General features: G+C 65.3%; 94 protein-coding genes and 2 pseudogenes (2 of these 96 only partly in view). 35 read left to right on the forward strand and 61 right to left on the reverse strand.

What is annotated here, in order from left to right; translation table 11 throughout:
- From PE061_RS10285 to PE061_RS10325, 9 genes are all read left to right on the forward strand, one after another.
- On the forward strand, positions 1-140 hold the end of the coding sequence (locus tag PE061_RS10285; protein WP_271258987.1) for a hydantoinase/oxoprolinase family protein. 1,435 nt of this gene lie to the left of the window's left edge; only the last 140 of its 1,575 coding nucleotides appear in the window; the start codon falls outside the window, past its left edge; its stop codon occupies positions 138-140.
- Between the two features lie 2 nt (positions 141-142).
- Positions 143-1,282 (forward strand): DUF917 domain-containing protein, encoded by a 1,140-nt coding sequence (locus PE061_RS10290; RefSeq protein WP_271258988.1) that lies wholly within the window; start codon positions 143-145, stop codon positions 1,280-1,282.
- The gene (locus tag PE061_RS10295) at positions 1,272-2,255 is read left to right on the forward strand and encodes a quinone oxidoreductase family protein (protein WP_271258989.1); all 984 of its coding nucleotides are present in this window, start codon (positions 1,272-1,274) and stop codon (positions 2,253-2,255) included. Before PE061_RS10290 ends, PE061_RS10295 begins: the two co-directional genes overlap by 11 nt.
- A gap of 51 nt (positions 2,256-2,306) precedes the next feature.
- A complete protein-coding gene (locus tag PE061_RS10300) occupies positions 2,307-4,478 on the forward strand; it encodes a TonB-dependent receptor (protein ID WP_271258990.1) in 2,172 nt (723 codons plus the stop codon).
- A gap of 70 nt (positions 4,479-4,548) precedes the next feature.
- A complete protein-coding gene (locus PE061_RS10305; RefSeq protein WP_271258991.1) occupies positions 4,549-5,505 on the forward strand; it encodes a branched-chain amino acid transaminase in 957 nt (318 codons plus the stop codon).
- Positions 5,498-5,899 carry a cupin domain-containing protein gene (locus tag PE061_RS10310; protein WP_271258992.1) on the forward strand — a complete coding sequence of 134 codons (402 nt, stop codon included), beginning with the start codon at positions 5,498-5,500 and terminating at the stop codon, positions 5,897-5,899. The genes PE061_RS10305 and PE061_RS10310 overlap by 8 nt, the downstream gene beginning before the upstream one ends.
- Positions 5,900-5,929: 30 nt before the next feature.
- Positions 5,930-6,658 (forward strand): aspartate/glutamate racemase family protein, encoded by a 729-nt coding sequence (locus PE061_RS10315; protein WP_271258993.1) that lies wholly within the window; start codon positions 5,930-5,932, stop codon positions 6,656-6,658.
- Positions 6,659-6,712: 54 nt separating this feature from the next.
- Entirely contained in the window at positions 6,713-7,993 is a 1,281-nt protein-coding gene (locus tag PE061_RS10320; RefSeq protein WP_271258994.1) for a purine-cytosine permease family protein, read from the forward strand.
- On the forward strand, positions 7,990-8,889 hold the full coding sequence (locus PE061_RS10325; RefSeq protein ID WP_271258995.1) for a tyrosine-protein phosphatase: 900 nt from the start codon (positions 7,990-7,992) through the stop codon (positions 8,887-8,889). Before PE061_RS10320 ends, PE061_RS10325 begins: the two co-directional genes overlap by 4 nt.
- A gap of 31 nt (positions 8,890-8,920) precedes the next feature.
- On the opposite strand, the gene PE061_RS10330 is transcribed toward PE061_RS10325, so the two are convergent.
- The 5 genes from PE061_RS10330 to PE061_RS10350 all read right to left on the reverse strand — a co-directional run bounded on the left by PE061_RS10330 (position 8,921) and on the right by PE061_RS10350 (position 15,004).
- The gene (locus PE061_RS10330; protein ID WP_271258996.1) at positions 8,921-9,106 is read right to left on the reverse strand and encodes a YbdD/YjiX family protein; all 186 of its coding nucleotides are present in this window, start codon (positions 9,104-9,106) and stop codon (positions 8,921-8,923) included.
- Positions 9,103-11,148: a carbon starvation CstA family protein gene (locus PE061_RS10335; RefSeq protein ID WP_271258997.1), complete on the reverse strand. Its 2,046-nt coding sequence runs from the start codon at positions 11,146-11,148 to the stop codon at positions 9,103-9,105. The genes PE061_RS10330 and PE061_RS10335 overlap by 4 nt, the downstream gene beginning before the upstream one ends.
- 76 nt (positions 11,149-11,224) lie before the next feature.
- On the reverse strand, positions 11,225-12,313 hold the full coding sequence (locus tag PE061_RS10340; protein WP_271258998.1) for a M14 family metallopeptidase: 1,089 nt from the start codon (positions 12,311-12,313) through the stop codon (positions 11,225-11,227).
- A gap of 94 nt (positions 12,314-12,407) precedes the next feature.
- Entirely contained in the window at positions 12,408-13,514 is a 1,107-nt protein-coding gene (locus tag PE061_RS10345) for a helix-turn-helix transcriptional regulator (RefSeq protein ID WP_271258999.1), read from the reverse strand.
- Complete coding sequence (locus PE061_RS10350; RefSeq protein WP_271259000.1) at positions 13,514-15,004, reverse strand: aldehyde dehydrogenase family protein; 1,491 nt, start codon at positions 15,002-15,004, stop codon at positions 13,514-13,516. The genes PE061_RS10345 and PE061_RS10350 overlap by 1 nt, the downstream gene beginning before the upstream one ends.
- 246 nt (positions 15,005-15,250) lie before the next feature.
- On the opposite strand from PE061_RS10350, the gene PE061_RS10355 reads away from it, so the two are divergent.
- Both PE061_RS10355 and PE061_RS10360 read left to right on the forward strand, forming a co-directional pair.
- Positions 15,251-17,572, forward strand: coding sequence for a TonB-dependent receptor (locus tag PE061_RS10355; RefSeq protein ID WP_271259001.1), 2,322 nt, complete (start codon positions 15,251-15,253; stop codon positions 17,570-17,572).
- 29 nt (positions 17,573-17,601) lie between these two features.
- Positions 17,602-19,677 carry a PQQ-dependent dehydrogenase, methanol/ethanol family gene (locus PE061_RS10360; RefSeq protein ID WP_271259002.1) on the forward strand — a complete coding sequence of 692 codons (2,076 nt, stop codon included), beginning with the start codon at positions 17,602-17,604 and terminating at the stop codon, positions 19,675-19,677.
- Here PE061_RS10360 and PE061_RS10365 read toward each other — a convergent pair.
- From PE061_RS10365 to PE061_RS10385, 5 genes are all read right to left on the reverse strand, one after another.
- Positions 19,674-20,801, reverse strand: coding sequence for an NAD(P)/FAD-dependent oxidoreductase (locus PE061_RS10365; RefSeq protein WP_420794396.1), 1,128 nt, complete (start codon positions 20,799-20,801; stop codon positions 19,674-19,676). The two genes, PE061_RS10360 and PE061_RS10365, sit on opposite strands and share 4 nt — an antisense overlap.
- A gap of 44 nt (positions 20,802-20,845) precedes the next feature.
- Positions 20,846-22,468, reverse strand: coding sequence for an NAD(P)/FAD-dependent oxidoreductase (locus PE061_RS10370; RefSeq protein WP_271259004.1), 1,623 nt, complete (start codon positions 22,466-22,468; stop codon positions 20,846-20,848).
- A 61-nt stretch (positions 22,469-22,529) separates the two neighbouring features.
- A complete protein-coding gene (locus PE061_RS10375; RefSeq protein ID WP_271259005.1) occupies positions 22,530-23,699 on the reverse strand; it encodes an alpha/beta hydrolase family protein in 1,170 nt (389 codons plus the stop codon).
- Complete coding sequence (locus PE061_RS10380; RefSeq protein WP_271259006.1) at positions 23,699-24,961, reverse strand: metal-dependent hydrolase family protein; 1,263 nt, start codon at positions 24,959-24,961, stop codon at positions 23,699-23,701. Before PE061_RS10380 ends, PE061_RS10375 begins: the two co-directional genes overlap by 1 nt.
- 195 nt (positions 24,962-25,156) lie before the next feature.
- Positions 25,157-26,215, reverse strand: coding sequence for a threonine dehydratase (locus PE061_RS10385; RefSeq protein WP_271259007.1), 1,059 nt, complete (start codon positions 26,213-26,215; stop codon positions 25,157-25,159).
- Positions 26,216-26,237: 22 nt separating this feature from the next.
- Here PE061_RS10385 and PE061_RS10390 point away from each other — a divergent pair, with 22 nt between their 5' ends.
- Positions 26,238-27,116 carry a LysR family transcriptional regulator gene (locus PE061_RS10390; RefSeq protein WP_271259008.1) on the forward strand — a complete coding sequence of 293 codons (879 nt, stop codon included), beginning with the start codon at positions 26,238-26,240 and terminating at the stop codon, positions 27,114-27,116.
- A gap of 497 nt (positions 27,117-27,613) precedes the next feature.
- Positions 27,614-30,709, forward strand: coding sequence for a TonB-dependent receptor domain-containing protein (locus tag PE061_RS10395; protein ID WP_271259009.1), 3,096 nt, complete (start codon positions 27,614-27,616; stop codon positions 30,707-30,709).
- Positions 30,710-30,958: 249 nt separating this feature from the next.
- On the opposite strand, the gene PE061_RS10400 is transcribed toward PE061_RS10395, so the two are convergent.
- Positions 30,959-31,651 carry an aspartate/glutamate racemase family protein gene (locus PE061_RS10400; protein ID WP_271259173.1) on the reverse strand — a complete coding sequence of 231 codons (693 nt, stop codon included), beginning with the start codon at positions 31,649-31,651 and terminating at the stop codon, positions 30,959-30,961.
- The gene (locus tag PE061_RS10405) at positions 31,651-32,622 is read right to left on the reverse strand and encodes a succinylglutamate desuccinylase/aspartoacylase family protein (RefSeq protein ID WP_271259010.1); all 972 of its coding nucleotides are present in this window, start codon (positions 32,620-32,622) and stop codon (positions 31,651-31,653) included. Before PE061_RS10405 ends, PE061_RS10400 begins: the two co-directional genes overlap by 1 nt.
- A 280-nt stretch (positions 32,623-32,902) precedes the next feature.
- On the opposite strand from PE061_RS10405, the gene PE061_RS10410 reads away from it, so the two are divergent.
- The 5 genes from PE061_RS10410 to PE061_RS10430 all read left to right on the forward strand — a co-directional run bounded on the left by PE061_RS10410 (position 32,903) and on the right by PE061_RS10430 (position 40,895).
- Positions 32,903-34,168 carry a spinster family MFS transporter gene (locus PE061_RS10410; RefSeq protein ID WP_271259011.1) on the forward strand — a complete coding sequence of 422 codons (1,266 nt, stop codon included), beginning with the start codon at positions 32,903-32,905 and terminating at the stop codon, positions 34,166-34,168.
- A gap of 78 nt (positions 34,169-34,246) precedes the next feature.
- Positions 34,247-37,627 carry an amidohydrolase family protein gene (locus PE061_RS10415; RefSeq protein WP_271259012.1) on the forward strand — a complete coding sequence of 1,127 codons (3,381 nt, stop codon included), beginning with the start codon at positions 34,247-34,249 and terminating at the stop codon, positions 37,625-37,627.
- Positions 37,624-39,060, forward strand: a complete 1,437-nt coding sequence (locus tag PE061_RS10420) for an APC family permease (RefSeq protein WP_271259013.1) — start codon at positions 37,624-37,626, stop codon at positions 39,058-39,060. The genes PE061_RS10415 and PE061_RS10420 overlap by 4 nt, the downstream gene beginning before the upstream one ends.
- A gap of 18 nt (positions 39,061-39,078) precedes the next feature.
- Positions 39,079-39,999, forward strand: coding sequence for a 3-hydroxyacyl-CoA dehydrogenase NAD-binding domain-containing protein (locus PE061_RS10425; protein ID WP_271259014.1), 921 nt, complete (start codon positions 39,079-39,081; stop codon positions 39,997-39,999).
- Complete coding sequence (locus PE061_RS10430) at positions 39,996-40,895, forward strand: 3-keto-5-aminohexanoate cleavage protein (protein WP_271259015.1); 900 nt, start codon at positions 39,996-39,998, stop codon at positions 40,893-40,895. The genes PE061_RS10425 and PE061_RS10430 overlap by 4 nt, the downstream gene beginning before the upstream one ends.
- Positions 40,896-40,929: 34 nt before the next feature.
- Here the strand turns inward: PE061_RS10430 and PE061_RS10435 are convergent, their stop codons facing one another.
- From PE061_RS10435 to PE061_RS10445, 3 genes are read right to left on the reverse strand one after another with little or no spacing between them, the layout of a single operon-like run.
- Positions 40,930-41,415, reverse strand: coding sequence for a hypothetical protein (locus PE061_RS10435; RefSeq protein ID WP_271259016.1), 486 nt, complete (start codon positions 41,413-41,415; stop codon positions 40,930-40,932).
- Positions 41,412-41,858, reverse strand: coding sequence for a hypothetical protein (locus PE061_RS10440; protein WP_271259017.1), 447 nt, complete (start codon positions 41,856-41,858; stop codon positions 41,412-41,414). The genes PE061_RS10435 and PE061_RS10440 overlap by 4 nt, the downstream gene beginning before the upstream one ends.
- 19 nt (positions 41,859-41,877) lie before the next feature.
- Positions 41,878-44,121, reverse strand: coding sequence for a TonB-dependent receptor family protein (locus PE061_RS10445; protein WP_271259018.1), 2,244 nt, complete (start codon positions 44,119-44,121; stop codon positions 41,878-41,880).
- 138 nt (positions 44,122-44,259) lie between these two features.
- Here PE061_RS10445 and PE061_RS10450 point away from each other — a divergent pair, with 138 nt between their 5' ends.
- On the forward strand, positions 44,260-44,967 hold the full coding sequence (locus PE061_RS10450) for a Crp/Fnr family transcriptional regulator (RefSeq protein WP_271259019.1): 708 nt from the start codon (positions 44,260-44,262) through the stop codon (positions 44,965-44,967).
- A 42-nt stretch (positions 44,968-45,009) separates the two neighbouring features.
- On the opposite strand, the gene PE061_RS10455 is transcribed toward PE061_RS10450, so the two are convergent.
- Together PE061_RS10455 and PE061_RS10460 are read right to left on the reverse strand one after the other, a co-directional pair.
- Positions 45,010-45,846: a formylglycine-generating enzyme family protein gene (locus tag PE061_RS10455; protein WP_271259020.1), complete on the reverse strand. Its 837-nt coding sequence runs from the start codon at positions 45,844-45,846 to the stop codon at positions 45,010-45,012.
- A complete protein-coding gene (locus PE061_RS10460) occupies positions 45,836-49,114 on the reverse strand; it encodes an amidohydrolase family protein (protein WP_271259021.1) in 3,279 nt (1,092 codons plus the stop codon). Before PE061_RS10460 ends, PE061_RS10455 begins: the two co-directional genes overlap by 11 nt.
- Before the next feature lie 219 nt (positions 49,115-49,333).
- Between PE061_RS10460 and PE061_RS10465 the strand changes: the two genes are divergently transcribed.
- The 3 genes from PE061_RS10465 (at position 49,334) to PE061_RS10475 (ending at position 54,077) form a co-directional block, all read left to right on the forward strand.
- Positions 49,334-50,740: a P1 family peptidase gene (locus PE061_RS10465; protein WP_271259022.1), complete on the forward strand. Its 1,407-nt coding sequence runs from the start codon at positions 49,334-49,336 to the stop codon at positions 50,738-50,740.
- A 119-nt stretch (positions 50,741-50,859) separates the two neighbouring features.
- Positions 50,860-52,986: a TonB-dependent receptor gene (locus PE061_RS10470; RefSeq protein ID WP_271259023.1), complete on the forward strand. Its 2,127-nt coding sequence runs from the start codon at positions 50,860-50,862 to the stop codon at positions 52,984-52,986.
- Positions 52,987-53,108: 122 nt separating this feature from the next.
- Positions 53,109-54,077, forward strand: coding sequence for a LysR substrate-binding domain-containing protein (locus tag PE061_RS10475; RefSeq protein ID WP_271259024.1), 969 nt, complete (start codon positions 53,109-53,111; stop codon positions 54,075-54,077).
- Positions 54,078-54,083: 6 nt separating this feature from the next.
- Here the strand turns inward: PE061_RS10475 and gabT are convergent, their stop codons facing one another.
- The 6 genes from gabT to PE061_RS10505 all read right to left on the reverse strand — a co-directional run bounded on the left by gabT (position 54,084) and on the right by PE061_RS10505 (position 61,999).
- On the reverse strand, positions 54,084-55,397 hold the full coding sequence (gene gabT / locus PE061_RS10480; protein WP_271259025.1) for a 4-aminobutyrate--2-oxoglutarate transaminase: 1,314 nt from the start codon (positions 55,395-55,397) through the stop codon (positions 54,084-54,086).
- A gap of 14 nt (positions 55,398-55,411) precedes the next feature.
- Positions 55,412-56,875, reverse strand: coding sequence for an NAD-dependent succinate-semialdehyde dehydrogenase (locus PE061_RS10485; RefSeq protein ID WP_271259026.1), 1,464 nt, complete (start codon positions 56,873-56,875; stop codon positions 55,412-55,414).
- Positions 56,875-58,248, reverse strand: coding sequence for an aspartate aminotransferase family protein (locus PE061_RS10490; RefSeq protein ID WP_271259027.1), 1,374 nt, complete (start codon positions 58,246-58,248; stop codon positions 56,875-56,877). Before PE061_RS10490 ends, PE061_RS10485 begins: the two co-directional genes overlap by 1 nt.
- 154 nt (positions 58,249-58,402) lie before the next feature.
- A complete protein-coding gene (locus PE061_RS10495; RefSeq protein WP_271259028.1) occupies positions 58,403-59,359 on the reverse strand; it encodes a hypothetical protein in 957 nt (318 codons plus the stop codon).
- A gap of 23 nt (positions 59,360-59,382) precedes the next feature.
- Positions 59,383-60,762: a peptide MFS transporter gene (locus PE061_RS10500; RefSeq protein WP_271259029.1), complete on the reverse strand. Its 1,380-nt coding sequence runs from the start codon at positions 60,760-60,762 to the stop codon at positions 59,383-59,385.
- Between the two features lie 28 nt (positions 60,763-60,790).
- The gene (locus PE061_RS10505) at positions 60,791-61,999 is read right to left on the reverse strand and encodes a serine hydrolase domain-containing protein (RefSeq protein ID WP_271259030.1); all 1,209 of its coding nucleotides are present in this window, start codon (positions 61,997-61,999) and stop codon (positions 60,791-60,793) included.
- A gap of 211 nt (positions 62,000-62,210) precedes the next feature.
- Between PE061_RS10505 and PE061_RS10510 the strand changes: the two genes are divergently transcribed.
- The 3 genes from PE061_RS10510 (at position 62,211) to PE061_RS10520 (ending at position 66,748) form a co-directional block, all read left to right on the forward strand.
- Complete coding sequence (locus tag PE061_RS10510) at positions 62,211-65,495, forward strand: amidohydrolase family protein (protein WP_271259031.1); 3,285 nt, start codon at positions 62,211-62,213, stop codon at positions 65,493-65,495.
- 82 nt (positions 65,496-65,577) lie between these two features.
- On the forward strand, positions 65,578-66,258 hold the full coding sequence (locus tag PE061_RS10515; protein ID WP_271259032.1) for a M24 family metallopeptidase: 681 nt from the start codon (positions 65,578-65,580) through the stop codon (positions 66,256-66,258).
- A 1-nt stretch (position 66,259) separates the two neighbouring features.
- A complete protein-coding gene (locus PE061_RS10520) occupies positions 66,260-66,748 on the forward strand; it encodes a nuclear transport factor 2 family protein (protein WP_271259033.1) in 489 nt (162 codons plus the stop codon).
- Between the two features lie 12 nt (positions 66,749-66,760).
- Here PE061_RS10520 and PE061_RS10525 read toward each other — a convergent pair whose 3' ends face one another.
- From PE061_RS10525 to PE061_RS10535, 3 genes and pseudogenes are all read right to left on the reverse strand, one after another.
- The gene (locus tag PE061_RS10525; protein ID WP_271259034.1) at positions 66,761-67,969 is read right to left on the reverse strand and encodes an alpha/beta hydrolase; all 1,209 of its coding nucleotides are present in this window, start codon (positions 67,967-67,969) and stop codon (positions 66,761-66,763) included.
- A pseudogene (locus PE061_RS21680) lies at positions 67,945-69,210 on the reverse strand (DUF418 domain-containing protein). Before PE061_RS21680 ends, PE061_RS10525 begins: the two are co-directional and overlap by 25 nt.
- Positions 69,211-69,214: 4 nt before the next feature.
- Entirely contained in the window at positions 69,215-70,414 is a 1,200-nt protein-coding gene (locus tag PE061_RS10535; RefSeq protein WP_271259035.1) for a serine hydrolase domain-containing protein, read from the reverse strand.
- Positions 70,415-70,605: 191 nt separating this feature from the next.
- Here PE061_RS10535 and PE061_RS10540 point away from each other — a divergent pair, with 191 nt between their 5' ends.
- A complete protein-coding gene (locus PE061_RS10540; protein WP_271259036.1) occupies positions 70,606-70,965 on the forward strand; it encodes a hypothetical protein in 360 nt (119 codons plus the stop codon).
- A 170-nt stretch (positions 70,966-71,135) separates the two neighbouring features.
- Here PE061_RS10540 and PE061_RS10545 read toward each other — a convergent pair whose 3' ends face one another.
- On the reverse strand, positions 71,136-71,858 hold the full coding sequence (locus PE061_RS10545; RefSeq protein WP_271259037.1) for an IS6 family transposase: 723 nt from the start codon (positions 71,856-71,858) through the stop codon (positions 71,136-71,138).
- A 631-nt stretch (positions 71,859-72,489) separates the two neighbouring features.
- Here PE061_RS10545 and PE061_RS10550 point away from each other — a divergent pair.
- Genes PE061_RS10550 through PE061_RS10560 form a run of 3 tightly spaced genes read left to right on the forward strand, consistent with a single transcriptional unit; the run spans position 72,490 to position 75,130 of the window.
- Entirely contained in the window at positions 72,490-73,011 is a 522-nt protein-coding gene (locus tag PE061_RS10550; RefSeq protein WP_271259038.1) for a DUF3489 domain-containing protein, read from the forward strand.
- Positions 73,011-73,427: a DUF2924 domain-containing protein gene (locus PE061_RS10555; protein ID WP_271259039.1), complete on the forward strand. Its 417-nt coding sequence runs from the start codon at positions 73,011-73,013 to the stop codon at positions 73,425-73,427. Before PE061_RS10550 ends, PE061_RS10555 begins: the two co-directional genes overlap by 1 nt.
- Positions 73,424-75,130 carry a recombinase family protein gene (locus PE061_RS10560; RefSeq protein ID WP_271259040.1) on the forward strand — a complete coding sequence of 569 codons (1,707 nt, stop codon included), beginning with the start codon at positions 73,424-73,426 and terminating at the stop codon, positions 75,128-75,130. Before PE061_RS10555 ends, PE061_RS10560 begins: the two co-directional genes overlap by 4 nt.
- A 33-nt stretch (positions 75,131-75,163) precedes the next feature.
- On the opposite strand, the gene PE061_RS10565 is transcribed toward PE061_RS10560, so the two are convergent.
- Positions 75,164-75,556 (reverse strand): DUF5681 domain-containing protein, encoded by a 393-nt coding sequence (locus PE061_RS10565; protein ID WP_271259041.1) that lies wholly within the window; start codon positions 75,554-75,556, stop codon positions 75,164-75,166.
- Positions 75,557-75,603: 47 nt separating this feature from the next.
- Positions 75,604-77,034 (reverse strand): site-specific DNA-methyltransferase, encoded by a 1,431-nt coding sequence (locus tag PE061_RS10570; protein WP_420794389.1) that lies wholly within the window; start codon positions 77,032-77,034, stop codon positions 75,604-75,606.
- Here PE061_RS10570 and PE061_RS10575 point away from each other — a divergent pair.
- Positions 77,025-77,345: pseudogene (locus PE061_RS10575) on the forward strand (ATP-binding protein); the annotation flags it as partial. The gene PE061_RS10570 and the pseudogene PE061_RS10575 overlap by 10 nt on opposite strands.
- A gap of 115 nt (positions 77,346-77,460) precedes the next feature.
- Here the strand turns inward: PE061_RS10575 and PE061_RS10580 are convergent.
- Positions 77,461-78,696 (reverse strand): tyrosine-type recombinase/integrase, encoded by a 1,236-nt coding sequence (locus PE061_RS10580; protein WP_271259042.1) that lies wholly within the window; start codon positions 78,694-78,696, stop codon positions 77,461-77,463.
- 387 nt (positions 78,697-79,083) lie between these two features.
- Between PE061_RS10580 and PE061_RS10585 the strand changes: the two genes are divergently transcribed.
- From PE061_RS10585 to PE061_RS10605, 5 genes are read left to right on the forward strand one after another with little or no spacing between them, the layout of a single operon-like run.
- Positions 79,084-79,908 (forward strand): WYL domain-containing protein, encoded by an 825-nt coding sequence (locus PE061_RS10585; protein WP_271259043.1) that lies wholly within the window; start codon positions 79,084-79,086, stop codon positions 79,906-79,908.
- Entirely contained in the window at positions 79,895-83,164 is a 3,270-nt protein-coding gene (locus PE061_RS10590) for a helicase-related protein (RefSeq protein WP_271259044.1), read from the forward strand. The genes PE061_RS10585 and PE061_RS10590 overlap by 14 nt, the downstream gene beginning before the upstream one ends.
- Entirely contained in the window at positions 83,161-83,919 is a 759-nt protein-coding gene (locus tag PE061_RS10595; RefSeq protein WP_271259045.1) for a DUF4391 domain-containing protein, read from the forward strand. Before PE061_RS10590 ends, PE061_RS10595 begins: the two co-directional genes overlap by 4 nt.
- Complete coding sequence (locus PE061_RS10600; protein WP_271259046.1) at positions 83,912-85,864, forward strand: site-specific DNA-methyltransferase; 1,953 nt, start codon at positions 83,912-83,914, stop codon at positions 85,862-85,864. Before PE061_RS10595 ends, PE061_RS10600 begins: the two co-directional genes overlap by 8 nt.
- A gap of 10 nt (positions 85,865-85,874) precedes the next feature.
- The gene (locus PE061_RS10605) at positions 85,875-88,967 is read left to right on the forward strand and encodes a type III restriction-modification system endonuclease (RefSeq protein WP_271259047.1); all 3,093 of its coding nucleotides are present in this window, start codon (positions 85,875-85,877) and stop codon (positions 88,965-88,967) included.
- Between the two features lie 43 nt (positions 88,968-89,010).
- Here PE061_RS10605 and PE061_RS10610 read toward each other — a convergent pair whose 3' ends face one another.
- From PE061_RS10610 to PE061_RS10760, 31 genes are all read right to left on the reverse strand, one after another.
- Positions 89,011-89,205, reverse strand: coding sequence for a hypothetical protein (locus PE061_RS10610; RefSeq protein WP_054434159.1), 195 nt, complete (start codon positions 89,203-89,205; stop codon positions 89,011-89,013).
- A 65-nt stretch (positions 89,206-89,270) separates the two neighbouring features.
- Positions 89,271-89,807, reverse strand: a complete 537-nt coding sequence (locus tag PE061_RS10615) for a TIGR02594 family protein (protein WP_271259048.1) — start codon at positions 89,805-89,807, stop codon at positions 89,271-89,273.
- Positions 89,808-89,824: 17 nt separating this feature from the next.
- Positions 89,825-90,049 (reverse strand): hypothetical protein, encoded by a 225-nt coding sequence (locus tag PE061_RS10620; protein WP_271259049.1) that lies wholly within the window; start codon positions 90,047-90,049, stop codon positions 89,825-89,827.
- Positions 90,049-90,630, reverse strand: a complete 582-nt coding sequence (locus PE061_RS10625) for a hypothetical protein (RefSeq protein ID WP_271259050.1) — start codon at positions 90,628-90,630, stop codon at positions 90,049-90,051. Before PE061_RS10625 ends, PE061_RS10620 begins: the two co-directional genes overlap by 1 nt.
- Positions 90,631-90,642: 12 nt before the next feature.
- The gene (locus tag PE061_RS10630; protein WP_271259051.1) at positions 90,643-91,548 is read right to left on the reverse strand and encodes a hypothetical protein; all 906 of its coding nucleotides are present in this window, start codon (positions 91,546-91,548) and stop codon (positions 90,643-90,645) included.
- Positions 91,548-92,648 carry a hypothetical protein gene (locus tag PE061_RS10635; protein WP_271259052.1) on the reverse strand — a complete coding sequence of 367 codons (1,101 nt, stop codon included), beginning with the start codon at positions 92,646-92,648 and terminating at the stop codon, positions 91,548-91,550. Before PE061_RS10635 ends, PE061_RS10630 begins: the two co-directional genes overlap by 1 nt.
- 14 nt (positions 92,649-92,662) lie before the next feature.
- Complete coding sequence (locus PE061_RS10640) at positions 92,663-93,556, reverse strand: hypothetical protein (protein WP_271259053.1); 894 nt, start codon at positions 93,554-93,556, stop codon at positions 92,663-92,665.
- Positions 93,553-97,683 (reverse strand): phage tail length tape measure family protein, encoded by a 4,131-nt coding sequence (locus PE061_RS10645; RefSeq protein ID WP_271259054.1) that lies wholly within the window; start codon positions 97,681-97,683, stop codon positions 93,553-93,555. Before PE061_RS10645 ends, PE061_RS10640 begins: the two co-directional genes overlap by 4 nt.
- Positions 97,684-97,687: 4 nt before the next feature.
- Positions 97,688-98,029 carry a hypothetical protein gene (locus tag PE061_RS10650; RefSeq protein WP_271259055.1) on the reverse strand — a complete coding sequence of 114 codons (342 nt, stop codon included), beginning with the start codon at positions 98,027-98,029 and terminating at the stop codon, positions 97,688-97,690.
- Positions 98,030-98,136: 107 nt separating this feature from the next.
- Positions 98,137-98,553, reverse strand: coding sequence for a hypothetical protein (locus PE061_RS10655; protein ID WP_271259056.1), 417 nt, complete (start codon positions 98,551-98,553; stop codon positions 98,137-98,139).
- Positions 98,554-98,580: 27 nt separating this feature from the next.
- Entirely contained in the window at positions 98,581-99,042 is a 462-nt protein-coding gene (locus PE061_RS10660; RefSeq protein ID WP_271259057.1) for a hypothetical protein, read from the reverse strand.
- 28 nt (positions 99,043-99,070) lie between these two features.
- Complete coding sequence (gene gp17, locus PE061_RS10665; protein WP_271259058.1) at positions 99,071-99,475, reverse strand: tail completion protein gp17; 405 nt, start codon at positions 99,473-99,475, stop codon at positions 99,071-99,073.
- The gene (locus PE061_RS10670; protein ID WP_271259059.1) at positions 99,472-100,035 is read right to left on the reverse strand and encodes an HK97-gp10 family putative phage morphogenesis protein; all 564 of its coding nucleotides are present in this window, start codon (positions 100,033-100,035) and stop codon (positions 99,472-99,474) included. Before PE061_RS10670 ends, gp17 begins: the two co-directional genes overlap by 4 nt.
- Positions 100,032-100,379, reverse strand: a complete 348-nt coding sequence (locus PE061_RS10675; RefSeq protein ID WP_271259060.1) for a phage head closure protein — start codon at positions 100,377-100,379, stop codon at positions 100,032-100,034. The genes PE061_RS10670 and PE061_RS10675 overlap by 4 nt, the downstream gene beginning before the upstream one ends.
- Positions 100,370-100,906: a head-tail connector protein gene (locus PE061_RS10680; RefSeq protein ID WP_271259061.1), complete on the reverse strand. Its 537-nt coding sequence runs from the start codon at positions 100,904-100,906 to the stop codon at positions 100,370-100,372. The genes PE061_RS10675 and PE061_RS10680 overlap by 10 nt, the downstream gene beginning before the upstream one ends.
- Positions 100,903-101,082: a hypothetical protein gene (locus PE061_RS10685; protein WP_271259062.1), complete on the reverse strand. Its 180-nt coding sequence runs from the start codon at positions 101,080-101,082 to the stop codon at positions 100,903-100,905. The genes PE061_RS10680 and PE061_RS10685 overlap by 4 nt, the downstream gene beginning before the upstream one ends.
- Positions 101,083-101,138: 56 nt before the next feature.
- Positions 101,139-102,368 carry a phage major capsid protein gene (locus tag PE061_RS10690; RefSeq protein ID WP_271259063.1) on the reverse strand — a complete coding sequence of 410 codons (1,230 nt, stop codon included), beginning with the start codon at positions 102,366-102,368 and terminating at the stop codon, positions 101,139-101,141.
- Between the two features lie 26 nt (positions 102,369-102,394).
- The gene (locus PE061_RS10695; protein WP_271259064.1) at positions 102,395-103,021 is read right to left on the reverse strand and encodes an HK97 family phage prohead protease; all 627 of its coding nucleotides are present in this window, start codon (positions 103,019-103,021) and stop codon (positions 102,395-102,397) included.
- Entirely contained in the window at positions 103,018-104,259 is a 1,242-nt protein-coding gene (locus tag PE061_RS10700; RefSeq protein WP_271259065.1) for a phage portal protein, read from the reverse strand. Before PE061_RS10700 ends, PE061_RS10695 begins: the two co-directional genes overlap by 4 nt.
- Complete coding sequence (locus tag PE061_RS10705) at positions 104,256-106,109, reverse strand: terminase large subunit (protein ID WP_271259066.1); 1,854 nt, start codon at positions 106,107-106,109, stop codon at positions 104,256-104,258. The genes PE061_RS10700 and PE061_RS10705 overlap by 4 nt, the downstream gene beginning before the upstream one ends.
- Positions 106,039-106,521 carry a phage terminase small subunit P27 family gene (locus PE061_RS10710; RefSeq protein ID WP_271259067.1) on the reverse strand — a complete coding sequence of 161 codons (483 nt, stop codon included), beginning with the start codon at positions 106,519-106,521 and terminating at the stop codon, positions 106,039-106,041. Before PE061_RS10710 ends, PE061_RS10705 begins: the two co-directional genes overlap by 71 nt.
- Positions 106,469-107,770 carry a site-specific DNA-methyltransferase gene (locus PE061_RS10715; RefSeq protein ID WP_271259068.1) on the reverse strand — a complete coding sequence of 434 codons (1,302 nt, stop codon included), beginning with the start codon at positions 107,768-107,770 and terminating at the stop codon, positions 106,469-106,471. The genes PE061_RS10710 and PE061_RS10715 overlap by 53 nt, the downstream gene beginning before the upstream one ends.
- 96 nt (positions 107,771-107,866) lie before the next feature.
- Positions 107,867-108,133, reverse strand: coding sequence for an HNH endonuclease (locus tag PE061_RS10720; RefSeq protein ID WP_271259069.1), 267 nt, complete (start codon positions 108,131-108,133; stop codon positions 107,867-107,869).
- 169 nt (positions 108,134-108,302) lie between these two features.
- A complete protein-coding gene (locus tag PE061_RS10725; RefSeq protein WP_271259070.1) occupies positions 108,303-108,884 on the reverse strand; it encodes a hypothetical protein in 582 nt (193 codons plus the stop codon).
- Positions 108,868-109,137, reverse strand: a complete 270-nt coding sequence (locus PE061_RS10730; RefSeq protein WP_271259071.1) for a DUF6378 domain-containing protein — start codon at positions 109,135-109,137, stop codon at positions 108,868-108,870. Before PE061_RS10730 ends, PE061_RS10725 begins: the two co-directional genes overlap by 17 nt.
- The gene (locus tag PE061_RS10735) at positions 109,134-109,673 is read right to left on the reverse strand and encodes a hypothetical protein (protein WP_271259072.1); all 540 of its coding nucleotides are present in this window, start codon (positions 109,671-109,673) and stop codon (positions 109,134-109,136) included. Before PE061_RS10735 ends, PE061_RS10730 begins: the two co-directional genes overlap by 4 nt.
- A 437-nt stretch (positions 109,674-110,110) precedes the next feature.
- On the reverse strand, positions 110,111-112,396 hold the full coding sequence (locus PE061_RS10740) for an AAA family ATPase (RefSeq protein ID WP_271259073.1): 2,286 nt from the start codon (positions 112,394-112,396) through the stop codon (positions 110,111-110,113).
- Positions 112,393-113,160 carry a PD-(D/E)XK nuclease family protein gene (locus PE061_RS10745; protein ID WP_271259074.1) on the reverse strand — a complete coding sequence of 256 codons (768 nt, stop codon included), beginning with the start codon at positions 113,158-113,160 and terminating at the stop codon, positions 112,393-112,395. The genes PE061_RS10740 and PE061_RS10745 overlap by 4 nt, the downstream gene beginning before the upstream one ends.
- Entirely contained in the window at positions 113,160-113,366 is a 207-nt protein-coding gene (locus PE061_RS10750; RefSeq protein WP_271259075.1) for a DUF6511 domain-containing protein, read from the reverse strand. The genes PE061_RS10745 and PE061_RS10750 overlap by 1 nt, the downstream gene beginning before the upstream one ends.
- 210 nt (positions 113,367-113,576) lie before the next feature.
- Positions 113,577-115,256 carry a DEAD/DEAH box helicase gene (locus tag PE061_RS10755; RefSeq protein ID WP_271259076.1) on the reverse strand — a complete coding sequence of 560 codons (1,680 nt, stop codon included), beginning with the start codon at positions 115,254-115,256 and terminating at the stop codon, positions 113,577-113,579.
- Between the two features lie 10 nt (positions 115,257-115,266).
- Positions 115,267-115,343, reverse strand: the end of a protein-coding gene (locus tag PE061_RS10760) for a hypothetical protein (protein ID WP_271259077.1). Its footprint extends 499 nt past the window's final position; only the last 77 of its 576 coding nucleotides appear in the window; the start codon falls outside the window, past its right edge — the gene reads right to left on this strand; it ends in the stop codon at positions 115,267-115,269.

The following is a 115,343-nucleotide window of genomic DNA, read 5'->3' on the forward strand; positions in this document are numbered from 1 at the left end:
GCGCCGACAGCGTCTCCATCATCGAGGTCGAGGAGCTGCCGCTGTCCTATGCGCCGCAGGGCGCGGTGCGCGTCCGCGTGAAGGCCGTGGGCGAGCTGGCGACCGTCGCGCGGCTCCAGCCGGAAATGGAGAGGGCCTGATCATGGAACTCAATCGCGAAGACCTGATCGACTATGCGACCGGCGCCGCCTTCCTCGGCACCGGCGGCGGCGGCGACCCCTATATCGGCCGGCTCATGCTGCAGCAGGAGTTCGACGAGGGGCGCCGCGCCGACATCATAGACCCCGCTGACCTTGCTGACGACGCGCTGGTGATCACGACCGCGGGCATCGGCGCCCCGACGGTGATGATCGAGAAGATTCCCTGCGTGATCGCCGCCGAGCGCGCGGTGCGCGCGGTGGAGGACCGTCTGGGACGCAAGGCGGATGCGATCATCTCGATCGAGGCGGGCGGCGCCAACGGCACGCTTCCGCTGGTGGTGGCGGCGCGCATGGGGCTGCCGGTGGTCGATGCCGACGGCATGGGCCGCGCCTTTCCCGAGCTGCACATGGTCACGTTCAGCGTCTATGGCTGCAGCAGCGCGCCGATGAGCCTCGCCAGCGAGCGCGGCGACCTGATGAGCATCGAGACGGAGTCCAACGTGCTGGCCGAGCGGCTGGCGCGGGGCGCGGTCGTCAACCTCGGTGCGATGGCGCAGATCGCGCTCTATCCGATGAGCGGCGCGGACGTGAAGCGCACCGCGGTGCCCAACACGCTGACGCTGTCGCTTCGCATCGGGCAGGCGATCAGCGGCGCGCGGGCGCGCAAGAGCTGCCCGTTCGCAGCGCTCATAGACTTCTTCGCCAAGGCCAGCCCGCCGCGCCATGCCCGCGTCCTCTACGACGGCAAGGTGTCCGACGTGCTGCGCGAAACTGAGGGCGGCTTCGCGCGCGGCGCCGTCACGCTGGTGCCGATCGAGGGCGAGGGCGATCCGTGCCGCATCACCTTCCAGAACGAGTTCCTGGTCGCTGAAAAGGCGGGGCGGACGCTGGCGATGGTGCCCGACCTGATCGTTGTGCTCGACCGCGAGACCGGCGAGCCGATCACCACCGAGACGCTGCGCTTCGGTCAGCGGGTGAAGGTGATGGCGGTGGGCGTGCCGCCGATCATGCGCACGCCCGAGGCGCTGGCGACCTTCGGACCGAGAGCCTTCGGGTTCGACATGGATTTCACGGCGATCGAAGACCTCCCGCCCGACGGGCTGAGCCCGGTGACACTGACGACGGCCCGCGATGCGGACTGAGGCGATCGTCCTTCGCCGCTATGGCGGCCCCGAGGAGCTGGTCCTCGAACAGGTGCCGCTGGCCGCGCCGGGGCCGGGCGAGATCCTGCTGCGCCACAGCGCGATCAACGTCAATTTCCACGACACCTATGTCCGCACCGGCCAGTACCGCACGCTCGACCTGCCCGGCATTCCGGGGCTGGATGCGGTGGGCGTGGTCGAGGCGATCGGTCCCGATGTCGAGGACCTCGCGCCCGGCGACCGGATCGCATGGATCAGCGGCGCATATGGAGGCTATGCCGCGCGTCGGGTTCTGCGCGCCGGGCTTGCCTTTCGCCTGCCGGGCGGGATCAGCGACGCGCAGGCGGCGGCCTCGCTGATGAAGGCGTTCACGGTGCGGATGCTGGTGCGCGATTCGCATCGTGTCGAGCCCGGCCAGACCGTGCTGATCCATGCCGCCGCGGGCGGGGTGAGCCAGCTGCTCTGCCAGTGGTGCAAGGCGCTTGGCGCGCGCGTGATCGGCACGGTGAGCAGCGAGGCCAAGGCGGAGGTCGCCCGGGCCTGCGGTGCCGACGAGATCGTGTTCTACCGTTCGGAAGACTTCGTCGCGCGCGTGAACGCGCTGACCGGCGGCGAAGGCGTCGCCGCGGTCTATGACTCGGTGGGCCGCGACACCTTCGCCGGGTCGCTGCGCTGCCTCGATTATGGCGGCGTGCTCGTCAATTTCGGTCAGTCCTCCGGTCCGGTCGAGCCTTTCCGGCCGTCCGACCTCGCGGTCCGGTCGTTGAGCGTCACCCGGCCGATCCTGTTCCACAAGATTCGCCGGCCCGATCAGCTCCGCACCTATGTCCAAGACACATTGGACGCGTTCGACCGTGGCGTCGTGCGCCCGATTGATCCCGACACCCTGCCGCTGTCCCGTGCCGCCGATGCGCACCGCATCCTCGAGGCCGGGGAAAGCCGGGGAGGGCTGGTGCTGGTGCCGGACCGATGAGCGAGCCGAAACAATCATAAGAACAGCAATTTAATTAGGGAGTGGAAGACAATGAGACAGATGATTCAGGTTCTGCTGGCGGCGACCACCTTGACCCCGCTGGCGGCAGGGGTTGCGCTGGCGCAGGGGGCGGCCGCGGCTGATCCGGTGGTCGAAGACGGCGCCATCGTCGTCACCGCGCGTCTGCGCGCGGAAAGCCTGCAGAACGTCCCCGATTCCATCGTGGCCTTCGGCGCGAAGGATATTGCCGCGGCCGGTATCGACCAGATTCAGGACATCGCCGACATGGTGCCCAACGTGATCCTGCGAAAGGGCTTCCGTTCCGGCGAGAGCAACATCACGATCCGCGGCATCACCTCCGGCCGGCAGGGCTGGCCGCCTGTCGCCTTCGTGATCGACGGGGTGAAGGCGACCTCGATCGACGCGATGGAGCAGGGCACGCTGCTCGACGTCGAGCGCATCGAGGTGCTGAAGGGGCCGCAGGGCGCGCTCTACGGCGCCGGCGCGATCGGCGGCGCGATCAACATCGTGACGCGCAAGCCGAGCCAGGAGTTCGAGGGGCGGGTGCAGGCGTCCTATGCGCGCGGCAACGACATCAAGCTTTCGGGCGGGGTTTCCGGCCCGATCGTCGACGATACGCTGTTCTATTCGGTCAGCGGCTATTTCAACGACACCGACGGCATCGTGAAGACCGCCAACGGTACCGGCGCGGTCGATGCGCGCCAGCAGACGACCGGACGGGCGCGGCTGCTGTTCACGCCCGGCGAGACGCTGAGCTTCGACCTGCGCGCCTCGATCACCGACTCGCACGGCTCGGTGCCGGGCACCGTCGACAAGATCAGCAATGCCGCGCTGGTCGACGAGTTCCGCACCGCCGCCAATCCCGGCCCGATGCGCCGCAAGGGGTATCTGGGCCGCGAAAATCGCAGGCTGGTCGACGTCTCGCTGCGGACCGAGGCCGATCTCGACTTCGCGACCTTTTCCACCGTGCTCGCCTATCAGGACATCAACCAGGACCTGTTCGGCACCGTGAACTACGAGGGCGGCCCGGCGCCCGCGAGCCGCACGCTGTTCGGCGCCGAGACCTTCGGCGAGGCCGCCGCGCCCGGACAGGTGATCGACGAGTTCCAGGACCTGACCGACGATTTCGAGACCTACAGCGCGGACATCCGCCTGACCTCCGCATCGGACCAGCGTCTGCGCTGGGTGGTCGGGCTGGAGCTGGCGCGGCGTCTGTCCTACACGCATCTGGGCGCCGGGCAGCTGATCGCCGGACCCACGGTGTCGCGCACCTATCTGCTCAACCGCTGGGACCGCAAGCTCGACAAGATCTGGGGCGTCTATGCGCAGGCGTCGTATGACATCGTCGACGGTCTCGAGCTCACCGTTGCGGGCCGCTACGACGAGGACAACGCCCGCAACACGCGCGTCACCGATCCCCGGACGAACACGCCCATTCCGGCCCCCGATCCGGACGGCAACCTGGTCGACTCGCTGAAGGCGAAGGACAGCGCCTTCACGCCCAAGGTCCAGCTTTCCTATTCCTGGACCAGCAGGATCATGACCTATCTCACCTATTCGGAAGGGTATCGCTTCGGCTTCTTCAATTCGGGCAACCGTGCGCTGCCGGAATCGACGAAGAACTACGAGATCGGCCTCAAGAGCCAGCTCTTCGACGACATGCTGACCTTCAACGCCGCGGCGTTCCGTATCGACTATTCGAACCAGCAGGTGACGCAGACCATCGCCACGCCGCCGTTCCGCACCACCACCAACATCCCGAACACCAAGATCACCGGCTTCGAGGCCGACCTGTCGCTGCGCGCGACCGACAAGCTGCGGTTCTCGGGCGGCGTCGGCTATACCGACGCCGTGGTGCAGGACGCGGCGCGCACGCAGGCGCCGGTCACGCCGAAATGGACGGCCAATGCGTCGATGCAGTGGCAGGAGCCGCTGAGCGACACGCTCGATTTCGTGAGCCGCGTCGACTATCGCTATCAGGGCGGCATGTTCCTGCGCGTCAACGAGGTCTTCCCCATCAAGGACAAGACGTTCGTCGATGCGCGGATCGGCGTCGAGCACGACCGGTACAGCGTCAAGCTGTTCGTCGAGAACCTGCTCGACACGCAGCAGGCGCTGAGCCTGTCTCCCTTCGCGGGGCAGTTCACGCGCACCTTCAGCCCGCCGCGCAGCTACGGCGTGGAACTCCAGTACAAGTTCTGAAAAAGGCGCCGGCGGGCGGGTACGGCCTGTGCCTCCGCCCGCCGCTGCCGGTTCGCAAGGGAACGGCTTTATGGGCAAATCAATCAGTGCGCCCGAATTCATCTGGCACAACGGCCGCCACGTCCGCTGGGCGGATGCGCAGGTGCATGTGCTGTCGGTCGGCGTGCAGTTCGGATCGTCGGTGTTCGAAGGGATACGCTGCTATGCGACGGACGCGGGCCCGGCGGTCTTCCGCCTGCGCGAGCATCTGCGGCGGTTGCAGGACTCCTGTCGCATCTACCGCATCGACCTGCCGTATTCGCTCGAGGCGCTGGAACGCGCCTGCCTCGATCTGGTCGCGGCCAACGGGCTGGAGCAATGCTATCTGCGGCCGATGGTGATGCGCGGTTACGGCGACATGGGCATGGCCGCGATCGGCAACCCGGTGGAAACCTATATCGCGGCCTGGCAGTGGGGCAGCTATCTCGATCAGTCCGCGGCGGACCGCGGCATCGACGTCTGCGTTTCCTCGTGGAACCGGCCGGCGCCCAACACGTTCCCGGCGCTCGCCAAGTCGGCGGGCCACTACAACAACGCGACGCTGATCAAGCTCGATGCGATCGCGAACGGCTTTGCCGAGGCGATCGCGCTGTCGCCCGACGGCATGGTGAGCGAGGGCAGCGGGCAGAACATCTTCGCCGTGCGCGACGGTGTGCTCGTCACGCCGCCGGTCGACGGCAGCATCCTTTCGGGCATCACGCGTTCGGCGGTGATCGCCATCGCCCGCGACCTCGGCATCGCGTTCGAGCAGCAGCCCATGCCGCGCGAGCTGCTTTACGTGGCGGACGAGCTGTTCTTCACCGGCACTGCGACCGAGATCGCGCCGATCGCATCGGTCGACCACATCCGTATCGGCGACGGCGCGATCGGCCCGGTGACGCGCCGGCTGCGGGCGGCGTTCCACGAGATCGTTCACGGGCGGGACGCGGGCCGCCGGGATTGGCTGACGCCGGTGATCGCCGGCAAGAGGGAGTATGTCGATGGTTGAGATCCTGAAATGGGACGACGTGCCGCTCGAGACGGTGGCCGAGGGCATGAGCCGGCAGATCGTGACCGGCGAGAAGATGACGATCGCGCGCATCTATTTCGACGACGGTTTCGTCGTGCCGCTCCACGCGCATGAAAACGAGCAGGTGACGCAGGTGATCGAGGGCACGATGCGTTTCTGGTTCGACGAGGCGAAGACCCGGACGCGCGACCTGCACGCGGGCGAGGTGATGGTGATCCCGCCCAATTTCCCGCACGGCGCGGAGATGATCGGCCGCGTCGTCGAGATCGACATGTGGTCGCCGCGCCGCGAGGACTGGCTGAAGAAGACCGACGACTATCTGCGCGGCGGCACGGCCGGCAAGCTGACCGAGACCGTCGACCAATCCGCTTGACCGAACACTGCCGGGAGGAGATCCGCCGCAATGCGCATCCATATCGTGACGCCGGTGACGACCAAGGGCGTCCGTTCGCTCGATGACGTCGCGCATCTTGTCCATGCCGGACTGACAATCACGCATTCGCTCATCGAATCGGGCCCGCCCTCGATCGAAAGCGAATATGACGAGGCGCTGGCGATCCCCGCCACGATCGCGGAAGCGATCAAGGCCGAACGCTCGGGCGCGGACGCCGTCATCGTCGACTGCATGGCCGATCCGGGCGTGAAGCCGGCGCGCGAAATGCTGTCGATCCCGGTGCTGGGGCCGGGCGAGACGTCGATGCACCTGGCCGCGATGCTGGGGCAGAGGTTCGGCTATGTCACCGTCCTGAATTCGGTGAAGCCGATGGTCCGCAATCTGGTGCGCGTCTGCGGCGTTCAGGAAAAGCTGGTATCCATCAAGGTGGTCGACATCCCCGTGCTCGAACTGGAGCCGCGGATCGACGAGGCGAAGCAGCGGCTCGGCGCGTGCGCGCTGGAGGCGGTCGAGCAGGACGATGCCGATGTCATCGTGCTGGGTTGCACCGGCTTTCTGGGCTGCGCGGCGGCGATCGAAACCTGTCTGGCCGAACGCGGCCACACGATTCCGGTCATCGACCCGATCCCGGCCACCGTCTGCATCGCGGAAGGGATCGTCCGGGCCGGGCTGACGCACAGCAAGCATTGCTTTCCGCGGCCGCGCGCCAAGACCATCGTCGGATACGACATGCCCTGACATCCGCGTTTCCGGCACGGCGCGCGGGAAAGCATTCAGAAGAGATCTTGTCGAATGAGCAATGAATTCCCGCGCGAACCCGTGCCCGCCGAGCGCGCCGATCGCTCCGCCGCGTCGATCATGCTCATCCTGATCGGCTCGATCATGGGGGTGCCCATCATCATCCTGGGCGGCGCGATCGGTCGCGACTACGGCCTGTTCGACGCGATGACCGTCATCGTCGCGGGGTGCGGGCTGACCGCCGCGCTAGCCATGCTGATGGCCTATGCCGGCGTCCGGACGCGGCGCTCGACCGCGCTGCTCGCCGAGCAGGCCTTCGGCATCAAGGGCGCCCGGGTACTGACCGCCGCGCTCGGGATCGCGCTGCTCGGCTGGTTCGCCGTCGAGATGGGCTTTATCGGCGAACTGGCGGTCGGCGGCATCCGCCGCGCGTTCGGTGCGCCGCCGCCGCTCGCGCTCGGCATCGTCGGCGCGACGCTCGCCATCGGCGCGATCGCGATCTTCGGCTTTTCGGTGATCGCGCGGGTGCCGCTGATCTTCGTTCCGCTGCTGGCGCTGCTCCTGATCTTCGTCGCGCTGATGGCGTTGCCGAAGCTGGAGTCGGTGGATACGGCGGCCGACGCCGCCATGCCGCTCGGCAGGGGAATATCGGCGATCATCGGCTCCTTCGTCATCGGCTGCATCATATTGCCCGACTACAGCCGCTTCATTCGCCGCCCGCGAGACGTGATGATCGCGGCCGGCATGGCGCTGGGTCCGGTCTGGGCGATCGTGATCGGCTGCTATGCGGCGGCGGGGCTCGTCGCCCGGAGCGGCGATCCGGCGGAAGTGCTCATCATGCTCGGTATGCCGGCGCTTCTGACGATCCTGTTGCCGCTTGGCCTGGCGCAGAACGGAATCATGACGCTCTATTCGTCGGCGCTGGTGACATCCACTTGGGTCAGGCAGGTTTCCTTCACGAAAATCGTGATCGTCACGGCGATCATCGGCGGGCTGATCGCGCTCGCCGGCGTCCAGAACGCCTTCGTAAGCTATCTCGTCCTGCTCGGACTGGTGTTTCCGCCCGCCGCCGCGATCCTGATCCAGCAGGCGATCTTCGGCAGGATGACGGCGGCGGATGTGCGCTGGCGCAATCTGGCGATCTGGTGCGCGGCCAGCGCCGTGGCGACATTCAGCGAATATGGGGTGGGCATCACCGGGACTTCGGCGCTCGACGGCTTTATCGTCGCTTTTCTGCTGGCAGCCGCCGCGTCGAGACTGGCGGACATCGAGGCCGTGCCGCCCACCGGAACACGGGCCGAAACAGGGGCCGGAACAGGGAGAGTCGAGATATGAGACATGCACTGCTGATCGGCCTCGCGCCGCTTCTCGCCTGTTGCATCCAGCCGCCCGCGGGCGCGCAGGCGATCGCGCGCGAGACGCCTGCCGCGCCTGTCGAGCTTGCCGCCCCGGAACGCATCGTGAAGCTGGAACAGGCGTCCAATTTCCGCGACATCGGCGGCTATGTCGGGACCGGCGGAAAGAGTGTGCGCTGGGGCCGCATCTATCGCGCGGGCGCGCAGCCGATGCTGACCGACGCGGATGTCGCTGCCGTCCGCGCGCTCGGCATCGCGAACATCGTCGACCTGCGCTCCGACGAGGAGCGTATCCTCGCGCCGACCCGGCTCGACGGCATCCGCTACAACGCCGTGGGCTATTCCTTCGCGCCGCTGCTGGAGACGATCCGGACGGCGCTGAAGGAAAAGGGCGGCACCGAGGCGGCGATCAAGGACATGTACACCGTGCTGCCCACGCTGATCGCGCCGCAGGTGCGGCTGCTCTTCGATCGGCTGCTCGCCGACGAGGGGGCGATGCTGTTCAACTGCTCGGCGGGGCAGGATCGCACGGGGCTGGCGGCGGCGCTGGTGCTGAGCGCGCTCGGCGTGGACCGCGAGACCATCTATGCCGATTACCTGCTGTCCGAGGATCATCGCCGCGTCGAGTGGGAAGTCGCGCCGATCCCGGACGCGCTGGCGACGGTCAATCCGGTCTATGCCTATTTCATCAGGTACCGGAAGGAGCCGGAGACCGCCAAGCCGCCTTCGCTCTCCGCGTCCGACGGCAAGCCTTACCTCGCGGTGTCCTTCGATGTGATCGAGGCGCGCTGGGGATCGGTCCCGGCCTACCTTGAGCAGGAGATCGGCCTGAACGCGGTCCAGCTGGCGCGGCTCCGCTCGCTTTACCTGCAATAGGGCTTTCCCGGCCGGCCGGCAGACCTGCGGTTCAGCAGCATCGGCCGCCGTTCTTCCCGCCGTAGCGGGCCTGCTGGCGGTCGCGGAAGAACTCTGCCTCGCTCATCGGCTGCCGGTCGGGATGGCGCTCGGCCATGTGCCTCAGATAGGCCTCGTAGCTCGGCAGGCCGACCATCAGGTGCGCGGTTTCGCGCAGGCGCGCAAGGAGCCCGGTCATTCGGCGGGCACCGCGGCGGCCGGGATTTCGCGCGCCGTGGGCTCGCGGCTGCGGCGCGCCTCGAGGCAGGTCCGGACCGCGAAGCCGAGCAGCGCGAGCACGACGGCGAGGAACAGCGCGCAGAGCGCGGCGTCGATGCGGTCGTTGAAGATGATGCGGTGCATCTCCGCCATCGACTTCGCGGGGGCGAGCACCTCGCCGCGCGCCGCGGCTTCCGAGAACTTCGCCGCGTGCGCGAGGAAGCCGATCTTCGGGTCGGGCGAGAACAGCTTGAGCGTGCCCGCGCTCACCGTGCAGACGAGCAGCCACGCCGTGGGGATCGCCGTCACCCACGCATAGCGGTCCCGCTTCATGCGGAAGAGCACGGCGGTGCAGAACATCAGCGCCATCGCCGCCAGCATCTGGTTCGAGATGCCGAACACCGGCCACAGCGTGTTGACGCCGCCGAGCGGATCGGTGACGCCCTGATAGAGGAAGAAGCCCCAGCCCGCGACGCAGAGCCCCGTGGCGACAAGGCCGGGCAGCAGCGCCTTCGTGTCGCGGAAGCCCGGCGCGGCAAGGCCGATCAGGTCCTGCAGCATGAACCTCCCGGCGCGCGTTCCGGCGTCCACCGCCGTCAGGATGAACAGCGCCTCGAACAGGATCGCGAAGTGGTACCAGAAGGCCTTCATGCCCGGCCCGCCGATCACGTGGCTGAAGATTTCCGCCATCGCGACGGCGAGCGTCGGCGCGCCGCCGGTGCGCGAGATGATCGTCGCCTCGCCGACGTCCCTCGCGGCCTGCGTCAGCGCCTCCGCGGTGATCGGGAAGCCCATGTTCGTCACTGCCGCCGCGGCGCTCGCCGCGTCCGGGCCCAGCACCGCCGTCGGGCTGTTCATCGCGAAGTAGATGCCGGGATCGAGGATCGAGGCGCCGACCAGCGCCATGACGGCGACGAAGGCCTCCATCAGCATCGCGCCGTAGCCGATGAGCGGCGCGTGGCTTTCGTTCGCGATCAGCTTCGGCGTCGTGCCGCTGGCGATCAGCGCGTGGAAGCCCGAGACGGCGCCGCAGGCGATGGTGATGAACAGGAACGGAAACAGCGATCCCGCCCACACCGGCCCGCTGCCGTCCACGAACTGCGTGAGCGCGGGCATCCGGAGCGGCGGCGCCATGATGACGATGCACAGCGCAAGCGCGGCGATGGCGCCGATCTTGAGGAAGGTGGAGAGGTAGTCGCGCGGCGCCAGCAGCAGCCACACCGGCAGCACGGACGCGACCGCGCCGTAGCCGATCAGCAGCCAGCAGAGCTGCACGGGCGTGAAGGTGAAGACCGTGCCCCACACGGGCGATGCCGCGATCTGCTGGCCGTAGACGATGGCGAGGATCAGCCCGGCGAAGCCGATCAGCGACACCTCGCCGACCTTGCCCGGCCGTATCCAGCGCGCATAGACGCCCATCGCCATCGCGAGCGGCACGGTGGCCGCGACGGTGAACATGCCCCACGGGCTTTCGGCGAGCGCCTTCACGACGATGAGCGCCAGCACGGCGAGCAGGATGATCATGATCATCAGCGTGCCGAACAGCGCGATCGTGCCCGCGACCGCGCCCATTTCCATGCGCACCAGCTCGCCGAGCGAGCGCCCGTCGCGGCGCATCGAGATGAACAGCACCATGAAGTCCTGCACCGCGCCCGCGACGACGACGCCCGCGAGAATCCACAGCGTGCCGGGCAGGTAGCCCATCTGCGCGGCGAGCACCGGCCCCACGAGCGGCCCGGCGCCCGCGATCGCCGCGAAGTGGTGCCCGAACAGCACGGTGCGGTCGGTCGCCACGTAGTCGAGGCCGTCGGCGCGGCGCAGCGCGGGCGTCGGCCGGTTCGGATCGAGCCGCATCACGTGCCGGGCGATGTAGAGCGCGTAGTAGCGGTAGGCGACGAGGAACAGGCAGACCGCCGCCGTCACGATCCACAGCGCGTTGATCGGCTCGCCGCGCTCCGTCGCGATCACTCCAAGCGCGAACGCGCCCACCACCGCAAACACGATCCACGGCAAATGACGCATCTTACCTCCCCCGCCGGCTTCTGTTTCCGCGTGCATCTCATCTTTGCACGCGTTGCGCCAGAGGGGGAGGCGCCGTTCAGCCTTCGGAGAGCCCGGCGAGCGCCTGCCGCACGGCGAGCAGCGACTGTCCGGCGATCATGCCCTTCCAGTCGTCGCTGTCGCCGTAGAAGGCGCCCCGGATCGCGTCCTTGATCGGCTTCGCGGCGGGGGCGGCGGGGTCGCCGTGCGCGTGGAGCCAGCAATCGGCCTGCAGCGCCGCAAGGATTTGATCGGTGGGCAGCGTGCCGACCTCGATCGCCATGCCGGTGATCTCGGCCCCGGGCAGCAGGGCGGGGGCGGCGCTGAGGCCGTCGCCCTCGATCCGCACCGACGCCGACAGGCCGTCCGCCACCGAGGCGAGCGCCGCGCCGTACCAGCGCGCGGCGCGGCGGAAGCCGTCGCTGTCCCGCGAGGTGACGATGATCTGCTCGGCGAAGCCCCACGGGCCGAGGCCGGTGTGGTAGTCGATGATGCCGACCTTGGCGACGTTCGCCAGATAGTGCGTCAGGATCGCGCCCTGCGTGGCGCGCGACCAGCTCGGCCCCTTGCCGCCGTAGAACAGGCCGTCGGCGTAAGCGTATTGCCCGCCCATCATCGCCGCGCGCATGGCGAGCGCGCCGTGTTCCTCGGCGTAGCGCGCCGCCGCCGCCGCCGACGCCGCCTGCGCGGCTTCGTCCCACACCGGCGGGCAGATCGCGGGATGCAGCACGTCGTAGCCGGGGTTTTCGGGGAGGGGCCGGGAGAAGTCGATCCAGTTGCGGTTGAGGTCGATGTTCTCGTGCGTCACGCGGCGCAGCCACGCGAAGCCGTAGGGGTTGACCGCGTGGATCATCAGGATGCCGACGCCCCCGGGACGGCGCGCGATCTCGCCGCGCCGCAGCAGGTCGACCTGCGCGCCCGACCCGCAGAAGCCCTCGACGCCGTGCGTGCCCGAGATCAGCACCAGCACGCGCTCCGCGCCCTCGACGCCGAACGCGGCGACATCGGTGAAAATCTCGCCGCCGTCCGGGCCGCGTTCGGGGTGCGCGACGGCTTCGAGCGCCCCGCCCGCCGCCGCGGCCTCCTCGAGGAACTTGGCGCGCGCGCTGCGATAGTCGGGGCTGAAGCTGGCGGCGGAGTTCATCATCGTAACCTCGTTGCGGCGGACCTTGCGGGCCATTCTGGCACGGCAGGCGCGCGCCTTCCTTTGCGGGGCGCCGCAATGCCTGTGCGGGGGCTCTCTAGTTCAGCCGCGCGCGGGCCAGCCGCGGCGAGAAGCCGAACGTGCGCTTGAAGGCGGTGGCGAAGTTGCTGGGGTGCTCGTAGCCCGCATTGAACGCCACCTCGGTGATCGAGGCGTCGGTATCGCAGAGCTGCCTGAGCGCGTTGTCCATGCGCACGCGCTGGCGGTAGTTGGAGATCGTCGTGCCCGTCACCTGCTTGAAGCACTCCATCATCTGCGTCTCGTTCCACGCGAGATGGCGGCAGAGGTCGGCAATCGAGAGCGAGGCCTGCGTGTCCTCGTCGAGCATCTGGCAGAGGTCCTCGATCTTCCGGCGGTCGCGCGGGCGGATGCTGTCCGCCGTGCGCGCGCTGCCGAGGATCTGCTTGATCGCGAAGCAAAGAAGTTCCAGCGCTTTTGCTTCCATCATCAGGTTGCCGAGAGGACCCGTCTGCGGCGGGCTCAGAATATCCTCGACGATGGGGCGTATCTGCGGCGGCATGGGCAGGCCGCTATGGGTGAACCGCGGCCCGCGCGCCCGCAGGAAGTCCGCGATCGGGACGGGGAGGTCGGGCGTGTTCGGCGAAAGCAGTTCCGACATGAAGTCCTTGCTGCAGATCATCGTGATGGAGCGTTCGTGGCTTTCCGCGCCCACGCGCTCGTATTTCACGCTGTCGGGCGGCTGGACGAGATAAGACATGCGGCCCGCCGGAACCGCGACGTCCTCTTTCTGTTCGCTGCCGATCACGCTGCCGCCGCACAGCCTGAAGTGCAGTTTCATGTAGTCGCCGCAAACGTGGTGGTAGAGATTCTCCGCGGTGTAATGCAGGTCGGAAAGCACCATCGAAAAACCGGGCCGGATCGTCATCCCGTGATACCGGCCGCGCAGGATGTCGCTGTCCGGCACCAGCCGGAAGGCGTTGCCGACCGGCCCGGGATAGCGTTCGATGTCCGCGTTCAGGGCTTCGACGACAGACCGGAGCGTCGGATCGAAGCCGGTCTGGGCGGTGTCGAGGCTGTTGTTCAACGCGCGCGTCCCTGAAAAATGCAGCGCGCCGACTATACGGTCGCCCGGCGGCGTGTCCAGAGAGCCGCCCGTTTCCGCCGGTGCGTGTGCCGCGCGCATCAGCAGACGATCTCCACGGACTTGAACCGGCAGTAGGAGCGCAGCCCCTCCATGCCGCCCTCGATGCCGAAGCCCGAGGCGCCCCACGGTTCCGCGCCGAGCGCGAAGCCGGAGTGCTCGCCCGCCGCGGCGCTCGCGCGCACGGTGACGCGCCCCGCGCGGATGCCGCGCGCCGCCGCCTGCGTGCGGCGGGCGTCGCGGGTCCAGATGCTGGCGGCGAGGCCGTAGGCGGTGTCGTTGGCGATGGCGAGCGCCTCGTCGAAGTCGCGGAAGCGCATGACCGAGAGCACCGGCCCGAACACCTCCTCGCAGGCGACGGTCATGTCCGGGCGCACGTCGGTGAGGATCGCGGGCGCGGTCGAGGTTTCGCCCCACGTGCCGCCGTCGAACGCGACGTTCGCGCCCTCGGTGCGGGCATGGTCGATGAAGCCCCGGACCTTGCCCAGCTGGCCTCGGGTCGCGATCGTGCCGAAGTTGGTGGCGGGGTCGAGCGGATCGCCGGGGACGCGCTCTGCGGCCGCCCTGATCACGGCTTCGACGAGCCGGTCGTGGAAACCGTCCTCGACGATCAGGCGCGTTTTCGCCGCGCACCACTGCCCCTGGTTCCAGAAGGCGTCGTGGGCGACGCGCGCCGCGACGGCGTCGAGGTCGTCCGCCATGTCGCCGCAGACCACCTGCGGCGACTTGCCGCCGCATTCGAGGAGCAGCGGCTTGCCGTTCGATTGTCCGGCGTAGGTCATGAACAGGCGGCCGGTCGCGGTGGAGCCGGTGAAGCTGACAAGGTCGATGCCGCCGTGGCGGCCGATCGCCTGCCCGACCGTGGGACCGAGCCCGGGCACGACATTGAGCGCGCCGTCCGGAAGGCCCGCCTCCGCCGCGATTTCGGCGAGTTTCAGCGCCGAGGTCGAGGCGATCTCGGAGGGTTTCAGGACGACGCTGTTGCCCGCCGCGAGCGCGGGGGCGGCCTTCAGCACTGCGTTGATGAGCGGGAAGTTCCACGGCACGATGGCGCCGACGACCCCGCGCGGCTCCAGCAGGCCGAGCGAAAGCGTGATGCCGTCGGAAGGGGCGACGGTGCCGTAGAGCTTGTCGACCGCCTCGCCGTAGTAGCGGAAGAAGCCGGTGGCGAAGGCGATCTCGGCGCGCGCGGCGGAGATCGCCTTGCCCATCTCCAGCGAGTCCATCAGCGCGAGGTCGTCCGCGTTCGCCTCGATCAGCTCGGCGATGCGCAGCAGCACGGCCTTGCGCTGAAGCGGTGTCGCCTTTGCCCAGCGGCCGTCCTCGAAGGCGCGCCGGGCGGCGGCGACCGCGCGGTCGACGTCTTCGGCCGTGCCCGCCGGAAGCGTGCAGACCGGCCTGTTCGCGGCCGGATTGATTGAATCGAAGCGCTCGGCGCCGGTGGACTCGACGAAGCGCCCGTCGATGAACGGGCGGACGGGGAGGGTGATCGCGGCGGCGCGTGCGTGCCAGTCTATGGGGGGCGTGGTCATGGGCTTGCCCTTTGAGGTGCGTGTTTCCCGGAGGGTGGAAGATGTTGCCTTGCCGCGCTTTTGCGGCGCCGCGAAAAATCTATGAGCGGGCGCCAAATCCGCGCGGGGGCCGGCGTGTTCGGGGTAGCGCAAACAAAGTTCGGGAAAATGGAAAGGACGTTGCGACGCGCGCGCCGCATGGTGCGAACTCAGCCCGCTCATCCGGAGGCGAAGGCCCGGCGGCGAACGACAAAAGAGGGGAAACTCATGAAGAAGAACGCATTTTCTGCCACTTTCAGCCGCGGCCTGCTGGCGCTCGGCGTCTCGTCGATCGCGCTCGGCGCCTCGGCGATGGCGCAGGAGGCCGAAACCGCTCCGACGCTCGATGCGGGCGAGATCGTGGTGACGGCGCGCAAGACGAGCGAGCGGCTTCAGGACGTGCCGATCTCGGTGAACGCGATGACCGGGGACCAGCTTCGCGAGCGCGGCGCGGTCGACGTGAAGGACATCATGCGCAGCGTGCCGGGCCTGTCCTTCTCGAACGTCGAGCGCGGCCTCGGCAACTACAACATCCGCGGTGTCAGCACCGTGGCGTCGTCGCCCACCGTCGGCATCTACCTCGACGACATCTCGCTGGTGACGATCGCGACCACGTTCAGCGGCGCGTTCGATCCGATCTTCTTCGACATGGAGCGGCTGGAGGTCCTCAAGGGGCCGCAGGGCACGCTCTACGGCGGCAGCTCGATGGGCGGCGCGATCAAGTACGTGAGCGCGCGGCCGGACGTGTCGGCGCTTTCGGGAAGCGCCGCCGCGGGCTTCGCCGCCACGGCGCACGGCGACCCCTCCTACAACGTCGAGGGCATCCTGAACCTGCCGCTGGTGACGGACAAGCTCGCCATGCGCACCGGCTTCCTCTACCGCCGCGACGGCGGCTACATCGACAACGCGCCCGGCCTCGTGCGCAACTCCAACTATTCGAGCACGCCGTCGCCGGACTACACGCCGCTCGTGCAGGATGCGCTCTCCGGCCGCTCCTCCTCGAACCACAACAAGGCGGACAGCTTCGTCGGACGCCTGTCGTTCCAGTGGGAGCCGGACGCGACATGGGCGATCCGCCCGGCGCTGTTCTACCAGCGCTATGAGCTGAAGAACCCGTCGCAGTTCTTCCTCGGCGACACGGAGAAGCTGACCTCCTCGTTCCGCCTGCCGCAGCGCACCACCGACAAGACGGGGATTTACAGCCTCGACATCGGCAAGTCGCTGGGCGCGGTGCAGTTCACCTCGCTCACCGCTTACTTCGATCGCCGGCTGGACTGGTGGCGTGATTACAGCTTCTTCGTCGGTGGGCTGGTGCCGCCGATGTTCCCGCTCACCAGCAACAACCTCTCCGCCAGCCACACGAAGCAGTTCAGCCAGGAAGTCCGCCTCTCGTCGGGTGGTCCCGCTGACCGGCTGAAGTGGGTCGCGGGCCTCTATTATTCCTGGCAGGACGACAATCTTTACCAGATCGTCGACACGCCCGGCGCCGAGCCGATCATCGGAACCACCACCGGCTATGTCGGCGACACGACGACCAAGACGAAGCAGTACGCGGCGTTCGGCGAGGCGACCTTCTCGATCACCGATCGTCTCGACGTGACCGCCGGTGTCCGCCTGTTCCAGATCAGGCAGGAAGTCGACATTATGGGCAACGGCCCCTTCAACGGCGGGCTGACGCTCGTCGAGGGCCGCAAGAGCAACGAGAAGGGCGTCAATCCGAAGGTCGGCGTCTCGTACAAGCCGACGCCCGACACCATGATCTTCGCCTCGGCGGCGAAGGGCTTCCGCCCCGGCGGCCCGAACCGCTTCCAGATCAACCCCGTGCTCTGCGCGGCCGATCTCGAGCGCCTCGGCCTCACCGCGGCGCCCGACAGCTTCGAGTCCGACAACCTCTGGAGCTACGAGCTCGGCACCAAGAACCAGTTCGCGGGCGGCCGCGTGACGCTGAACGGCGCCGTGTTCTTCACCGACTGGAAGAAGATCCAGCAGCAGCTCAACCTCATCAACTGCGGCTTCGCCTTCACCGGCAACGCCGGCAGCGCCGAGGTGAAGGGCGCCGAGGTCGAGGGGCGCTTCACGGTCGTGCCCGGCTTCCAGATCGGCGGCAACGCGACATACACGAGCGCGAAGATCACCGATGCGGCGCCCGGCACCAGCGCGCAGGACGACGACGAGGTGCTCGCCGTGCCGAAGTGGATGGCGAGCGCCTTCGCCAGCTACGGCTTCGACGTCGGCTCCGGGTGGCGCGCGCAGGCCCGCGCCGAATATCAGTACCAGAGCAAGGCGCGGCGGATGTTCGACCGCGTGCAGGCCGTCACCTTCTCGGATGCCGAGATGGGCCTCGTTCCGAACCTCGCGGAGTTCCGCGAGGGCTATGACGTCGTGAACGCCTCGATCTCGGCCGACAACGGCTCGACCGAGCTGCGGCTTTACTTCAACAACATCTTCGACGTGCAGCCGTGGATCGACACCAACCTCGGATCGGGCAATGACTATGCGACGACGCTGCGTCCGCGCACGATCGGGATCGAGGTGCGTCAGAAGTTCTGAGTGCAGGCGTAAAGGGGAGGGGAACGGTAATGATCGCATGGGTCCGTTCGGTCAGGATCGCGGCGCTTGCCGCCCTGTCCCTCGCCGCCGCGTGCGGCGCGCCGTCCATGCCAGACTGGCAGCGCGCGACGGCCTATTACTACACCGGCACCGCGATCGACGCCGGGAACGTGGAAACTTTGGGCGTCGCCTGGGAGTTCACCGACTTCGTCGTGCGCGGCCGCACCCACCGCGGCGTCGAGTCGACTCCGGTCGTCGTCGATAACATCATGTACTTCACCGGCCCGTGGAGCGTCGTCTACGCGCTCGACGCGAAGACCGGCGCGCTCAAGTGGCAGTACGACCCCGAGGTCGACGGCCAGTTCGCGCGCCGGACCTGCTGCGATGCCGTGAACCGCGGCGTCGATGTCGCGGACGGCGTCGTCTACGTGGCGACGCTCGACGGCTGGCTCGCCGCCGTCGATGCGGCGAGCGGCAAGGAGCTGTGGAAGGTCGACACGATCACCGACCGCACGCGCAGCTACGCCATCACCGGCGCGCCGCGCGTTTCGGGCAAGACCGTCGTCATCGGCAACGGCGGCGCGGAGATGGGCGTGCGCGGCTACGCGAGCGCCTACGACCGCAAGACCGGCAAGCTCGCGTGGCGCTTCTTCACCGTGCCGGGCGCAGGGCCGGACGAGCATCCCGAAGTCGCCGAAGCCCGGAAGACATGGAGCCCGGACTCGCGCTGGGATCTCGGCGGCGGCGGCACGGTCTGGGATTCCATCGTCTACGACCCCGACACGAACATCGTCTATCTCGGCACCGGCAACGGTATGCCGCATCCCCTGTGGTCACGCAGCCCCGGCGGCGGCGACAACCTGTTCCTCTCCTCGATCGTCGCGGTCAATGCCGATACGGGCCGCAAGGTGTGGCACTATCAGACGACGCCGCAGGACAGCTGGGATTATACCGCGACGCAGAACATGGTGCTTGCCGACATCGAGTTCGGCGGCAAGCCGCGCAAGGTCATCATGCAGGCACCGAAGAACGGCTTCTTCTACGTGCTCGACCGCGTGACCGGCGAGCTTCTCTCGGCGGAGAAATTCACGACCGTCACATGGGCGGAGCGCGTCGACCTCAAAACCGGGCGGCCGGTCTTCACCGAGCAGTCCGACTACTCGAAGGAGACCAAGCTCGTCTGGCCGTCGGAAGCGGGCGGGCACAACTGGCCGCCGATGGCGTACAGCGAGAAGACCGGCCTCGTGTACATCCCGGTGCTTCAGGCGCCGATGACCTTCCAGATGTACGACCAGCCCTACAAGCCCTACAGCGGCATTCAGGGCTCGATCGCCGCATTCCCGGCGTTCGGCGCGTTCGGCAAGGGCGGCGCCGATTCCACAGAAGCCTTCCCCGGCCAGCCGAAGCCGCGTTTCGACGCCGTGCTGACGGCGTGGGACCCGAAGACGGGCAAGATCGCGTGGACGAGCAGCGAACTGCCGTTCTGGAGCGGCGGCGTGATGGCGACCGCGAGCGGCCTCGTCATGCAGGGATCGGCGGACGGCTATCTCACGGTCTACGACGGCGTCTCCGGCAAGGTGCTGCACCGGATCAATGTCGGCACCGGCATCATGGCGGCGCCGATGTCCTACGTGATCGGCGGCGAGCAGTACGTGGCGGTGAACGCGGGCTTCGGCGGCGCGCTCAACGTCGCCTATCCGCCGGGGGCGGTGGCGGCCGAGCGCGAGAATCGCGAGCGGCTGATCGTCTTCAAGCTGGGCGGCACGGCGCCCGAACTGCCGCCGCTGCGCGAGAAGACCGCGTTCACCGAAGCGCCCGCCAAGTATCGCGGCGATGCCGGGGCGGTGGAGCGGGGCGGGGCGCTCTACGGCGCCTATTGCGGACGCTGCCACGGCGGCAAGGACGGGATCGGCGGCTATCCGAACCTGTGGAAGATGGCGCCCGAAGTACACGAAGTATTCGACGAGATCGTTCTTGAAGGGGCGTTCGCGGACGCGGGCATGGCGGGCTTCGCCGATGTTCTCACCAAGGCGGACGCGCGCGATATACACGCCTTCCTCGCCGAACCGGCGCGAGGATCACCGAAGCGCGCGGGCCTGCACTAGACCGCCTCGCCCGCGGCCCGGCCGCTCGCCCACGCCCACTGGAAGTTGTAGCCGCCGAGCCAGCCGGTGACGTCCACGGCCTCGCCGATCGCGTAGAGACCGGGCACGCGCGCCGCCATCATCGTGCGCGACGACAAGCCGTCCGTCGATATGCCTCCGGCCGTCACCTCGGCCTTGGCGAAGCCTTCGGTGCCGGTGGGGGCGAAGCTCCAGCCGCCGAGGCGCGCCTCGGCCGCGCGGAGCGCCTTGTCGGGGAGGTTGCCGAGATCGCCCTCCAGCGCGAGGCGCTCGGCGAGGGCGTCCGCGAGACGCGCGGGGAGGAGGGCGGCGAGGACGCGTTTCAGCGACGCGCGTGGCTGCGCCTGCTTGCGACGGATCAGCCAGTCCGGCCCGGCATCGGGCAGGAAGTCCACATGGATCGGCGTGCGGTGCTGCCAGTAGGACGAGATTTGCAGCATGGCCGGGCCGGAAAGCCCGCGATGCGTGAACAGCGCCGCCTCGCGGAAGCGCGTCTTCCGCCAGCGCACCTCGACCTCGGCGGAGACGCCGGAGAGCGAACGGAACAGCGCCTCGTCCGGGCCGAGCGTCAGCGGCACGAGCGCGGGGCGGGGGTGGACGATGGACAGGCCGAAGCGGCGGGCGACGTCGTAGGCGAAGCCGGTCGCGCCGAGCTTCGGGATCGACGGTCCGCCGGTGGCGAGGACGAGCGCGGGCGCCGCGTAATCTCGTCCGCCGATCGTTGCCACGAAACGGTTGTCGCGGTGTTCGATGGCGGAAGCCGGGTTGCCAAGGCGGGTCGTGACGCCCGCCTTCGCGCACTCGCCGGCCAGCATGTCGACGATCTGCCGCGCCGAGCCGTCGCAGAACAGTTGTCCCAGCGTCTTTTCATGCCACGCGATGCCGTGGCGCTCGACGAGCGCCAGAAAGTCCTGCGGCGTGTAGCGGCCGAGCGCCGACTTGGCGAAGTGCGGATTGCCCGAAAGGTAACGGTCGGCGGCGGTGTGGATGTTGGTGAAATTGCAGCGCCCGCCGCCCGAGATCAGGATCTTCCTGCCCGGCGCGTCGGCGTGATCGACGAGCAATACGCTTTTGCCCCGCGCCCCCGCCGTCGCCGCGCACATCATCCCCGCCGCCCCGGCGCCGAGGACGATCGCGTCGAAGCCGCTCGTCACTGCGCCACGATGCTGGCGGCGACGGCCTCGGCGGCCTTGATCCCGTCGATCGCGGCGGAGAGGATGCCGCCCGCATAGCCCGCGCCTTCCCCTGCCGGGAACAGGCGCGCCGTGTTCAGGCTCTGGAAGTCCTTGCCGCGCGTGATCCGGACCGGCGAGGAGGTGCGCGTCTCGACGCCGGTCATCACCACGTCCGGGTGATCGTAGCGGGCGATCTGGCGCCCGAAGACGGGCAGCGCCTCGCGCATCGCCTCGACCGCGAAGGCGGGCAGGCACGTGGAGAGGTCCGTCATGGCGACGCCCGGCTTGTAGGACGGGATCACCTCTCCGAGCCCGGTGGACGCGCGGCCCGCGAGGAAGTCGCCGACCGTCTGCGCGGGCGCGTTGTAGTTCGATCCGCCCGCCGCATAGGCGCGCGATTCCCAGTGGCGCTGGAAATCAATGCCCGCGAGCGGCCCGCCCGGATAGTCGCGCGCGGGCTCGATGGCGACGACGAGGCCCGAATTGGCGTTGAACTCGGCGCGCGAATACTGGCTCATGCCGTTGGTGACGACGCGGCCTTCCTCGGACGTCGCGGCGACGACGCGTCCACCGGGGCACATGCAGAAGCTGTAGACGGTGCGTTCGTCGGCGCAGTGGTGGGCGAGGCTGTAGGCGGCGGCGCCGAGCAGCGGGTGACGCGCGAACCTGCCGTAGCGCGCCTCGTCGATCCACGCTTGCGGATGCTCGATGCGCACGCCGATCGAGAAGGGCTTGGCCTCGATGTGGACGCCCCGCCGGTGCAGCATCTCGAAGGTCGACCGCGCGCTGTGGCCGACGGCGAGGACGACGTGGTCGGCTTCCAGAAAGTCGCCGTCGTGGAGATGAAGCCCGCGCAATCGCAGGCGCCCGTCCGGCGCGCGGTCCAGCTCCAGATCGTCGACGCGCGTCTGCCAGCGGTATTCGCCGCCCAGCGCCTCGATGGTCTCGCGCAGGCTTTCGACCATGGTGACGAGGCGGAACGTGCCGATGTGGGGATGCGCCTCGAACAATATGTCGTCGGGTGCGCCGGCCTTCACGAACTCGTCCAGCACCTTGCGGCCGAGGAAGCGGGGGTCCTTGACGCGGCAGTAGAGCTTGCCGTCCGAGAACGTGCCCGCGCCGCCCTCGCCGAACTGCACGTTGGATTCGGGGTTGAGCTGCGAACGGCGCCACAGGCCCCACGTGTCCTTCGTGCGTTCGCGCACGATCTTGCCGCGATCGAGGATGATCGGCCGGAAGCCCATCTGCGCGAGGATCAGCCCGGCGAACAGCCCGCACGGCCCCGCGCCGACGACCACGGGCCGCAGCCCGCGCCAGCCTTCGGGCGCGCGCACCGGGAAGCGGTAGTCCATGTCCGGCGCCCGGCGGACGTCGTGGTCCTTCGCGAAGCGCGCCAGCACCTCGGCCTCGTCGGCGAGATCGACATCGACCGTGTAGACGAGCAGGATCGCGCTCTTCTTCCGCGCGTCGTTGCCGCGGCGGAACACCGTGAAGCCGCGCAAGCGATCCGGCGCGACGCCGAGCCGCGCGCAAATCGCGGGCGCCATCGCGTCCGCCTCGTGGTCGAGCGGCAGGGTGAGTCCGGACAGGCGCAGCATGGGCGTGGCCTTTAGCCGCAAGCCGCCCCGACGCCAAGCGGCGGCCGGACAGGCCTGCCGGTTATCGCGCCGTCGCTTCGGCCCGTGCCGCCGTTCGTGATGCCCCCGCGCGCGTGCCGGCGCCGGACGCTTCGATATGTCGCCAGAGAAACGCGCCGGCCTCGGTCATTGCCTCGGCATTCTCCAGAAGGTCGTGTCCCCAACCCTCGTGAATGATCGTTTGATGCAGGTGCGTTGAATGCGCGCGCTGGAAGGCCTCGCGCATACGCAGGGCATTGCCCGCGGCGACGCTCCGGTCCTCCCGGCCCTGGTGAATCCGGACCGGGGGCAGGCGTTCGCTGAAGTAGAGCGGAGAGCTGGCGACGAGACGCGCGCGCAATGCGCCGAGCGGCAGACGATCCCGGCCGTATACGAAGAAGCCGAGCTGCTGGTGCTCCCAACTGTGGGCCTGCCCGGAGACATAGGCCGCCCGCAGCGCGTCGGCCCACGCATCCGAGCGATTCATTTCCCGGAAGAAATCCATCGGGCCCGCGAACGAAACGGCTGCCTTGAAGATGCGGCTTCGGCTTGCGGCGAGAAGGGCGACGGTGCCGCCGCGGCTCCAGCCGAAGACCGCGAGCCGGCTGAAATCCAGTTCGGGGACCACGTCTCGGACGGCGTGCACGAAAGCGACGGTGTCGGTGGCCGCACCGTCGAACGCATCCTGAGGGTCGCCTTCGGCCTCGATACGGAAGCCCGCCGCCTCCACGGCCGATCCGCGCAAGCAGGGGGCAAGGACCACGAAACGGGGAATGTAGCGCCCGAGTGCGCGGCGGCCGTAATCCTGCCATTCGGAAAGATTGCGCGTCGGGAAATCCCAGCGGACCCCCGGCAGGTCGACGACCCCCGCGAGGCTGCCGGGCGCCGCGCCGCGCGGGACGAGCGCCACGCCGCAGTGCACGAAACCATCGACGCGATGGCGAATGAAGCGGGCCTCGAACCCGTGGCCTGCAATGGGGAAGCGGCGCGTCGCCACGACCTCGACGCGGTCGGGGAAGACATTGCGCGCCGACAGCTCGCGCAGCACCTGCCCGACCTCGCGAGCGTCCGGGGCCTGCAACAAGCGGTGGAAATCGACCTCCTGCCCTTGTGCCGCCGCGGCCCCCGGGCTGAGGCTCGCCGCCAGCGCGGCCGCCGGCGCCAGAACGGCGGCGATGATCCTGCGGAAGCGACGCGGCAATTCCCCGGCCATCAGTCCTGCCTTACGACGCGCCCTCTCGCCATGACGAAGCGGACCCGGCGAAGCGCGGAAAGGTCGCGCAGCGGATCGCCATCCACCGCAATCAGGTCGGCTGCCATGCCGGTCGCGATCCTCCCCGTCTCGTTCGAAAGGCCAAGGACCTCCGCCGCGACCGTGGTGGCGGAGGCGAGTACCTCGCGCTCGGTCATGCCGCCGAGACGCGCCATCAGCTCCGCCTCACCGATCCCGCGGCCATGAGGAAAGACGCCCGAATCGCTTCCGAACACGATGCGGACGCCGGCGCGCCGCGCCGCGCCGAACATACGGCCCATGACAGCGGCGATTTCGGCGTTCCGTGCATCGACGTCGGGCGGATAGACCCCGGTTCCGACCGTTTCCCGCAGATAGTTGAGCGCGGAAAGCGTGGGCGAGAAGGTGATGCCCCGCTCGCGCATGAGGCGCGCCTCGTTCTCCTGCCCGAAGGTGCCGTGCTCGATCGTGTCGAAGCCGGCGCGGATCGCCGCGGCTGTACCTTCGGCGCCGCTCGCGTGCGCCGTGGCGCGCATGTTGAGGCTATGCGCGGTATCGACGATCGCGCGCAGCTCCGCATCGGTGAATTGGGCGACCCGCCCGCCGACACGGGTCTGCCAGCCGCCGGTGGCCATGACCTTTATGGCGTCCGCGCCGTTGCGCGCGGCCAGCCTGACCCGTGCCGTGCATTCGTCGACGCCGGTGCAGGTCGTGCCCCGGTCGAGGGCATCCATCACGTCCGGGTTCATGCCGGTGAGCTGACCGTGCCCGCCGATAATCGAAAGCATGGCGGCCGAGACGACCCGGGGGGCCGGGTGCAGCCCCGCCGCCGCCGCATCCCGCACCGCCTGGCTCAGGAACTGGTCGGGGCCGAGGTCGCGGACCGTCGTGAAGCCGGTCTGCACGAGCGTATTCGCATTGTGCAGCGCCACGGCGACGCCGTACTGAGGCGTCTGATTGACCGCGCTCGCCCTGACGGTCGGGTCGCTGATCAGGTGAACGTGGGTGTCGATGAGGCCGGGCATCAGCGAATAGCGCGAAAGGTCGATCAGGCGCGCGCCCGGCGCCGGCGCGATCGCGCCATCGTGAATTGCGGCGATCCGGCCATTCTCGACAACGACGGTCGCCGGTCCCCGCGGCGGCGCAGCGGCATCCGTGATGAGCGCGCCGGCATGGATGAACACGGCCTCCGCGGCTGCGGCGGGCGATGCCGCGGCCATGATCGCGAGGAGTGCCCGGAACACGGACCGAAACCTGCGGCCCAATCCCGGCCCTTTCAAACCCGGTCCTTGCGTTCTCGTCTGCATCGTCATGGTTCCTGCCTCGCATGAAGATCGTGCCGCGCGGACGGGCGTCCGGCGACAATGGAGATATGCCGTCCATGCCCACAGGGCTGGAGGCGCGGACGGCATCGGAAGGAGGGGCCGGTCATCATGCCGCTACGCCGCCGTCGCGCCCGTCCGCAGGTAAGGGAGCAGGTCCGGCAGCATCGCCGTATCCAGATTCCCCCCGCTCGCGACGACCGCGACCTTTTTTCCCTGCATGGCCTCCCGCTCCTTCATCAGCGCGGCGAGCGCAGCCGCGCCCGCACATTCGACGAGATTGTGGGTCGTCTGCAAATAGGCTGCGACCGCGGCGAGAATCTCGTCGTCGGTGACGCGAACGATGCGCTCTGCCCGGTCCCGGATGAGGGCGACCGCACCCGGATCGGGGGTTCGGCACGCGAGTCCGTCCGCGATCGTTTCCGCGGCGGGTGTCGCCACCACGCGGCCGGCCTCGAACGACAACGCATAGGCGGGAGCGCCGTCGGCGACCACGCCGATCACCCGCGCCCGCGAATTGACGAGATCCCTCGCCAGCAATGTCGCCGAGATGCCGGACCCCATGCCGATCGGAACATAGATGACGTCAAGGTCGGGAACGGCGCGCAGGAGCTCAAGGGGATAGGTCGCGACGCCGCGCAGCAACGGGGGCGTGAACGAGCGGACCATATGCAGGCCCTCGTCCTTTTCGAGGGCGAGGGCATAGTCCCTTGCCTGCTGGTAATCGTCGCCGTGTTCGATCAGCGTGGCGCCGTGCGCGCGCATCGCCGCATTCTTCTCGGGCCCGTTGCCGTGCGGAACAACGATATGGGCGGGCATGCCGTAAAGCGCGGCGGCGTATGCGACGCTCTGCCCATGATTGCCGCGCGTCGGCGCGACGACTCCGCGCGGCGCCAGTTTCTCCCGGGCAAGATGCGCCATGTAGGTGAGGCCGCCGCGCAGCTTGAAGCACCCGATCGGGCTGTGGTTCTCGTGCTTGACCCAGACCTCGCAACCGAGCCGGGAACTCAGGAGCGGCCAGCAGTACTGCGGCGTGGGCGGCGTATGCGCGTACACGATGCCTGCAGCGGCTTCGATGTCCTCCAAGGTGAGAATGTGCGGTCTCCCCAGACTGAGTTGCGACGGCGGGCGCCGCCCGGTGCGGCCCTGCTTCAGTCGCGCCTTGGCATTTGTCAAATTAATCTGCTAGATGATTGCCATGAGCACGACTAATCTTACCATCGCCCAGATCAAGGCGCTCGTCGCGCTTGCGGATACCGGGAGCTTCACGCTGGCGTCCGAGCGCCTTTCCGTGACCCAGCCCGCCGTCAGCCACGCGATCAGGCAAACCGAAGAGATGCTGCAGCAGCCCCTCTTCGAACGGCAACGGGACAGGACCGTTCCCAACGCCGCCGGCCTTCTCGCGCTCGCGGAGGCGCGACTGGCGCTCGTGCATCTGGAACGACTCGAATTTGCGGTGAAGGGCGAATCGGCGCTCCAGTCCGGTTCGCTGAAGCTCGGCTGCTTCGCGAGCGCCGTCCACTGGTTGCTGCCCTCCGCCATCGCCGAGTTTTCGCGGCGCTATCCGAAGATCTCGGTTCAGGTGGTGGAATCGGCCGACGACAGTTGTGTCGCGGCCATCTTCGACCGCAGGATTGATCTCGGGATGGTCAACCTCCCGTGTCCGGAACTCTGGACGATGCCGATTTTCGACGACGATATCTGCATCGTGGCGAGTGGAGAACTCGAACCCGCAGGCGAACTGAGGTCTTTCGAATCCGTTCCCTTCATTCGCCCGAAGGGGGCGCTCGAGCCGCTGATTGATGCGGCGTTCGTTTCGGCGGGAATCAGGCCGGACGACCTGATCTCCGTGGCGGCCCATGGACCGGCGCTGACGCTTTCGCTGGTGCGCGCCTGCCAGGGATACACGCTGATGCCGCGTTCCGCACTGACGGCCCAGGACATGACGGAACTCCGTGCCGTCGCGCTGGAGCCGCGGGTCGTCAGGCATGTCGCGTTCGCGGCGCGATCCGAGCAGACCGTCTCTCCTGCCGCGAAAGCGTTTCTGGACGTTCTGTCGGAAGTCGCCCCGACGTAAAATATCCCCTCGACATCGGGAATCCTGGCCGGTCGTCATGCGCGGATGCAGGCGCTTTGCATGGATTGAATAAAAATAAATAATTCTACCAATTCATCATATTAATTTGACAAATATACCCCTTCAGCCATTTTTGACGGAACGGCGAGGGCTTGAGGGAGGCATGAGTTTCTGCCGCCGCGAGAGCGCCCCGCCGTCATGCGGCCGAAGGCATGTGGTTGCTGCAGCACCCTTCAGAAGCCGTGTTCACTATCCTTTTCGGAAGGCTCGGTCGTGCCGGCTGCCTCAGGTGCCGCGCGCTCCCGCTTCCCGGAGGAAAACAATGCGACGTTGAACCGACAATCCATCGTTCAAATGTTTGGGGGAGCATTAAGATGAAGACTCTGGAGTTGCTGAACACGATCTGCCTTCGGTCCCTTGCGATCGGATGTCTTTCAATCGGGGCGCCCGCCTATTCCCAGACGATGGCCGGCAGCCAGGGAGAGCCGGATTCGGGGATGCCCGCACAAGCCTCCGCGCCCGATCAGGATCTCATCATCGTCACCGGCTCGCGCCTCTCGCGGCCGAACAGCGAGGCCGACATTCCCATCTCGACGGTCAGTGTCGAAGAGGTGCTCGCCACGGGCAATCTGGCGGTCGGCGATACCCTCACCAACCTGCCGGCATTCCGGCCTGCGGTGACGCAGGCGAGCTCGGGACGAAGCCAGGTCAATGCCGGCCTCAACCTGCTGGACCTGCGCGGGCTGGGCGTTCCGCGCACGCTGGTGCTGGTCAACGGACGCCGTCACGTCACGTCGCAGGCCGGAGGATTCGGCGTCGACATCAACACCATCCCATCCGAGCTGATCGAGCGCGTGGACATCGTGACCGGCGGCAATTCGGCGATCTACGGGTCCGACGCGGTCAGCGGCGTCGTGAACTTCGTCCTGAAAAGGAACTTTGAAGGCATCCGCGTGCGCGGCCAACTCGGCATATCCGACGAAAGCGATCGCGAGAGCCATTTCGTGAGTTTGACGGCGGGCCGCAATTTCGCCGACGGCCGCGGCAATATCGCCATCAATCTCGAGCATTCGCGCCAGGCCGCTCTCTATTTCCGCGAACGCGACAACCAGACCGGCGCCTTTTCCGGCCGCGGCCTTTTCACGCCGACCGAAAACACCGGACCCAACGTCAACCCCTCCGCGGGCGTGATCCGTCCCGGCGCGGAATCCCCGGCCGGGAACGGCATCCCCGACCGCGCTTTCCTCACCAACGTGCGCAACAACAATATTTCCGAAGGCGGGCTGTACACAGCGACGTGCCCGGTCGCGCCGGCCGTGGGTGAAACGAACGACCAGTTTCAGGCGCGGCGTGCCGCCGCCTGTTCAGGGACCCCCAATCCGGCCAGCTCGAATCCGCTGGCTCAACTCGGACAGACCTATGTTTTCCTCGAGGACGGCAGCCTCGTCCGCAATCCCTGTTTGCAGGACCTGAGGCAGTTCAACTCCTCCGTCTGCATCGGCGGTCTCGGCTCGACCTTGCGCCTCACCGGGATGCTAAGCCCGAAGGTGAAGCGGCAGAGCGCAAACCTTCTCGCCAGCTATGAATTCTCGCCGGCCTTCCGCACCTTCATGGAAGCCAAGTATGTCCGCATAGACGCGGTGCAGGAATCCCAGGCGACATTCTTCAACAACACCTTCAACATCGAGAATCCGTTTCTCACCGACGCTGCCCGTGCCGCGTTGCTGCCGACGCTGGCCCCCGGCCAGCAGACGTTCTCGGCGCTCAGGTACAATAACGACCTTGGCGTCATCGGCTCGAACCTCACCCGCGAGACGTTCCGTATCGTGGCGGGCATCGACGGCCGCTTCAATGACGATTGGCGCTACGAAGTCGCCGTGAACTACGGCCGTCTCGAATCGTCGCTTGCCTCGACCGGGAACGTGCGCCTCGCGGAATATGCCCGGGCCATCGACGCGGTGAGGAACGATGCCGGGCAAATCGTCTGCCGCGTGAATGCCGACGCCAATCCGGCCAATGACGACCCGGCCTGCGTTCCGGCGAACCTGTTCGGCAGCGGACGTATCAGCCCGGCGGCGCTCGGCTACATAAGCCACACCTCGAACCGCAAGGAACGGGGTGAGCAGTTCAATGCGACCGCGTTCATTTCGGGCGATTCGTCGGCGCTTTTCACGCTTCCCGGCGGTCCGGTCGGGTTCGTTCTCGGGGCGGAGTTCCGCCGCGAGGAAGCTTTCGCGACCTCGGACCCCTTCACGCGGCAGCCGGGCGCGACGTTCTTCAATTTCGGTGCGCCCTTCGCGCCGCCCGCCTACGAGGTGAAGGAACTGTTCGGAGAGCTGCGGGTGCCGCTTCTTGCCGATCAGCGTTTCTTCCACGAGCTTTCGCTGGGCGCGGCGGGCAGGCTGTCCGACTATAATCTGGGTTCGACCGGTACGGTGTTCGCGTTCAACGTGGGAGGCACGTGGGCACCGAGCCCTGACATCCGGTTCCGCGCCGGCTTTTCCCGATCGGTTCGCGCGCCGACGCTCAGCGATCTGTATACGCCCGCCAGCGACGTGAACGGCCCGCTCGGCCTTGCCGATCCCTGCGGCCAGCAGAACATCAACGACAATCCCAATCGCGTCCGCAATTGCGCCGCGGCCGGAGTTCCGCTGACCCAGACGTTCGCCGTGAACGGGATCACCACGACCGAGCCGTTCTCCAACAGGGCGGTGTCCGCGATCCGGGGGCAGTCGCGCGGAAATATCGACCTTCGCGAGGAGCGTGGCAACAGCTTCACCGCCGGGGTTGTCCTCGAGCCGCGGGCCATTCCGGGGCTGGTCGTCAGCGCGGACTATTACCGGGTCAAGATCAGCGACGCGATTGCATCGCTGAGCGTGCAGAACATCCTGAACCTCTGCTACGACTCCCCGGACGGCATCGACAATCAATACTGCCGGCTGATCTTCCGGAACGCCAACGGGACCTTCGCGGGACAGGGCAATGTCACCCATGCCGGTGCGCCCGTCACCCTGCCTGTGACGGGACCCTCGTTCATCGCTCAGCCGTTCAATTTCGCGCGGACGGAATCGTCCGGCATTGATGTGGACGTCAGCTATCGGACCACGATAGGCAGGAATATCCAGCTCGATCTGCGCACTCTGGTCAGCTACGTCATCAATCGCAACAATTTCACGAACATCAATGACCCGAGCTTCTCCAACCGGCAAAAGAGCGAGCTCGGCGATCCCGCCTGGCAGGGGCAGTTCAGCGCAAGGCTGGATTTCGGAAACTGGGACTTCGGCTATCAGCTCCGCTATATCGGCCGTCAGACGCTCGCCGCCGAATACGAGATGCAGAATTCGCATCAGGGCCGTGCTCCGACGGACCCCGACGCCTACCCGAAGATCTGGTATCCGGCGGTATTCTACCACAACTTCCGGGTGAGCGCGGACGTGCACGAGCGTTTCAACATCTATGCCGGCGTGGACAATGCGTTCGATCGCCTGCCGCCGTACAGGATCGTGACGGGCGACGGATCCAATCCGTCGGCGACCGCACCGTGGGACAGCATCGGCCGCTACTTCTACCTCGGCGTCACGACGACCTTCTGATCAGCAGAGGCGTCGTTCCTCAGCCGACCACCCGCCATGCCCGGCATGGCGGGTGGTTTTTCTTGATGCGGCTGAACATACTGCGGACAGCAATCGCTGAGCACCGGCATCTTCATTTTCATTGAGGGGGAATCGGCCGGCATCCGGAGGCGACATTGCAGACGCGGGCAAGATCGTCACGGGCCTGCTGCCCAACGGGATAGGTATCGGGCAAGCTCCGGCTTGCTCCATGAATGCCCCGAGAGGGCGCTACGCGAGCGCCATCCTGACCGCGGCCTCGGCGTGGATTCGGGTGGTGTCGAACAACGGGATATTCGTGTCCCCGGGTCCGAGAAGCAATCCGATCTCGGTGCAGCCGAGGATGACGGCTTCTGCGCCGCGCGAGACGAGAGCCTGCACGATTTCCAGATAGGCGTCGCGTGATCCGGCTCTCACCTGTCCCTGACAGAGCTCGTCGTAGATGATGCGATGGATCGTCTCGCGCGCCGCTTGCTCCGGTATGATGACGTCAATGCCGTGGCGGCGCCTCAGCCGTCCGGCATAGAAGTCCCGTTCCATCGTGAAGCGGGTGCCGAGCAGCCCGACCTTCGAAATCCCTGCGGCCCGGATGGCCTCGCCGGTCGCATCGGCGATGTGCAGCAGGGGACGCTTCATTCCGCCTGCCAAGGTATCGGCGACAAGGTGCATCGTATTGGTGCACAGCAGGATGAAATCCGCCCCGGCGCGTTCCAGGGCGTTGGCGCTCTCTAGCAGTATGGCGGCCGCCTCCTCCCACCGCTCCTCGTGCTGAAGGCGTTCCAGTTCCGCGAAATTGACCGAGCAGAGCAGCAGCTTCGCCGAGTTCAGGCCGCCAAGCCGGTCGCGAATGCCCTCGTTGATGATGCGATAGTAGAGCGCCGTGGATTCCCAGCTCATTCCGCCGATCAGACCGATCGTTCGCATCAATCCTGTCCGCGCGGGATCGCCACCGAGCCGATCCAATAGCCCTTGCTGGCGATCTGCGTCGTCTTCTGCATCATGACGAAGCCGCTCGCCGGCGCGCGAATCTCGGAGATCACGCGGCCGTAGAAGTCCCGCACGATACCGATCACCTCGCCGGACTCGATCCATTCGCCCGGCTCGAAGGTTCGCTCCACCAGGCCCGCCTGGGGCGCCGTGATCCATTCGTAGCGATCGAGATAAGCCTGATCCTCACGGCCCTTGAAGGCGGACGGGATCATTCCCAGCCACGCCGCGACCTGCAGAATCCCCCGGGTATGCCATTGGATGGACTCCGCATCCGGCGTGCCGGAATCGCCGGCCTCGGACACAAGGCCGAGCTTGCGCTGCGCGGACAGCGCCGTGCAGCAGCGGCCGAACTCGGCGTCTCCGGTTGCGGCCAGTTCGACCACGAGCGATGTGTCGAAGCACGAGGCGAGGGCGCGCGCGCGCGCGTTGAACGCCGGGTCCTCGGTGGACTGGATCACGACGTAACGCGTCATCCGTTCATCGAGATCGCCGCCGTGCAAGTCGAGCAGGACGTCCGCGTTCCTGCCCCAGTCGTTCAGCAAGGCATATGCCAGCGCTTCGTTGAACGTGCCGTCCGGCGAGCCGGGATACGACCAGTGCAGGTCCCGGCCTGCCGAAGGCGGCGTGACGAGCGTGTACTTGAAGAGATTGTGGGTGCTCACCACCGGGATGATCGAGATCGTGCCCTTCAGGGTCGCCGGATCGAAATGATCCGCAAGGTTCGCCGCCGCCGCGATGCTCGACGCCTCGTTGATGTGTATCCCGCTCATGATGCAGAGCAAGGGGCCCGGGCCGCCGCTCATCTCGATGACCGGGCAGCTATGACGATCGAGGACCGGGTTATCAAAGATGATCCGTCCCAGCTTCAAACCGGGACGCGGTTCCTCGATCCACTCCTTGATCATCCTCGCTCCCCTGGTGGCTTTATCGCGACAACAAGTGGGGAAGGAACGTGTATGCGTCAAATTAATCGTTCTTATAAATTGAATGAAACGAAGTTATTTAAATACCTGTCCTTGAATAGAATTAAATCATGATAGAGATCACTCATATTAATTTGACATATATTGGAAAAGCCTCCACGTCGTTGCGTGATTGCAGTTAGGGGAGGGATGAAGCGTGCCGTGCGATGTCGTCTGCGATCACGAGCTTCAACGTCGCGACGCGGTGACGGCCTGGGCCTCGGTGGCTCTTCTGACCCTGGCCTACGCGCTTTCCTATGTGGACCGGACGATCATTCTGCTTCTCGTCGGTCCGATACGGGCCGATCTCCAGATCAGCGACACGCAGTTCAGCCTGCTGCATGGGCTGGCTTTTGCGATCCTCTACACGGTTGTCGGCATCCCCATCGGCGTCCTCGCGGATCGCCATAACCGGCCGCGGATCATCGCCGTCGGCATTGCGCTTTGGAGCCTGATGACCGCGCTGTGCGGCACGGCCCGAAATTTCGCGCACCTGTTCGCGGCAAGGGTCGGGGTCGGCATCGGCGAGGCGGCCCTGTCGCCGGCGGCCTACTCCCTCATCACCGATCTGGCGCCGAAGCATCAGGTCGGCCGGGCGCTCGGTGCCTATGGCGCCGGCGTTTACCTCGGGATCGGCGCGACATTTCTGGTGGGCGGATGGCTCGTGGACGCCCTCGTCGCACGCGGCGGGTTCGACTGGTGGATGCTGGAAGGCCTCGCGCCGTGGCAGCAGGTTTTCGTTCTGGTGGGGGTGGCGGGACTGCCGGTCGCTCTCGCGACCCTGCTGATGCTCCCGGAGCCGCGGAGGCGCGCGCAGCAGCACGGCTTGAGCCGAAGCGCGGCGCTCGGTCCCTATCTGCGCAGGAACTGGCGGTTCATCGCTGCGCTCTTCCTCGGCTTCTCGTTCATATCGCTGCTTTTCAACGGCTTTCTGGCATGGCTGGCCGAGTATTACCTCCGCGCCCACGGCTGGTCGAAATCGCGGACCGGGGTGTGGATCGGCCTGATCATGCTTTCGGCGGGGCCGCTGGGGATGGCCGCCGGGGGCTGGCTTACGGATGTCTGGCGCCGCCGGAGACCGGTCACGGCCCCAGTCCATGTCGGCCTCTGGGGCGCCGTCGCGCTCTTGCCGTGGCCGCTGTGGGCGACGGTCGTCGACTCTCCCGAGCTGAGCCTTGCCGGGATCACGCCGATCATCTTCTTTTCGTGCTTCTGCTTCGGCCCCGCGGTGACCGCCATCCAGCTCACCACGCCGCCCGATCTGCGCGCCCGGCTTTCGGCCGTCTATCTCTTCGTCGTCAATCTGGCGGGGATCGGCCTCGGTGGAACGGCGATCGCCTTCGTGTCCGATCATGTGCTGAGGGACGAAACCCGGATAGGCGGCGCCATGGCCATCGTCGGCACGACCGCGGTGGTGTTCGGCGTGGCGAGTCTCTGGCTGGCGAAGGCGGCGGCCGAGCGCCTCTACGAACGCGCACCGCTTGAATGACGAGTCTCACGCCAAAAGAGGCGGGGCCCCGGCGTGCGCATCGGGAATGCAAATCTGAGGGAAGGGGGAGGAGAGAGAATGCTTAAGGGGGCATTTCGTGTCGGGGCGGTCGTCTGCGCGGCGCTCGCCCAAGTTCCGGCGATGTCGGCGGAGGGGCCTGCCCAGTTCCTCAATCACGACCCGGATCCCGACTGGGACGTCACGCAGGCGCGCGGCCGCACCTATGACGTCGACTTCGCCACGGATGAAGGCACCTGGATGTCGGTCGATATTTCCCCCGACAGCCAGTGGATCGTGTTCGACATGCTCGGCCACATCTACCGTCTGCCGATCGCCGGCGGCACCGCCGCATCGCTGACGCAAGGGAGCGGGGTCGCGCTCAACTATCACCCGCGCATCTCGCCGGACGGCCGCTCGATCGCGTTCGTTTCCGACCGCGGCGGACAGGCCAATCTCTGGATCATGGACGCCGATGGCCGGAATCCGCGGATCGTCTTCTCCGATCCGATCAGCCGCATAACCGGCCCGATATGGGCGCCCGACGGCAATTCCATCTACGCGGTGCGCGAGTTCCCGACCTATTCGATGCATCGCCGTTCGGCACGCATCTGGCGCTTTCCCGTTCATCCGGGCGGCGAGCCCGCAGCGGAGCTGGTCGGCGCTCCTTCAGGGACACAGGCCTATTGGCCGACCCTGACCGGGGACAATCGCAGCCTCTATTTCATGGCGAGCAGCTTTGCCGAGCCCCTCCACGGGTTGCAGCGCAATCAGCACATTCGGCGCCTTGATCTTGGAAGCGGCCGCATCGAGAACGTGACTGCGCCGACGCGGGAGCGCGAGTATCGAACGGGCACCAACAACGAATTGGCACCCGAAGTCTCGCCGAACGGACGCTGGCTCGCGTTTGCGAGGCGCATTCCCGGCGGTTCGATCGAACATCGCGGCCATCGCTTCAACGAGCGCAGCGCGTTGTGGATCAGGGATCTCCAGACCGGCGAGGAGCGCGTCCTGATCGAGCCCATCACGCTCGACATGCAGGGCGCGCACGGCATGAAGAACCTGCGTATCCTTCCCGGCTACGCATGGACGCGCGATTCGAACGCGCTCGTGATCTGGCGGGATGGAAAGCTCTACCGGCACTGGCTCGATGGCCGCGTCGATCCGATTCCTTTCGAAGCACGGGTCCGGCGCACCGTCAGCGAGCGGATTCGCGCACGGGGCGGAATCGCCGACGACTCGTTTACCAGCAGCGTCCTTCGCTGGCCGCAGCTTGCCGCGGACAACCAGTTCGTGTTCGAGGCGGTCGGCGAGATCTGGGTCGCCCCGGCAACGGCGAGATCGACGGCGAAGCCGATCGTCCGTTGGTCGGAGGAAGCCGCTCACTTCATGCCGAACGTATCGGCCGATGGCGCGCGTCTGGCGTTCGTGAGCTGGAACGACCGCGATCTCGGCCGGGTCAATGTCTGCGACCTGCGCGATTGCCGACCGCAGGGCATCACGACGCAGCCGGCAGTCTATATGTACCCCACATGGGATCGCACCGGTTCACGAATCTACGTGTTCCGCGGCAGGGAATCGGATCCCGTCCGGATTGCCGCTGCCGACAACCTGCGCTTCGACCTTGTCGAGCTTCAGGGGGGCAGCGAACGGGTGATTCAGGAGGGGGTCACACCGGCGCCGCTGTCGATCGGTTCGGACGGAGCGATCCTCTCGACGGCGCGCCGCGGCGACGTGAATGTGCAAGCCTATCTGGCTGCGGGCAGGCCCATACCCGGGGGCGAGACGGTGCTTTCGGCAATCCGGCCGGACGACCCGAGATCGAAGCGCGACATCGCCCGTTTCCCGACGGCCACGGCCGCGGTTCTTTCGCCGGACTCCCGCCGGATCGCCTATATCGAGGAAGACGAGCTCTACGTCGCGCCCGCCTACAGGTCGCAGGCGCGATACGCCGCCGACCAGGAGAATTACTGGCAGGGAGAAAGCCTGCCGCAACCCGTCGTCAAGGAAAACCCGCAGCATCGCGTTCGCCGGATCAGTTCGGGCGGGGCGACCCATGTTCGCTGGCTGGATCAGGACCGGATCCTCTACGCCGCCGCCGGGACTCTGCACATTTACAACGTCGCCAGCGGCGTAGCGCAGCGCTTCGCCGTTCAGGCGGCGGTCGCAACGGGAACGCCGCCCAAGGGCCGCCGGATCGCCCTCACCAATGCCCGGATCATACCGATGACGGGCAGCCACAGGGTGATCGAGAGCGGAACGGTCATCGTCGACGGCGGCCGGATCGCCTGCGTCGGCGTCTGCAACTCCTCCGCAAGCGACCGGGTCGTCGATCTGGCCGGGCGCACCGTCGTCCCCGGCTTTGTCGATGTCCACGCACATGGCGGTTTCGCCAACACCGATCTGTTCCCGCAGAATCTTGCGCCGCAGGCCCTGTATATGGCGCACGGGGTGACGACCACGCTCGATCCGTCCGTCTCCAGCGACGCGTTCTTTCCGGTCGCCGAACTGATCCGGGCCGGGCGGGTGATCGGCCCGCGGAGCTACGCCACGGGCGAATCCCTGCTTCCCGATGCGCCCCAGACCGGCCCGGCGAATTTCGCCGGGGCGGGAGAACTGGTGCGCAGGCGGGCCGATCTCGGTGCCCGGTCAATCAAGATATTTCTGACGCCGCGGCGCGATCAACGTCAGATGCTGGGCGAATGGGCGCGCCGGCTCGGGCTCACCGCAACCAATGAAGGCGGCGACCTCTATTACAACGTCGGGTCCATCCTCGACGGCCACGCCGGTTTCGAGCATCCGTTGCATTATATGGCGCTCTATCGGGACGCCGTGGAGTTCTTCGGGAGGACCGGGGCGACCTATTCCCCGACCCTGATCGTCGCCGGCGCCGGCCGCTGGGCCGAGGAGTATCACAAGTCCCGTCAGGACCTGTGGCGCGACCCGATCATGCGGCGTTTTCTGCCCTGGCAGGCGCTGGCCCTTCACCGGGAAAGCGGCGTGAGGCCGATCGAGGAATACAGCTTCCCGATCATGGCCGGGAATGTCGCCGCCATCCGCGCGGCGGGCGGACATGCAACGATCGGCGGGCACGGCGAGTTGTGGGGCCGCGACTCGCATTGGGAGATGTGGACCTACGCCGCCGCGGCGGACCCTTACGAGGTGCTGGCCATGGCAACGCGTGACGGGGCGTGGATGCTCGGGCTCGAACGGGAGATCGGAACGATCGAACCGGGCAAGGTGGCTGATCTCGTCATTCTCGATGCCGATCCGCTGGCGGACATTCGCAACACCACCGCCATCGCCTCGGTCATGATCGGCGGCCGTCTCTACGATTCGCCGTCGTTGGACCGTAGCTGGCCGTCTGCGAGGCCCTATGGAATTCCGCCCTGGTTCGATGCCGGCGTGCTCGGTTTGCGGCGGGAAGATACCGGGACGGCAGCCGCCGAAAACCGTCCATGAGCGCTGGCCGGGAGGCACCGGCCGGGTTGAGGCGGGTTATCACCGCGGGCGGCTTCTTCGCGCTGTCCTTCGGCAGCATCGTCGGTTCGGGATGGGTGGTCTTGCTGGGCGACTGGCTGAATCGTGCATCGCCCGGCGGCGCCGTGCTCGCCATCCTGGCCGGCGGCAGCGCCATGGTGCTCGTGGGTCTATGCTATGCCGAACTTGCCGTCCGTTATCCCCGCGCGGGCGGCGAGTTCGTCTATATTCTGGAAGCCTGGGGGCGGACGCCCGCCTTCGTGACCGGATGGTTCCTGACGCTTTATCTGATCGCGATCTGTGCGTTCGAAGGTCTTGCGATCGCGGTGCTGCTGCAAACGCTGTTTCCCCGCATCACGGCGGACGTCGTCTATGTGACGCTGGGAGAGGCGATCACGTGGGACGCGCTTGCCATCGGGTTGGCCGGGGCGGCCGTGATCTGGGGCGTGAACGTCGCCGGCACCCGGGTCTCGCTGTTTCTTCAGCGGTTCATCACCTACGGATTCATCGCGGTCATGGCGTTCCTGATCGGTGCGGGCCTTGTGCGTGGCAGCTGGCAGAATCTGACTCCCTTTTTCGGCGGTGCTGCGGGTTCCGGCTGGCCTGCCGGCGCCGCGTGGATATTCGGGACGTGCGCCGTTCTGCTCTATGGTTTTCAGGCTTCCATTCAGGCGATTGAAGAACGCGCGCCGCACGTGTCGATGCAGAACGTCGTGCGCGCCATGATCGGGGGGATCATCGCGGCTGCGATTTTCTATTGCGCCGTGGTTGTGGCGGCCGGGCGCGCGTTGCCGTGGGCGTCCCTGCTCGATACCCGGCTGCCGGCCGCCGCCGCCTTCGGCGCGCTGAGCCCGTCCGGCGTGCTGGGCACGGTCGTGATCGTGGCCGCCGCGGCTTCCCTCGTGAAAACGTGGAACGGCATCGTGCTCATGGCCGCGCGGCTCGTGCTCGCGCAGGCCCGGGCCGGGCTGCTCCCGCGCGCGTTCACCGGTCTGAACCGCGCCGGTGCGCCGGCGAAGGCGATTGCGTTCGTCAGCCTCGCCAGCATTGCGGGAATGCTGCTCGGGCGCGGCGCCATCATCCCCATCATCAACATGGCCGCCATGTGCGTTTCCGCTGCGACGGCGATCTGTCTGGTCGCCCTCCTCCGCCTGCGCCGTTCCGGCGGGACGATCCCGTCCTTCTCCACACCGGGCGGCACGGCAACCATCAGTGCTGCGCTGCTCCTCATGCTCGGCATGTCGGCATCCACCTTTCTCGAGCCCCTGATCAACGCCAGGGGATCTGTCCCGCTCGAATGGATTCTGGTGCTGATCTGGCTGGTCGTCGGCCTCGCATTCGCCCGCTGCACCCGCGCCGGGCGTCAGGCGGCGGCGCCGGGCTCGACACCCTGCACCGATATTTCCGCACGGTAATCACGGAGCTTCGATTTGATGCCTGAACCCTTGAAAATCGCCTGCATCGGGACGGGCACGGTCGGGCGCTCGTGGGCCCGCGCTTTTGCGGAGGCGGGCCACTGCGTGACGCTCCACGATGCGAACGGCGGCGTCGCGCGGGAGGCCGTGCGCCTGTTGCAGGCCGAGCTTCCGCACCGTGCCGCCGCCTTCACTTGTGCAGCGTCGCTGGAAGCGGCCTTGCAAGGTGCGTGCTATGTTCAGGAGTCGGGGCCGGAGTCCCTCGCCATCAAGCGCAATCTCTTCGAAGCCATGAACGCGGTTGCCGGGCCGGAGACCCTGTTCGGATCGTCGACGTCCACGCTCCCCGGCTCCTCCTTTCTCTGCGGCCTGCACATATCGGCGCGCAGCCTCGTCGTGCATCCCACCAACCCGCCGCATCTGGTTCCGCTGGTCGAGCTTTGCCGTACCGGCGAAACGTCGGATGAAACGCTGGACGCGGTGCGCGCCATCATGCGCGGGTGCGGGCAGACCCCCGTGGAAATCCGCAAGGAAATCTTCGGGTTCGCGCTGAACCGCCTGCAAGCCGCGCTTGTGGCGGAAGCGCTTCGCCTCGTTTCGGACGGCGTGATCTCGCCGACCGACCTCGACAAGGTGGTCACGGACGGCCTGGGCCTGCGCTGGGCGGCCTCAGGCCCTTTCGAGACCGGCCACTTCAATGCGCCGGGAGGCTATGCCGAATACATGGGCAAGTTCCGGTCCGTCTGGGCGGCGCTTTTCGATGCGATCGGCGCGTCATGCGGAATAGACGAGGATCTGGTCCGGCGCATTGACGGCGATCTGCGCGGGAGCCTGGGGCAGCAGCCCGACAGGGCGCTTGCCGCGCGGGACGATCTGCTGCGCGCGTTACGCGCGGTGCAACGGAACACCAAAGACAGCGAGGGAGACGAGGTGGCATGAGCCGCAAGACGATCATCACATGTGCCGTCACGGGATCAGCGCCGCTGTCGCCGCGCTATCCCAAGGAGCTGGCGTTTCCGGTTACGCCTGAGCAGATCGCCGGTTCCGCGCTGGAAGCGGCCCGGGCTGGTGCGGCGATCGTGCATCTCCACGTCCGCGATCCGCAAACGGGGGAAGGTTCGCGGGATCCGGCGTTGTTCCGTGAGGTGGTCGACCGCATCCGCAGCGTCGACGAGAAGCTCGTGATAAACCTCACGTGCGGGATGGGCGCGTATTTCCTTCCCGATCCGGAAGACGAGAGCCGCGCAGGACCGGGCAGCGACGTGTGTACCGTCGAGGAGCGGGTGGCCCACATCCGCGACTGCCTTCCCGACATCTGTTCGCTGGATGTCACCACGGCCAATCAGGTGGAAGGCGACATGGAGTTCGTCTACCTCAATACGCCCCGGACGCTGAGGGGGATGGCGCGGGTGTTTCAACAGCTCGGCGTGAAGCCGGAGCTTGAGACATTCCAGGCCGGCGATGTCCTCTTCGCGAACGATCTGGTCGCGAACGGCTATGTCGACGGCGTGCCGCTGTACCAGTTCGTGCTTGGGGTGAAGTGGGGGGCGCCGGCGACGCCGGAAACCATGCTGTACATGCGCAGCCTCCTTCCCGAACGGGCGCAATGGACGGGTTTCGGCATCTCGCGGATGCAGATGGAGATGGCCGCGATGGCCATTCTGTCGGGGGGCAATGTCCGGGTGGGGCTGGAGGACAATCTGTACCTGCGCCGGGGCGTGTTCGCGACCAATGCCCAACTGGTCGAGCGGGCGGCCAATCTCGTGGAAACCCTGGGTTCGTCGGTCGCGACATCCGACGAGGCGCGCGTGGCGCTCGGCCTCCGGGGCAGCTAGGCGCCTGGTTGCATGGTCCCCGGCGTACCCGCCGTCAGAACAGGAGCCAGCCGTGGCTTCCGGCCATCGCGCCGATAATCGTCATGATCGCGAGCGCAAGCAGCACGACATGGACGCGGTGCAGCGCGGCGAAGGCGCGCTCGGGATCGCGCCTTGCCCACGGCGGGAAGTAGCGGTGCAGGACCAGCGGCTCGCCGACGAACAGCAGCAGGAAGAACAGCGACCAGACGCACAGCATCGCGTGCATCCACCAGAAACGGATGTCGGCGAACCGGTCCCACAGGTCGAGGCGCTCGATCATGTAGACGCCGGACACGCCGACGATTAGCACCGCGGCCCGCGCCTGCCAGACGAAGCGGCGCTCGAACGCCTGGAACGCGGTAATGCGATCCTCGCCGAGCGCCCTGCGCCGCACGGCGGGCAGCGCGACCGTGGTCGCCATCGAAACGCCGCCGATCCAGACGACGACGCCGAGGACGTGCAGCGTGCGGGCGAGCGCCAGATCGTCGATGCCGCTCATGGCGACACCTGTGCGCTCGCCGCAGGCGACAGCGCGCCGTCCCGCACCACCACGACCTGGAGTAGCACGTCGCCCGCGCGGGCGGCAGCCCAGTGTTCGCCGCCCTGCGCGGGTATGACGATCACGCTGCCGGGGCCGAAGCTGCGTTCAGCGGCCGGATCGACCTCGCTCCCGTCACCCCACGACAGCGTGCCCGACACGACGGTCAGCAGGCGAACGGGGCCGGTCCCGCCGTGCGGCGGCAGGAACTGCCCCTTGCCGATGCGCAGCAGGAAGCTGAGGGGCTGGCCGTCCCTGTCGACCGCGAGCACACCACGCCGGGCGGCGTCGTGGACGACATCGTAGCTGAGCCGGTCGATGTCGAGCCGGGTCGACTTCGCCGAGGCGAGGCCCGGCATCGCCAGCGACGCGGCGGCGGCGAGAAACAGGGTGGAAGGGTTCATGGCGGTTCCTTTCTCCGTTTCAGAATTTCAGGCGGACGCCGCCGCCGAACGCCCGGCCGTCGCCTGGCAGGAAGGCGGCCTGATCGGGCCGCGCCTGATCAATGATGAGCGTCGAGGCGGCATAGGTCTCGTCGAACAGGTTGGCGACCTCGGCGAAGACCGTCATGGCCGCGTTCAGCTTGTATTCGCCGCGCAGGTCGACGGTGGCATAGGGATCATTGTAGAGCGTGCCGAGGTTGTCGACCGGCGTCTTTTCCGGCACCCATCGCAGAACGCCCTGCACTGTGAAGCGATCGTCCGGCCGCCAGCCGAGCGTCGCGTTGATCCAGTGACGCGGGGCGCCGGCCAGCCGGTTGTCGCCGCGCACGGGATCATCCCGGAAGCGGAAATCCTGCCACGTGTAGGCGATCCGGCCGGTGAGCGTCGGCAGGACCTGCGCGGTCAGGCCGAGCTCGACGCCGAGATGGCGCGTGCGCGGCGCATTGGCCGCACCCAGCGAGGTTCCCGATTCATCGCGCAGGCTCAGCAGCTCGTTGCGGACCCAGCTATAGTAGGCGACCGCATCCCACGAGACGGCCCCCGACCGGCCGCGCCAGCCGGTTTCCACCGTGGTTGCGCGCTGCGCCTTCAGCGCCGGGGTCACGAAGGCGGCGGCCGGCAACGCGGGGTTGGCGGGATTGGGCCGGCCGGGACTGCTGTTCGGCGTGCCGTTCACGGTTGCCAGCAGGTCGTCATGGGTCGGGGGCTCGAAGCTGCGGCTCACCGCCGCGAAGATCGTCTGATCGTCCGAGGGCTGCCAGGCCAGCCCCAGCGCCGGGCTCCAGCCTTCGTAGGTCCGGGCGTAGCCGGTACTGACGGTGGGCACGGCGCCGCCGGGCAGCGCCGCGGCGGGATTGGCCGGGCTGTAGGCGGCGGTCGGCCGCGTCGGGGACTCGTAGCGGTCGATATTGTCGCGGGTGGCGCGCGACCACGAGAGCGACGGCGACAGCGTCAGCCGATCGGCGAGGGGAATATTGAACCCGGCATTCAGCGACAGCGTGTCGGCCTCGAGGCGGCTGCGCCCGAACAGGGCCCCGCGCTTCCCCGAGAGGTTGAGGTAGTTCTCCCTGTCGGCCGAACCGGTCACATATTGCGCGGTCGCCTCGAACAGCGGCAGCGGGCGTGCGGCATCGGGCTTGAAGGCATAGCGCGCCACCAGCGTCACGTCGTCGCCCTCGGTCACGCGGATGCCCGCGGACACGGGAAAGCGGAACATGTCGTCCGTGCCGGCGTAGCCGACCGCGAGATCGACGATATGCGCGCCGAACGCACCCGTCGCGCGCGCGCCGGTCTGGAATTGCGTGGCCTCCCGGCGCGGACGGTCGCGCACGACGTTGGGCCCGGGGTTGACGGCGCCCGCGGAAGTGACCGTCGGGCCGGTGAACACGGCGCGCGGGTCGTTTTCGAGCAGTTCGCGCGTGAGCGGGCCCGACACGTCGAAACCGAGATCGGCGTAGCTTGCGAAGACGCGGACGGTCAGCGTCTCGGACAGGCGCAGACCGACATTGCCGCCGACGCCCGCGCGCCGGGACTCGTTATAGTCCCGGTAGCCGTCGCGGCGGGTGATGTCGCCGCGTATCAGGACGTCGACCCGGTCGCCGGCAAAGCCCGTCTGCACACCGCCGCCCAACTGGTCGAAGCTGCCGGCGCTTGCCGTCACCTTGACGCCCGGTGCGCTGCGGCCGGTGGGCGAAATCAGGTTGAGCGCTCCGCCGAGCACGGTCGCGCCGAGCCGGTTGGCCATATAGCCGCGATAGACCTCGACGGCCTCGGCCTCGCCGGGATTGGCGAAACCGACGATGTAGGAGCCGTCGGCGCGGTTGAGCGGCAGGCCGTTGCGCAGCATCAGCACGCCGCGCTCGACGGGGTTCTGTTGGAGCCCCGACCCGCGCATCTGGATGCGCGGCTGGTCGTTGCCGCCGAAGAAATCCTGCACCACCACGCCGGGCACGTCGGCCAGCGCGCGGGAGATGGTGAGGTTCGCGCTGGCGGGCATGGCCTCGGCGGAGAGGATGGCCGTTGCGCCCGGCGCGGCATCGAGGCGCGCCACGACCGGGCTGCGCGGCGCGATCACGACGATCTCCTCGGTCGCGCCCGGCGTCGCCGACTGGGCGAGGGCGCCTTGCGGCAGGAGACCCGCCGACAGGATCAGGGCGCTGAGGACGGACGGAATGCACGGCGCGCCGGGCAAAGGGATAGTGGACGATCGGGCAACGGCAGGCATGGTGCAACCATTCAATTGCTATTGAGAATGGATTGCATATAAAAGGCTTTGCAGGCGCGGACTTTGTTCCAGCGCAAACGATGCGCGGATTTCGGCGGGCGGCCGCCGCGATGACGGAGAGCGTGGATAGGAAGGCCTATGGGCGTGGAGCCTGCCGTGTCGCTCGACAGGATCGGGATGCTCGAACTGTTCCGCTCGCTTCCGGCCGAAGCGCTGGAGGAGGTCCGTCTCGTCATGCGTATCGAGCGCGTTGCGAAAGACGTCGCCATCTTCCGGCAGGGCGACCTCGTCTCCCGGGCCTATGCGCTCGATACGGGGAGCGTCCGCATCGTGCAGAGCGGCAGCGACGGCGGGCAGGCCATCGTCCGTTTCATCGGCCCCGGCGAGATGTTCGGCACCGTGCCGCTGTTTACCGACCATCGGTTCCCGGCCGATGCCGTAACCGTCGAGGCGTCGCGGGTGCTGACGTGGTCCGAGCCGGACCTGTCGAGCCTGATGGCCCGCTACCCGGGCATCGCGATCAACCTGATCCGGGCGCTCGGCGTGCGCATGGCGCAGCTTCAGGAGCGGGTCCGCGAATTGACCACTCAGCGCGTCGAACAGCGCATCGCGCAGGCCATCCTGCGGCTTGCCGCGCAGTCCGGGCGGGGCGGGGCGCGCGGAACGACGATCAATATACCGCTGCGGCGCAAGGATCTCGCCGAGTTCGCGGGAACCACGCTGCATACCGCCAGCCGCACGGTCGCGGCATGGGAAAAGGCGGGAATCCTGACCAGCAGCGGCCAGCGCCTCACCATCCATGATCCCGGCGCCGTTCGCCGCCTCGCGGAAGGCAGGGCGGACTAGGGTGCGCGCAAGCCCGTTTGCGGGGCGCCTTGTCCGGCGTGCCTAGAGATCGCGGGTGAGGCGGAAGCCCACGGTGAAGAAGCCCTGGTCGGCGGGGCCGCGCAGGCGGAAGCGGGGATCGTGGAATTCGCCGGCGTCGCCGTAGGAGCCGCCCCTGATGCTGTGATAGCCGGGCTCCGGGCACGCCGTGCGCGCCGTTCCGTCGTCGGGAGCGCCGTCGTAGTTCGCGTGGTAGCAGTCCGCCTGCCATTCCCAGACGTTTCCGCGAATGTCGTGAAGGCCGAGCCGGTCGGCGGGGAAGCTGGCGACCGGGGCCGTTTCGATCCAGACGTCGCGACCCTCTGCCGCGCCGCCGCAGCATTCCACCTTGCCGATATTCGCCGTGGCGTGGCTCACGTCCACGCCGCCCGCCTGCGTGACGTATTCCATCTCCGCTTCGGACGGCAGCCGATACCGCTCGCCGGTCCCGGCGCCGAGCCACGCCATATAGGCCTGCGTATCGGCCCAGCTGACGCAGACGACGGGATGATCCTCGTCCTGCGCGAAGCCGGGAGACGACCAGCTGCGGGCGGGGTCGATGTGCCAGCTCGTCCCAGCGTCGTAGACGTTGCATTTCCTTTCGGGCGCGTAGCCCGTCGCCTTCACGAACGCGCGGAACTCCCCGACGGTCACCTCGCGCTTCGCCAGGGCGAAGCGGCGAACGCGGACATCGTGCGTCGGTCCGTCGATGGGGCCGTAGCCGCGGTCCACGGTCGCGCCCATCGCGAAGACGCCGCCGGGAATCTCCACCATGTCCGGCGCCGAAGGCGGCTGCGCGTGTGCGCCTTGCGAACAGAGCAGCGCGGCGGCCGCAAGCAGGATGCAGGGCCTAGCGTTCACGTCCCGCCTCCCCCCACGCGGGATTCCAGTCGATCCCGTGCTGATCGGTCATTTCCCAGAAGAATTTGCTGCGCGCGCGCGGATGGTTGCCGATCTCGTTCATCGTTTCGGACTCGTAGAGGCGGCCGTTCACCATCGTGTAGCGCACGCTGTTCGTGTTCCTGATGTCGGCGAGCGGATCGCGATCGAGGACGATGAGATCGGCGAGCTTTCCGGGCTCGATCGTCCCGAGCTGGTGATCGAGGCCGAAGGTCCGCGCGCCGTTGACGGTCGCCGCGCGAAGGATGCGCATCGGCGCCATGCCGCCTTCGGCGAGGAGCTGCATCTCCCAGTGGATGGCGATGCCCGAGGACTGGCCGTGCGAGCCGACGTTGACGGTGACGCCGGCATCGTCGAGCCGCTTGATCGAGCGGCCGACGGAGCGGAAGCCGACGTCGTAGAGCGCGTCGGCCTGATGGACCGATTGCATGGCGCGGACGTACAGGGGCGCGTCCGACGGGCCGGAGATGGGATTGTAGGCGTTGTTGACGCCCGGAATGAAGGTGCGGACCTTCGATTCCTTCCACGGCTCCTGATGCTGGTAGATGTAGTTCTCGCCGAACAGCTCGCCGAAGGTGACGATCAGCGTCGGCGTCGTCGAGAGCCGGGCGTTCCTGAAGAGCTGGAGAAGATCGTCGTAGTAGGTGGCGACGGGCAGGTTGTGCTCGAGGTTGGTGTAGCCGTCGAGGATCATGCTGACATTGTCGTAGAAGTGTCCGGCGCCCTCGGCGTCCACCATCTGGCCGTTTTCGGAGGCGGCCTGAAGAAGCCACTGCTTCTGCGCGCGGGTTGTGAGCTTGTAGCTCTTGAGGATCGCGCCGTCCGTGATCGCCGCCTTGCGCCGCGCGATGGCGCGCGCGTCCTCGAGGCTCTCGATGCGGTTGAACACACGGTCGGGCTTGCCGGCGCGGCCGTAGATGACGTTGCCGGTGGTGAGCCAGCGCGGGCCGACCATCCTGCCGGCGATCGTCATCTCGCCGGTTTCGTAGCTCGGAAGCTCGTTCGCATAGGGATCGAAATTCGTGGTGATGCCGTAGGCGAGCGCGGCGTAGCGCGTCGGGTGCTTCTGCGGCATCGCGCTCGTGCCGTAGCAGCAGTCGATATGGCCGTGCGCATCGAAGAAGCCCGGCATCAGCGTGCGTCCGCCGAGATTCACGACCTTTGCGTTCGCGGGAATGGCCACGCCGCCTTCGCCGCCCACGGCCTTGATGCGATTGCCTTCGACCACGACCGTGCCGCGCGCGATCACGGTGTCGTCCCCGGTCATCGGCAGGATGCGCGCGTTGGTGAAGGCGATGCTGCCGCCAGGCACGTCGGCGGGGGCGCTGAGCGCGATCGTCCGGGCGGGCGCGCCGGCGGCGGCATCTCCCGGCGCGGCGCTGTAGAGGCCGGGCCCCAGCGTCCAGTAGAGCCGTGCGGAATCGGCGCTCCACGCCATTTCGAAACCGCCCGACCGCGTCAATCGCCGGGCGGACGGATTGTCCTTCGCGGTGATCTTCGCGGCGGTGTCGCCCGCGGCCGGGAAGGGCATGAGGTGGAGCTCCTGCTCCTCCTTGAAGGCGATCCACCCGAGATCGGGGCTGAGCGTGAAGTCGCCGGTATCCGCCGTTTCCGCATAGGCATGGTCGCGCGCGTCGCCGCCCGTCACCGCCACGCTGCGCAGGATCACCGCGCGCCTTGCGCCGTAGTCCGGCACGCCCATGAAATAGATGCGCGAATCGTCGGGCGAAAAGCGCGCAAGGCCCGCGGCCTTCGCAAGGAAGCGGGGCTTCCCGCCGTCGAGGCTCACGACATAGAGGCCGCCGGGATCGGCTGCGCCGCCCATCGCGCTGTCCGCGTCGAAGATGCGGTAGGCGATGCTCTTGCCGTCGTTCGAGAAGACGGGTTCGCCGATGATGCCCCGGCTTTTCGCGACGACGCTTTCGCGCCCGCCCGCGAGCCTGCGAAGGCGAAGCTCGCTCCCGGTCTCGTCGTTCCAGTCGGCATAGGCGATGGATTTGCCGTCGGGCGACCATGTGGGGCCGGTCTCGGCGCCCGTGCCGTTCGTCAGCCGCCGCGGCGGCGCGGCGCCCGCCATGTCCTGCAGCCACAACGCGCCGAGCGCGCGGAACGCCAGCGTCCTGCCGTCGGGCGACGGGGCGATCTGGCGGATGATCTTCGCCTCGACGCGGTCCGGCGCGAGGTCGAGCCGGGCGCGCAACGTCTCGTGGATGCGGTGGCGGGCGGTGAGGCGGAACGGAATCTGGGTCGCCGCGCCGCTGCGCATGTTCACCTTGTAGAGCTTGCCCTTGCCCCAGATCGCGACGTGGACATTGTCCGGGAACCAGTCGAACGCCGGGTAATAATGCTCCTGCGCCAGATAGTCCGCCTGCAGGTCGCGATCGAGGTCCTGATAGACGGCGGTCTGCGCGCGGGTGTCGATGTCGTAGCGGAAAAGCACGGTCCTGGCGCCGACGCGGCGGATGAACGCGATCATCTTTCCGTCCGGCGAGACCTGCGGGCTGGTGGCGCTGCCGAAGCCGGAAATCAGGTCGGCCGTCTCGCCGGAGACGAGGTCGCGCCGGCGGATGACGAAGTTCGACAAACCCGGATTGAGATGGACGTAGTGGATGCCGCCAACGCGCTCCGTGTAATAGAGCGCCCGGCCGTCCGGCGCGTAGCGGGGCTCCTGGATGTCCTTGCCGCTGCTCGGCGGCTCGACGATCTGCGTGTCGGCGCCGCCCGCCACGTCGAAGCGCCGGATTTCCGAGGTGCGCATGTCGGACACCGAGGCGCTGGTCTTCGTCGCCGCGATGGACCTGCCGTCGGGCGACCACGAGGGCGCGGCGATCATCGCCATCGTTTCGCGGCTGATCTGGCGGGCGTTGCGGCCGTCCGCGTCGGCGACCCAGATATTGTCCGCGCCGTCCTCGTCGCTGAGGTACAGGATGCTGCGTCCGTCGGGGCTGAACTGGGGGCTGCGCTGGGTCGCGGGGCCGGAGAGGATCGCCTTCGCCTCGCCGCCGGCGGCGGGCATCGCATAGATGTCGTTCAGCAGATCGAACAGGATCGTCTTGCCGTCCGGGCTGACGTCGACGCTCATCCACGTGCCTTCGGTGAGCGTGAGCGCCACGTCGCGAGCCGGGAACGTCAGGATCTCCGGCGCGTCCTGCGCCGAAACGGCGCCTGCTATTGCGGTCGCCGCCGCCGCGGCGATCAACATGCTGCGAAACGCCGGTCTGATCGTCATACTGCCTCCCCCAACTCTGTCCGCGCAGTCTAGGATTGCACCGCATCCGGTAGTGCTGCCAATGGCGCAGTCGCCGGTGCCCGCGCATCACCGCGCACGTCCGCGCCGGAGCCGCGATTCGTGGTGCGCCTCGCGCAACGCCGGCCTTTGCGTTTGCATCTGGCGTTCGCAGCCAGCATCGCAAATCTGCAAGCCAAAGGCACCGGGATGGAGATGAACATGAAGCGATCGGGCGCATACGCGTGGGGTGTGGCGATAGCGGCGCTGGTCGCCGTGCTGCCGTTGTCGCCGGTGCGGGCGCAATCGGCGGAGCAGGACGCGCTGAAGCCGACGCTCAACGACGGCTACGACACGCCGGATGCGCTGCGTTTCGATTGGCCGGCCTTCACGATCGGCACCGGCCAGTACGAGGACGGGCCGACCGGGCTCACCGTCTTCCGGTTCAACCGCAAGGTCCTGGCGGCCGTGGACGTGCGCGGCGGCGGGCCCGGCACGGTGAACACCGAGTATCTCGGGATTGGTTATCCGTTTCCCGAGCTGGACTCGGTCGTTTTCTCGGGCGGCTCCTGGTACGGCCTCGAAGCCGTGACGGCGGTGAACACGGCGCTGAAGGACGAAGGCTATCGCGGCGGCAACTGGGACAATGTCGGGCTCACGGTCGGCTCCATCATCTACGATTTCGGCGGCCGCCGCCTGAACGAAATCTATCCCGACAAGCGCCTCGCGCAGGCTGCGCTCAAGGCGGCCGTGCCGGGCGTGTTCCCGCGCGGCGCATACGGCGCGGGCCGGTCGGCGGTCAGCGGCAGCATTTTCGGATGCAACGCCCATTCGGGGCAGGGCGGCGCCTTCCGGAAGGTCGGCGACCTGAAGATCGCGGCGTTCACGGTGGTGAACGCGCTCGGCGTCGTGACGGACCGGGACGGCCGCACCGCGGCCTGCTATCCGGACAAGACGTGGCCCGCAGGGTTCAGGACCCGCGACATCCTCGCGGGGACGCCCGACAGCGGCAAGCCGGGCTGGACGGGCGTGGCGCCCTCCGCCGAAAGGAAGAACACGACGATCAGCCTGATCGTCGTGAACCAGAAGATGGAGCCGTGGGAGCTGAAACGGCTCGCGATCCACGTGCACACGTCGATGGCGCGGGGCATCCAGCCCTTCCAGACCGAATTCGACGGCGACGTGCTCTACGCCGTCTCCACGGCCGAATACGAACCCGCCGACGACAAGCGCATCGGCCTGCTCGACATCGGTACGATCACCTCCGAGGTGATGTGGGACGCGATCCTCAGCGCCGTACCGCCGCAGCCGCAGGCGGCGTTCGAGGCGCCGCCGCGCCGCGCCGTGGATGCAACGGCGCTTCGCAAGCTCGCGGGCCGATACCGGTTCAGCGCGCTCGCCGAACTCGAGCTGAAGGTGGAAGACGGACGGCTGCTCGGTCAGGCGGTCGGCGAGCGGCGGGTGTTCGGCATCCCGAAGGAGGCGGCCGTCGAGGTCATCCCGACCGAGACCGGCGACTATGTCGTGCCCGGCCGATACCCGACGGTGCTGCGCTTCGACGCGCGCGGCGGCCTCACGATCAATCCCGGACGCTGGCAGCAGCACGGGCGGAAGCGCGGCGACCGCTGAATCCGTGCGCATGGGTGGTGCCCGGATTGCACCGCCTGCCGCGATTTTCGCATCTGCCGTGAAATCGGCCTGTCCATAGCCTTTTCAATCAATAATCCGCTGCAAAAAAGGGGGTAGCAATGGTTCCCAGAACAACACTCGTCGCAGGCGTTTCCGTATTCGCGATGCTGGCTGCGACAACGGCCTACGCGCAGGAGTCGGATGACCTCGACAACGGGCAGGTCATCGTCGTCACCGCCCAGAAACGCGAGCAGCGTCTCATCGACGTTCCGATGGCGGTCGCAGTGCTCGGCGGCGAGGATCTCGAACAGCGCGGCATCGACACCGTGCAGGACCTGTCGTTCGCGGTCCCCGGCCTCACGATGCGCGAGGACGGCCCCGGCAGCTACACGATCTTCCTGCGCGGCCTTGCCAACCAGTCCGGCTCCGGCGCGCTCGTCAGCATGTACCTCGACGAGGCGCCGCTTTCGCTCTCCGGCTACGACCAGCTGAGCCCGGTTCCGCTCGATTTCGCCCGCGTCGAGGTGCTGAAAGGCCCGCAGGGCACGCTCTACGGGCAGGGATCGGCGGGCGGCACGATCCGCTTCGTCACCAACGATCCCGACGCCAGCCGTTTCGAAGGCAAGATCGAGGGCGAGGTCTTTGACGTCGCCAGCGGCGAGATCGGCACCAAGCTGAGCGGCGTGCTCAACTTCCCGCTGGTGCAGGATCAGCTCGCGCTGCGCATCGCGGGCGCCTACGAGCAGGGCGGCGGCTGGATCGACCAGCCGGAAGCCGGGATCAAGAACGGCAACGGCACCGAGCTCATCAACGTCCGCGCCAAGCTGCTCTGGACGCCGAGCGACAGCTTCCGCGCCGAAGGCATGGTGCAGATCCACCGCGCCGACACGAAGCTCGGCATGGGCTACGAGGAGCCGGACCGCACGGTCGACGTCGGGCCGGACCGCAGCAAGGTGATGATCCCCAAGGAATTCGACTTCGACATCTACAACCTCGAACTCCGCTACGACATGGGCTTCGCGGAGCTGGTGAGCGCGACGACGTACATCGAGCACAGCCACCAGTATCCGTTCACCTACATCCCGCGGCCGGGCAACTATTCCTACGGCATCGTCGAGGGCAACGACGACCGCTGGGCCGATGCGGACCAGTTCAGCCAGGAACTGCGGCTGACGTCTTCGGGCGGACCCTTCGAATGGACGCTGGGCGCGTTCTACAGCAAGGGAGACGGCAAATTCCTGGCGGACTATGAATATGCCTACGCGCCCGACGGCGATCTCTACGAGGGCGGGGGCGTCCTGTACGACGATCTCTATTATTTCTCGAAATCGAGCTCCAAGTCCTACTCGCTGTTCGCCGATGCGTCGTACAAGCTGTTCGACCGGCTGACGATCGGCGCCGGCATCCGCTATTTCAAGGACAAGCGGACGAGCCTGATCGAGTACGCGCCGGGTACGGGCGCGGAGCAGCGCGCGAAGTTCGACTCCGTCGATCCGCGCGTCTACGTCTCGTACCAGTATTCGGACAACGGCAGCATCTATGCGAACGTCGCCAAGGGCTTCCGCTCGGGCGGCTTCAATGCCGCGCCGTTCGCGCCCTATGATCCGGAGAAGGTCTACACCTACGAGATCGGCACCAAGGGCATGACCTCGGACGGCACGTTCAGCTACGACATCGCGGCGTTCTTCACCAAGTACAAGGACATGGTGCGGCGGCGTCTCGTCATCGTCGAAGGCCAGTATCTCTCCGAATCGAGCAATATCGGCGAGGTCGAGGTGAAGGGCATCGAGTTGGGCGCCGCGGTGCGTCCGACGACGGGGCTCACCTTCACCGCGAGCGCCGCGTATCTCGACAGCGAGATCGTCGCGACGGCGGCGACCGACCAGGTGAACATCGCCGGCGACCGCACCGACTACACGCCGAAGTTCAGCATCACGCTCGGCGCCAACTACGAGTTCGACTGGGCGGCGGACGTGCCCGGCTTCGTGCGCGTCGACTACAGCTACCGCGACAAGGTGACGTACATCGACCGGTCGAGCTTCCTGCCGTCCGTGCTGCCGCAGACCTCGGACGACATCGGGCTGCTGAATGCCCGGATCGGCGCGACGTTCGGCATGGTGGGCGTCGAGCTCTACGGCCAGAACATCGCCAACGTGAACAAGGCGATCGACCCCTATCAGGGCTGGGCGAACTCGAACCGCACGCGGCCGCGGGTGATCGGCATCAAGGGCTCGGTCAGCTTCTGAGCGAAAAGGGCGGCGCTTCCCAAGGAGCGCCGCCCTTATTTCAAGAGTTTCAAGTGCTTAACTCTCTGGTTCTTGACCCGAACGGGACGGGATGGGAAGCTCGGCCCGGTCGGGAGGACTATGTGCTGGAGCGTAAGGTCAAGGGCGTCAATCCGCCGTCGCGCAAGTCGCTGCCGCCGTTCGAGGCGCTGCGCGCATTCGATGCGGTCGCCCGCCTGAAAGGCGTGCGGCGCGCGGCGCAGAGCCTCGGCCGCGACCATGCCGTCATCAGCCGCCACCTGCGAACGCTCGAAACCTGGACGGGGACGACGCTCATCGAGCGCACCTCCGCCGGGGTGGTGCTGACCGAGGCGGGCATACGCTATCACGAGCAGGTGGCGATGGCGCTCGACATGCTGGCCGACGCGACGATGGAGCTGATCCGGCGCGGCAGCGAGCACCGCCTGCATATCTGGTGTATGCCCGGCTTCGCGCTGCACTGGATGTCGCGCCGCGTCGGCGCGTTCGAGCGGCTCGACCCGACCGTGCAGATCGAGATCCGGCCGACGGACCGCAGCCCCGATTTCGGATCGCACGAGACCGACATCGATATCCGCTTCGTGCCCACCTACGGCTCGCCCTTCGCGCTCGGTCCGAAGCTGCACCATATCGAGCTGGCGAGGGTGCCGATCGTCGCCGTTGCGAGCCCCGAATATCTCGCCGCGTCGGCGCCCGTCGAAAAGCCGGGCGACCTGCTGAAGCACCGGCTGCTTCACGAGGACAATTTCGATTCCTGGGTGAACTGGCTTTCCGCGCACGGCATCTACGACGACATCGACCTGACGGGGCCGAAGCTGTGGCAGGGGCACCTGACGCTCGACGCCGCGCTGCACGGGCGCGGCGTGGCGCTTGCGAACCACCTCGTCGCGGCGGACGACCTCGCGAGCGGACGGCTCGTCGAGATCGGCAAGGGCCTTGAGAGCTTCCAGCCCTACAGCGACGGCATCTATCTTTTCATCGCGCGTGCGGACCGCTGGGACGCGCCCCTCATCCGGCGCTATCGCCGGTGGCTGAAGGACGCGATCGCCAAGTCCCTTTCGGGCAACCCCTGAGCGCTCTCAGCTTGCGTTCGCAAGCCGGGGGGAAAGCACGTCGAGCGCGGCGAGCGACTGTTCGAGGATCGCGAGGCCCTCTTCCAGATGCGCGTCCGGGATCGTCAGCGGCATCAGGAAGCGGATGACGTTGCCCTTCGTGCCGCAGGAGATCAGGATCAGGCCCTGCTTCTGCGCCTCCGCGATCAGCGCGCGCGTGAGCGCCGGATCGGCGGCGTGCGGCGCCTCGGCGGAGCGAAGCTCCATCGCGACCATCGCGCCCAGACGGCGGATGTCGCCGATGACGCCCTTGCGCGCCCGCGCGCGCAGATCGACGAGCCGCGCCTCGATCGTCTGCCCGATCGCCTCGGCGCGCGCGCAGAGGTCCTCGCGTTCGATCACGCCCAGCACCGCGAGCGCTGCGGCGCAGGCGACGGGCGACCCCGCGTAGGTGCCGCCGAGGCCGCCGATCGCGGCCGCGTCCATCAGATCGGCGCGGCCGGTGACGGCGGCGAGCGGATAGCCGCCGGCGATGCCCTTCGCCATCGTGACGATGTCCGCCTCGATGCCGGCGCGGGCGTGCGCGAACAGCGCGCCGGTGCGTCCGAAGCCGGTCTGGATCTCGTCGACGATGAGCAGGATACCGTGATCGTCGCAGAGCTTCCGCAGCGCTTGAAGCAACGCGACGGGCGCGATGTTGAAGCCGCCTTCGCCCTGCACCGGCTCGATGATGATCGCGGCGACGCGGGCCGGATCGACATCCTCGTGGAAGATGTCGTGGATGCTGGCGATGCTGTCCTCCACCGTGATCCCCGCCGCTTCATCCGGGAAGCGCGCGTGGAACACCTCGGCGGGGAAGGGGCCAAACCCGGCCTTGTAGGGCGTCACCTTGCCGGTGAGCGCCATCGTCATCATCGTGCGCCCGTGGAACGCCGCGGAGAAGGCGATCACGGCGCTGCGGCCCGTGGCGACGCGCGCGACCTTCACGGCGTTCTCCACCGCCTCGGCGCCCGTGGAGACGAGGATCGTCTTGCGGGGGCCGCTGCCCGGCACGAGCGCGTTCAGGCGCTGCGCGAGTTCGACGTACTGCGGGTACATGGCGACGTTGAAGCTGGTGTGCGTGAAGCGGTCGAGCTGGGCGATCACGGCGGCCTTCACGTCCGGGTGGTTGTGGCCCGTGTTGCACACCGCGATGCCCGCCGCGAAATCGATGTAGCGGCGGCCTTCGAGATCCCAGATCTCGGCGTTCTGCGCGCGGTCGCAGACGACGCTGGTAACGTGCGAGACGCCGCGCGCCACGGCCTCGGCGCGGGCCGTGAGAACTTCATTGCTGGTCTTCATATCGCTCTCCCTGTTCAGGCCGCCGCGGCGATTCCGCCGAGCGCAAGATACTTGATTTCGATGAAGTCCTCGATGCCGTAGCGGGAACCTTCGCGGCCGATGCCGGATTCCTTGATGCCCCCGAACGGCGCGCCTTCATTCGAGGTCAGCACCTCGTTGGCGCCGACCATACCGTATTCCAGCGCCTCCGCCACGCGGAACACGCGCCCGACGTCGCGGGACCAGAAATAGGCGGCGAGGCCGTAGGGCGTGTCGTTCGCGCGGGCGACGACCTCGGTCTCGGTTTCGAACGGCGTGAGCGGCGCGACGGGGCCGAAGATCTCGGCGTGCGCGATCTCCATTTCGGGGCGGACGCCGGTGAGGATCGTCGGCGCGTAGAAATTGCCGCCGCGTTCGTGCCGCCCGCCGCCGAGCACGGCGGCCGCGCCCTTGCCGATGGCGTCCTGCACGAGGCCGTCGACCTTCTCCACGGCTGCCGCGTTGATGAGCGGGCCGATCTGCGTGCCGGTTTCGAAGCCGTCGCCGACATTGAGGGCACGGACGGCCTCGGCATATTTCCGTGCGAAGGCCTCCATGACGCCGGACTGCACGTAGATGCGGTTCGCCGACACGCAGGTCTGCCCGGCGTTGCGGAACTTCGTCGCCATCGCGCCCGCGACCGCCGCGTCGAGATCGGCGTCGTCGAAGACGATGAACGGCGCGTTGCCGCCGAGTTCGAGGCTGAGCTTCTTCACCGTGTCCGCGCACGCGCGCATCAGCAGCTTGCCGACGCGGGTGGAGCCGGTGAAGGAGAGCTTGCGCACGTCCGGGCTCGCCGTCAGCACGCCCGCGACCTCGGCCGCGCGCGCCGCCGTCACGACCGTCATGACGTTTTCGGGGAGGCCTGCGTCCGCCGCCAGCACGGCGAGCGCGAGCGCGGAAAGCGGCGTGTCCTCGGCGGGCTTCACGACGATCGTGCAACCCGCCGCGAGCGCGGGGGCGACCTTGCGCGTGATCATACCGCTCGGGAAGTTCCACGGCGTGATCGCGCCGACGACGCCGACCGGCTGCTTCAGCACGAGGCAGCGCTTGTCGGGCGCGTGGGCGGGGACGATGTCGCCGTAGACGCGCTTCGCCTCCTCGGCGAACCATTCGATGAAATTCGCGCCGAACAGGATCTCGCCGCGCGCCTCGGCGAGCGGCTTGCCCTGCTCCAGCGTCAGGATTTCCGCGAGCGCGTCGGCGTTCTCGACGACGAGTCCGTGCCAGCGGCGGAGGATCGCGCCGCGCTCCTTGGCGGTGCGGGTGCTCCACGCCGGGAAGGCCGATTTCGCCTTCGCGATCGCGGCGCGCATGTCGTCGGCGGTGCCGTCCGCGACATCGGCGACGTGCACACCGTTTGCCGGGTTGAACACCGGGAACGTGCGCGATGCAGACCCGCCGAGCGCCAGCCCGCGTGCGATCAGCGCCGATGCGGCCGCGGAGACCGGCAGCGCCATCACAGCACGCCGAACGCGGCGGCGGTGGCGTCGAGACCCGCTTTCATCTTCCCGACCATCTCGTCGATCTCCGCGCGGGTGATGACGAGCGGCGGGCTCAGCACCATCGCCTGCCCGACGGCGCGGGCAATGAGGCCCTTGTCCCACAGCACCTCGCGGCAGTGGATCGAGGCCTGCTCCTCGGCGGTGAAAAAGGTCTTCGGCGCCTTGGCCCGGACCAGTTGCAGCGCGGCGACGAGACCGACGCCGCGGACCTCGCCGACGAGCGGATGCGCATCGGCGAGCTGGCGCAGCGACTGGTGGAAATAGGGGCCGACGTCCTCGCGGACGCGCTCGACGAGGCCTTCGTTCGCGATGATGTCGATGTTGGCGCTCGCCACCGCGCAGGCGACGGGGTGGCCCGAATAGGTGAAGCCGTGCGCGAGAAGGCCGCCCTCGTTCAGCACGTCGAACACCTTGCTGCCGACGGCGACGGCGGCAATGGGCAGATAGCCGGAGGACAGCCCCTTCGCCATCGGCATCAGGTCGGGCGCGATGCCGTAGTACTGGGAGCCGAACCATTCGCCGGTGCGGCCGAACCCGCAGATCACCTCGTCGGCGACGAGCAGGATGTCGTACTGGCGGCAGATGCGCTGGATTTCCGGCCAGTAGGTGGACGGCGGGTCGATGACGCCGCCCGCGCCCTGGAGCGGCTCGCCGATGAACGCGGCGACGTTGTCCGGCCCGAGCTCGAGGATCCTGTCTTCCAGCGCCCGCGCGGCCTTCAGGCCGAACTCCTCGCGCGTCAGGCCGTCGCCGAGCAGATAGTGGTGCGGGTGCATGATGTGCGCGAAGCCGGGCAGCATCTCGGGCGCCATGCCGTGCATGTGCGACATGCCGCCGAGAGCGACGGCGCAGAGCGTGCTGCCGTGGTAGCCGAGATCGCGGCCGATGAAGGTCTGCTTCGTCGGCTTGCCGCGCAGCATCCAGTAGCGGCGCACGAGGCGGACGACGGTGTCGTTGGCCTCGGAGCCGGAATTGGCGAACAGGATGTGATCGAGGCCTTCGGGCGTCAGCCCGGCGATCTTCTCGGCGAGCTCGATCATCTGCGGCGTCGAGGTGCCGAAGTGGTTGTTGTAGTAGGCGAGCTCGTTCATCTGCCGCGCGGCGATGTCGACAAGCTCCTGACGCCCGTAGCCGACCGCGACGCACCACAGGCCCGCCATGCCGTCGAGCAGGCGGTTGCCTTCGTTGTCCCACACGTAGCAGCCCTTGCCCTGCGTGATGATGCGCGCGCCCTTTGCCGCGAGCGCCTTCGGGTCCGCGAAGGAATGGACGTGGTGCGCGGCGTCGACGGACTGGAGTTCGGCGGTATCGGCGAAGTTGCGGAGCATGAACCTGAAATCCTCACGTTTCGGTCCGCTTTTGCAGCGGGACCCGGTGCGCGCGATCATTCAGTCGGCCGCGGGACGGGCCAAGGCGACAAAGGGGCGAGCGGTGGTGCGCGGGCCGCACCAACGCCGCGCGTGCGGCGGTATTCCGTCGGTTCTAGCGGGTTTCGGCGGCCGGGCCGATGCCCTTGCCCCTGATCGGGGAACCGGCAAGCGGCCGGTAGTCCGCATCGACGCGCGGGTCGCCCGCGACGACGCCCTCCAGCGTCACGCCGGTTTCGCTCGCGTCGGCGGCATTGCCGTGGAGCGCGAGGTTGCGGCCGACGATGCGGCTTTTGCCCGTCGCGTTGAGCGCGATCGGGCCGCTTCCCACGATCAGCGAGTCCGAAACGTAAATCGCCGCATCGTCTTCCGCGTAGAGGCCGTCGTCGGCGCTCCGGTCGACCGCGATGCGGGTGAGATGGGCGACGCTGTCGTTGTAGGCGGCGACCGCCGAGGAATCGTTGTTCCGGAACACGCCGCCGTCGAGCCGCAGGTAGGCGCCTTCGTAGAGCCACGTCGCGACATGGCCGTCGAGCACCCGGAGATCGCGCACGTCGAGGATCGTGTCGCCGCGCCCGGTGAGGCCCATCTTCTGATACTTGCTGATGGTGACGCCGGAGATGCGCGCGCGGCTGTCCACCGCGAAGATGCCGTGGCCTTCGTAGATGTCGTCTTCCTCGATGTCGAAGCGGAAGCCGGTGATCTCGAGGCCGCTGATCGTCACGTCCGCGTTCCTGAGGCCGACGGCCGTGGTCGGAAGGCCCGCGCTGCCGTCGAGGATCGCGCCCTTCTCACCCTCTATGGTGAGGCGCTTGCCGTCGACGGCAACAAAGGCGCGGACGATGATTTCCTTGTACGGAAGGTCGCGATACGCGCGCGGCGTGTAGACGCCTGCGCGCACGCGAACGGTATCGCCGTCGGCGGCCTTGTCGATCGCGGCCTGTATCGCCCCGTCGCCCTTGAAGGCGCAGTCCATGGCGGACGTGTTCGCGGGGCAGGCGACGATCGTCGCGCCGAGCGCGGGGCAGGCCGTCCCGGCAAGCAGGCCGATGGCGGCGAGCATGGTTTTCATTCCCTGGTCCCTCCTGAAGACTTTTATCCGGCTGTTTTCGAACGGAGCGTCCGGACGAGCCACGTCCGCAGCAACAGGACGAACAGCGCGCCGCTCGCCACGACGGCCGCGTGGATCATCCAGAAGCCGAACGGGCCGACCGGCTCGTAGAAGCGGCCGAGCCAGCCGCTGCCGATGCCGCCGATGAAGATGCCGAGGTAGTAGGCGCCGACCATCATCGCGTTCACGGCGGCGGGCGCATCGCGCGACACGAGCGCGAGCGCGATCGGCCCGACATAGAGATAACCGACGGCGCAGAGGAAATGGAAGGCGACCGGCCAGATCAGCGCGACCTTGCCGCTGCCGGCGGTGAATTCCCCCATGCTGAGCAGCAGGCAGGCGGTGCCGAACGCGGTGCAGCCGATGGCGATCTTGGAAAGCTCGGCCGGCTCGGTGCCGCGCTTCGCCTGCTTGCGCCAGGCCACGACCATCACCGGCGCGAGCAGCAGCACCGCGAGCAGATCGAGCGACTGGAACCAGGTGACGGGCACGGTCCAGCCGAGGATGTCGCGGCCGACATGGTCGCGCACCCACAGCGGATAGGTGTTCCACACCTGCGCCTGCGCGGTCCAGTAGAGCGCGGTGATCGCAAGCACGACCAGCAGGGCGGTGATGACGCGGCCGTCGCCGTGCGCGAGCTTCGGCTTGTCGCCGCGCGCAAGAGCCGCGTTCTCCGGCGGGAGATAACGATAGCCGGCGAGGTAGATGACGATGCCCACCAGCATCCCGATCCCGGCCGCGCCGAACCCGTAGTGCCAGCCGTAAAGCTCGCCGAGCGTGCCGCAGATGAGCGGCGCGATCGTCGCGCCGACGTTGATGGCGGTGCAGTAGATGGTGAAGGCGCCGTCGCGGCGGCTGTCGTTCTTCTCGTAGAGGTCGCCGACCTGCGCAGCGAGATTGCCTTTCAGCAATCCCGCGCCGAGGATCAGCGAACCGAGCGCGGGAAGGAACGCCGCCTCGAAGGCCATGAGGAAGTGGCCGATCGCCATGAGGCCCGCGCCTGCCAGCACGGCGCGCTTGCGTCCCGTCACGCGGTCGCCGAGGAGGCCGCCCAGCACCGGCGTGAAGTAGATGAGCCCGACGTAGAGCCCGAAGATCTGCGAGGCGAGCGCCTGCACCGAAAGCGGGCCGGTGACGGCCTCGATGGCGCCGCGGAACGCCGCGAAGCCCCACACCGCCTCGATATTGCCGGGATGCAGCAGGTGGCCCGCCATGTAGAGCACGAGCAGCGCCTGCATCCCGTAGAAGGAGAAGCGCTCCCACGCCTCGGTGAAGGCGATGTAGGCGAGGCCGCGCGGCTGGCCCCAGATTTCGCGGGGCGCAGGCTGCGCGGGCAGACAGGGAGCGTCGACGGCGGTGGTCATTGCCCGGTCTTGCCTCCGCCGTTCATCATCAGCCAATCGCCTCGACCACCGAATTGAAGAAATCGTTGTCGAGGATCGCTTCGGCCCCTTTCGGTTTCGACCGCGCGCTCAGCACCACGATCTGGATGCGGCGCGCGGGGTTCAGGTAGATATATTGGCCGAAGATGCCGCGCGCTGAAAAGGCCCCGTCGGCGAGCGAGCCGTCGCGGGCCGGAACCGCCCACCACATGTAGCCGTAATCGAGCCGCTGGCCGCCGATGTCGCGCGCGCTCGTGGCCTCCGCCGTCCACCCTTCGGGCAGCGCCGCCTCGCCGTCGATGACGCCGCCTTCGAGGATGAAGCGGCCGAAGCGTGCATAGTCCCTGAGCGTGGCGCAAAGGCCGCTCCCGGCGACTTCGAGGCCGCCCGGCGATTCCAGCCACCACGCGGCATCGGCCTCGGTGCCGATTCGCGACCAGATGCGCTCGGAAAGATAGTCGGCGAGCCACTTCCCCGTCGCCGCGCGCACGAGCGCGCCGACGACGTGCGTCTCGCCCGTGCTGTAGTTCCACAGCGTTCCCGGAGGGCTGGTGCGCGGCAGGCCCGCCATGTAGCGCATGATCGCACCCGGCTGCTGCGCGATCTGGAGGTCCAGCATACGCCGCCGCTCGGACGCGGGGTTGGTATGCGTGTCGTCCCACTGCACGCCGGAGGTCATCTGCATCAGCGCGCGGATGGAGACGCCGTCGTAGCCGCTGCCGGAAAGCTCGGGCAGGTAGCGGGTCAGCGGGTCCTCGACCGAGGCGATGTAGCCGTCCCGGATCGCGGCGCCGACGAGCGTGGTGCTGACGGACTTCGCCATCGACATGGAAAGCCAGCGCGTCGCGGCGGTGATGCCGAGTTCGTACTGCTCGTGGACGAGCGCGTCGTCCTGCATGACGAGCAGCCCGGCGACGCGGTTGCGCGACATGTAATCGTAGAGATCGTAGGTCGTGTCGTTTGCGAGAATGGGGAATTCCGGGAGTCCCGCCGCCGGAGCTGTGCCGAGCGCGCGGACCGCAGCGCCGCGGCGGACCGTGCGCGTGGCGAAGGCGCGCTCGGTCTGCCCGAAGACCCGCACCTGCTCGTCGGGCATCAGCCGGCCGGAATAGACGTCGACCATCAAGGCCGCGACCGGGGCGTCGGCATCGGCGGGGGCGTCCCTGATTTCGGCCCTGATTTCGGCGTGCTGCAAGTCCTGCTCCATCGTCGGCGGCATCGTTCCTCCCGCGTTGCCCGACCGGTTATGCCGAATGTCGGGCCGCCCCTGAGGTGCGAAGCGAGCGATGGCCGGTGTGCGCCAATCACCAGCAGGCGCGGGGCGGGCGGTGCATCCGCCGCACCGCGCAGGGCTTCGAAAGGGGCTTGCCGATCCGCACCCCGGACGGCCAACATCGGCAGAATCAGGCGTGTTGCGCGGACGGGGGGCTATGAAAAGGTTTCTGGGGACACTGGTCGTTCTGGCGCTCGGGCTCGCGCCGCAGGCGGGCGCGCAGATGCAGCCGTGGAGCGTCGAAGACACCGGCCAGCCCTATCGCGACGTGACGGTGACGACGTCCGAGGGCACGTGGATGAGCCTCGACGTCAGCCCGGACGGCAAGACGATCGCCTTCGACATGCTCGGCGACATCTTCGCGATTCCGACGACCGGGGGCGCGGCGCGGGCGCTGCACGCCGGCCCGGCGATGCAGCGCTCGCCCCGCTTCAGCCCGGACGGCGCGAAGCTGCTGTACATCAGCGACGCGGACGGCGCCGACAACCTCTGGGTCTCGAACGCGGACGGAACCGCGCCGCGGCGCGTGACGTCGCAGACGGTGGAAAACGTGAACGGCCCGGCGTGGGGCGCGGACGGACGCTTCGTCGCCGCCGCGAAGATGTACGCCGACGATCACCGCCTGCACGGTTCGGAGCTTCGCCTCTGGGAGCTGGACGGCGGGGCGGGGCGCGTGCTCGTGCCCGCGCCGCAGAACACGGAAAACGTGCATGAAGCCAGCTTCTCTCCCGACGGCCGCTACGTCTACTACACGGAGAAGGTTTCGCCGCCGACCGTGTCGCGCGTCTACATCGACGCCAACCACAGCAATTACGCGATCATGCGCCGCGAGCTGGAGACGGGCGCGACGGAGGAACTGATCCGCGGTTTCGGCGGGGCGACGACGGCGGAACTCTCGCGCGACGGCAAGCGGCTCGCCTTCGTCCGGCGCGTCGCGGACAAGACCGTGCTGTTCGCCTACGACATCGAAACGCAGGCGCAGCGCCCCGTCTTCGATCGCCTCGACCGCGACGCGCAGGCCGATTTCATCGGACAGGGCAATTATTACCCCCGCTACGGCTGGTTCCCCGACAATCGCCACGTCGCGATCTGGGCCGGGGGCAAGCTCTGGAAGGTGGACATGGACAGCGGCAGCGCGTCGGAGATTCCGTTCCGCGTGACCCGCGGCCACCGCGTGGCCGAGCCGGTGCGCTTCACGCACGATCTGGCGCCGGAACAGTTCACGGTGCGGGCGATCCGGCAGCTTGCCGTCTCGCGGGACGGCAGCACGCTCTACTTCAACGCGCTCGGGCGGTTGTGGCGCAAGCAGGGGGCCGCCGCGCCCCGGCGGCTGAGCCGCGGGACGGCGCTCGAGTTCGAGCCGACGGTCTCCCCGGACGGGCGGCGCATCGCTTACGTGGAATGGGCGGACGAGACGGGCGGCCTGCTGAAGCTCGCGAACGCCGACGGCACGGGCGCACGCACGCTGCTGGCGTCGGGCGGCGTGCTGCGCTCGCCCGCCTTTTCGCCGGACGGGAAACGGCTCGTCTACAAGATCGACTACGGCGACCGCTGTCTCGGCGGGCACCAGTCGAAGCCCGGCCTCTACGTGATGGAGCTGGCGGACGGGAAAAGCCGCCACATCGGCCCGCCCGGCAACGACCCGCTGTTCTCCCCTGACGGCACGCGCATCTATTACACGGCCGTCGCCTACGACGGCGAGAACAGCGTCACGACGCTCGAAAGCGTCAACCTTGCCGGTGCCGGGAAACGGGTCCACGCGACAACGCGCGATGCGGACACGTCCGAAATCCGCATCAGCCCGGACCTCAGGTGGATCGCGTTCCGCGACCGCCAGCAATACTGGATCGCCCGCTACCGGGAGACGGGCGCGCCGCTCGTGCTTTCGGCGGGCGGGGAGGAGACGCCCGCGCGGCGCATCTCCGCGATCGGCGGCTATGCCCTCGTCTGGTCGCCGGATTCGCGGCGCGCGGTCTGGGCGATCGGCGACCGGATTGCGTCGGCCGCGCCGTCCGAGGCCTTTGCGGAGGGCTGGACGCCCCGGCGCTCGGGCGAGCCTGTCGGCCTGGTCGCGAAATCGGATGTGCCTGTGGGCGAGATTGCGTTCGTCGGCGGCCGCATCATCACCATGGCGGGCGAACAGGTCATCGAGAACGGCACCGTGCTCGTGCGCGGCAACCGCATCGCCGCCGTCGGCCCCGCCGCCGCGGTCAGCGTGCCGGCCTCGGCCCGCGTCGTCGACATCGCGGGCAAGACCGTGATGCCGGGTCTCGTCGACATGCACGGGCACATCGACAACTGCTACTACACCTCATCGGGGCTTATGCCGCAGAAGCAGTCGGCGCGCTATGCCGGTCTCGCCTACGGCATCACGACGAACTACGATCCCTACAGCTCCGAACTGCCGACCTATTCGATGAGCGAGATGACGCGTACCGGCGACATGGTCGGGCCGCGCGCGATCGACTCCGGCATGGTCGCCTTCGGACGCGCGGGGAAGGGCGACAACGCCTATGTCCCGATCGCGTCCTACGACGACGCGGCCGCGCTGATGGCGCGCAAGTCCGCGCTCGGCGGCCGGATCGTGAAGAGCTACCGGCAGCCGATGCGCAGCCAGCGCCAGATGCTCGTCAAGGCCGGACGCGACGCGGGCGTGATGGTGGACGTGGAGGGCGAGAGCAGCTTCTACAACAACATCACGATGCTGACCGACGGCAACACCAACCTTCAGCACAACATGCCGATCCCGAACTACTACGACGACGTCGTCCAGCTGATGGCGGGCGCCCGCGCCTCCCACACGCCGACGCTGGTGCTGCTGTTCGGCGAACTCGCCGGCGAGAACTACTGGTATCAGCACAGCGACGTCTGGAAGGACCCGAAAGCACAGGCGTTCGTGCAGGTCACGACCAGCGGCTACAGCCCGCTCGGCACGCCCTACGGCGCGCCGCCCTACGTGCGCGGCATGACGACGATCCACGCCGCGGACGAGCTGTGGGACATCGGCTTCCGGTCGGTCGCCCGCTCGATGAAGCGGCTGGACGACGCGGGCGTGCGGGTGAACGTGGGGTCGCACGGCCAGTTCTCCGGCCTCGCCCAGCACTGGGAGATGTGGCTGCTGGCGCAGGGCGGCATGAGCAACCACCGCATCCTGCGCGCCGCGACGATGAACGGCGCCGAGACGCTCGGCATCGACGGGCAGATCGGTTCGATCGAACCCGGAAAGCTCGCCGATCTCATCGTCCTCGACGAAAACCCGCTCGCGGACATCCGAAACACCAACAGCGTCCGCTACACGATGGTGAACGGACGCCTCTACGACTCCTACACGATGGACGAGATCGGCAACCGGCCGCGGCCGCGCGGCAAGTTCTTCTGGGAGGTCGGCGCGGAACGCGGCGGCAACATCATCGACTGGAAGAGCGCGTGGGCGCACCAGTAGGCAGCGATCGCGGCACGCGGAACGCACGTGTTCGTGCCGGCATGAACCCTATGCGCCACTTCGGCACGGGAAGGAAAATATCGTGAGCACAGACGAGAAGAGCCGCGCGGAAGCGGTGGGCGCCAATTTCGACAGGGAGATGTTCCTCCACGTGCGCGAGCGCACGCGCAAGGTCATCAACGACATCGCGGCGGGCATCCGTCCCGGGATGCTGGAGGAAGAGGCCGTGGCGATGGCCAAGCAGCGCCTGCGCGACGCGGAGATGCTGCGCGGCTGGCACGGGCTTCACGTGCGCTTCGGCCCCAATACGCTGAAGAACTTCGGCCAGCCCTCCGAGCCCGGCGTCGTGCTTCGCGACAACGACATCTTCTTCATCGACATCGGCCCCGTCTGGCAGAAATGGGAAGGCGACGGCGGCGATACGTTCGTCGTCGGGAACGATCCCGAAATGCTGAGGGCGCAGCGCGACGTGCGGGAGCTGTTCCGCCGCGTCCGCGCGGTGTGGCTCGCCGAGGGACTCTCCGGCACCGCGCTCTACGATTTCGCCGCCGCCGAGGCGCGGACGATGGGCTGGGAGCTCAATCTCGACATGTCCGGCCACCGGCTGGCGGACTTTCCGCACGCCGTGCTCCACAAGGGGGCGCTCGCGCAGGCGGCGTTCACCCCGTCTCCCGGGCTGTGGGTCCTCGAAATCCAGATCCGGCACCCGGACCGGCCGTTCAGCGCCTTCTACGAGGATCTGCTGCTTGCGGAGGGGGAGTGAGATGAGGTGGATGCACTCGACTGCCGCCCTGCTCTTCGGTGCCGCGTTTCTGCTGGCGGAGCCCGTGGCTGCTGCCGGTGCCGGTGATGTCTCGGCTGTGAAATCGGCAGCGCTTCCGGCGGCGATCGAGGGAACATTGTCGTCGATGCTGGGCGCCATGCGTGGGCGTGACGCTGCCGCGCTCGACCGAACGCTGGCACAGGGCATCGAACCGCAGATCGTCTATTATTGGGGCGAGACGGTCTCCGGCCGCGATGCCATACTGCAATGGCACCGCGAATGGTTCGCCGAGACGGGCTGGAGCATCGAGCCCGGGCCGATCACCCACGCGCTTGTCGGTGCCGACGTCGCCGTGGTTTCCGCGACGATGCGGTACATCAAGAGCGCCGAGCGGCAATTCCTCATCCTCGTCAGCCACGAGCTGACGCGGGAGGCGTCGGGCTGGAAGGTCGCGCGAATTCAGCAGACCCTGCTGGAAGGGCCGGAATAGACATTTGCCAGCCTAGCGCCCCGTTGCGGGCGCCTCTATCGACAGCAGCGCGCCGCGTCCGCGGATGGCCGTGCCGAACAGGCGGGCACTGTCCACCGCCGCCCGCTCGGCATCGGCGACGACGCCCGACCATTGCAGGAAGCCGTGGGCGAGTGTGGGATAGTTGAGATAGGTCACGGCGACGCCTTCGCGCTCCAGTCGCTGCGCAAGCAGCTGTGCCGGGTCGCGCAGGACATCGAAGCCGGCCGTCACCACGATCGTGGCGGGTATTCCGGCCATACTCCCGTCGTTCAGTTCCCGTGCCGCCGCGGCGATCCGGTCCGCATCGCCGAAGGCGAGCGGCATCATGAAGTCGCGAAACGCGGTGTCGAGGCCGTAGCCCTTGCCGAACAGCTCGTAGGATCGGTAGCGCGGCGTGAAATCGACCGATGTGTAATAGAGCAGCTGATAGAGCGGACCGGGTTTCCGCGCAGCCTGCTGCCGCCGCGATATCGCGAGCGAGATGTTGCCGCCCGCGCTGTCGCCGCCAACGCCGATCATCGCGGGGTCGCCGCCGAGCGCAGCCGCATTGGCGCGCGCCCACAGGAAGGCATCCTCGCCATCGTCGTTTGCGGCGGGCCATTTGTGATCGGGTGCCAGCCGATAATCGACCGAGATGACGATCGCGCGCGCTTCGTTGGCGATCAGCCGCACGCAGCGGTCGACGGCCTCGATATTGCTGTAGAGCCAGCCGCCGCCGTGAAAATAGAGAAGGATCGGTAGCGGCCCCGATTCGTCCAATGCGGGCGTGTAGATGCGGATCGGAATCGCATGACCGCCGCGCCCCGTGATGCTACGATCCTCGACGCGCCGCATGGGAGCGGTGACCTTGGTGAGCAGCGCCCAGTCCCGCGTCAGCCGTTCGCGTGCGATGGCCCTGCCTTCCGCGCTATAGAACATGTCGAGCCCGCGTTTCACCTCTTCGGGTGAGCGGGCGCGGCGAGCTTCGAAGTAGAACTGGAGTTTGGGATCGAGCGTCTGGCCGTCGATGATCTCGCGCGGCCCCGCGAGGTGATCGACGAACCAGCTTTCGGGCCGCGACATCAGGTCCAGCCGCTCCTGCTCGGCGGCGGTCGGCACGAAGCCGTCGGCAAGCGTGGGCGGCGATATCGGCGCGGCGGCGGCCGTTCCCATCGTCAGGGCCGCGAACGCCATCATCACACGTTTGCCGATTGCGGACATGTGCCTTCCTTCTTTCTTGCAAAGGGTTGCAGCCGGACGCGTGCGAGCGAGCGCCACAGCCATTCGAGCGGACCGAAATGGAAGCGGTCGAGCCACGGCTTCGACCAGAGCAGGATGACCGCCCACACCGCGATCACCACGAAATAGCACTGCCAGCGCTCCAGATCGCCGTACTAGCCGAGCCCATAGCCGTTGAAGATCAATGTGCAGAGGATGCTGGTGCCGATGTAGTTGGAAAAGGCCATGCGTCCGGCCGCGACCAGTCTTTGCGCAAGCCGGCTTTCATGGAAGCGTTGCATGAACAGGATGACGAGCGCGGCATAGCCCATCGTCATCGGCGTCCGCAGCAGGCTGAGGTGGATCGCTTCGGTGAGGTGCAACGTGACGGGGTGATAGTTGGCCTCCACGTTGATCGCGACCAGCGGCAGATGGAGCGGGATGCAGACGATGAAGCTCCAAAGCGCGACCCGGCGATAACCGGAAGGCGACCATGCGCCCGAGAAGAACCCGCGCTTGAACAGCCCCATGCCGATCGCGATCAGTGCAAGCGTATCGGGAATCGCCGCGGGGTGCGCCTCCGTCAGGATGTAGACAGCGAGGGGAATGCGCGCCCGAAACGCATCGGCATAGCTGCCGCGATAGCCGTCGAGCTGCGATTGCACGGAGGGCAGCTCGATCTTCTCCTGCATCGCAGCCCATTCGGTCAGCGTTTCCGCCGAAGCGCCGGGTTCGGCAGCGGCGCGTTCCAGCGCGGTGAACGACGTGTAGGCCGCGATCCCGAGCGCCAGTTTCAGACACAGCAGCGCGGCGCCGATAGCGAACAGCCGCCGCGGCGGCCAGCGCCACGCTGCAATCGCGATCATGCCGCACAGGCTGTAAAGCACCAGTATGTCGCCGTACCAGATCAGCCAGACGTGGATCATGCCGAATACCAGCAGCCACCACATGCGCGCGAACGTGACACGCACCGGGCTTTCCCCGGCACCGAGCGCGCGCTCGGCGATCAGCACGGTGCTCGCCCCGAACATCATCGTGAACAGGCCGCGCATCTTGCCGTCGAACAGGATGTAGTTGACGGCCCAGGCAGCGAAGTTCGCGCCTTTATCTCCGCCATAGTAGCTGGGATTGTAGTAAGCGAAGCCCGGCATCGCGAAATCGACGACGTTCATCAGCAGGATGCCCATCACCGCAAAGCCGCGTACCGCATCCAGTGTGCCGATACGCGCGCCGCCGCCTGCCATCGGTTTACCGTCCCGCCGCTGCGGCGCGGTCGCTCGCGTCAACCGCCGCCTGCAGGAAGGCCCATTGCAGGCCGTAGCGCTCAGGCCCGCCCGCCCGCGTCCACGCGCTCTGGATCACGACGACGAGCTTGCGCTTCGGGTCGATGAACAGCGCCTGCCCCATGATGCCGATGCCGCGGTAGGCCCCGCTCGGGTCGACCCACCATTGATACCCGTAGCCGAGATCGCCGAAGCCGCTCTCGGCATGGCGCGCCGTCGCTTCGGCGATCCACCCGTCGGGCAGCACCGGCTTGCCGCCGATCCTGCCGCCTTCCAGCATGAACAGGCCGAAGCGGCCATAGTCGCGCAGCGTCGCGCTGAAGCAGATGCCGCCCGTCTCGAGGCCCTCGGGAGACGACATCCAGACGCCGTCCGCCTCCATTCCGAAGGGCTTCCAGATCTTCTCGGAAAGATAGCGCGAAAGCGACTTGCCCGTGGCGTTGATCACGGCCGCGCCAATCAGGTTGGATTCCGCCGTGGAGTAGTAGAACTTGGCGCCGGGCGCGGCGTCGCGCGGCTGGGCGGACATGCGCCTGTAGAAATCCGGCCCCATGTGCGTGGCGTAGCGGCTGAAATCCGAGGCGGGATCGTTGTAGTCCTCGGTCCAGTGCACGCCCGAGCGCATGGTGAGCGCCTGCGCGAGCGTGACGCCCTCGTAGGCGCCGCCCTTCAGCTCCGGCACGTAGCGGCTGAGCGGGTCGGCGACGCTGCGAATCCGGCCGTCGCGGATCGCGGCGCCCACCAGCGTCGATGTCACCGACTTGGCGATCGAGAACGACGTCCAGCGCTCGTCGGGCCTGCGGCCCAGCCCGTAGCGCTCGATGACGATGCGCCCGTCCGAAATGACGAGAAGGCCGGACACGCGGTTGGCCTTCATGAAATCGTCGATGGTGTAGGGGCGGTGCTCGTGGATGAAGTCGATCTCGAGCGGGGTTTCCGCGACCGGCAGCGCGCGAACCCGTCCGCCGGCCTTGATCGTGGTCGCCGGAAAGATGGTTTCCATCGCGCGGTATCCGGCTTCCTGTTCGCCCGGCGACCAGAAGCCGAGCCGTTCGGCCCGCGCGGGAAGAGCGTCCGCATCCTGCGCGACGGCGGCTGCGGGCATGAACGCAAACAACAGGAAAGCCAGTCCCCAGATCCGGCCATGACCACCGACAAACGCCATCGTCCGCTCCCCTCCCTCAGGATCCGCCGTGGAAGGTGCGGAGGGTAGGGCGGTTCGGGCCGGGCTATAGGTGCCAAGCGAACCGGAAGCGTTGCCGGTGGCGCACCATCCGTCCTGTGTTTCGCACCTCAGGCGGGCGGGCACCTTCGGCCTACCGTGATCGAAGGGACGAAGCAGCAAGGGAGAAGGCAATGCGTGCGCCGGGTTTTCTGGCTCTGGCCGCGATCATGGCCGCCGCTGCGCCGGCGAGCGCCGCACAGCACTGGACGAGGACGCGGATCGTCGGCGTGAGCGCCGTGACCGAGGACCCCGATCATCCGGTCTATCGCAACATATTCTGGATCGGCGTCGCCGACGACGGCTGGCTTCCCGAGAAATGCCGCAAGCTGCCGGGGCTCATCTTTCCCGACCATGAGCAGGCCTTGGTCATGCTGGCGACGCGGGCCTACGAGCGCGGCGAGACCGTGGTGGTGAAAGCGGACGACGGCGCAATGATCGGCGACTATTGTCGGCTGTTCCAGATCACGCTGCCTGCCGATCCGAAACCCTGACCGGAATAGGCCGTGAAGCCGTGTGGCGGGCTCCCGTCGCGCGGCGATTCCTGCCTGTTACGGTCGGAGCCTGCCAAACCGGTGCATGACGCGGCCCGGGCATGGCGGTGGTGTCAGTTCTGCGCGAACCGGTCTCGACATGACGGAGGCCACTCTTTGAAGCTGGTGGTTTAAGCCATGAGAATTTGCCACTCGGCATATGCTGCCGAGCGGCGTTCCTTGTAGGTATTTCTATCGACAAGATGGCGTTTAAGCTGAAAGTGGTTGAGGACGTTGGCATGGGCCGAGGCAAACTTCTGTAAACTCGTCATCCTTCGGAACCTGAGCATTGCTCGCTCGTGTCGGCGCAGGGGCAAATGGCTGTTCTCTACGCGATTATTCAAACCCTTCCCCGTCTCCTGCCTGTGCTGATTTCCGAGCTGCTTCATGGCAGCTCCATACGAGCGCAGGCCATCGGTCACGATCTTTTCAGGAGCACCATGGCGCTTGAGCGCTTTCCTGATAAAGCACAGCGCGGCAGCTTTATCACGAGTTTTGGTCACATAACTCTCAAGTACCTCGCCTTCATGATCCACGGCCCGCCACAGGTAATGCGTCTCACCGTTGATCTTCACGACCATCTCGTCGAGCGACCATTTCCAGTGCTGAAACCCGCGCATCCGGCTCACGCGTTGGCGACGAATGTCAGCCGCGAACAGCGGGCCGAAATGATTCCACCAGAGCCGCACAGTCTCGTGGCAGAGGTCAATGCCGCGTTCGAACAGCAAATCCTCGACGTTCCGCAGGCTCAGCGGAAACCGGACGTACATCAGGACGACCAGCCGGATCAGCTCGGGCGAGGAGTGGAATCCGCGAAACGGGCTCGGCGGCTTCGCCCTCGATCTGCGTGGCATCTGGGTTGGCTAGCACTTGCCCGCTTGCCCTGCCACACAGGTTTGCAAAAAACCTGCCCCGCAGATTTGACACTACCCCTCTACCACATGCGCTCGTTTTTATCCGCACCTGGACTGCCCGCGATGACTGGTCCGGTTGTGTAGTTAGTTGATGTGCGCCTTGAAGCGCTTGGGTTCTGTGGTCCGGGTCCGGTGTTAGTTTCCGGCTTGGTGAGGCGCTTGGGATTGGTGGTCCAGATCCAGCGTTAGTTTCCGGCTTGCCGGGCCCCGATCGGGGCCCGGCAAAATCCTGATCCGACAAGATATTCTGCCGGACTTAAATTGCCAAGACCCATGTGAGGACGGCTAACATTGTAGTCCCGCCGCTAGGCCTCGATCAAACAATTTGTGCAACTGACACTCGACTGGATGAATCATCGCAATCTTATCAAATAATCGATGTCGGTGGATGGATCAGCGGCGTCGAATTGTCTTCATGTTGTGCGACATTCCATTGGACTTCCGTGACAACCAGAGCATTGGTGCTGGTGTGAACGCGGCGCCCGATAGCCGCGTGCCCTGACCGGCTCGATCGGCAGGGCTGTGGGTGGTGGGAGCGGCACGGTGCCGCTCCGCACAAGGAGACACCCACATGACCAACATCCGCCTCACCGACATGCAGCTGGTGCTGCTCTCGACCGCGGCCGATCGCAAGGACGGCAGCCTGATGCCGCTGCCGGCCAGCATCGGCGACCAGGCAGCCCGCGCCGCCAAGGCAGTCGAACAGCTGATCAAGAAGGGCCTCGCCGAGGAGAAACCCACTACCCGCAAGAACGCCATCTGGCGTGAGGACGGCGAGACCCGGATCGGCGCCGTCATCACCGACGCCGGCCGCGCCGCGATCAACGCCGAGGAGCAGGCCGAACCGGGTGAACACGAACAGCCCGCTCCGGAACTGCAACCCGAGCCCGCACCCCGCGCGACCAAGCGGAACCTGCTGATCGAGATGCTGAAGCGCGAAGGCGGCGCCACCCTCGATCAGATGGTCGAGGCCACCGGCTGGCTGCCCCACACCACCCGCGCCGCCATGACCGGCCTGCGCAAGGCCGGCATGACCCTCGACAGCGATAAGGTAGACGGCGTGCGCCACTACCGGATCGTCGAGACCAACTGATGGCCCGGCGGGTAGAAGAGGAACTGGCTGCGCTGGCGACGATGTCGTCAGTGCAACTGCGCGAACGCTGGGTCGAGGTGACCGGCGCGGTGGTGCCGAAGGTCAGCCCGGCGTTGCTGCGGCTGGCACTGGCCTATGCGCTGCAGGAAAAGACCTATGGCGGTCTATCCCGCCGCACCAGCCAGCGCCTCGCGCAACTGGCCGGCGGCAAGACCCGGACCAGCGATGCCAAACCCGGCATGCGGCTGGTCCGCGAATGGAACGGTACCCTGTATGTCGTTACCATCGGTGAGGATGGCGCGATCCGCTGGAACGACCGCAACTGGAAATCCCTGAGCGAGGTGGCCCGCGCCATTACCGGAACGCGCTGGTCGGGACCGGCCTTCTTTGGCCTCAAGCGGAAGGTGACCCCATGAAGACGATTCGCTGCGCTATCTATACCCGCAAGTCGAGCGAGGAGGGACTGGAACAGGGATTCAACTCGCTCCATGCCCAGCGCGAGACCTGTGCCGCCTATGTGATGAGCCAGGTCAGCGAAGGCTGGACCCTGATCCCCGGCGACTATGACGATGGCGGCATCTCGGGCGGCACGCTGGAGCGTCCGGGGCTCCAGCGGCTGCTCACCGATAACGCCGAAGGGCGGATCGACATTGTGGTCGTCTACAAGGTCGACCGGCTCACCCGCTCGCTGCTCGACTTCGCAAAGCTCGTCGAAGCCTTCGATAAGGCCGGCACCAGCTTCGTCTCGATCACCCAGTCGTTCAACACCACCACCAGCATGGGCAGACTCACCCTCAACATGCTGCTGTCGTTCGCCCAGTTCGAGCGCGAGGTGACCGCTGAGCGGATCCGCGACAAAATCGCCGCGTCCAAGGCGAAGGGCATGTGGATGGGGGGTACGCCGCCACTCGGCTACCGGCCCGATGGTCGCAGCCTCGCTATCGTAGAAGATCATGCTGAACTCGTCCGCGTGATCTACCGGTGTTATCTTGAAATGGGGGCCGTTCGGTTCCTGGCTGACAGCCTCGACCGACAGGGCATCCGCACACCCGTACGTACGAGCGGCAGCGGCCGAAGCTATGGCGACCGGGCTTTCACCCGCGGCCAGCTTTACTTCATCCTCAAAAACCCGATCTATGTCGGCGACATCGCGCATCGCGGCACGATCCATCGCGGGCGGCATCCTCCGATCATCGATCGCGATATCTGGGAAGAGGTGCAGCGGCAGCTGGCCAACCATCGTCAGGGCGCGCGGACGGTCACTGCGGCCAACATCAGTCTGCTCGCCGGCAAGCTTTGCGATGCTGCGGGCGAGCCGCTGGTCGCCGCCCATGCCAGCAAGGCAAAGGGCGAAGGGAAGCTTCGCTATCGTTATTATGTCAGCCGCGTCCTCCAGCACGGCGCGCGCGAGCAAGCAGGACGGGGCCTGCGGATCCCGGCGCGCGAGATCGAGCGGTTGGTGGCCAATGAGGTGGCTGACCTGGTCGATGATCCGCTGGCACTCGCCGTGCGCACCGGCATCACCTTGCGGCCGGATCAGCTCTCATCCCTGAGCGAGCGCTGTCGTCAGATCGTGGCCGATCTGCGCAGCCGGACCCCGTGCCTTGCCGCGCTGGTTGCCAAGGTCCAGATCCATGCAGAAACGATCGATATCCATCTCGGCCTTGCGGCGCTTGCTCGCCTCCTTCACATTGATCTGTCGGTGGATGCATCGCCGATGCTCAAGCTGAACTGCTCCGCTGATATCCGGCGCACTGGACATACCGTGCGGTTGATCCATCGCGACCCGGTGCGACGGATGGCCGAACCCGATCCGACCTTGCTGCGGCTGATCATTCAGGCGCGGCGCTGGTGGGGAGCACTCTCCGACGGCACGCTGCGGGTCGACGCGCTGGCCAAACGGGAACGGGTAAGTGCATCCTATGTGACGCGCGTGGTGCGGCTGGCGTTCCTGGCGCCTGACATCGTCACCACCATCCTCGATGGCAAACAAGACCCCCACCTTGAGGGCCAGATACTCCTTGCCACCGGCGGCGTCCCGCCACACTGGGCGGAGCAGCGCCGGAAATGCTTCGTTAATGCAATCGTGGATGGAAGGTCTTCCGAAACCGCGGCTTGATCGTGCGGCGCGCGTCAACCGACTGATGGTTTCTTATATCGTGGTTCCCTCTCGTCGAACTTGATGGAGTTCCCGAAAGAGGCGCTCCTGCTCTTCGCCCCAGTCGAACGTCGGAATCGCGGGGGAAGCTGCGGACTGGAACCTGCGGTACATCTTCAGAATCATTTCCGTCAGCCGTACTTTTTCAGCGTCTTTGGCTTCGAGCGCCACCTTGAAGCAGCTATATGCCAGCGCCTCCTGCCCCGGAAGATGCACGGTCTTTCCACTCCGGGTGATCGGGAGCGGCTCCATCATCAGTTTGGCGAGGGCTTCTTCGAAGCCCATCTCTCCGCTTGCCCGGGACGTCTTCTTCGGTCGCCCGTTGGGATTTCCTGAAATGCCTGCTGGCCACTGGCCAGCATTTCTCTTCTTGTCCTTTTTACTCACCTGATACCTCCAGATGATCACATGACACCTGCAAACCCCGAGACCGGCTATTCGGTATCGAGGTCTTCCGTCCGTTCGTCAGCCAGCTCCTCAAGGGTAAGCCCGCTGGTTTCATGGATCGCTTTCTGTCCTGTCCGGCTTTCCCAGCGGCGGATGGTGCGATCGACAAACTTGGGATCGATCTCGATACAATACGCACGGCGCCCGCATATCTCGGCTGCGATGATCGTGGTTCCGGAACCCACGAAGGGATCGAGCACGATGTCGCCACGTTTTGTCACGTCGAGGATAAAGTCCTCGACAAGCTCGACCGGCTTGGGTGTTGCGTGGAGCTTCAAGGCTTCGGCTGCCGAGCTTCCCTTGCGGTTCGCTCCCGGGTAGTGCTGGACGTTGGTGCGGTCGCGGCCGGACTTGCCAAGTTCGATGTTGTTGGTTGCCGGCTTGGTCTCGGCACAATAGATATGAATCAATTCATAGGCGTTCCGATAGAGACTGCCCATGGCGCCCGAGCCTTTATCCCATACGCACATCTGGATCAGGTTGAGCTGCGTATCCTGAGCTGCCAGCACGAGATCGTGCGAGTGCCGCCAGTCCATGCAGACATAAATCACCGAGCCGGGCAGGATGGACTGCTGGCACAGATCCAGATATTGGCCGAGGAAGATTCGAAACTGTGCGGGCGACATCTCGCCGCATCCGAGTGCGGAATCCTCGTGCTTGATCTTGCCGAGTCCACTGACAAAGCCTTTGATGCGGATATTGTAGGGAGGGCCTGAAAAGACCATGCGCGCACACTCGTTCCGCATCAGCGCCGCGTAGCTCTCTGTATCGGTCGCATCGCCGCAGAGGAGGCGGTGCTCGCCAAGGCGCCAGAGATCGCCTGGAACACTGGTGGGTGCAGCGTCATGTACGTCTTTCACCGCGTCTCCATCAGGGTCATCGCTCTCGACAGCGCTCTGCAGGAGGACATCGAGTTCGATATCGTCGAAGCCGGTGAGCGTCAGATCCATGTTCAGGACCTGTAGCTCGGCAAGCTCGATGCCCAGCTCTTCCAGGTTCCATTCACCGTTCTCCGCCAGGCGATTGAGGCTGATCGACAGCAGCCGCAGTTCCTCCTCGCTCAGATGATCGACAAGGATGCACGGGATTGTTTCCAGGCCGAGTCGCCGGGCGGCTTCGATGCGAATATGTCCATCGACGACCGTGCCGTCGGTATTGATCAGAACCGGCACGCAAAACCCGAAAGCCGAAATTGAGCGGCATCGCGCTTCGATATGCGCATGATCCGATTTACGCAGCCGCCGCCGGGCTGGTGTGAGATCCGCAAGCCGGCGGTCCACCAGTGCGATCCCGGGCAACAGGTCGTTGCGTGGCATCCCACTAACGCTGGATTGCAGACGGACTTCACCGCCAAGCCGCTGGCGTCGTTCGCGGCTCTTCCCGTTGACGGCGTTCTTGATGGACTCGCGTGGTGACACGCCTCGAAGAGGAGACCCGGATCGGCAAAGGCGGGACCCTGGCGGCGCAGCTGTCGCGGCTCGACCTGATCGTGCTCGACGAGCTCGGTTATCTGCCGTTCGCCCGCTCGGGAGGGCAGTTGCTGTTCCACCTCATCAGCAAGCTTTATGAGCGGACCAGCGTCATCATCACCACGAACCTCGCCTTCGGCGAATGGCCGACCGTGTTCGGCGATCCCAAGATGACCACGGCGCTGCTCGACCGCGTCACCCACCACTGCGATATCGTCGAGACGGGCAACGACAGCTGGCGCTTCAAAAACCGCAGCTGACAGCCACCTTCGGCGCCTTCAAAAATCTATCTTGCGCTGCGCGCGCCTCCGGTCGGGCTACGCCCGCCCTCCGCCGCACGCAGCGCAAGGCCATCTTCAACAAACCAGCATCATATTATCCGAAAAGGGGGTCCCTCTTCGACGCCGATCGGGGGTCCCTTTTGAACGCCGTTTGACACCGTGGCAGATATGCGGCTCGATTATAGGCGGCCTCAACCTTTTCCCTGGGAACATGGGCCAGCATAAGGTCGATGATCTTGCGATCATGCTCCTTCCCATGCTGCTCCGCCCACTCGTTCATGATGGTGGAGAATGCTGCACGAAACCCATGTGGTACGTGACGACCATGATAGCCCGCACGGTTTAGCAAATAGCCGATGGCATTCTCGCTCATCGGGCGGTGGGCATGGTGGGAACTTGGAAACACGAGCGTACCAGCACCGGTCAACGGCCATATTGCCCTCAGTATGGCCACCGACTGATATGCCAATGGAACGAGGTGATCGCCGCCGATTTCTTCCTTTCGGTCTTGACCTCCTTTCATACGCGAAGCCGGAATCCTCCAGAGCGGGTTCTTCCCATCCAGGTCTTCAAACTCGGCCCAGCGCGCGCCTCTGATTTCGTTCGGGCGTACGGCCGTAAGTGCAATGAAGCGCAGGGCGAGGCGCGTGATAGGACGCGCGTAATCTTCTTCAGCTGCATTGAGCATGCGCTGTAGCTCTGCAAGGTCAGTAATGGCGGGCTGGCGGCCTTTCCGGAGCGGCTTTAGGACGACGCCAAGCCGTTCCGACGGATCATGCTGCGCAAGTCCCTGGGCGATCGCATAGACAAAGGCTGCTGATATGCGTTGCCGCACACGTTTGGCTGTCTCGAGGGAGCCTCGATCCTCGATGGCGCGCAGGACGTCGAGGACGAGAGGTGCGGGTATTTCTGAAACAGGGAGCGGGCCGATGGCGGGGAAGACATCCCGTTCCAGGCTGCGGAGAACATCGTCAGCATGAACGCGAGCCCATTGGTTTTTGGTAACTTCATGCCATTCTCGGGCGATACGTTCGAACGTATTTTGGGCAGCCTCGAGGTTTTCTTGGATCACGAGCTTCTTGGCGATGACGGGGTCTTTTCCCTGGGCAAGAATGGCCCGGGATTCATCTCGCTTCTCGCGGGCTTCGAGCAAGCTGACCAAGGGGTAAGGTCCCAGCGCCATCGTCTTTTGCTTGCCGCCGAACTGGTAGCTCCAGCGCCAGAGCTTGCCACCCGAAGGCGTGACGAGAAGATAAAGTCGATTGCTGTCGGTGAGCTTGTACGCTTTCGCGCGCGGCTTTGCCGCCCGCAGTTTTGCGTCACTTAGCATGGTCTACCTCCGTACCACGTTTTCTCGCGCCCGTACCACGTTGCGTACCACGCTCCGGGTCGGAGGCGTGCGAACGGCTACGGTCCAATCGACTCGCTAAGTGTCCGATTTCAGAAGAAAATTCGCAATCCTGGTGGACTGCTACGGCGTGCTACGGAAGGGGGTCTGGCGGTGGGGGAGAGCCTGCGGACAAACTCTCTCGGAGTAGCAGTGCGTATCCCCCGTTATGACAGCGCAAACCTGCGCACTGAAAAATCGATCGTTAACCAGCTTTGTGATTGCCCCCGTAGTATCCGCCCCGTAAGCTGACCCAACAATAAACTGGTCCCATGCGGATCCGGTTGGGGGGGCAGGTTGGTGGATGACAGGTCAAATCTCAGATGGGGCGTGGAGCAGAAGCTCCAATTCATCGAGTTCCGCCTGTTCTGGGAGGGCCATGTCAACCGAAGCGATCTGATCGACAAGTTCGGCGTATCGGTCAACCAGGCATCTGGCGACCTCAACCGCTACATCGCACTCGCCCCTGACAACATGATCTACGACAAGAGCGGCAAGACCTATGTTCGCGGGGCAGCCTTTGCCCCGCTCTTCATGAAACCCGATGCAACGCAGTACCTGTCACAGGTCCGCTCCGTTGCGGAAGGGATTGTCGCTCGGGAGGACGCATGGATCGGCAACCTTCCGGCCTTCGATGCGACCCCGGCTCCCGCACGCGGGATTGATGCGGTTGTCCTGCGCTCGCTCGCCATCGCTATCCGGCGCCACGAGGCCATCGAGGTTTTCTACCAGTCGATGTCGTCACCCGATCCAGAATGGCGCTGGATTGCTCCACATGCTCTAGCCTTCGATGGGTTCAGGTGGCACGCCCGATCATATTGCGAGAAGAGCGGAGAATACCGCGATTTTGTAATTTCCCGGATTATCGATGCCCGCCAAAGCCGACCGGCCGGACAACTGGCAACATCGGACGTTGCCTGGCAGCAAATGGTGGAACTCGAGATAGGTCCTCACACGGGGCTCAGCCCAAACCAGAGGCGGGTCATTGAGCTGGACTACGGCATGCAGGATGGCTGCGTGAAAATCCCGGTCCGACGGGCCCTCCTTTACTATGCTCTGAAGCGCCTGGGCCTCGACACCGACCCCGGCGCACGCAAACCACAGGATCAGCAGATCGTCCTGCTAAATCGGGAGGCGATCCATGCAGATCATTGATAACAATTCCCATCTTTGGGGTGACGATCTCAAACAGGCCCTGACCAAGAGCTCGCGTGTAAAGATCGCCGCCTCCTGCTTCTCGATCTATGCCTTCGAGGCGCTCAAGTCTGAGCTCTCCAGGATCGACAGCCTGCAGTTCATTTTTACCGCCCCCACGTTCACACCGAACGGGGCGACCGATCGTCTCACCAAAGAACGACGCGAGTTCTTCATCCCCAAAGCGCGGCGTGAAAGCGGCCTATATGGAACCGAGTTCGAGATCCAACTTCGTAACAAGCTGACGCAGCGTGCCGTTGCACGCGAATGCGCCGACTGGATCCGCAAGAAGGCAAAATTCCGGTCCAACGGGACAAAGGCGCCGATGCAGCAGTTCATGCATGTGGGAGGCGCGGCTGATGCTGTGGCCTACATGCCCATCAGCGGATTCACGGCGGTCGACCTGGGCTACCAGAAGGGCGATGCCGTCTCGAATTTTGTCACGCGGTTCGACGACCCGAGCCATGCGCAGATGTACCTGCAGCTGTTCGACCAGATCTGGGCAGACCCGGAGAAGTTGCAGGACGTCACGAACGCCATCTGCGACCATATCGAGTCCGTTTATCAGGAGAATACGCCCGAACGCATCTATTTCATGATGCTCTACAATATCTTCCGGGACTTCCTCGAGGAGGTCGATGAAGATGTCCTGCCAAACGACCTGACCGGCTACCGAGATAGCGTTGTCTGGAACAAGCTGTTCAATTATCAGAAGGATGCGACGACCGGCATCATCAACAAGCTCGAGACCTACAACGGCTGCATTCTGGCCGACTCTGTGGGGCTCGGCAAAACCTTCACCGCGCTGGCAGTGATCAAATATTATGAGCTGCGGAACCGGTCAGTCCTGGTGCTTTGCCCCAAGAAGCTCGCGGACAACTGGCGCAACTACAACACCAACCTGACGACCAACATCTTCGCCAGGGACCGGTTCAACTACGATGTCCTGTGCCACACCGATCTGTCCCGCACCTCCGGGGAATCCTTCGGCATCCCGCTGAACCGGGTCAACTGGGGCAATTACGACCTGGTCGTCATCGACGAATCCCACAACTTCCGGAACAACGACGTCTTTAAGGATCGGGAGACGCGCTACCAGAAGCTGATGAACAAGGTCATCCGCGCGGGCGTGAAGACCAAGGTCCTGATGCTATCGGCAACGCCGGTGAACAACCGCTTTACTGATCTGCGCAACCAGCTCGCACTGGCTTACGAGGGGCAGTCCGAGGCGCTAAGCAAGAACCTCAAGACCGATACCAGCATTGAAGAGATCTTCCGCCGGGCTCAGAAGGCCTTCAACGAATGGACATCGCTGCCTCCCGAGGAGCGGACGGCAGCGTCGATCCTCAAGACGCTGGACTTCGACTTCTTTGAACTGCTCGATTCCGTGACCATTGCCCGGTCCCGCAAGCACATCGAGACGTTCTACGACACGAAGGATATTGGCAAATTTCCGCAGCGGCGGAAGCCGCTCTCGTTCCATTGCCCGATTACACAGCGGTCGGACGTGATGGGGCTGAACGACATTTTCACGCAGCTGTCGGTGCTCAAGCTCGCGGTCTATGCGCCCATCAGCTACATCCTTCCCAGCCGTCTGCGGAAATACGAAGAAATCTACGACACGCAGGTCGAGGGCGGCCGCGGCAAACTGCGTCAGGCAGACCGGGAGCGCAGTCTCCAGGCGCTCATGACCACCAATCTTCTGAAGCGCCTTGAGAGTTCGGTCGCGGCGTTCCGGCTGACGCTGCGGTCCCTCGGTACCAACATTTCCCGCACGCTGAACGCAATCGAAGAGTTTGAGCGAACTGGACGCGCAGGCAGCGTCAGCGACCATCTCGCAGAGATGAGCGCCTTTGATCCTGAAGACGACGATCTGGCCGGCCTTGATGAGTTCACCGTGGGCAAGAAAGTCCAGATCAGTCTTGGCGACATGGATTTGCCGTCGTGGAAGCACGACCTGGCTGCCGACCTTGTGCTGATCGACGATCTGATTGCATCGATGGACAAGGTGACACCCGGAGACGATACGAAGCTCCAGCACCTGCTTTCGCTCATCGGTCAGAAGGTCGAAGCGCCGCTGAATGTCGGTAACCGCAAGGTCCTGATCTTCACGGCCTTCGCCGATACCGCCAATTATCTCTACGACAATCTCGCGCCCTTCGCGCAGCAGCTGGGGCTGCACGTCGGCAAGGTCACCGGATCAGATTCACCGAAGACCACCCTGAAGAAATCCTACGACTTTCAGGGGGTGCTGACGCTGTTTTCCCCCCGTTCAAAGGACAAGGCCATTGTCCTGCCCAATGAGCCCGGCGAGTTGGACATCCTGATCGGCACTGACTGCATTTCTGAAGGCCAGAACCTCCAGGACTGCGACTTCCTGGTGAATTACGACATCCACTGGAACCCGGTACGCATCATCCAACGCTTCGGCCGGATCGACCGCATCGGCTCACCCAACAGCCAGATTCAGCTGGTCAACTATTGGCCTGACATAACGCTCGACGAGTACATCAACCTCAAAGAGCGCGTCGAAAACCGGATGGTGATCGCCGACGTCACCGCGACCGGCGATGACAATGTGCTGACCGCCAAGTCGAGCGACATTGCCTACCGCAAGGAACAGCTGAAACGGATGCAGGAGGAGGTGATCGAGCTCGAGGACGTGAAGGCCGGCATTTCCATCACCGATCTCGGCCTGAACGACTTCCGCATGGACCTGCTCAACTACGTCAAGGAGCATGGCGAGCTCGACAACGTGCCCTTCGGTATGCACGCCATCGTCCCGGCACAGCCAGAGCTTGGATTGCATCCAGGCGTTATCTTCGCCTTGAAGAACATCCATGACAGCGTGAATGTGAACCAGCAGAACCGGCTCCACCCGTTCTACCTGGTCTATATCGGTGACGATGGCGAGATCGTCGCCGACCATACCGAGGTCAAACGGCTGCTCGATCTGATCCGCACCAGCTGTAAGGGGCAGGTAGAGCCGATCCGGGAGGTTTGCCGGGTCTTCAATGAGCGGACCGATGATGGGCGCCAGATGGGCCTCTATTCCGACCTGCTCTCTAGCGCGATCCGGTCCATGATCGAGGTGAAGGAAGAAAAGGACATCGACAGCCTGTTCAGCGGCGGTCGCACTACGGCACTCACCCATACCATCAAGGGGCTGGACGACTTCGAGCTGATCGCGTTCCTGGTCATCGAGGGGGGATCATGATCCTCTACGAATGGCCTCGCGCTGCCGCTTTCGGACGCGTGATCCCGAAGAATAAGATCTACGAACATGCTGCTGCCAACACGGCGCTGAAGGACCTCTTTGTGCGCGAGGTTGACCAGATCGTCTGGTCGCACAAGCTGGCGCCCGAGACGGTCAACCTGGCGGCAACGAAGTCAGTGGCCGAGATTCAGGTCTTCCGCATCACCGCCCGCACCCCGTCGCTGGACCACGAAGTGCTGCGGGCCATCGACAAGGCTATTCCCTTCCCGCTCATTTTCGAAGTGGCCCATGGCGGCCGCGTAAGGCTAGGTGCGGCCTACAAGCGACCGAGCGAGGCCGACAGCACTCGTTGGGTGGTGGGAGACTATTTCCTAGGGGACTGGCTACCCGAGGATGCGCCGCGCGCCCCGCTTCCGGTGGCGCTAAACATGGGCGCTCTGTACGATCGGTTGCTCGAGCCCCTGGTGACGGAACAGACCAATCGGCTGGTCCCAGGCATGAACGAAGCGACGAACTCCGTTTCCGCGGTCGAAAAGCCCGCCTCGCTAGAAGAGCGCATCGCGCTCGCAGAGGCGATCAAGGCGCAGCTGCGTGAGGTCGAGCGGATCAAGTCGCGGCTGGCGCGCGAAAAGCAATTCAACAAGCGTGTGGCGATAAATGCCGAGCTGCGCGAGGCCAAACAGGAATTTGAGCGGCTGACGGCGGGGACCGCCGACGCTGCTGTAGCGAACTACCAAGAGGAAGATCATGGATAAGCTGAAGATGCATAGCCCCGACCTGAGCCAGGACAACATCGCGAAGATCCGCGACCTGTTTCCCAGCTGCGTGACCGAGGCGCGCGACGAGGCTACGGGGACAGCACGTCTGGCGGTGGACTTCGATCAGCTGCGTCAGGAGTTGATCGATCAAATTGTTGAAGGGGCTCAGGAGCGATATCGGCTGGACTGGCCAGGGAAGCGGGAAGCCTTGGTGCTGGCGAATAGCCCAATCAATAAGGCGCTGCGTCCCGTGCGAGATGAAAGCCTTCAATTTGATTCGACAAATAATCTTTTCATTGAGGGCGACAACCTGGAAGTTCTGAAGCTTTTGCAGGAATCTTACCTTGGTAAGATTGATATAATATATATAGATCCTCCTTACAACACCGGTGGCGACCTTATTTATGATGATGACTTTTCTTGTTCATCGCGCGATTTCTTTATAAACAGCTCTCAAGTTGACAAAAGCGGTAACCCGCTTGTTGCAAATATGGAATCAAACGGCCGTTTTCATTCTGACTGGATGTCTATGGTCTATCCTCGACTAAAAATTGCACGAAACCTCCTTTCGAGTTCAGGAGTGATTTTCATTAGCATCGGAGAGGATGAGGTTGATAACCTAAAGAAAATTTGCACCGAAATATTTGGTGATGAAAATTTCGTCGCGCAAGTGACCCGCGTTGCCAAGAGGACTTCCGACAAGGGCACGCATTTTCGTCCCACGAAGGATTACATACTTACCTATGCTAGGAATATCGAAGAATTGCCTGAGTTTGGTATCCCAAAGGATCGGGATGAAAAAGATTATAAATACAAAGATGAGACAGGCCGAAAGTATAAAAAAAGCGGCGCCTCTCTTTATCAGCCCTCCCTAGATTCTCGCCCCAACCAGAGATATTATATCGAGGCTCCAGACGGTAGCCTTATAATCCCTCCTGGCAATGTTTTCCCATCTGCGAAATCGGATGGATCAAAGGTAAAGCCTCTCTCCAATGCCGATAAGGTGTGGAGATGGTCAGTGGACACGTATCTTAAGCAAAAACATCTTCTGATGTTCACAGAGGGTTCTGACAGAAACCCCCTACTCGATGAGAATGGAAATAGGTCAAAGTGGAATATATACCCAAAAGTATTTTTTGATGAGGATGCTGAGGCAACGCTTCATCCAGAAGATATTATATATGAATTTCCTAACTCACAGGGAACTAAGGAACTAAATGCTTTGTCAATCCCGTTCAGCTTTGCAAAACCCGTCGGGCTTATACAATACCTTCTGAAGGTTACGCGCAAAACTGACGCACTCATTTTGGATTTCTTTGCTGGCTCTGCCACCACGGCTCATTCGGTCATGCAGCAGAATGCTGAAGATGGTGGAAACAGAGCCTTCATCATGGTTCAGTGGCCTGAAGCCTGTGATGACAAATCTGAAGCTGCGCAGGCTGGATATATTACCATCGCAGATCTAGCAAAAGAACGTATCCGTCGCGCAGGTAAGAAGATCGTCGACGGCGAATGCCATCCAGACTGGAACCGCGATGTCGGCTTCCGGGTTCTCAAGGTAGACACCTCAAACATGAAGGACGTCTACTACCGCCCCGACGAGCTGAAGCAGTCTGACCTGCTCGATATGGTCGACAATGTGAAGGAAGACCGCACGTCCGAAGACCTGCTGTTCCAGGTACTGGTCGACTGGGGCGTGGACCTGACGCTGCCGATCCGACGCGAGACGGTCCAAGGCAAGACCATGTTCTTCGTTGACGACAACGCCCTGGTCGCCTGTTTTGATCGTGGCGTGACCGAGGAACTGGTGAAGGAGCTTGCGAGCCGTGAGCCTTTGCGCGCCGTCTTCCGCGACAATGGCTTTGTCTCGGACGCGGTGAAGATCAACGTCGAACAGATCTTCCGTCAGCTTTCGCCGTCAACCGACGTCAAAGCAATCTGAGGCTGCACCCATGAAGCTGAAATTCAAGGTCCAGCCCTATCAGACCAATGCTGTTGAAGCGGTGGTGGATTGTTTCGCTGGTCAACCGAAGGTCGATGGTCTGACCTACCGCATCGACCCTGGCCAGAAGGCACAGGCTGCCGCTTTCGAGGAAGGGTTCAAGAACGCCGATTTTGCGCTGAGCGAAGCCCAGATCCTCGAAAACATCCAGACGGTGCAACGCCGCCAAAACCTCCCCGTCGCGCAGCGGCTGGACGAGTTCATGGTGCTTGACCGGAACAATCAGCGCGTCGCCGCACCGGCGACCTATCGCCGTGATGCTCTGGCCGCGACCCGCGTTCACCTCGATGTCGAGATGGAAACCGGCACCGGCAAGACCTATTGCTACATCAAGACCATTTTTGAGATGAACAAGCGATACGGCTGGTCGAAGTTCATCATCATGGTGCCCTCGATCGCCATCCGTGAAGGCGTTTACAAATCCCTGCAGATCACGGCGGACCATTTCACCGAAAGCTACGGCAAGAAGGCGCGGTTCTTTATCTACAACTCCAAGCGCCTGCATGAGTTGGAGAGCTTCTCGTCCGATGCCGGCATCAATGTCATGGTGATTAACATCCAGGCGTTTGCCGCGCGCGGCGCGGACAACCGCCGCATCTATGAAGAGTTGGACGACTTCCAGTCGCGCAAACCCATCGACGTCATCGCGTCCAACCGGCCGATCCTGATCTTGGACGAGCCTCAGAAGATGGAAGGCGCGGCAACGATGGAAGCGTTGCCGAAGTTCAAGCCGCTGATGATCTTGCGCTATTCGGCCACGCATAAAACCCAGCACAACCGCATCCATCGCCTTGATGCGCTGGATGCCTACGACCAGAAGCTGGTGAAAAAAATCGCCGTGCGCGGCATCCAGACCCGCGGATTGGCCGGCACCAACGCCTACCTCTATCTCGAAGGGATCGACATCTCGAAGAAGGCCCCGGTAGCCAGGATAGAGATCGAGGTGAAGCTGAAGTCCGGCGAGATCAAACGCCAGATTCGGCGACTGGAATTCCGTGACGACTTGTTCGTGGAGTCAGGCGAGCTCGACCAGTATCGCGGGTTCACGATCAGCCAGATTGATTACAACACCGACACGGTCGAGTTCACCAACGGCATCGTGCTGAATGCAGGCGAAGCCAACGGCGATGTGTCTGAGCGCGACATCCGTCGCATCCAGATCCGCGAGACGATCAAGGCGCATTTCGACAAGGAAAAGCAGCTATTTGCACAGGGCATCAAGGTCCTGTCGCTGTTCTTCATCGACGAAGTGGTTAAGTACCGGGACTACGACCAGGCCGATGAGAAGGGCGAATATGCCCGGGTCTTCGAGGAAGAGTACGAATTACTGAAGGCCGAGTATCTGGCGGAGCTCGCCATCGATAACGAGGCGTATCGGAAGTACCTTGCTGGCATAGACCGGGCCAAGACCCACAATGGCTATTTCGCGATCGACAAGAAGACGAACCGTCTGAAGGATCCATCCGTTGGGGCCCGCTCGGTCGATTCCGACGACGTGGACGCCTACGACCTGATTCTGAAGGACAAAGAGCGCCTACTTTCCTTCGCCGAACCCACCCGGTTCATTTTCTCGCACTCGGCGCTGCGCGAAGGGTGGGACAACCCGAACGTCTTCGTCATGTGCATGCTGAAGCATAGCGACAACACCATTTCGCGCCGTCAGGAGGTGGGTCGAGGACTACGGCTTAGCGTCGACCAGCACGGCGACCGCATGGATCACCCGGCGGTGGTGCACGATATCAACGTGCTGACCGTGGTCGCGAGCGAGAGCTACAAGGACTTCGTGACAGGCCTTCAGAGGGAAATTGCAGAGACCCTCTCTTCGCGTCCCCGTCAGGCAACTGAAGCCTATTTCACCGGCAAGACGATCACCACCGAGCAAGGCCCAGTTGAGGTGACCGGTTCGATGGCGAAGCAAATCTACCGCTATCTGGTGAAAAACGACTACACCGACGACGCGGATCAGATTGCAGGCTCCTACCACGAAGCAAAAGCCTCCGGTGCCCTGGCGGAATTGCCCGATGAGCTAAAACCCTATGCGGACCAGGTGTTCCAGCTGATCGACAGCGTGTTCAGCGACGCGCAGTTGCCCAAGGTGGGTGATGGCCGCAAGCCCAAGACCAATCCGCTCAATGCGAACTTCGATAAGAAGGAGTTCCAGGAATTGTGGACGCGGATCAATCGCAAGGCGGTGTACCGTGTCGAGTTCGATTCTTCGGAACTGGTCAGGAAGTGCGTCAGTGCGCTGAACAGCCAACTGCGCGTTACGCCGCTGCAATACACGATTCAGGAAGGCAGACAGAACGACGGCCTGACCGACGACCAGCTCCGCACCGGCGATGGCTTTACGGTTACGACCACAACTACCGAACAGGGAGGCTCTATCCATTCACTGGTGAAATATGACCTTGTCGGAAAGGTTGCCGAAAGCGCGCAGCTGACTCGAGATACGGCTGCAACTATCCTTGGCCAGATCGAGCATGCAGTATTCGGGCAGTTCAAGATGAACCCTGAACACTTCATTTCCGAGGCCTCGCGGATCATCGCCGAGCAGAAGGCTGCGATGGTCATCGAGCGCTTGGCCTACGACGAAGTCGAGGAGCGTTACGACGTCGACATTTTCACTGCCAACCAGACCGGGCAGGACTTCTCTCGCGCCTCGGCGAAGCTCAAGAACCATGTCTATGACTACGCAATCACGGATTCGGATGTCGAAAGAGAATTCGTCAAAGAGCTGGACACGAGCAGCGAGGTCGTCGTGTACGCCAAGCTGCCGCGGGGCTTCCTGATCCCGACCCCTGTCGGGGATTACAACCCGGACTGGGCGATATCGTTCAAGGCTGGCAGCGTGCGGCACATCTATTTCGTGGCCGAAACCAAAGGCACGATGTCCTCGATGAAGCTGAGAGAGATCGAGAGGACGAAAATCGAGTGTGCCCGGAAATTCTTTGATGAAATCAGCGAACAGATCACCGAGGACCGCGTCAAATACGATGTGGTCACGGATTATGGAAAGCTGATGGAGATCGTTGGCGTAAATTGAGCCGAGGGATCTGGCGACGAACATATCGCCGCCAGATCCACGTTCAGCCGATCCGCGCCTTCGCGGTCTTCCGGAACACCACGCTGCCGATACCGGTCAGCGCGAGTACGACGGTCAGGACGTCCGCCTGAGTCAGCCCTTCGGGCAGGATACCAAGCGCTGCGGCGACGCCCCACAGGCTGCCGATGACGCCGGTCCAGATGGCCTTGGACGCCCACCAGGGTTTCAGATCTTCCATGTCGTTTCTCCACAAAAAAGCCCGCAGGGATTGCGGGCGGACGGGTTGGTGATGATGTCGGCCGATCAGGCCTCGTTGGTCGACAGCACGCCGTTGGCCGCGAGCTGGACCGGCTTCGCGCTTGCAGGCGCCTTGCGATAGGCCGGTCGGCGAATGGCGATGCAGCGGTCCCGGGCGATCCGGGTGATGGTCACGCCGTCAGACTGGTTGCCGCCTAGGACATGGAACGCGCCATAATCCTCGCCAACATAGAGCCCGACATGGCCGGATCCCTGCGCGCGGCGGAACACCAGGATGTCGCCAAGTTGGGCCTGATCAGCGAGTTTCCCGAACTTCGCCCAGTTGCGCGCCCAGAGCGGGCCTTCCACGACCGGCTTGCCGGCGCGCTTGGCGACCACGGCCATGAACAGCCCACACCACGGAATGCTATCGTCATTGTAGACCTTGGCGAGGCCAGTCTCCTTTGCCCAGCCGAGGATCACGGGATTGTCGGCGGGCCCGGCAACCTCGAAGGTACCGTAGAGCTTGCGGGCCTCCTCCAGCATCCTGGGCAGCGGACGCATGTCGTCGATCCAGCCGTAGGCCGGTGGCAGCGGTTTCATGGATGTCTCCCGGGAAGTTAGCGGCCGGACAGGCCTTTGACGGTAGCGTAGAGGACGGCGAGCGCCGTCGCGAAGGTCGACAGCCACTTGACGAACCGGACCATGCCGGTCGCGGTGTTCCAGGCCTCGAGCAGGTCCTTCAGCTCCTTGCGGACGGCTTTCAGGTCCTCCTGCATGGCCTCGAGATCAGCCCGGATCAGAGCAATCTCGACGGCGGAATCGCGATCAGGAATGTCTGCCATCAGCGCAGCCCCCCGATGATGGCGATGTCGCCCGGGGCCGCATCGAGGGCGTGCCCGGCCGGCAAGTCGAAGTCTGTCTGCTTCTGCCGCACACCTGTGGCGTAGTGGGAAAACAGCGCATCACGCTCAAGCACGGCCGGCCCGATCAGCACCGCGAAGTGGTACTGCACGCCGGGCGTCCGCCGGAACTTCTGCACCACGCAGCACAGCGTGAAATCATCATGGAAGGTCCGGATAAATTCGCCGGCCGGCAGATAACCGCCGCCATTCTCGACATTGTGGCATCCGGGCGTCCACGCTTGCGTGATCGGCCCATCGGGACCTTCGAACACATAATCGGCCCACCCGTTGATGGCGACTGAGACATGCTCGCACAGGGTCCATTCGACACCGGCATCGACCATTTCCGCGATGGTGGGATTGAGCTTTGGCGGCACGAACTCGAGCATCGGCCACAGCCGCCAGGAGTTCGCCGCCCGGCGGAAGGTGAAGTCGTTTTTGAACACCCCGTAGTTCACCTCGAAGTCGTCGTTGATGGCGATCACCTCGTCGGTGACCGTGGGTCGGTGATCTGCCTGCATGATGTTTTCCCCTCAGCTGACCGTGACCGTCACAACCTCACGCAGCGTATGCGTGCCGGACTGTCCGCCCGAGGTGACGATCGCGGCGCCGCCGGACGTGGCGGCGAGATTGAAGGCGTTGGTGATGGCGTTGATGACGTAATAGGTGGTGTTGACGGCCAAGCCGGACGGCAACACCCCGCTGGTGATGAGCTGCACCCGGGTGCCATTGGCGAGCCCGTGACCGGTCGCCGTCACCACGGCCGGATTGGCGATGCTGATCGTCGCGGTGCGCGGCAACATGGCGCCGAACACATTGCCCGAGAGCGCTCCGCTGGCCTCATAGGCGGTGATGGGCCCCTTGTAGCCATAGCGGGTGCCCGAGCCTGAACCGGTGAACGAGAGCATGCTGCCGCCCGGGCTCGCGGTAATCCTGAACGCATTGGCGCTGACCACCGTTTGCACGAAGTAGATGGTGTTCGTCGTGATTCCGCTCGGCATGCCGCCGGTGCAGTAGAACTGGACCGCATCGCCGACGACCAGACCATGCGCGGTCCAGTTGATGTTGTTGGTCGGCGACGGGCTGAACGTGATCCCGGTGATTATGGTTCCCCAGCTGAGCGCCCCCGGGCTGAGAACAAAGATCGTGCCGTTGATCCGCAAGACCGTCGGAACGGGGCTCGCGCCATAGCCCTCGAGACCGACCCACGTGCGCGAGACCGCGCCATAATAGTCGTAGCTGTGCATGATCGTCCGCAGGGTTCGGCCCCGCCAGGTGGCTGGCGTGAAGTTCCCACTGAGTATCGCAAAGCTGCCGCTGTCGGCGCCATATTGCTCGCCCGCGCTGTATTTATCGGCCCAGCTATAATAGCCCATCGGCAGGGAAATCTGCTGACCGCCGCTGCCGGCCCCCAGCAGCGTCATGAGCACGCCCGCCATCAGCTGAGCCCCGCCCCCGTGATCACCCAGGTGGTGGCCGCGACCTTGACCAGCGTTGCGAGGCCATAGCCGTCGAGCGTGCGGGCGCCGGTATTGGCGGTACCGGCCTGGCGCAGCGTATCGGTGGTGATTGTGATGCTCTGCGAAGAGGCACCAGCATTGTAGAGGACGATGGTCGCGCCGATCGGGAACGCCACCGCGCCATTGGCCGGGATGACAATGCCGCCGGTGGTGATGCTGATATGCTTGCCGATATCGGTCAGTGCCAGCGTGTAGCCCGCAGTCTTGCTGTTCTGCGGCACGCCGCGGAATCCCACGCTGCCGGTGGCGATGGTGCCACTGTCGCTGACGGTCGAGGCGGCATTGAGGGCGCCGCCGTTAATCGCCGGGCTGGTCAGCGTCTTGCCCGAGAGCGTCTGGCTGTCGGTGGTGCCGACCACAACACCAGCGGGCACGGTCTTGCCCGACCAGGAGGTCAGCGCGGCATTATAGGCCTGGACGTTGGTGCCGATGACAAGACCGAGACTGGTGCGGGCCGCCGCAGCCGTCGTTGCACCCGTGCCGCCATTGGCGACAGATACCGTTCCGGCGAGCTTGGCGGCCGACAGCGACGTCAGCCAGGCGGGATCGGCGTAGCTGCCGGTCGCCAGCAGCGCATTGGTGCCCTGCGACGGGGCGGCAAGTCCGACGGTCCAGGCTGCGATCGTGCCGCTGCCGGCAGTCATGCCGACATTGACGACCAGCGCGCCGGTGCCGCTGGTATAGGCGGTGATCTGGCCGTGCATCCAGTTGGCGGGCGTGGCCGTGCTGGTAATCGTCACCCACTGGCCGACCACCAGGGCCTTGCCCGTCTGGATCGTCAGCGACTTCGAGCCGGTGCCGACGGCAAGACTGGTCGTGCTGGTCGCACTGGTGCCCGGCGCATTGACCGCGGTTGCAGCGCTGGTTGCGGCGTTCGCCGCGTAGCCATTGGCCTCGCTCGCCAGGGCATTGGCCTGGGTGACGAAGGTCGGCAGCGCGCTCAGGAAGGATTCTGCGCGCGTGTTGAAGTTCGCCGCATCCGTCCGGGACGGCGGCGTCGGCAAAGCTGTGATCGGCATGAAATGCTCCGATTTTAGGTCAGGCCCTCAATCGTGAGGCTGCAATAGCTGACGGTGGGATAAGCAAGGTCGATCGAGAACTCCTTGTAGAAGCCGAAGACGGTCAGGCTTTCGAAGGTCTCGGACCCGATCCACAGGACCGGGGTGGCGCGCAACGCCGCAAGGTTGCGCAGGACATCATCGACGGCATCGGTCTGCATGACGACCCGGGCGGTCATGCGCTTGGCAAAAGCACGCTGGACCACCGAATTGACGCCGAACTGGTCGGTCTCCTTGCGGGAATAATCGATGATGCCGATGTCGGCGCCGTGCTCGGTCTCGCCGATCGCAAACTGCCGCCCGGCGATCAGCGTGCCGCAGGCGAGCGTATCGCCCGGATCGTCGCGGGTCATGGTGACCGTGACCTCGCTGCCGTCATAGACCGGCACGTCGAGGAACAGCAGGCTGGAACGCCGGCCGATCGTCTCGAAGAACCAGGAGAACCAGTTGTCGATGGCCTTGCCGCCGAGGTTGAAGCTCTGGGTGCGGGTGTAGCGGGTGATGCCACCGGCGGTCAGCGTGACGGTCGCGCTTTCGGCATCGGTGTCGATCAGCGCGAGGGCATCGATCGGCCCGGTGGCAAGCACAACCGACAGCGATCCCGTGCGGGTGGCAACGGTGCCGACGCGGTCGTCGAACATGGCCCAGCGGTTGGTGGGTCCCAGATCGAGCCATTTGGTCGGATCGCTGGCCGGATTGACCCCGGTGGACGCGGCCAGCGCCTCATAGCGCCGGTGGGTTGCAGCAAGGATCACCCGGTTGCCGGTCCCATAGGCGGTACCGGCATTCCAGGCGGGATGGTCGGTCTCGGCGATACTGCTGCTCACCAACATGGCATCACTGATGGTGAGCGGGCGGATCAGTTTCATGCGGCACTCCGCACGGCAAGGGCATCGCCATCGGGGCTGACCCGCTCGAGGATGCGCGCGGTTTTGCTCGTGCCCGACGCGATCGTGGCCGCGGCGATGCGCTGTTCGTCCCGAAGATCCGAGACTTCCTGCCGCAGCGCCTGCAGTTCATCGAGCAGCGCGCTCTGGCCGTCATTGGCGGCCGGTGACGCGCCCGCATTCTGGTTGGCGGCAAACTGATCCCACCAACCCGGCACCGTGCTGGTGGCCGCTGGATCGATTACGCCGTTGGCACCAGCAGCCTGGTTGATGATCGTCAGCGTCTGCTCCAGGCTGGCGGCCGTCAGTCCCTGCAGCCGCGCCAGATCTTCGCCGGACCTGGCCGTATTCGCAGCCACCGACAACAGCGCCTGGCTCAGTCCCGGTAACGCTTTGCCAGCGTCCTGATCACCGGCCCGTGCCAGCATCGAGGCATTGTTGAACTCGGCCAGCGCCCTTGCGTAGCTTTGGGGTTCAGTGCCCATGACACCGCGGATGCGCTTGATCTCGGCGATCAGTCCGTCGGTGATCTGAGCCCAGGCCGACCGCAGTTTCTCGGCGGCATTGGCGGCGTCTTCGGCCGCCTTTTGCTGATCTTCCAGCGCCCAGACCTGCTGTTGCAGCGCGCGATTGCTGGCATCGAGCTGGGCCAGATCGAGCGCACGCAGCGTCGCCGTATCGCCCTGCAATTCGAGCATGCGCCGCTGCAACGACAGACGCTCATCAGCAATGGCAGCGGCACTGGCTGCATCCTGCGCCGCGCCCACCAGATCAGCAAAGGCCGGGGCAAGCTGGATCAGGGCGACATAGGCTGCGCGTCCGGCCTCGGTGGTGAGGTCCTGCGCTTCGACCAGCGCCCGGAATCCCGCAATGCTGTCGGGCATCGCAAGGCCGAGGCTGGTCAGCACCTTCTTCATCTGGGCGGTGCGGGCCGCAGCCTGTTCCGCATTGGTATAATAGAGCGAGAAATATTCCCCCGTCGCCGACACCATGTCACTGACCGAACCGAACAGATCGACCAGATCCATGGCGCCGGCGATCGTGAGATGGGTGGAGCGCCCGAGCATGGTCATCGCGCTGGTGAGCGCTTCGACGCTCGAGGCAACGCGGATCAGCGTCTCGAAATAGCCTTCGCCGATCTTCTGGAACTGCTCGAGTCCGCCAATGGCATAACGGGCGAGATTGTCGGCCGCCGCGCCGAACACCGCTGCCAGCTGCTCCTGGATCTGCTGGCCAGTCAGGCCTTTCAGATCGATCTTGCCGATATTCACGACAAAGCTGTCGAGCCGGGCCTGCACCTCGCCCAGCGACAGACCCAGCGGGCCGGCCGCCGCCGAGATCGCATCGTAGAAGCCGGTGAAGATCAGGGAGAACTGGCGTTCGAGTTCCGCGCTTGCATTGGAATATTGCGTGCTGGTGCGGGTGCTGGTCGTAATCCCGAGGAATTTCTTCTTTTTCTGGACGTCGGTGTAATACTGGCCCTGAAAACCGCCGGCCAGGATTCCGCCGAGCGACTGCGCGCCGCCATAAATGCCCTGGCCGGTGATGCTGGTCTTAGTGCCGAACAACGATCCGATCAGCTTGCCGACCGCGCCGACGATACCGCCAAGCAGCCCGCCGATCACCGGAATCTTGTCGAGGATCGAGCCCATTCCCTGTATGGCGCTGCCAAGGATCCCGGTAACGCCGGTCGGCTTGAACCCGGGCTGGATGCCAGCAGCAGAGGCCTCGCCGCCATTGGTGCGGATGATGAGGTTGGTGAGCCCGCCGATGTTGGCTTCGATGCTGCGCAGCGATGCCAGCATGGCGGCGGAATAACGCATGGTCAGCGTATCGACCTCGCGCAGATGATCGATCGATTTGGCAATGCTCTCGGACTTGGCTGCGCTGTCGCCGAATATTGTGCCGGTCCCGTCATTGGCAGCAGCTGGCTTGGTGCCATCGCCGCCAAAGGCTCCGCCGATCGCGATCCCCAGCGATGCGATCACGCCGGCGGTCACTGCGCCGGCGGCGATATTCAGCGGAAACGGCAGCGAACGGATCGCGTTCACCACGGCCTCGACCGCCTTGATGCCGGTGGTGATGATCGAGTTGCCCTGCTCGACAGCGGCGCGCGCCGTATCGGAGGCCGCCATGGTGGTGTCGGAGGCAACCTTGGCGACCGTCACGCCGCCGATCAGACCAATCTTCACCGCGGCATTCTTGATCGCGATCGCCAGTTCATAGGCGCGGAAGGCTTTTTCTGCAGCTTCCAGCGCCTGAAATCCCTTGGACCCGGTCTTGAAGAAGCCTTTCGCCGCCGAGGCGAGATTGCCATAATGGTTGATCTGGGCCGAAGCTTGCGCGGTGCGGGCAGCAGCATATTGGAAGGATGCCCGGCCATAATCGCGTTCGGCATCGGCAATACGCTGGGTGGCATTCGCCTGATCTGCGGCATAGCGCGCAAATTCAGCGGCGACCCCGCCGATGGCGCCGCCAACACTGCCGAACGCATCCGCCATATTCTGGGCCGCCGTCTGGGTTTGCGAGGCCATCTCATCAAGGCCGGCGAGATAGGCTTCCTGGTCTTTCAGCCCCAGATCATGCGCGATCATCTGTATCCGGGCCGCGCGATAACGCTCCCAGGCTGCTGCGCCACGCTCGAGCACGATCTGTTCGCGCTCGGCTTCCAGCGTCGCCAGTGCCTGGGCACGGGCGGATTGGCCCAGCAGCGCAATTTGCAGCTCGAGCGGGGCAACCGTGCTGCGGATGAACTCGGATGCGGCAAAAGCTCGGGTTGTCTCTTCCCATGCCTGACCCGCTTCGAGGATCGCGATCCGGCTGGCGTCGGTTGGGGCTTTGAGCGCCGCCATGGCGACCTCAAGCCGTTTGATCTCGATCGGGGTCTTGCCGATCCTGGCGGTTTCCAGCGCGAGGTTGGCGGCAAATTCCTGGGCCGCCTTGAGGGCTTTTTCAGCCTCCGTGGCCTTATGGGCAGCGGATGCCTTACCGGCCTTGTCCGAGCGATCGGCTTTGATTTCAGCGGCCTTGGCGGCCAACCGGTCGCGCGCGCCCGCCAGGCTGTTCTCGCGCCAGCGAGCCGAGAAGGCATCCATCATCGTCATGGCATCGCCAAACGCCGAGGTGAATTCAGCGCGGACCGACGCGCCCATGCGCGCGGTTGACCCGGCAAAGCTGTTTTCCATGCGCGGCAGGGCCACGTTCTCGATCTGGCTGATGGTTGCGAGGCCGACCCGGTCGAGCACCGGATTGACCCAGCTCGCCAGCCAGTTGAGCGCGGCAACCGCCTTGTTCGCGAGATATTCAATGCCCTGAATCGCGAGATTGGCGGCACCGACTGCGGCTTCGCCGATTACGCCGGGGAGAGCCTGCCAGACGATCTTGATCGCGTTGAACCCGCCGACCCAGCCCGCATAGATCACGGCGATACTGATCTTGCCCACCTCGAGTATTTTCTGAAAGGCCCAGACCCCCCAGTCTTTCAGGATGGAGAATACCGGGCCGAGATTGAGACCATCGCTGATCGTGCGCCACAGCCCGCGCATCACATCGCCCACGGTAATGCCGACCGGCCCGAGCTTCTTCATCTCCTTGGCGGTCAGGCCAAGGCTCGCGGCATAGCGGTCGAGGTCGCCCGACTGCTTCACGCTCGACTGGAACATCTTGAACGCGCCAAAGGCGATCCCCGCCGCTGCTGCGGCAGCCAGCAGATAGGGATTGGTGAGCGCGGCTGCTGCTGCACTAGCCGCGAGACCCAGCAGCGCCCGGGCCATGCCGCCAATGCCGACGCCGGCCTGCATCGCGATCTGGCCGATCTGCGAGCCCTGCTGCATGAACACCGTCATCGGCTTCTGGCCCGATGCAAGGCTCACCACCACGTCGTTCACCTGATAGACGAGGTTCTGGATATGGTGACCCGCAAGCTTGGCCGACCCGCCCATCCGGGTCATGCCGCCGCTCCCGACCGAAGCCAGTGCCCGGTCCGCGCGGCCGGCGGTCGCCACGATATCGGTCATCGTGCCGCCGACGGCCCGTTTCATGTCCGCCATCTCCTTCTGAAGACGCGCGACATTGGTGATCATCTCGATTTCGAGGGTCCCGGCTTTCATCGGTTCACTCCTTCGACATGATCAGGGCCCGGAAGGCCTGGCTGACTTTCCGGGAGATGGTGGTGCGGTTGATGCCGTCGGTGACGTCGGTCCAGGGCGCTGGGCAGTCAGATTCCCGTGCCCGCTGTCCCTCGGCGACGAACTCGACCGAAAGCCTGCGGATCAACCGGCATGCCCAAGGCGGAAGCTCAATCCCGATACAGTGCTGCCAGTGATCGATCGTGGCCCATGACACCGGGACTGGCCCCATGGCGCCGGCCTCGGACGGGCCTATTTCCATGAGGGTATCGATGATCCACGGACACCGGATCAGCGGCATGTCGGGAACGATGCCGTCCACGCCCATGCGCTGCAGCCGGGTCAGCGGTTCAGTATCGGGGTCTCGTTTGGAATGCCTGGTTGGCCGGGGCTTGGGCGCGGTGCCGAGCCAGGCCAGTTGCCGGACGTAGAGGCTCAGCTCTGCCCTGAGCTCTTCGTAAAATTTGCCCAGTCATTGATGTGGTTCGAAACCTGCGCCGCGATAAATCCGATCGCCGGATCCTCATAGGCCTTGCGGAACAGCGCGGCGCCTCCGATGCCCTCGGCGGGCGGATAGGTAAAGCCATTGAAGCTGACCGTGCAGGCGGCGAGGAATTCGGCCTGTTCGGCGAGCTTCTCCTCGGCCGACTGGTCCATCTTGCCGCGCTTCTTGATCTTGTCGACCAGCAGGTTCTGCTGCCGGGATTGCGCACGTTGATAGATCTTGGTGCCCGGCCCGTAGACGGTGATCGAGAGGCGCTGGCCCTTGTCGTCGTAAAGCGGGGCATCGTCGCCGCCGACCAGCTCCACGATGGACGTATCGGCGGCAGACAAAGTGGTGATGTCGAACATAGAAATCTCCGATTATGGCAGGGTGAATTACGGGGCGAGCACTTCGACCACGCCGACACCGGCAGAGTTGGTGGTCAGCTCCAGCGTGACGCTGGCGGTGGTGATCTGGTCGACCGAGCCGACATTGACCTTGAAGCTCATCACCTGCGCCTGAAAATAATATATATCGCCGTTCTGGGTGGTGACGCAGATGCTGTGGTCGCTGTCCGAGGTCGATGCGGATTTGAGCAGGATCTGGCCGGCATCGTCGGTATCGAGGCCGAGCTGGATGGTCATGCTGCCCTGGTTGAAGCTGCCCTTCTTCTTGACCGTGCCCCGGCTACCGACGGGGTTGAAGGTGACCAGATTATATTCACGGCCGAACTCGCCGAGATCGGAGACTTCGCCGACAAGCGTCATGGTCAGCGCAGCATAGCCGACGGCATCGAAGGTTGCAGGCGAGCCGGCCGATACGCCCAGGGTGGTGCCGGCAGAAGTCCGAACGGTCATGGCAGTGTTTCCTTATGAAGGTGAGGCCTCAACGCGCCTCGTTGAATGAAACGCGAAAATCCTGGCTGTGCATGTGGATGCCGGTCTCCTCGTCGAGGAAATCAGGCCCGGCGGAATCGGTGTGGACGGTGACGTCGGTCAGTCCGCCAATTGCGGGCATGCGGTCGGCCGCAGCCGCACGGACCGCACGGATAAGGGCCTTGGCGGCCGGATAGCTGGCGGCCAGCACCGTGACCTGCACCCGCTCGGTGACCCGGCGTTTCGAGCCCGGGGCGGGAATATTGCGATCGATGCTGCTGACCGACATGAGCGATATTGCCGGCAGTGCAGACCCCTGCGGGATGACTCCGGCAACAATCCGGATCGCAGGCACAAGCGCCGTCACTCCGGTGTCAGCCACCAGGAGCGCGCGAACCGCAATCACCCCGTTCATTCGTCATCGACCTCGAGGGTCGGGGCTTTCAGGTTCCCGATCTGCACCCGGTGGGCGATGTAGGCGCCCATGGCATTGACGGCTTCCTCGGCTTTCTGGTCGAGCGCCGGGCGCAGGAAGGGTTTGGCAGCATGGCCCGGGTGCATGACCATGGGGCCGACAAAGTGCTCGCCGATCTTCAGGCTGCCGCGCTTTGCCATCTTGTTGATCGTGCCGATGCTGATCTTGCGTAGGCCATGGCGGGTGTCGCGCACCGGGACATCGACATCGGCCACGCTGATCAGGTGCGGCGCGACGCCATATTCGATAAACAGGCCAAGATAGGATCCGGACCCGCGCAGTTTGACGTAGGAGCTGAGCCTGCTGCCGTTAGTACGGGTACCAATGCTGATCGCGCGTTTGAGCTGGCCGGTTTTCACCGGCACATTGGCCTTGGCCTGCTGCTGGATCACCTTGGCACCGGCGCGCAGGCCGCCGCGGATGACGTTGCGTTCGAGGTTTTTGGGCAGTTCATCGAGCATGCGCAGCAGTTCGGGACCGCCCTTAAGCCGAATGGTCATGGCGTGGCTCCTTCGCTGCTGTGCTGTTCGACAATGAGTTCGATGCCTTCGCGGCGGCCGATCTCGGCAGGGCCCGACACGATCTGCAGGCCGCGGTTTCCGATGATCACCCGCATGTCGGCGGTGATCCCGGCGAGATGGCGCATGCGGATCCGTGCGGGGCGGTTGGCAATGATAATGCTGTCGGCCAGACGCTCGGCCCGGCTCGGCAGCACGTCCTGGACTTCCGCCCAGACGGTGGCGAACGTGGTCCAAGTGATGGTTTCCGTCCCATAGAGGGGATCAGAGGTGGCGGATTTGCGCTCGATCCGGATCCGGGTGTCGAGCTTCGAGGCTAGATCCATTTGGCGGCCAGCTGATTGACGAGGGTGTCGAACGCCAGACAGGCCGCTCCCTCGCGGTTTTCGAAGAGGGACGCAGTTTTCACGAGGATGGCTGCCCGGGCGATGGCGAGATCAGGGTCCCCCTCGGCAAAGCCCGCCAACAGGGTGATGGTGATCTGGCCATCGGGCCCCAGCGCAGGCCATGATGTGCCAGCAGCGGGCCGGATGCGCATGAATCCATAGCGTGCACGGGCAACATAATCGGCTTCGGGCAACGTGACGGACGTACCGTCCGTGCCGGTGCAGGTGATGACCGCGACGCTAACCGGCCGAACCGGCACGGTGATTTCATCGGCCCATGCCTCGAACACCATGGCCAGTGTCTGCGGGCAAAGCCGCAGATCGGCGGCCCGTTCAAGTTCTGCCTGCGCCGCGTCGAGGTGGACGGCCAGCAGCATGTCCTCGTCGTTGGCATCAAGCCGCAGCTGTTGGCGCGCCTCTTCCAGCGTCACCGCGCGCATGGTCGGGGCGGTGACGGTCGTGATCATTTCGCGCGGGTCTTGGGCTGCGCAGCGGGTGTCGGGGTTTCCGTCACCGGCTCGGCAAGGCCGCGCTGACGCAGGATTTCGCCGTCATTGTCGGCGATCTCGAAGATCTCGCCGGCGTGGATATTATCAGGGCCGACCGCGCTGACGTGCAGCGTGTCGAGGGCTTTCATCAGCATAGTGCTGTCTCCCAAATGGAAGAACGGGGCCGACCCATCAGCCGGCCCCATCCGGATTACGGTGCGGTTGCGGCGGTGATGGCGGCGGCAAAGCCACCCTTGATGAAGGCTTCCGGCCGGTAAACCGCGAGCGCGAGACGCTCTTCGGCAAGGATCGTGACCAGGTTCTTGCGGAAGTTCTGGTCATCCTCGGTCGAGATCTCGACCCGGGCGTCCCAGCGGTCGAAGATCTGCGCGCCGAGCCGGAAGGCCCCGGTCAGGAAGTTGCCCTGCGCAATCGCCTGGGTGGTGACGATGGGAATGCCCCAGAGCGTCGGCGACAGCGTGCCCTGCGGATTGCCGATCAGATAAGCGCCGCTCGTTTCCTTGAGCAGTTCGATGCTGGCCCAGTCGGTCGGATGCATGACCGCGCCCGTGGTCGGCAGTTCGGCGAGCGCCGCCTGCAGCATGGCCAGACGCAGCACATCGATCCGGGTGACGGTCGCCGGGATGGTGATCGGCGCGGCGAAGGCGCTGGCCTGGGTGTAAATCCCATGCAGATCGGTGCCAGTGCCGCCGCCGTTGAGCAGCTGGTTCTCCTCAACCAGCGCCAGACCATAACGCAGACGCCCGTCGATATAGGACTGGAGCATCGGCGCATCGTCGAGGATCTGCCGGGTTGCCAGCACCCAATGGGCGATGGTGGTGACGCTGCTGGTCGCGATATCGAACTTGATGTCGGACTGGGGTTTGAGCGCACCGGTGGTTTCCGCCACCGTTGCCGCCGCATTGGTGAACCCGGTTTCCTTCACATACTGGACCGAGGTGCTGGCGGTGCGGCCCGGGGTCAGCAGATCGCGAACGGTCAGGCGGCGCTGGCCCGGTGCAATGATGCCGGGCAGCCGGTCCGGCACGATGAGATCGCCGGCCGAGCCTGCGGCATCGGTCGTGAGCGAGGAGATGATCGCCTTCACCTCGACACTGGCGCGGCCGCGCGAGACCTTGGACTCGAGGAAGGATTTGATCTCCTCGGCGGCCAGCACCTGTTCGCCGACCGACTGGTGGCGGGACTGGTCGTCCGGTCCCTTGCGGGCAATCTTCTGCTCGAGCTCGTCGAGACGGGCCTTGGCCTCATTCATGCCGACAAGGGCTTCATCGGCCAGCTGCTTGGTGGCCGTGGTCAGATCCTCGCCCGTCTTGGCCTTGCCCAGCGCCTCTTCGGCAATGGCTTTGACCTGGTCGTGGCGCGCGTCGAACGCGGCTTTTACCTCGCCGGCAAGCTGCTCGGCGGTCTTGGGTTCAGTCATGGGATGCTCCGTGAATATAGGTGAGTTCAGGCGCGGACATGCGCCGCGAGCGCTGCGATAAAATCAGCGGGGGCACTGCCGGACTCACTCCGGAGCAGCGGCGCCAGGCCTTTGCCCGCAATTGCGGTGGCCTGACTTTTCGAGAACCCTGCCTCGCGCAGGAAATCCTCAAATTGGGAGAGGCTCGGCATCTGGCCGGCCGCGATGAGCGATTTGACACTGGTGATCAGCGCCTTCTCGTTCATCGGAATGGTGACGAGGCTGACCTCGTGCAGCGCGACCTCGATCAGATGGCGGGCCTTGCCGACGATCCGGTCCCGAACCGCGCGGTAGCCGATCGACAGGCCGCCAATCGCGCCGTCCTTGACCAGGCCGTGGGCTTCGCGCCCCGTGGTGGTCGACATGGAGAAGCGGCCTTTGACGAGGAGGCCGTCGCTGGTTTCCTGAAAGTCGGTCCAGACGCCGGCTGGGCGCTTCTGGTCATGGTACATCAGCATCGGCACCGACTTGCGGCCAGCAATCGACCGGGAAATCGCACCGGGCAGGATCACGTCGCCGCCATGGTCGAGATTGCCATAGCCGGCGGCCAGGCCCTCAATATGACCGTCATCGTCGAGCGCCTTCGCGTCGAGGGTGAAATCCAGTTCGTTCACACCGGTTCTCCGGGAATTGGGACGTCGGGGCCAGGCAGTCCCGCCTGCGTGATGGGGACATTCTGCATCTGCATGCGGGGCACATCGCCGCCCTCGACCGGCGGCAGGTTTTCGAGGCTGCGCACCTCGTTGATGGTCATGACGCCGTTGGTCAGCATCTGCTGGTAGAAGGACGCCCGCGCCGCACTGTCCCCGCGCAGCAGGCCTTCGAGGTTGAATTCGATGGTGATGCCGGCCAGCCGATCGGCAACCGACAGCAGCTGCTTTTCCAGCGCCTGTTCAATGCGTTTGAGGCGCCGGCGCAGCGTGAACTTCTGGAACCCCAGCGTCTGCTGCTCGAGTCCGGTGCCCCAGCTGGTGGTTTTCTCGGTATGGCCGACCATGAACGGCGGCACCCCGAAGAACCGGCAGACCTCCTCGACAGAGAAGGACCGGCTTTGCAGCATCTGGGCATCTTCCGGGCTGATCGAGAGCTGGACCCAGTCCATGCCCCGGTCGAGTAGCATCGGCCGCCCGGCATTGATCGCGCCAGCAAACTTTTCCTGCAGCAGTTCCTCGGCCTGTTTACGCTGCTCGATATTGAGCGTGTCGGCCGTTTTCAGCAGGCCAGACGGGCGCACCCCATTGCGGAACGTGTCACCCGAGGCCCGCTCGATCGCCTGCGCCAGCCCGAATGTCTGCCGCCCAGCGCTCAGCGTCGAGAGACCGCCCAGCGGATTGCCGCCAAAGCCCCGGATATGGAGGATCCTGTCTTGGCCGACGATGTGGCGGATGCCCTGGTCGACCCATTCATATTCGAGCGCGCCATCATCACGGCGGCGCACCGTCATCAGCTCGGGCGCGACCGGGACACCGAGCGCAATGACCCGGCCGTTGCCGGCCCGGATCACCTCGGCATAGGCATTGCCGTGCAGCTCGACGCTGGCACAGATAAACTCCCAGAAGTCGAGCGCGGTCTGGTCGGCGTTCGGGCTGTCGTGCAGAATCCGGTAGAGCGGGTGATCGTCCGCCACCGTGCGCGCGCCATTTTTGGTGCGGTAGACCATCAGCGGCAGCGAGGCGATCGTGCCGGCCAGCAGATTGACGCAGGCCCAGGCCGCAGCGAGCCCGAGGACCGAGGTGGTGCTGACGATCTCGCCGCTGGCGCTCGGCCGCGCGCCCATCTCCCGATAGAGGAACGGATCCGTGAGGCCGATCGAGCGGGCCAGATAGCCGACCGCCTTTTGCAGGAGGTTCACGCGGCGAGGCTCTTCAGCCAGTCGTCGATTGTGCCGCCGGTGTCACTGGACATTGCCGCTCCTACCGCCATGCACAGCGCGACGGCTGCGTCGATCTTGTTCAGGGCCCGCTGCTTGGAGAGCCAATAATTGTCCCAGCGGTCGGTCTCGATGACCGCCGACATGATCGCGGAGACCAGCACCGGATTGCGGCGGAGCCGGATCCGGCCCTCGAGCATCATCTCTTCGAGCTGGCGGACCGAGCCCGGCATCCACAGACCCTGCGGCTCGCGGTCCTGCGATTTGGCGGCCAGTTTCATGGCATCGGTGGGCTTGCCGCGCTTGGTGCCGCCCTGCGGATGCTCGACGAACTCGAGATTAAGCCCGATCTCGGCAATATCCTCTTCCAGCCGCCGGAAGGCGTAGCGGTCGTAGGCGACCATCTGGACGTCGTAATCGCGATCATATTCCGCCAGTGCCTGGGCAACGTGCCGGAAATTGATGTTCTCGCCCTGCGGTGCCTGCAGAAATCCTTGGGCGACCCAGACGTCATAGGGCTGCTTGTCGCGCAGCGTGCGCGCAGCAAGCGTGTCGCCGGGCGTCCAGGCCTCGACCCACGCATCGAAGCAGGGCTTGCCGTCCTTCTCGCCGGTCCGCTGCACGGCGGCGAGCGCGGTAATGTCGCGGTTCTGGCTGAGGTCGAGCCCGAGCCAGACCTTCGTGCCCGTCTGCGGATCGAAATCCGCCAGCAGCGGTTCCAGCGTCGCCCGGGTCATCCAGGCGGTCTCGGCATCGGTCCAGACGCAGAAGTGCAGCCGCAGGATGCCGTTCAACTGCCCCGGAATGGACCGGGCCTGGGCCACGACCTCGCTGAGATATTCCTCCGTAATCGTGATGCCGAGCAGCGGATTAGCTTTGATCCAGCAACTGGGGTCGTTGAGCGGGTCATCGCCGTCATCGAGCGCGCAGACATAGCTGAATGTCGTGTCGTCGAGGACCTTGCCCAGATAAGTCGGGTCGGTCAGCGCATCGATGTTGCCGGCGGCGACCTTCACCGCATGTTCGTGCTCTTCCCACGCCACCGAATTGCGATCCGAGCCCGAGTTGGTGATCATGAACAGCAGCGGTTCGCGGCGGAACTTGAAGCCACGCTCCAGCATCTCGATGATCGAGCGGTCGGGCAGTTCGTGAATCTCATCCGCCAGCACGAAATAAGGACGCGGGCCCGAGCCGGTCTTGCCAGTATCACGCGACACGGGCCGGAAAAACGATCCTGACCCATGGTGCGCGATGTTGAATTCGCGGCCAGGACCGCCTGAAAACTCCAGCCGCCGGGCCAGAGCTGGCGACTGACGGACCATCTTCACCGCGTCCGCGAACAGAATGCCGGCCTGTTCGCGCTTGGCGGCTGCGGCATAGATCTGAGCGCCGGCTTCCCCGGCAGCGGTCATGCCGAACAGGCCGATGCCGCCGGCGACCGGGGATTTGCCGTTGCCTTTGCCCTGTTCGATATAAGCGCGGCGGAACCGGCGGCGACCGTCGGCGCGTTTCCAGCCGAACAGGCTACCGATGATGAAGGCCTGGCTGAGTTCGAGCCGGAATGGCTGGCCCTCAAACTGGCCTTCGGAGAGTTTGAGCACCTCCTCGAAGAAGCCGAAGGCATGGGTGGCGGCATCGACATCAAAGCGGATGCCGTCGGTGCGTTTGAGGTCATCAATATGCCGGCGGCAGGCATTGCGGACATGGGGTCCTGCAACAATCTCGCCGGCAACGACGGCCCGGGCGTAATCACTCGTCCGATCAGTCGAAGAAGCGGTCGGCGGGATCGGCGTCTTGCGACGACGTTTCCGCTGAGATCCTGCTTCTGGCACTGGGCGTCATCCCGAATTCTGCGGCGTAACGCATCATGTCCGCGGCGGCCTTGTTGGCGGTGCCGACGAGCGGGTTCTGGATGGCGTTGCCGTTGGACGTCTTGATCATCAGGCCGCCGGTCAGCTGGTCCTTCTCGGCCATCTTGGCGATGGCGCGTTCTGCCTGGACCCAGCGGCCATAGGACTGGGCGTATGCAGCAAGGGCGGCGCGATCGACCTCGGAGAGGAGCCCGATCTGGTGCAGCCAATGCGCGACCCGGTGCCATTCTTCCAATGCGTCGGCGGTCAGATGCGGTGGCGGTGCCGGCAGCGCCGGGATGGTTCTGGCCTCTTTGCGGTTGAGCGGGCGCTTGCCGCGGTTACCCTCGATCAGCTTCAGATGGGTCGGTTTGGGTTTGGTTCCGGGCTTCATCGTTTATTTCCTGAATGCGCCCGGCTGCAATGTCCTCAAATACCCGGCCATCTCCTTCAAGGGTGGCGCTTGCGCCGGTGAAATCCTGCCAGCGCTTGATCGCAACATCGACATAAGCCGGGCTCAGCTCGATCGCATGGATCGAGCGACCGGTCATTTCGCCGGCGATAATGGTGGTGCCAGACCCCGAGAATGGCTCGTAGATGGCCTGACCCGGGCTGGAATTGTTCTCGATCGGGCGCTTCATGCATTCGACGGGCTTCTGGGTGCCGTGGCCGGTCTCGTTCTTCTTGGGCTTGGGAATATGCCAGATCGTGGTCTGCTTCCGGTCACCGGCCCAGTGGCCTTTGGCGCCCTTTTTGACGGCATACCAGCAGGGCTCATGCTCCCAGTGATAATCACCGCGGGACAGAACGAGCTGGCCCTTGTCCCAGATGATCTGGGAACGCAGGCGGAAGTCGCAGGCCGCGAGACTGTCGCCGACAACACCGGCAAACAGCCCGGCATGCCAGACATAGGCAACGTCGCCGGGGAACAATGCCCAGGCCTCGCGCCAGTCGGCGTTATCGTCATTCAGCACCTTGCCCTTGGCGGAACCGCTGGCTGCAACGCCAGCCTGTTCGCGCCACGCAGGGTCATATTCCACACCATAGGGAGGGTCGGTAACCATAAGATGCGGGGTGATCCCGTTCAGAGCCTTGGCGACAGTGTCGGCGTCGGTGCTGTCGCCGCAAACCAACCGGTGTTTGCCAAGAATCCAGACATCACCGGGCACCGCAACCGGGTCGGCGGGAGCCTCGGGAATTGCGTCTGGGTCGGTCAGGCCATCGGCTTTGTCGGCGGTCAACGCCGCCAGTTCGTCATCGGAAAAGCCGGTGAGCCCAAGGTCGAAATCGAATGCCTGCAAGTCGGTCAGTTCGACACGGAGCAGCTCGGCATCCCAGCCAGCGTTCAGCGCCAGCTTGTTGTCGGCCAGCACATAGGCCCGCTTCTGAGCCTCGGTCCAACCAGCCGCGACCATCACGGGGATATCGGTCAGGCCGAGCTTTCGCGCGGCAAGCACCCGTCCATGGCCAGCGATCAGGCCGCCATCTTCGTCGACGAGCACCGGAACCGTCCATCCCCACTCACGGATCGAGGCGGCGATCTGGGCCACCTGTTCCTCGCTGTGGGTGCGGGCATTGCGGGCATAGGGCACCAGGGCCGAGACGCTCCTGCGCTCGACCTTGTCTGCCGGCCAATTCATCATGTGACCCCCGGTCGCTAACTCGCGGTCGTGAAAAGTTTGGGCCAGGCGCGGTTTCCCCTCCCGAGGCCCCAGACTTTCGACCCGCCCCCGGGGGGCTCAGCCGAACGGCCATCCATCCGGGCCGGTGCCGACGGTGCGGCGCAGCCCGAACTGCTCGGCCGTGCGGGCCCGGTGACAGTCGGCGCAGAGGCAGCGGATGTTGCTGTCGTCATCGCTGCCGCCCTTGGTGAGCGGGACGATGTGGTCGGGCACCGTGGCTTCCCGAACGATGCCCCTGGCGGCGCAGTCCCGGCAGAGCGGCTCGGCACGTAATCGTCGCAGACGCTGCGCTACTGCCCGACGTCCCCGTTGCCGTTCAGCCATGCGCAACGCCTGAAACGAACAACGCCCGGAAGCTGGTGGGCTCCGGGCGCAGTTCTCAATCCTCTATTTCGGAAGGTCTACAGCATCGGGCAAGTCTGGTCAATGTAAAATGCAACAATAACCCAATGCATTCAGTTTGTTAATTCACTTGATGGGCAAGTGAATCTGATCACGAACTGTCGCTGCCAATACGAAACAGGCGACACAAGGCGTCCAGACCATGGCCAAGGTTGATGATGTCAGCTGCCGGCCAGTTCGATGCTTCGGCTTCATGGCACACCACGGCATGAACAAGGGCGCTGGGCTTGCGACCGATCGTGCCGGGGGCATCGTGGTCGGCTGTGCACAGCATCATGATTGCAGCAGCAGCGCGGCGGCGAACCTTCTCGACCAGGTCCGGGTCATGATCAGGCGCGCTACCACCGAAGATACCCTCGTTGATGAGCAGGGCTGTCACAGAGCGCGGCTGATCCATGGGCAGGCCCATGACCGCACGGTTGCGGGCCATGATTTCACCGTACATCTCGCCTGCAGAATATTGGTCTGCTGTGATCTTGCCCGCAAAGGCGACCCGGCCAAGCGCAGTGCCCAAGCGGTCGTCCTTCGCCTGCCGGGCCGTAACGCCGTAATGGCGCTGCCGGGCTTCGAGCACAGTTGCCACGACTTCACGCTGGGTCTCGCCCACACTGGCAGGGACCAGCTTGCCGCAGGGATGGCGGCGGCCCGCCTTGCGCTTACGACCGCGGGCCACGGATAATCTCCGGAATGAGCGCCGCATAGCCGATCACATCGATCGGACCGTCAGCATAATTGGGATCATGGGCGAGCCGCGCCAGCTTCAGGTCGATCATGCACATCGCAACCTGCTGCGCCGATACGGGCGTTCCCAGGGTGATCGACCAGCGCCGGGCAATCGCCTCCATCTGGGTTTTCGGATCGCTGTATGCAGCGCCGCGATCTTCGAGCACCTGCGCCACGCGCTTCAGGAAACCGGCTGCGCTCATTTCACGCCTCCACGGGTCTCAATGGCCCAGAGCAAGATGGCGATGGCATCAGCCTCGTTGTCATCGGCAGGGGCAAAGCCCTTGGCGCGAACTGCCGCGATAACGGCTGCCTTGTCGGCATTGCCCTTGCCGGCGATGAACCGCTTGATCGTGCCGACAGGAACGCCCTGATAGGCAATTCCCAATTCCTCACCCCAGGAAGTGAGCACTGCAAGCAAGCCGCCGTAGATGTGGGCGGCATCGGTCCCGAGGTGGCGTCGGACCTCCTCGAAATGGACGGTCGCAATTGGCCCGGCATCAACATCCAGTTGATCGAGCCATTTGCGAAACCGGACGAACCGCATGCCGCCACCGTCATAGCGGGAAGGCTTGAGGCTGAGGGTGCCACTGACGATCGGACCGGTTGTCGGGCGCATCGCCCAACCGGTTGTGGTCCCCAGATCCAGCGCAAGCATGGTGGTGGTCGGGGCGATCAATCCCTTAGTTGTTGCAGGGGGTGCAATACCTGAAGGCAAAGCGAGGGTATTCGAAGCCATGATGGTCTCCGTTCGGAAGGTCTGGATGATGTTTGCGGAAGATCGGGATCAGGGTGGTGCGCGTTGCTGCCGTGGTGCGACGGCACGCGGGTTCCCATTCTGAAGGTGGACGCACACCCCACGGGGTGCGTCCCCATCCTTTAGGATGGGGGTTTCACACCCACAACTTGGGGTGGAGCTCAACCCCTTAGAAAACTGCCAAAAATTGAAGTTGTGGCAGTTGGGAATGGTCAATCCGTCCGCAACTGGATTCCGGGTAGTACGGCGTGACCGTGCGAAGGCGTGCGGGGGTAGTTGGGAAAATCGTCCGCAACTGGATTGTGCGTATCCGCGCGGGAGAACGGGTGTCTGTGCGGACCCAGTTGCGGAAATCGTCCGCAACTTCCCCAACTGGATTGTGCGTGCCCATGCGTAGCCCGGAATGGCCGACCCGAGGATCATTGCTCGTCCTCCGGATAGACCCAGACCCGGGGGTTCTCGACCGGCAGGGCCCCGCCTGACTGGGGACATTTGAAGTGGCTGGGCAGCACCTCCAGCATCGTGGGGGATATTTCGCCGGTGTCGGGATCCGCCGTTTCGCCATTCCCAGGAATGGTCATCCCTTCGGTGCAGAGATAGCCGAACTTCGATGTCGTTCTGGCCATGCCGTAGGGCGAGCCATCGCGGACAAACTTGATGTAGCCCTTGGTCGCCAGAACCGAGATGCGGTCCCTGATGGTGTAAGTCCCGCCAAGGCCGCCTTTGTTCTCGAACTTCTCCGCGAACTGCAGCGACGTATAGAGCCGTCCGGCAGCAGCCTCGTCGAGCAGGATGCCGAGAATGACGTCATGCTTGCGCACCCGCTCAGCATCGAGCCGGGCACCTACATCTTTGCGGATCAGCCGTTCGCTGCTTGCGTCGATCTCGACCCATTGCCCGCCACGTTTGTCTACCAGCATCGGGCCGATCGCTGGACCATTGCGCAGCTCGATCTCGAGCTTGCGCGCCGGCATTTCCTCATCGGGCCGATGCATGATGATGCCAGACGTATAGAAACCGCGCAGCGCACTGGCGCCGGAAAGCGCCTGGAACGGGTCCTCGGCAATCTGCTTCTTGTTCAGCTTCTTGGTGTGGTGAGCGAGGATCACGCCGGCATCAGGGGCGACGGCGTCGCGCAGCTGCTCGACCCGCTGCTGCAGGAAGAACATCATGGCGCTGTTGTCGTTTTCGCCACCGCCGTCGGGCCCGCCGTCAAAAAGGTTTCGGATCGGATCGATGCAGATGATGTCCGGCGGATCGCCCGGGAAATTGGATTTGATGGCATCGACCGCCAGCGCCACGCCGCGCTCGTCGAGCAGTAGGCGCAGCTTGGGAGTGACCACCAGGTTGTCGCGGGCGGCGGCAATGACGGCAGGATCGAGCCGGATGGCCTGCAACCGCTCGCGCAGATAGTGGTACTGGATCTCTGCCTGGAGATAGAAGATCCGCAGAGGGCGCGGCGGTGTGAAGCCAAGAAACGCCACGCCCGCAGCCATGTGCGCTAGAAGGCAAATCAGAAAATCGCTCTTGCCCACCTTGGGGGCGCCGCCGAGCACGAGCAGACCGCCGGGTGTCAGAAGCCGGGGTGCGACGATGTCAGCGGGCATCGGGCTGGCGTCATCCAGCAGCGCGCCAAAGGTGAAGGCGGGCATGTCTGCCCGGCGTGCGGTTTCAGCAGACCGAAGCATCGGCGGGCCGTTGCGCTCGACATGCAAGCGCCACAGCCGATCGGATTCCGCCTTCAGGCGATCGAGGGGCCAGCTCGGCCGTAGCATTGCGGCATTGTACTGGCAGATCGCCTCCCAGCCTTCGTCCGGGCTGATCCGGCCATCATGGACCTGCCGGATATAATGACCAATGGCGGCGCTCGCGCCCTCGAACCGCGACCAGGCATCAGCTCCGCCTTCATGGACCGGCGTCGTCAGAACATCGGCGAGAGCGGGCTTTCCGGGCGATGAGGTAGAAGCCGCGCCAATCCCGGGCATGGGCGGCATGGCCGAAACCATCTCGGCAAAATCAGCAAGGTCCACTTCACGTTTGGCGGCGTGCTGCAGGATCTGCACCATGCGCTGGCTGCCACCCTTATGGTAGATGGTGCCCGGGACACGGATCGGCTGGTGCGCGGAGCGGAAATGGGTGTCGCCCGCCACCTTGGCAGCGATGGCACCGCGCAGAGTGCAAACCTGCTCGACGTCGGCATCGGTCGCAGGCTCCGAGAGTTTCCACCAGACATGGAGCTTGTGCGCACCCTCAGGTGTTCGCCCGCCGCTTTCCACGATCAGAGTGGGGTCACCCAGATGCCGGGTCAGGTGGGTAAGCTTGGCACCGATATCGCCGGTGTCGATGTCGACGACGATCGCCTGCATCGCGGTGATGTCGGCAGACTTTGCCTGGCCGCTCTCCGCCACCGTGCCTGGGATCACGTAAACTGCCGCGCCTTCGCGGCCTGCCCAATTGGCAAAGGTCGTGAGCTTTTCCGGTGCGGACGCATCCGCATCAATCCAGATATTATGGGGCTTGCCCTCGATGCCCTGACCCTTGTCAATGAAGCTGCGGACCGGAATCAGACCTTCGCAATAGTCGAAGACGACGTCGAAGAAGGCAGCGATCTGGGCCGGGTCTGGCTCCAGGAACAGCTCTTCTAGCGATGCGGCATCGTTGAAATCCCGCCAGGGGTTGAAGTGGACGATGTTGTCTTCGGTCACTGGGGCATCTCCCAGCAACGGACGGCCCACGAGCAGAAGCGGCATTCGAAATGTTCGCGGGTTCGGGTGAAGCGCGGCAGCAATTCCCCAGCATCGGTGGCTGACAGGATGCGCACGGCCTTGTCGCTCATGCGCTGGGCCAGGTCTGCATCGAACGGGACCAGTTCGTGGTGGAGTTCAGCCGTGTCCTTGTTGATCGCGGTGAACAGCGCTGGCGCGGTCGAAATCCCCGGCACGCTGGCTTCCATATAGGCCTGGTAGAGCGCGATCTGGGCGGCATAGACTGGCTTCGACAGCACGACGCCCTTCGACACGGTCTCGCGCCAGTTCTTCGCGTTCATGGTCTTGCATTCCCAGAGCGCGGGGACACGAAGCCCAAGCGCAGCAGGAGCGCCGGCGATGATCCCATCGACGTGACCGCGCAGGCGCCCGCCAGCGGCCGAGAAGCCGAACTGCTCCCCGTCCGGACGATTGCCTTTGCGGGTGAACAGATCGAGGCCGGCACCGCGCAGCCAGGCTATAGCGAGGTCTTCCAGGGCGTGACCCATCGCGAAAATCCGCAGGGTTCGGCCTGAGAAGCCCGCATTTTCGTCCATGGGCGTGGCCGTGAACTCGAACTGGAGCGCGCGCTCGCAAGAAACACCGATCCGCGAGCCGCCGAGATAATCCCGCGGGCTGCGCGCGGCGTTGTCTGCCGCGAGATGGCTATCGACGAGGGCATTCAGACGTTCGCCGAATGCGGGACGGTGATTGAAGTCCAACATCAGAACGGCACCTCCATGGGGTCGTCCACGGCTGCCTGATGCATCGCGGTCTGGAAGCCATCGATCGTGACGGTGATCAGCTGGAGCACCTGCTCCTGCGACCATGCGGATGGTGGGGCGTGCCAGCCGATCGTGTCGATCAGGGCTGCGACAGGTTGCAGCGTCGCACGGATCGCGGCCTCTTCGCGGGCGGTCAGATCAACCATGTCCTGCACCTTGCGCGCCCGCAGCCAGAAGAAGCGCTGGCAGCTGATTGAGCAGAACCACACAGAGGGGCCCGATCGTCTCGTGCGTTGCGGGCCCGACCAGCCGAAGCCAGAGGTTGGACGAAGGCAGACAGCACACAGCAATCCGCGTGGATGCCAGCACCGCAGTCGCTTTTCGGCAGAGGGCGATTTTTCCATGGGCGGTATCCATCACGCCGCCTCCCGCAGAGCATGCGGATCCGCGCCCATCACGAGGCCGCGGATGGCTGACTGGTTGAAGCGGAAGGAAAGCAGCGCGGAGGCGTGGTAACGCGTCAGGCCGTAGTCGGTCCGATAGGACGGCGGCAGGAATACCAACTGCTTGTCGGTCGGCGGTTGCCGCAGCCAGCCACGGCTTTTGTGGGCGGACTCGTCGCTCTCGTGGGTGTTGAGCCAGTCGTCGGCGGCAGCGAGGCAAATGCTGCGCTCACCCATGGCCAGAAGATGTGCGGACTTTTTGGGCTGACCGCCGATGCCGTACCAGCGACCGTTCAGGAAAAAGACACCGGCCCAGGCATGGAAGCCATTGGCGACGAGTGCGGCATCGTCCCCGAACAGATCCACCCACTCGAAGCTCGAACGCTTCAACAGGTCAATTTCGGCCATGATGAACTGGCTGAGCGGCTCGGCAGGATCGCTCGCCGAGCCTTCCCAGATGTGACCGCACAGAGGACATTCGGTCACGGCGGCCGGCACGACAGCACCGCATTCAGGACATTCTTTGGTCGGCGCATCACCGTTGGCCTGCTTGCCATCCAGATCGACGTCCTGCTCAAGCGAGCCATGGATCAAGGTCGACGTCCCGAAGTCGAGGACAATGCAGTCGGTCTTGACGATGCCGGGATATTCTTCCGGGTTTACCGTGCGCAGGCCACGACCGATCATCTGGATCATGGTCGACTTGAACGAGCTGGGGCGCAGCAGGATGACGCAGGAGGTCGGGGGGTGATCCCAGCCTTCGGTCAACACAGCGACATTGACGACCACCTGAATGTCACCGGCATCATAGGCGGCCAGGGTGGCACGACGGGTCGCGTCATCCAGATCGCCATGTACGACTGCTGCGGGAATGCCGTTTGCGTTGAAGGCGTCGGCAACGTTCTCGGCATGACTGACAGTCGAGCAGAACGCGACGGTCTGGCGGTCGCCGGCTTTTTCCCGCCAATGCGCGATGACCTGGTCGGTCACGGGCGCCTTGTTCATGATGGCGTCGACCTGACCCATGTCGAAATCGGCAGCCGTCTTGCGCACCTTGCCGAGATCTTCGCGAACCCCGACGTCGATTACGAAGGTGCGCGGGCGCACGAGATGGCCCGAAGCGATCAGTTCCCCCATGCGGATCTGGTCCGCCACGTTCGTGAATACCTCACGCAGCCCTTTGCGGTCACCGCGGTTCGGTGTGGCGGTCACACCGAAGATGCGCGCCATCGGATTGAGGTGGAGAACGCGATCAATGATGCGACGGTAACTTTCGGCGACCGCATGATGCGCCTCGTCGATCACGAGCAGATCGACCGCTGGCATGGCGTCCAGATTGGCCGGCCGGGAAAGGGTCGGCACCATCGCGAAGGTGACCTGGCCACTCCAGTTCTTGGTGGCAGCATCGATAACCGAGGTGGTCATGCCCGGATTGACCCGGGAGAATTTATCCCGGTTCTGGTCCGTCAATTCATCGCGATGGGCCAGAACACAGGCCTTGGCGCGGCTGTCGCCGATCATCTGGCCCGCCACCGCAGACAGGATGATCGTTTTGCCTGTGCCGGTAGGAGCCACACCGAGCGTGTTGCCGTGGGTGTCGAGCGCAGACAGGCTGCGCTCGACGAAAAGGGACTGGCGGGGACGAAGGATCATGGCATGCTCCTCACTGTGCCCAGGCGGGGCGACCGCCGGTTGCAGGTGCCGTGGAGAACTGAGGCGATGCCGCCGTCGGCGCGGCCG

Source organism: Sphingosinicella microcystinivorans (genome assembly GCF_027941835.1).
GTDB lineage: Bacteria > Pseudomonadota > Alphaproteobacteria > Sphingomonadales > Sphingomonadaceae > Sphingosinicella.

Bases quoted from the DNA above. Each gene is read 5' to 3' on its own strand.
- PE061_RS10290 (WP_271258988.1), top strand. From the start codon at position 143: ATGGAACTCAATCGCGAAGACCTGATCGACTATGCGACCGGCGCCGCC.
- PE061_RS10295 (WP_271258989.1), top strand. From the start codon at position 1,272: ATGCGGACTGAGGCGATCGTCCTTCGCCGCTATGGCGGCCCCGAGGAG.
- PE061_RS10300 (WP_271258990.1), top strand. From the start codon at position 2,307: ATGAGACAGATGATTCAGGTTCTGCTGGCGGCGACCACCTTGACCCCG.
- PE061_RS10305 (WP_271258991.1), top strand. From the start codon at position 4,549: ATGGGCAAATCAATCAGTGCGCCCGAATTCATCTGGCACAACGGCCGC.
- PE061_RS10310 (WP_271258992.1), top strand. From the start codon at position 5,498: ATGGTTGAGATCCTGAAATGGGACGACGTGCCGCTCGAGACGGTGGCC.
- PE061_RS10315 (WP_271258993.1), top strand. From the start codon at position 5,930: ATGCGCATCCATATCGTGACGCCGGTGACGACCAAGGGCGTCCGTTCG.
- PE061_RS10320 (WP_271258994.1), top strand. From the start codon at position 6,713: ATGAGCAATGAATTCCCGCGCGAACCCGTGCCCGCCGAGCGCGCCGAT.
- PE061_RS10325 (WP_271258995.1), top strand. From the start codon at position 7,990: ATGAGACATGCACTGCTGATCGGCCTCGCGCCGCTTCTCGCCTGTTGC.
- PE061_RS10330 (WP_271258996.1), bottom strand. From the start codon at position 9,106: ATGACCGGGCTCCTTGCGCGCCTGCGCGAAACCGCGCACCTGATGGTC.
- PE061_RS10335 (WP_271258997.1), bottom strand. From the start codon at position 11,148: ATGCGTCATTTGCCGTGGATCGTGTTTGCGGTGGTGGGCGCGTTCGCG.
- PE061_RS10340 (WP_271258998.1), bottom strand. From the start codon at position 12,313: ATGATGAACTCCGCCGCCAGCTTCAGCCCCGACTATCGCAGCGCGCGC.
- PE061_RS10345 (WP_271258999.1), bottom strand. From the start codon at position 13,514: ATGCGCGCGGCACACGCACCGGCGGAAACGGGCGGCTCTCTGGACACG.
- PE061_RS10350 (WP_271259000.1), bottom strand. From the start codon at position 15,004: ATGACCACGCCCCCCATAGACTGGCACGCACGCGCCGCCGCGATCACC.
- PE061_RS10355 (WP_271259001.1), top strand. From the start codon at position 15,251: ATGAAGAAGAACGCATTTTCTGCCACTTTCAGCCGCGGCCTGCTGGCG.
- PE061_RS10360 (WP_271259002.1), top strand. From the start codon at position 17,602: ATGATCGCATGGGTCCGTTCGGTCAGGATCGCGGCGCTTGCCGCCCTG.
- PE061_RS10365 (WP_420794396.1), bottom strand. From the start codon at position 20,801: ATGATGTGCGCGGCGACGGCGGGGGCGCGGGGCAAAAGCGTATTGCTC.
- PE061_RS10370 (WP_271259004.1), bottom strand. From the start codon at position 22,468: ATGCTGCGCCTGTCCGGACTCACCCTGCCGCTCGACCACGAGGCGGAC.
- PE061_RS10375 (WP_271259005.1), bottom strand. From the start codon at position 23,699: ATGGCCGGGGAATTGCCGCGTCGCTTCCGCAGGATCATCGCCGCCGTT.
- PE061_RS10390 (WP_271259008.1), top strand. From the start codon at position 26,238: ATGAGCACGACTAATCTTACCATCGCCCAGATCAAGGCGCTCGTCGCG.
- PE061_RS10395 (WP_271259009.1), top strand. From the start codon at position 27,614: ATGCCCGCACAAGCCTCCGCGCCCGATCAGGATCTCATCATCGTCACC.
- PE061_RS10400 (WP_271259173.1), bottom strand. From the start codon at position 31,651: ATGCGAACGATCGGTCTGATCGGCGGAATGAGCTGGGAATCCACGGCG.
- PE061_RS10405 (WP_271259010.1), bottom strand. From the start codon at position 32,622: ATGATCAAGGAGTGGATCGAGGAACCGCGTCCCGGTTTGAAGCTGGGA.
- PE061_RS10415 (WP_271259012.1), top strand. From the start codon at position 34,247: ATGCTTAAGGGGGCATTTCGTGTCGGGGCGGTCGTCTGCGCGGCGCTC.
- PE061_RS10420 (WP_271259013.1), top strand. From the start codon at position 37,624: ATGAGCGCTGGCCGGGAGGCACCGGCCGGGTTGAGGCGGGTTATCACC.
- PE061_RS10425 (WP_271259014.1), top strand. From the start codon at position 39,079: ATGCCTGAACCCTTGAAAATCGCCTGCATCGGGACGGGCACGGTCGGG.
- PE061_RS10430 (WP_271259015.1), top strand. From the start codon at position 39,996: ATGAGCCGCAAGACGATCATCACATGTGCCGTCACGGGATCAGCGCCG.
- PE061_RS10435 (WP_271259016.1), bottom strand. From the start codon at position 41,415: ATGAGCGGCATCGACGATCTGGCGCTCGCCCGCACGCTGCACGTCCTC.
- PE061_RS10440 (WP_271259017.1), bottom strand. From the start codon at position 41,858: ATGAACCCTTCCACCCTGTTTCTCGCCGCCGCCGCGTCGCTGGCGATG.
- PE061_RS10445 (WP_271259018.1), bottom strand. From the start codon at position 44,121: ATGCCTGCCGTTGCCCGATCGTCCACTATCCCTTTGCCCGGCGCGCCG.
- PE061_RS10450 (WP_271259019.1), top strand. From the start codon at position 44,260: ATGGGCGTGGAGCCTGCCGTGTCGCTCGACAGGATCGGGATGCTCGAA.
- PE061_RS10460 (WP_271259021.1), bottom strand. From the start codon at position 49,114: ATGACGATCAGACCGGCGTTTCGCAGCATGTTGATCGCCGCGGCGGCG.
- PE061_RS10465 (WP_271259022.1), top strand. From the start codon at position 49,334: ATGAAGCGATCGGGCGCATACGCGTGGGGTGTGGCGATAGCGGCGCTG.
- PE061_RS10470 (WP_271259023.1), top strand. From the start codon at position 50,860: ATGGTTCCCAGAACAACACTCGTCGCAGGCGTTTCCGTATTCGCGATG.
- gabT (WP_271259025.1), bottom strand. From the start codon at position 55,397: ATGAAGACCAGCAATGAAGTTCTCACGGCCCGCGCCGAGGCCGTGGCG.
- PE061_RS10485 (WP_271259026.1), bottom strand. From the start codon at position 56,875: ATGGCGCTGCCGGTCTCCGCGGCCGCATCGGCGCTGATCGCACGCGGG.
- PE061_RS10490 (WP_271259027.1), bottom strand. From the start codon at position 58,248: ATGCTCCGCAACTTCGCCGATACCGCCGAACTCCAGTCCGTCGACGCC.
- PE061_RS10495 (WP_271259028.1), bottom strand. From the start codon at position 59,359: ATGAAAACCATGCTCGCCGCCATCGGCCTGCTTGCCGGGACGGCCTGC.
- PE061_RS10500 (WP_271259029.1), bottom strand. From the start codon at position 60,762: ATGACCACCGCCGTCGACGCTCCCTGTCTGCCCGCGCAGCCTGCGCCC.
- PE061_RS10505 (WP_271259030.1), bottom strand. From the start codon at position 61,999: ATGCCGCCGACGATGGAGCAGGACTTGCAGCACGCCGAAATCAGGGCC.
- PE061_RS10510 (WP_271259031.1), top strand. From the start codon at position 62,211: ATGAAAAGGTTTCTGGGGACACTGGTCGTTCTGGCGCTCGGGCTCGCG.
- PE061_RS10520 (WP_271259033.1), top strand. From the start codon at position 66,260: ATGAGGTGGATGCACTCGACTGCCGCCCTGCTCTTCGGTGCCGCGTTT.
- PE061_RS10525 (WP_271259034.1), bottom strand. From the start codon at position 67,969: ATGTCCGCAATCGGCAAACGTGTGATGATGGCGTTCGCGGCCCTGACG.
- PE061_RS10535 (WP_271259035.1), bottom strand. From the start codon at position 70,414: ATGGCGTTTGTCGGTGGTCATGGCCGGATCTGGGGACTGGCTTTCCTG.
- PE061_RS10540 (WP_271259036.1), top strand. From the start codon at position 70,606: ATGCGTGCGCCGGGTTTTCTGGCTCTGGCCGCGATCATGGCCGCCGCT.
- PE061_RS10545 (WP_271259037.1), bottom strand. From the start codon at position 71,858: ATGCCACGCAGATCGAGGGCGAAGCCGCCGAGCCCGTTTCGCGGATTC.
- PE061_RS10550 (WP_271259038.1), top strand. From the start codon at position 72,490: ATGACCAACATCCGCCTCACCGACATGCAGCTGGTGCTGCTCTCGACC.
- PE061_RS10555 (WP_271259039.1), top strand. From the start codon at position 73,011: ATGGCCCGGCGGGTAGAAGAGGAACTGGCTGCGCTGGCGACGATGTCG.
- PE061_RS10560 (WP_271259040.1), top strand. From the start codon at position 73,424: ATGAAGACGATTCGCTGCGCTATCTATACCCGCAAGTCGAGCGAGGAG.
- PE061_RS10580 (WP_271259042.1), bottom strand. From the start codon at position 78,696: ATGCTAAGTGACGCAAAACTGCGGGCGGCAAAGCCGCGCGCGAAAGCG.
- PE061_RS10590 (WP_271259044.1), top strand. From the start codon at position 79,895: ATGCAGATCATTGATAACAATTCCCATCTTTGGGGTGACGATCTCAAA.
- PE061_RS10595 (WP_271259045.1), top strand. From the start codon at position 83,161: ATGATCCTCTACGAATGGCCTCGCGCTGCCGCTTTCGGACGCGTGATC.
- PE061_RS10600 (WP_271259046.1), top strand. From the start codon at position 83,912: ATGGATAAGCTGAAGATGCATAGCCCCGACCTGAGCCAGGACAACATC.
- PE061_RS10605 (WP_271259047.1), top strand. From the start codon at position 85,875: ATGAAGCTGAAATTCAAGGTCCAGCCCTATCAGACCAATGCTGTTGAA.
- PE061_RS10610 (WP_054434159.1), bottom strand. From the start codon at position 89,205: ATGGAAGATCTGAAACCCTGGTGGGCGTCCAAGGCCATCTGGACCGGC.
- PE061_RS10615 (WP_271259048.1), bottom strand. From the start codon at position 89,807: ATGAAACCGCTGCCACCGGCCTACGGCTGGATCGACGACATGCGTCCG.
- PE061_RS10620 (WP_271259049.1), bottom strand. From the start codon at position 90,049: ATGGCAGACATTCCTGATCGCGATTCCGCCGTCGAGATTGCTCTGATC.
- PE061_RS10625 (WP_271259050.1), bottom strand. From the start codon at position 90,630: ATGCAGGCAGATCACCGACCCACGGTCACCGACGAGGTGATCGCCATC.
- PE061_RS10630 (WP_271259051.1), bottom strand. From the start codon at position 91,548: ATGGCGGGCGTGCTCATGACGCTGCTGGGGGCCGGCAGCGGCGGTCAG.
- PE061_RS10635 (WP_271259052.1), bottom strand. From the start codon at position 92,648: ATGCCGATCACAGCTTTGCCGACGCCGCCGTCCCGGACGGATGCGGCG.
- PE061_RS10640 (WP_271259053.1), bottom strand. From the start codon at position 93,556: ATGAAACTGATCCGCCCGCTCACCATCAGTGATGCCATGTTGGTGAGC.
- PE061_RS10645 (WP_271259054.1), bottom strand. From the start codon at position 97,683: ATGAAAGCCGGGACCCTCGAAATCGAGATGATCACCAATGTCGCGCGT.
- PE061_RS10650 (WP_271259055.1), bottom strand. From the start codon at position 98,029: ATGGGCGTGGACGGCATCGTTCCCGACATGCCGCTGATCCGGTGTCCG.
- PE061_RS10655 (WP_271259056.1), bottom strand. From the start codon at position 98,553: ATGTTCGACATCACCACTTTGTCTGCCGCCGATACGTCCATCGTGGAG.
- PE061_RS10660 (WP_271259057.1), bottom strand. From the start codon at position 99,042: ATGACCGTTCGGACTTCTGCCGGCACCACCCTGGGCGTATCGGCCGGC.
- gp17 (WP_271259058.1), bottom strand. From the start codon at position 99,475: ATGAACGGGGTGATTGCGGTTCGCGCGCTCCTGGTGGCTGACACCGGA.
- PE061_RS10670 (WP_271259059.1), bottom strand. From the start codon at position 100,035: ATGACCATTCGGCTTAAGGGCGGTCCCGAACTGCTGCGCATGCTCGAT.
- PE061_RS10675 (WP_271259060.1), bottom strand. From the start codon at position 100,379: ATGGATCTAGCCTCGAAGCTCGACACCCGGATCCGGATCGAGCGCAAA.
- PE061_RS10680 (WP_271259061.1), bottom strand. From the start codon at position 100,906: ATGATCACGACCGTCACCGCCCCGACCATGCGCGCGGTGACGCTGGAA.
- PE061_RS10685 (WP_271259062.1), bottom strand. From the start codon at position 101,082: ATGCTGATGAAAGCCCTCGACACGCTGCACGTCAGCGCGGTCGGCCCT.
- PE061_RS10690 (WP_271259063.1), bottom strand. From the start codon at position 102,368: ATGACTGAACCCAAGACCGCCGAGCAGCTTGCCGGCGAGGTAAAAGCC.
- PE061_RS10710 (WP_271259067.1), bottom strand. From the start codon at position 106,521: ATGAAGCCCGGAACCAAACCCAAACCGACCCATCTGAAGCTGATCGAG.
- PE061_RS10715 (WP_271259068.1), bottom strand. From the start codon at position 107,770: ATGATGAATTGGCCGGCAGACAAGGTCGAGCGCAGGAGCGTCTCGGCC.
- PE061_RS10720 (WP_271259069.1), bottom strand. From the start codon at position 108,133: ATGGCTGAACGGCAACGGGGACGTCGGGCAGTAGCGCAGCGTCTGCGA.
- PE061_RS10730 (WP_271259071.1), bottom strand. From the start codon at position 109,137: ATGAGCGCAGCCGGTTTCCTGAAGCGCGTGGCGCAGGTGCTCGAAGAT.
- PE061_RS10735 (WP_271259072.1), bottom strand. From the start codon at position 109,673: ATGGCTTCGAATACCCTCGCTTTGCCTTCAGGTATTGCACCCCCTGCA.
- PE061_RS10745 (WP_271259074.1), bottom strand. From the start codon at position 113,160: ATGTTGGACTTCAATCACCGTCCCGCATTCGGCGAACGTCTGAATGCC.
- PE061_RS10750 (WP_271259075.1), bottom strand. From the start codon at position 113,366: ATGGTTGATCTGACCGCCCGCGAAGAGGCCGCGATCCGTGCGACGCTG.
- PE061_RS10755 (WP_271259076.1), bottom strand. From the start codon at position 115,256: ATGATCCTTCGTCCCCGCCAGTCCCTTTTCGTCGAGCGCAGCCTGTCT.